The 112,327-nt window shown below is 64.1% G+C and carries 106 protein-coding genes, 2 tRNA genes and 1 pseudogene (1 of these 109 cut by a window edge); 49 read left to right on the forward strand and 60 right to left on the reverse strand.

Annotation, left to right across the window (positions count from 1 at the left end):
- Positions 1-214 precede the first annotated feature (214 nt).
- Positions 215-1,012 carry a purine nucleoside phosphorylase YfiH/LACC1 family protein gene (locus EB812_RS02510; protein WP_165450875.1) on the reverse strand — a complete coding sequence of 266 codons (798 nt, stop codon included), beginning with the start codon at positions 1,010-1,012 and terminating at the stop codon, positions 215-217.
- Positions 1,000-1,620 carry a 5-formyltetrahydrofolate cyclo-ligase gene (locus tag EB812_RS02515; protein WP_118230713.1) on the reverse strand — a complete coding sequence of 207 codons (621 nt, stop codon included), beginning with the start codon at positions 1,618-1,620 and terminating at the stop codon, positions 1,000-1,002. The genes EB812_RS02510 and EB812_RS02515 overlap by 13 nt, the downstream gene beginning before the upstream one ends.
- A 90-nt stretch (positions 1,621-1,710) precedes the next feature.
- Between EB812_RS02515 and EB812_RS02520 the strand changes: the two genes are divergently transcribed.
- The 4 genes from EB812_RS02520 (at position 1,711) to EB812_RS02535 (ending at position 6,297) form a co-directional block, all read left to right on the forward strand.
- Positions 1,711-2,397, forward strand: a complete 687-nt coding sequence (locus EB812_RS02520; protein ID WP_118230714.1) for a metallophosphoesterase family protein — start codon at positions 1,711-1,713, stop codon at positions 2,395-2,397.
- A gap of 1,627 nt (positions 2,398-4,024) precedes the next feature.
- The gene (locus EB812_RS11800; RefSeq protein WP_242621163.1) at positions 4,025-5,455 is read left to right on the forward strand and encodes an Rne/Rng family ribonuclease; all 1,431 of its coding nucleotides are present in this window, start codon (positions 4,025-4,027) and stop codon (positions 5,453-5,455) included.
- Positions 5,428-6,156, forward strand: coding sequence for an epoxyqueuosine reductase QueH (locus EB812_RS02530; protein WP_118230715.1), 729 nt, complete (start codon positions 5,428-5,430; stop codon positions 6,154-6,156). Before EB812_RS11800 ends, EB812_RS02530 begins: the two co-directional genes overlap by 28 nt.
- 65 nt (positions 6,157-6,221) lie before the next feature.
- A tRNA-Asn gene (locus EB812_RS02535) sits at positions 6,222-6,297 on the forward strand.
- Positions 6,298-6,485: 188 nt separating this feature from the next.
- Here EB812_RS02535 and EB812_RS11635 read toward each other — a convergent pair.
- The 14 genes and pseudogenes from EB812_RS11635 to dnaE all read right to left on the reverse strand — a co-directional run bounded on the left by EB812_RS11635 (position 6,486) and on the right by dnaE (position 18,251).
- Positions 6,486-6,647 carry a hypothetical protein gene (locus tag EB812_RS11635; RefSeq protein WP_165450876.1) on the reverse strand — a complete coding sequence of 54 codons (162 nt, stop codon included), beginning with the start codon at positions 6,645-6,647 and terminating at the stop codon, positions 6,486-6,488.
- A gap of 65 nt (positions 6,648-6,712) precedes the next feature.
- Complete coding sequence (locus EB812_RS02540; protein WP_130957780.1) at positions 6,713-7,183, reverse strand: DUF5681 domain-containing protein; 471 nt, start codon at positions 7,181-7,183, stop codon at positions 6,713-6,715.
- A complete protein-coding gene (locus tag EB812_RS02545; RefSeq protein ID WP_130957781.1) occupies positions 7,180-7,668 on the reverse strand; it encodes an ERCC4 domain-containing protein in 489 nt (162 codons plus the stop codon). Before EB812_RS02545 ends, EB812_RS02540 begins: the two co-directional genes overlap by 4 nt.
- Before the next feature lie 284 nt (positions 7,669-7,952).
- A complete protein-coding gene (locus EB812_RS02550; protein ID WP_130957782.1) occupies positions 7,953-8,390 on the reverse strand; it encodes a hypothetical protein in 438 nt (145 codons plus the stop codon).
- A gap of 9 nt (positions 8,391-8,399) precedes the next feature.
- A complete protein-coding gene (locus EB812_RS11805; protein ID WP_242621164.1) occupies positions 8,400-8,804 on the reverse strand; it encodes a toprim domain-containing protein in 405 nt (134 codons plus the stop codon).
- A gap of 477 nt (positions 8,805-9,281) precedes the next feature.
- Positions 9,282-9,470, reverse strand: a pseudogene (locus EB812_RS11960) (primase-helicase zinc-binding domain-containing protein); the annotation flags it as partial.
- 130 nt (positions 9,471-9,600) lie between these two features.
- Positions 9,601-10,689, reverse strand: a complete 1,089-nt coding sequence (locus EB812_RS02560; protein WP_130957784.1) for an AAA family ATPase — start codon at positions 10,687-10,689, stop codon at positions 9,601-9,603.
- Between the two features lie 185 nt (positions 10,690-10,874).
- Positions 10,875-11,078: a helix-turn-helix domain-containing protein gene (locus tag EB812_RS02565; RefSeq protein ID WP_130957785.1), complete on the reverse strand. Its 204-nt coding sequence runs from the start codon at positions 11,076-11,078 to the stop codon at positions 10,875-10,877.
- Positions 11,079-11,291: 213 nt separating this feature from the next.
- Positions 11,292-11,837 carry a hypothetical protein gene (locus EB812_RS02570; protein WP_130957786.1) on the reverse strand — a complete coding sequence of 182 codons (546 nt, stop codon included), beginning with the start codon at positions 11,835-11,837 and terminating at the stop codon, positions 11,292-11,294.
- Between the two features lie 22 nt (positions 11,838-11,859).
- The gene (locus EB812_RS02575) at positions 11,860-12,150 is read right to left on the reverse strand and encodes a BrnA antitoxin family protein (RefSeq protein WP_130957787.1); all 291 of its coding nucleotides are present in this window, start codon (positions 12,148-12,150) and stop codon (positions 11,860-11,862) included.
- Positions 12,137-12,433 (reverse strand): BrnT family toxin, encoded by a 297-nt coding sequence (locus EB812_RS02580; protein WP_130957788.1) that lies wholly within the window; start codon positions 12,431-12,433, stop codon positions 12,137-12,139. Before EB812_RS02580 ends, EB812_RS02575 begins: the two co-directional genes overlap by 14 nt.
- Positions 12,434-12,479: 46 nt before the next feature.
- On the reverse strand, positions 12,480-13,697 hold the full coding sequence (locus tag EB812_RS02585) for a tyrosine-type recombinase/integrase (RefSeq protein ID WP_130957789.1): 1,218 nt from the start codon (positions 13,695-13,697) through the stop codon (positions 12,480-12,482).
- A gap of 542 nt (positions 13,698-14,239) precedes the next feature.
- Complete coding sequence (locus tag EB812_RS02590; RefSeq protein ID WP_130957790.1) at positions 14,240-14,434, reverse strand: hypothetical protein; 195 nt, start codon at positions 14,432-14,434, stop codon at positions 14,240-14,242.
- A gap of 325 nt (positions 14,435-14,759) precedes the next feature.
- Positions 14,760-18,251 carry a DNA polymerase III subunit alpha gene (dnaE, locus tag EB812_RS02595; protein WP_118230733.1) on the reverse strand — a complete coding sequence of 1,164 codons (3,492 nt, stop codon included), beginning with the start codon at positions 18,249-18,251 and terminating at the stop codon, positions 14,760-14,762.
- 150 nt (positions 18,252-18,401) lie between these two features.
- Between dnaE and EB812_RS02600 the strand changes: the two genes are divergently transcribed.
- Both EB812_RS02600 and EB812_RS02605 read left to right on the forward strand, forming a co-directional pair.
- A complete protein-coding gene (locus EB812_RS02600) occupies positions 18,402-19,190 on the forward strand; it encodes an HD domain-containing protein (RefSeq protein ID WP_118230716.1) in 789 nt (262 codons plus the stop codon).
- Between the two features lie 230 nt (positions 19,191-19,420).
- Positions 19,421-19,741: a hypothetical protein gene (locus EB812_RS02605; protein WP_130957791.1), complete on the forward strand. Its 321-nt coding sequence runs from the start codon at positions 19,421-19,423 to the stop codon at positions 19,739-19,741.
- 128 nt (positions 19,742-19,869) lie between these two features.
- On the opposite strand, the gene EB812_RS02610 is transcribed toward EB812_RS02605, so the two are convergent.
- From EB812_RS02610 to trmD, 11 genes are all read right to left on the reverse strand, one after another.
- Positions 19,870-20,136, reverse strand: a complete 267-nt coding sequence (locus EB812_RS02610; protein ID WP_118230718.1) for an RNA recognition motif domain-containing protein — start codon at positions 20,134-20,136, stop codon at positions 19,870-19,872.
- A gap of 342 nt (positions 20,137-20,478) precedes the next feature.
- Entirely contained in the window at positions 20,479-20,961 is a 483-nt protein-coding gene (locus EB812_RS02615) for a GlcG/HbpS family heme-binding protein (RefSeq protein ID WP_118230719.1), read from the reverse strand.
- A 140-nt stretch (positions 20,962-21,101) separates the two neighbouring features.
- Positions 21,102-21,551 (reverse strand): SsrA-binding protein SmpB, encoded by a 450-nt coding sequence (gene smpB, locus EB812_RS02620; protein ID WP_118230720.1) that lies wholly within the window; start codon positions 21,549-21,551, stop codon positions 21,102-21,104.
- The gene (gene ptsP / locus EB812_RS02625; RefSeq protein ID WP_130957792.1) at positions 21,548-23,317 is read right to left on the reverse strand and encodes a phosphoenolpyruvate--protein phosphotransferase; all 1,770 of its coding nucleotides are present in this window, start codon (positions 23,315-23,317) and stop codon (positions 21,548-21,550) included. Before ptsP ends, smpB begins: the two co-directional genes overlap by 4 nt.
- A 4-nt stretch (positions 23,318-23,321) precedes the next feature.
- Complete coding sequence (locus tag EB812_RS02630) at positions 23,322-23,612, reverse strand: HPr family phosphocarrier protein (protein WP_118230722.1); 291 nt, start codon at positions 23,610-23,612, stop codon at positions 23,322-23,324.
- A gap of 55 nt (positions 23,613-23,667) precedes the next feature.
- Entirely contained in the window at positions 23,668-24,417 is a 750-nt protein-coding gene (locus EB812_RS02635) for a PTS system mannose/fructose/sorbose family transporter subunit IID (protein WP_118230723.1), read from the reverse strand.
- Positions 24,418-24,585: 168 nt separating this feature from the next.
- Positions 24,586-25,431, reverse strand: a complete 846-nt coding sequence (gene rsmI, locus EB812_RS02640; protein WP_118230724.1) for a 16S rRNA (cytidine(1402)-2'-O)-methyltransferase — start codon at positions 25,429-25,431, stop codon at positions 24,586-24,588.
- Positions 25,373-25,837 carry a YraN family protein gene (locus EB812_RS02645; protein ID WP_118230725.1) on the reverse strand — a complete coding sequence of 155 codons (465 nt, stop codon included), beginning with the start codon at positions 25,835-25,837 and terminating at the stop codon, positions 25,373-25,375. Before EB812_RS02645 ends, rsmI begins: the two co-directional genes overlap by 59 nt.
- A complete protein-coding gene (locus tag EB812_RS02650; protein ID WP_118230734.1) occupies positions 25,837-26,463 on the reverse strand; it encodes a ribonuclease HII in 627 nt (208 codons plus the stop codon). Before EB812_RS02650 ends, EB812_RS02645 begins: the two co-directional genes overlap by 1 nt.
- Positions 26,464-26,746: 283 nt before the next feature.
- Entirely contained in the window at positions 26,747-27,094 is a 348-nt protein-coding gene (gene rplS, locus EB812_RS02655; RefSeq protein WP_118230726.1) for a 50S ribosomal protein L19, read from the reverse strand.
- Positions 27,095-27,154: 60 nt separating this feature from the next.
- The gene (trmD, locus tag EB812_RS02660) at positions 27,155-28,459 is read right to left on the reverse strand and encodes a tRNA (guanosine(37)-N1)-methyltransferase TrmD (protein WP_118230727.1); all 1,305 of its coding nucleotides are present in this window, start codon (positions 28,457-28,459) and stop codon (positions 27,155-27,157) included.
- A gap of 229 nt (positions 28,460-28,688) precedes the next feature.
- Here trmD and EB812_RS02665 point away from each other — a divergent pair, with 229 nt between their 5' ends.
- Both EB812_RS02665 and EB812_RS02670 read left to right on the forward strand, forming a co-directional pair.
- Positions 28,689-29,450, forward strand: coding sequence for a helix-turn-helix domain-containing protein (locus EB812_RS02665; protein WP_118230728.1), 762 nt, complete (start codon positions 28,689-28,691; stop codon positions 29,448-29,450).
- 141 nt (positions 29,451-29,591) lie between these two features.
- On the forward strand, positions 29,592-30,011 hold the full coding sequence (locus tag EB812_RS02670; RefSeq protein ID WP_118230729.1) for a hypothetical protein: 420 nt from the start codon (positions 29,592-29,594) through the stop codon (positions 30,009-30,011).
- Between the two features lie 119 nt (positions 30,012-30,130).
- Here EB812_RS02670 and truA read toward each other — a convergent pair whose 3' ends face one another.
- The 4 genes from truA to thiD form a co-directional block, all read right to left on the reverse strand.
- Positions 30,131-30,937: a tRNA pseudouridine(38-40) synthase TruA gene (truA, locus tag EB812_RS02675; RefSeq protein WP_207287302.1), complete on the reverse strand. Its 807-nt coding sequence runs from the start codon at positions 30,935-30,937 to the stop codon at positions 30,131-30,133.
- A complete protein-coding gene (locus EB812_RS02680) occupies positions 30,937-32,241 on the reverse strand; it encodes a MotE family protein (RefSeq protein WP_130957793.1) in 1,305 nt (434 codons plus the stop codon). Before EB812_RS02680 ends, truA begins: the two co-directional genes overlap by 1 nt.
- Entirely contained in the window at positions 32,198-32,635 is a 438-nt protein-coding gene (locus EB812_RS02685; protein WP_118230440.1) for a flagellar export protein FliJ, read from the reverse strand. Before EB812_RS02685 ends, EB812_RS02680 begins: the two co-directional genes overlap by 44 nt.
- A gap of 100 nt (positions 32,636-32,735) precedes the next feature.
- Positions 32,736-33,539: a bifunctional hydroxymethylpyrimidine kinase/phosphomethylpyrimidine kinase gene (thiD, locus tag EB812_RS02690; RefSeq protein WP_118230439.1), complete on the reverse strand. Its 804-nt coding sequence runs from the start codon at positions 33,537-33,539 to the stop codon at positions 32,736-32,738.
- 240 nt (positions 33,540-33,779) lie between these two features.
- On the opposite strand from thiD, the gene EB812_RS02695 reads away from it, so the two are divergent.
- From EB812_RS02695 to EB812_RS02705, 3 genes are all read left to right on the forward strand, one after another.
- A complete protein-coding gene (locus tag EB812_RS02695; protein ID WP_118230438.1) occupies positions 33,780-35,024 on the forward strand; it encodes a hypothetical protein in 1,245 nt (414 codons plus the stop codon).
- Positions 35,021-35,593, forward strand: a complete 573-nt coding sequence (locus EB812_RS02700; protein ID WP_118230437.1) for a bifunctional adenosylcobinamide kinase/adenosylcobinamide-phosphate guanylyltransferase — start codon at positions 35,021-35,023, stop codon at positions 35,591-35,593. Before EB812_RS02695 ends, EB812_RS02700 begins: the two co-directional genes overlap by 4 nt.
- 131 nt (positions 35,594-35,724) lie before the next feature.
- Positions 35,725-36,351 carry a hypothetical protein gene (locus tag EB812_RS02705; protein ID WP_118230436.1) on the forward strand — a complete coding sequence of 209 codons (627 nt, stop codon included), beginning with the start codon at positions 35,725-35,727 and terminating at the stop codon, positions 36,349-36,351.
- A gap of 89 nt (positions 36,352-36,440) precedes the next feature.
- Here EB812_RS02705 and fabZ read toward each other — a convergent pair whose 3' ends face one another.
- The 5 genes from fabZ to EB812_RS02730 form a co-directional block, all read right to left on the reverse strand.
- On the reverse strand, positions 36,441-36,896 hold the full coding sequence (fabZ, locus tag EB812_RS02710; protein WP_130957794.1) for a 3-hydroxyacyl-ACP dehydratase FabZ: 456 nt from the start codon (positions 36,894-36,896) through the stop codon (positions 36,441-36,443).
- Positions 36,897-37,145: 249 nt separating this feature from the next.
- A complete protein-coding gene (locus EB812_RS02715) occupies positions 37,146-37,691 on the reverse strand; it encodes an OmpH/Skp family outer membrane protein (protein ID WP_118230434.1) in 546 nt (181 codons plus the stop codon).
- A 123-nt stretch (positions 37,692-37,814) separates the two neighbouring features.
- Positions 37,815-39,902, reverse strand: coding sequence for an N-acetylmuramoyl-L-alanine amidase (locus EB812_RS02720; protein ID WP_118230433.1), 2,088 nt, complete (start codon positions 39,900-39,902; stop codon positions 37,815-37,817).
- A gap of 187 nt (positions 39,903-40,089) precedes the next feature.
- Positions 40,090-40,704 carry an NAD(P)-dependent oxidoreductase gene (locus EB812_RS02725; RefSeq protein ID WP_118230432.1) on the reverse strand — a complete coding sequence of 205 codons (615 nt, stop codon included), beginning with the start codon at positions 40,702-40,704 and terminating at the stop codon, positions 40,090-40,092.
- A gap of 119 nt (positions 40,705-40,823) precedes the next feature.
- On the reverse strand, positions 40,824-41,837 hold the full coding sequence (locus EB812_RS02730; RefSeq protein ID WP_118230431.1) for a DUF1848 domain-containing protein: 1,014 nt from the start codon (positions 41,835-41,837) through the stop codon (positions 40,824-40,826).
- A 155-nt stretch (positions 41,838-41,992) separates the two neighbouring features.
- Here EB812_RS02730 and EB812_RS11640 point away from each other — a divergent pair, with 155 nt between their 5' ends.
- The 7 genes from EB812_RS11640 to EB812_RS02760 all read left to right on the forward strand — a co-directional run bounded on the left by EB812_RS11640 (position 41,993) and on the right by EB812_RS02760 (position 46,534).
- The gene (locus EB812_RS11640) at positions 41,993-42,160 is read left to right on the forward strand and encodes a hypothetical protein (RefSeq protein ID WP_165450878.1); all 168 of its coding nucleotides are present in this window, start codon (positions 41,993-41,995) and stop codon (positions 42,158-42,160) included.
- Positions 42,157-42,588, forward strand: coding sequence for a 6-carboxytetrahydropterin synthase QueD (gene queD / locus EB812_RS02735; RefSeq protein WP_118230430.1), 432 nt, complete (start codon positions 42,157-42,159; stop codon positions 42,586-42,588). Before EB812_RS11640 ends, queD begins: the two co-directional genes overlap by 4 nt.
- A gap of 32 nt (positions 42,589-42,620) precedes the next feature.
- Positions 42,621-43,490 carry a WcbI family polysaccharide biosynthesis putative acetyltransferase gene (locus EB812_RS02740; protein WP_118230429.1) on the forward strand — a complete coding sequence of 290 codons (870 nt, stop codon included), beginning with the start codon at positions 42,621-42,623 and terminating at the stop codon, positions 43,488-43,490.
- 94 nt (positions 43,491-43,584) lie between these two features.
- Positions 43,585-44,208: a flavodoxin family protein gene (locus EB812_RS02745; protein WP_118230428.1), complete on the forward strand. Its 624-nt coding sequence runs from the start codon at positions 43,585-43,587 to the stop codon at positions 44,206-44,208.
- Positions 44,209-44,879: 671 nt separating this feature from the next.
- Positions 44,880-45,311: a DMT family transporter gene (locus tag EB812_RS02750; RefSeq protein ID WP_118230427.1), complete on the forward strand. Its 432-nt coding sequence runs from the start codon at positions 44,880-44,882 to the stop codon at positions 45,309-45,311.
- On the forward strand, positions 45,311-45,646 hold the full coding sequence (locus EB812_RS02755; RefSeq protein ID WP_118230426.1) for an SMR family transporter: 336 nt from the start codon (positions 45,311-45,313) through the stop codon (positions 45,644-45,646). Before EB812_RS02750 ends, EB812_RS02755 begins: the two co-directional genes overlap by 1 nt.
- A gap of 261 nt (positions 45,647-45,907) precedes the next feature.
- Positions 45,908-46,534: a hypothetical protein gene (locus tag EB812_RS02760; RefSeq protein WP_242621167.1), complete on the forward strand. Its 627-nt coding sequence runs from the start codon at positions 45,908-45,910 to the stop codon at positions 46,532-46,534.
- Positions 46,535-46,592: 58 nt separating this feature from the next.
- On the opposite strand, the gene EB812_RS02765 is transcribed toward EB812_RS02760, so the two are convergent.
- Positions 46,593-46,763, reverse strand: coding sequence for a chaperone protein (locus EB812_RS02765; RefSeq protein ID WP_118230425.1), 171 nt, complete (start codon positions 46,761-46,763; stop codon positions 46,593-46,595).
- A 99-nt stretch (positions 46,764-46,862) separates the two neighbouring features.
- On the opposite strand from EB812_RS02765, the gene mutM reads away from it, so the two are divergent.
- Complete coding sequence (gene mutM / locus EB812_RS02770; protein ID WP_118230424.1) at positions 46,863-47,723, forward strand: bifunctional DNA-formamidopyrimidine glycosylase/DNA-(apurinic or apyrimidinic site) lyase; 861 nt, start codon at positions 46,863-46,865, stop codon at positions 47,721-47,723.
- 68 nt (positions 47,724-47,791) lie between these two features.
- On the opposite strand, the gene EB812_RS02775 is transcribed toward mutM, so the two are convergent.
- On the reverse strand, positions 47,792-49,468 hold the full coding sequence (locus tag EB812_RS02775) for an acetolactate synthase large subunit (protein WP_118230423.1): 1,677 nt from the start codon (positions 49,466-49,468) through the stop codon (positions 47,792-47,794).
- Between the two features lie 123 nt (positions 49,469-49,591).
- Here EB812_RS02775 and EB812_RS02780 point away from each other — a divergent pair, with 123 nt between their 5' ends.
- A complete protein-coding gene (locus tag EB812_RS02780) occupies positions 49,592-50,935 on the forward strand; it encodes a deoxyguanosinetriphosphate triphosphohydrolase (protein WP_118230422.1) in 1,344 nt (447 codons plus the stop codon).
- Between the two features lie 27 nt (positions 50,936-50,962).
- Here the strand turns inward: EB812_RS02780 and EB812_RS02785 are convergent, their stop codons facing one another.
- Positions 50,963-51,541 carry an adenylyl-sulfate kinase gene (locus EB812_RS02785; RefSeq protein ID WP_118230421.1) on the reverse strand — a complete coding sequence of 193 codons (579 nt, stop codon included), beginning with the start codon at positions 51,539-51,541 and terminating at the stop codon, positions 50,963-50,965.
- Positions 51,542-51,700: 159 nt separating this feature from the next.
- A complete protein-coding gene (locus EB812_RS02790; protein ID WP_242621168.1) occupies positions 51,701-53,278 on the reverse strand; it encodes a lytic transglycosylase domain-containing protein in 1,578 nt (525 codons plus the stop codon).
- Positions 53,279-53,463: 185 nt separating this feature from the next.
- Here EB812_RS02790 and EB812_RS02795 point away from each other — a divergent pair, with 185 nt between their 5' ends.
- Positions 53,464-54,285, forward strand: coding sequence for a TrmH family RNA methyltransferase (locus EB812_RS02795; RefSeq protein WP_130957796.1), 822 nt, complete (start codon positions 53,464-53,466; stop codon positions 54,283-54,285).
- A gap of 380 nt (positions 54,286-54,665) precedes the next feature.
- Here EB812_RS02795 and EB812_RS02800 read toward each other — a convergent pair whose 3' ends face one another.
- Entirely contained in the window at positions 54,666-56,759 is a 2,094-nt protein-coding gene (locus EB812_RS02800; protein WP_118230418.1) for a methyl-accepting chemotaxis protein, read from the reverse strand.
- Between the two features lie 398 nt (positions 56,760-57,157).
- Between EB812_RS02800 and EB812_RS02805 the strand changes: the two genes are divergently transcribed.
- The 7 genes from EB812_RS02805 to trpA all read left to right on the forward strand — a co-directional run bounded on the left by EB812_RS02805 (position 57,158) and on the right by trpA (position 67,835).
- Positions 57,158-61,099, forward strand: coding sequence for a response regulator (locus EB812_RS02805; protein WP_165450879.1), 3,942 nt, complete (start codon positions 57,158-57,160; stop codon positions 61,097-61,099).
- Between the two features lie 266 nt (positions 61,100-61,365).
- Positions 61,366-62,817 carry an anthranilate synthase component I family protein gene (locus EB812_RS02810; protein ID WP_118230416.1) on the forward strand — a complete coding sequence of 484 codons (1,452 nt, stop codon included), beginning with the start codon at positions 61,366-61,368 and terminating at the stop codon, positions 62,815-62,817.
- Positions 62,798-64,396, forward strand: a complete 1,599-nt coding sequence (gene trpD, locus EB812_RS02815) for an anthranilate phosphoribosyltransferase (protein ID WP_118230415.1) — start codon at positions 62,798-62,800, stop codon at positions 64,394-64,396. Before EB812_RS02810 ends, trpD begins: the two co-directional genes overlap by 20 nt.
- Positions 64,386-65,237 (forward strand): indole-3-glycerol phosphate synthase TrpC, encoded by an 852-nt coding sequence (locus tag EB812_RS02820; RefSeq protein ID WP_130957798.1) that lies wholly within the window; start codon positions 64,386-64,388, stop codon positions 65,235-65,237. Before trpD ends, EB812_RS02820 begins: the two co-directional genes overlap by 11 nt.
- Entirely contained in the window at positions 65,228-65,860 is a 633-nt protein-coding gene (locus EB812_RS02825; RefSeq protein WP_118230413.1) for a phosphoribosylanthranilate isomerase, read from the forward strand. Before EB812_RS02820 ends, EB812_RS02825 begins: the two co-directional genes overlap by 10 nt.
- Complete coding sequence (gene trpB / locus EB812_RS02830; RefSeq protein ID WP_118230412.1) at positions 65,857-67,047, forward strand: tryptophan synthase subunit beta; 1,191 nt, start codon at positions 65,857-65,859, stop codon at positions 67,045-67,047. The genes EB812_RS02825 and trpB overlap by 4 nt, the downstream gene beginning before the upstream one ends.
- Positions 67,044-67,835, forward strand: a complete 792-nt coding sequence (trpA, locus tag EB812_RS02835; protein ID WP_207287307.1) for a tryptophan synthase subunit alpha — start codon at positions 67,044-67,046, stop codon at positions 67,833-67,835. The genes trpB and trpA overlap by 4 nt, the downstream gene beginning before the upstream one ends.
- 488 nt (positions 67,836-68,323) lie before the next feature.
- Here the strand turns inward: trpA and EB812_RS02840 are convergent, their stop codons facing one another.
- The 3 genes from EB812_RS02840 to greA form a co-directional block, all read right to left on the reverse strand.
- Entirely contained in the window at positions 68,324-69,235 is a 912-nt protein-coding gene (locus EB812_RS02840) for a D-alanyl-D-alanine carboxypeptidase family protein (protein WP_118230410.1), read from the reverse strand.
- Complete coding sequence (locus EB812_RS02845; protein ID WP_118230409.1) at positions 69,228-70,331, reverse strand: AI-2E family transporter; 1,104 nt, start codon at positions 70,329-70,331, stop codon at positions 69,228-69,230. Before EB812_RS02845 ends, EB812_RS02840 begins: the two co-directional genes overlap by 8 nt.
- Before the next feature lie 292 nt (positions 70,332-70,623).
- On the reverse strand, positions 70,624-71,112 hold the full coding sequence (gene greA, locus EB812_RS02850) for a transcription elongation factor GreA (protein WP_118230408.1): 489 nt from the start codon (positions 71,110-71,112) through the stop codon (positions 70,624-70,626).
- A gap of 295 nt (positions 71,113-71,407) precedes the next feature.
- Between greA and EB812_RS02855 the strand changes: the two genes are divergently transcribed.
- Complete coding sequence (locus EB812_RS02855) at positions 71,408-72,964, forward strand: putative bifunctional lysylphosphatidylglycerol flippase/synthetase (RefSeq protein WP_118230407.1); 1,557 nt, start codon at positions 71,408-71,410, stop codon at positions 72,962-72,964.
- 146 nt (positions 72,965-73,110) lie between these two features.
- On the opposite strand, the gene EB812_RS02860 is transcribed toward EB812_RS02855, so the two are convergent.
- The 5 genes from EB812_RS02860 to pyrR all read right to left on the reverse strand — a co-directional run bounded on the left by EB812_RS02860 (position 73,111) and on the right by pyrR (position 76,935).
- Positions 73,111-74,004: a carbohydrate kinase family protein gene (locus EB812_RS02860; RefSeq protein ID WP_130957799.1), complete on the reverse strand. Its 894-nt coding sequence runs from the start codon at positions 74,002-74,004 to the stop codon at positions 73,111-73,113.
- A 15-nt stretch (positions 74,005-74,019) separates the two neighbouring features.
- Entirely contained in the window at positions 74,020-74,712 is a 693-nt protein-coding gene (locus tag EB812_RS02865; RefSeq protein ID WP_130957800.1) for a putative Se/S carrier protein, read from the reverse strand.
- Between the two features lie 96 nt (positions 74,713-74,808).
- Entirely contained in the window at positions 74,809-75,036 is a 228-nt protein-coding gene (locus EB812_RS02870) for a sulfurtransferase TusA family protein (protein WP_130957801.1), read from the reverse strand.
- Complete coding sequence (gene yedE, locus EB812_RS02875; protein WP_130957802.1) at positions 75,036-76,130, reverse strand: YedE family putative selenium transporter; 1,095 nt, start codon at positions 76,128-76,130, stop codon at positions 75,036-75,038. The genes EB812_RS02870 and yedE overlap by 1 nt, the downstream gene beginning before the upstream one ends.
- A gap of 265 nt (positions 76,131-76,395) precedes the next feature.
- Positions 76,396-76,935: a bifunctional pyr operon transcriptional regulator/uracil phosphoribosyltransferase PyrR gene (pyrR, locus tag EB812_RS02880; protein WP_118230405.1), complete on the reverse strand. Its 540-nt coding sequence runs from the start codon at positions 76,933-76,935 to the stop codon at positions 76,396-76,398.
- Positions 76,936-77,109: 174 nt separating this feature from the next.
- Here pyrR and EB812_RS02885 point away from each other — a divergent pair, with 174 nt between their 5' ends.
- The 11 genes from EB812_RS02885 (at position 77,110) to EB812_RS02935 (ending at position 89,550) form a co-directional block, all read left to right on the forward strand.
- Complete coding sequence (locus EB812_RS02885; RefSeq protein ID WP_207287303.1) at positions 77,110-77,427, forward strand: IscA/HesB family protein; 318 nt, start codon at positions 77,110-77,112, stop codon at positions 77,425-77,427.
- 111 nt (positions 77,428-77,538) lie between these two features.
- A complete protein-coding gene (locus tag EB812_RS02890; RefSeq protein WP_118230403.1) occupies positions 77,539-77,856 on the forward strand; it encodes an IscA/HesB family protein in 318 nt (105 codons plus the stop codon).
- 87 nt (positions 77,857-77,943) lie between these two features.
- Positions 77,944-81,387 carry a transcription-repair coupling factor gene (gene mfd / locus EB812_RS02895; protein ID WP_118230402.1) on the forward strand — a complete coding sequence of 1,148 codons (3,444 nt, stop codon included), beginning with the start codon at positions 77,944-77,946 and terminating at the stop codon, positions 81,385-81,387.
- Positions 81,388-81,412: 25 nt separating this feature from the next.
- A complete protein-coding gene (locus EB812_RS02900; RefSeq protein WP_130957803.1) occupies positions 81,413-82,414 on the forward strand; it encodes a peptidylprolyl isomerase in 1,002 nt (333 codons plus the stop codon).
- 245 nt (positions 82,415-82,659) lie between these two features.
- Positions 82,660-83,595 carry a peptidylprolyl isomerase gene (locus tag EB812_RS02905; RefSeq protein ID WP_242621169.1) on the forward strand — a complete coding sequence of 312 codons (936 nt, stop codon included), beginning with the start codon at positions 82,660-82,662 and terminating at the stop codon, positions 83,593-83,595.
- 84 nt (positions 83,596-83,679) lie between these two features.
- Entirely contained in the window at positions 83,680-84,735 is a 1,056-nt protein-coding gene (locus tag EB812_RS02910; RefSeq protein ID WP_130957804.1) for a helix-turn-helix domain-containing protein, read from the forward strand.
- A complete protein-coding gene (gene recO, locus EB812_RS02915) occupies positions 84,732-85,484 on the forward strand; it encodes a DNA repair protein RecO (protein ID WP_118230398.1) in 753 nt (250 codons plus the stop codon). Before EB812_RS02910 ends, recO begins: the two co-directional genes overlap by 4 nt.
- Before the next feature lie 63 nt (positions 85,485-85,547).
- Positions 85,548-86,426, forward strand: a complete 879-nt coding sequence (gene glyQ, locus EB812_RS02920; RefSeq protein WP_118230397.1) for a glycine--tRNA ligase subunit alpha — start codon at positions 85,548-85,550, stop codon at positions 86,424-86,426.
- Between the two features lie 3 nt (positions 86,427-86,429).
- Positions 86,430-88,523, forward strand: coding sequence for a glycine--tRNA ligase subunit beta (gene glyS, locus EB812_RS02925; RefSeq protein ID WP_130957805.1), 2,094 nt, complete (start codon positions 86,430-86,432; stop codon positions 88,521-88,523).
- A gap of 296 nt (positions 88,524-88,819) precedes the next feature.
- Positions 88,820-89,092 carry a 30S ribosomal protein S20 gene (rpsT, locus tag EB812_RS02930; protein ID WP_118230395.1) on the forward strand — a complete coding sequence of 91 codons (273 nt, stop codon included), beginning with the start codon at positions 88,820-88,822 and terminating at the stop codon, positions 89,090-89,092.
- A 381-nt stretch (positions 89,093-89,473) separates the two neighbouring features.
- Positions 89,474-89,550, forward strand: a tRNA-Arg gene (locus tag EB812_RS02935).
- A gap of 290 nt (positions 89,551-89,840) precedes the next feature.
- Here the strand turns inward: EB812_RS02935 and gatA are convergent.
- The 5 genes from gatA to dnaK form a co-directional block, all read right to left on the reverse strand.
- Positions 89,841-91,301, reverse strand: a complete 1,461-nt coding sequence (gatA, locus tag EB812_RS02940) for an Asp-tRNA(Asn)/Glu-tRNA(Gln) amidotransferase subunit GatA (RefSeq protein ID WP_130957806.1) — start codon at positions 91,299-91,301, stop codon at positions 89,841-89,843.
- A 38-nt stretch (positions 91,302-91,339) separates the two neighbouring features.
- Positions 91,340-91,633: an Asp-tRNA(Asn)/Glu-tRNA(Gln) amidotransferase subunit GatC gene (gene gatC, locus EB812_RS02945; RefSeq protein WP_118229865.1), complete on the reverse strand. Its 294-nt coding sequence runs from the start codon at positions 91,631-91,633 to the stop codon at positions 91,340-91,342.
- A 53-nt stretch (positions 91,634-91,686) separates the two neighbouring features.
- A complete protein-coding gene (locus EB812_RS02950) occupies positions 91,687-93,093 on the reverse strand; it encodes a type 1 periplasmic-binding domain-containing protein (protein WP_118229864.1) in 1,407 nt (468 codons plus the stop codon).
- A 12-nt stretch (positions 93,094-93,105) separates the two neighbouring features.
- The gene (locus EB812_RS02955) at positions 93,106-93,507 is read right to left on the reverse strand and encodes a hypothetical protein (RefSeq protein WP_130957807.1); all 402 of its coding nucleotides are present in this window, start codon (positions 93,505-93,507) and stop codon (positions 93,106-93,108) included.
- A 92-nt stretch (positions 93,508-93,599) separates the two neighbouring features.
- Entirely contained in the window at positions 93,600-95,525 is a 1,926-nt protein-coding gene (gene dnaK / locus EB812_RS02960) for a molecular chaperone DnaK (RefSeq protein ID WP_130957808.1), read from the reverse strand.
- Positions 95,526-95,849: 324 nt separating this feature from the next.
- Between dnaK and EB812_RS02965 the strand changes: the two genes are divergently transcribed.
- The gene (locus tag EB812_RS02965; RefSeq protein WP_118229861.1) at positions 95,850-96,689 is read left to right on the forward strand and encodes a split-Soret cytochrome c; all 840 of its coding nucleotides are present in this window, start codon (positions 95,850-95,852) and stop codon (positions 96,687-96,689) included.
- A gap of 324 nt (positions 96,690-97,013) precedes the next feature.
- Here the strand turns inward: EB812_RS02965 and EB812_RS02970 are convergent, their stop codons facing one another.
- The 6 genes from EB812_RS02970 to EB812_RS02995 form a co-directional block, all read right to left on the reverse strand.
- On the reverse strand, positions 97,014-98,603 hold the full coding sequence (locus EB812_RS02970; protein ID WP_242621170.1) for a methyl-accepting chemotaxis protein: 1,590 nt from the start codon (positions 98,601-98,603) through the stop codon (positions 97,014-97,016).
- 626 nt (positions 98,604-99,229) lie between these two features.
- On the reverse strand, positions 99,230-100,063 hold the full coding sequence (locus EB812_RS02975; RefSeq protein WP_242621171.1) for a ZIP family metal transporter: 834 nt from the start codon (positions 100,061-100,063) through the stop codon (positions 99,230-99,232).
- A gap of 15 nt (positions 100,064-100,078) precedes the next feature.
- The gene (gene recR, locus EB812_RS02980; RefSeq protein ID WP_130957809.1) at positions 100,079-100,690 is read right to left on the reverse strand and encodes a recombination mediator RecR; all 612 of its coding nucleotides are present in this window, start codon (positions 100,688-100,690) and stop codon (positions 100,079-100,081) included.
- A 6-nt stretch (positions 100,691-100,696) separates the two neighbouring features.
- A complete protein-coding gene (locus tag EB812_RS02985; protein ID WP_118229858.1) occupies positions 100,697-101,008 on the reverse strand; it encodes a YbaB/EbfC family nucleoid-associated protein in 312 nt (103 codons plus the stop codon).
- Positions 101,009-101,046: 38 nt separating this feature from the next.
- Complete coding sequence (dnaX, locus tag EB812_RS02990; RefSeq protein ID WP_130957810.1) at positions 101,047-103,065, reverse strand: DNA polymerase III subunit gamma/tau; 2,019 nt, start codon at positions 103,063-103,065, stop codon at positions 101,047-101,049.
- Between the two features lie 75 nt (positions 103,066-103,140).
- Complete coding sequence (locus EB812_RS02995; protein ID WP_118229856.1) at positions 103,141-104,061, reverse strand: branched-chain amino acid transaminase; 921 nt, start codon at positions 104,059-104,061, stop codon at positions 103,141-103,143.
- Between the two features lie 224 nt (positions 104,062-104,285).
- On the opposite strand from EB812_RS02995, the gene EB812_RS03000 reads away from it, so the two are divergent.
- From EB812_RS03000 to EB812_RS03035, 8 genes are all read left to right on the forward strand, one after another.
- The gene (locus EB812_RS03000) at positions 104,286-106,013 is read left to right on the forward strand and encodes a hydantoinase/oxoprolinase family protein (protein ID WP_130957811.1); all 1,728 of its coding nucleotides are present in this window, start codon (positions 104,286-104,288) and stop codon (positions 106,011-106,013) included.
- A 27-nt stretch (positions 106,014-106,040) separates the two neighbouring features.
- Positions 106,041-106,514, forward strand: a complete 474-nt coding sequence (locus EB812_RS03005) for a tRNA (cytidine(34)-2'-O)-methyltransferase (protein WP_118229854.1) — start codon at positions 106,041-106,043, stop codon at positions 106,512-106,514.
- Entirely contained in the window at positions 106,511-107,563 is a 1,053-nt protein-coding gene (locus EB812_RS03010) for a CobD/CbiB family cobalamin biosynthesis protein (protein ID WP_242621172.1), read from the forward strand. The genes EB812_RS03005 and EB812_RS03010 overlap by 4 nt, the downstream gene beginning before the upstream one ends.
- A 6-nt stretch (positions 107,564-107,569) precedes the next feature.
- Positions 107,570-108,307: a sulfite exporter TauE/SafE family protein gene (locus EB812_RS03015; RefSeq protein ID WP_118229852.1), complete on the forward strand. Its 738-nt coding sequence runs from the start codon at positions 107,570-107,572 to the stop codon at positions 108,305-108,307.
- Positions 108,308-108,398: 91 nt separating this feature from the next.
- Positions 108,399-109,175: a YkgJ family cysteine cluster protein gene (locus EB812_RS03020; RefSeq protein ID WP_130957813.1), complete on the forward strand. Its 777-nt coding sequence runs from the start codon at positions 108,399-108,401 to the stop codon at positions 109,173-109,175.
- Between the two features lie 128 nt (positions 109,176-109,303).
- Complete coding sequence (locus EB812_RS03025) at positions 109,304-110,518, forward strand: bifunctional 3,4-dihydroxy-2-butanone-4-phosphate synthase/GTP cyclohydrolase II (protein ID WP_118229850.1); 1,215 nt, start codon at positions 109,304-109,306, stop codon at positions 110,516-110,518.
- 101 nt (positions 110,519-110,619) lie between these two features.
- Positions 110,620-111,168: a cytochrome b/b6 domain-containing protein gene (locus EB812_RS03030; protein WP_118229849.1), complete on the forward strand. Its 549-nt coding sequence runs from the start codon at positions 110,620-110,622 to the stop codon at positions 111,166-111,168.
- A gap of 578 nt (positions 111,169-111,746) precedes the next feature.
- Positions 111,747-112,327 carry the beginning of an FAD-binding oxidoreductase gene (locus EB812_RS03035; protein ID WP_130957814.1) on the forward strand. Its footprint extends 805 nt past the window's final position, so only the first 581 of its 1,386 coding nucleotides appear in the window; it begins with the start codon at positions 111,747-111,749; its stop codon lies beyond the right edge, outside the window.

A 112,327-nucleotide genomic window follows, 5' to 3' on the forward strand; every position in this document is an offset into this window, starting at 1 on the left:
TGAGGATGAGGACGTGAACCGCATTTCTGCCGAGACCTCCGCCGCCATGCGCCACGCCTCTGCCGCCGTGACCGAACTGGCCCAGCAGGCGCAGGTGCTGCGCGGCCTTATCGATCAGATGAAGCAGGGCTAAGAGCCTGAAAGACTGTGGGGGAGGGAACTTTTGTCCACAAAGGTTTTCTCCCCCACCACACAAGTTTTCCCCCGCAAAAAACTATATTTTTATCCAGATCAGACTGGCCTGGCGGCCGCAACCGCGCTGGCGGCGGTAGGAGAAGAACTGCGGGTTGGACATGGTGCAGAGGTCCAGGCCGAAGATATGGCGGGGCAGGAGCCCGGCGTCTTCCAGCTGGCGGCGGGTGAGGCTCCAGAGGTCCAGGGTGCGGCCGGGCGCGTCAAACCAGGGGGCGTAGTTTGGGCCCCATTCCTGAGAGAAGTTGGTAAACTGAGCTTTGTCCGGTCCCAGGCTGGGGCCGCGTACGGCCAGCACCTCACGGGGGTCAAGGCCATACTGTTGGCAGAAGCGGCGCGCGCCGCTGGTGGGGAAGGCGCAGCGGTTGCCGCGCCAACCGGCGTGCAGGGCGGCCACGTAGCGTCCACTTGTGTGGGCCAGGAGGATGGGCTGGCAGTCGGCGGTCTTGATGCACAGAGCCAGACCGGGGCGGTCGGTAGCCAGGCCGTCGCCTTGGGGCAGGGCGGCGTCCGTAAGGTCCGGGGCCAGGGACAAGGCCGTGGCGGGCGGGTCAACGTGTAAAGCGTCGCCGTGCACCTGGTGCAGTTCGGCCCAGTCTGTGGCTCCTCCGGCGCGCAGCAGGCCAGCCAGGGCGCGGCGGCTGCGCGCCGTGCGCGCGGGCTCGTCCCCCACGCTGTAGGATATGTTGCCGCCGGAAAGGGGGTCGACGTCGGCATTGCGGAGGTCGGCAAAATCCGGGGCCGGGCCACGGCACTGGAAGGCGCAGCCCACGTTCTCCAGACCTGGAAACTGGAAGGAAATACAGCTTATTTCAGACACTGCAGGCCTCGTTCGGTACAAAGGTGGTCCACCCTTTGGTCCCAGGGGTCCAGGGGCAGGGTGGGCACCACCTGGCAGGAAAAGCACAGGCCCAGGAGCGGGCAGGCCGGGCGTCGGCGCAGAAAACGGTCGTAATAGCCGCCGCCGTAGCCCAGGCGGCCGCCCCGGAGGTCAAAAAGCAGACCCGGCAGAATGAACAGGTCCGGGGAGAAGGCCGCGCCCAGGGCTTCGGGCCCCAGGCCGGGCAGGGCGGGGGTGGGTTCGCGCAGGCCGAAAGGGCCGGGGCGCAGATCCTGCGGGCCGGAACAGAGGGCAAAGTCCATGCATCCGGGTTGGCCGTGGCGCACGCGTGGCAGCCAGACCACGCGGCCCGCAGTCCAGGCCGCGTCCAGCAGGAGATCTGTGGGCGTTTCTTGTTTCACCCCCACATAGAGGGCCACGGAGCGGGCCTCGCGCCAGAGGGCGGAACTCAGGATATGCCCTTGTGCGGCTTGGCCGTTATTTTGGAATGCCTGCGGTGAAAGGCCGCGGCGCAGACCGGCGGCCTGTTCCCGCAGGCGGGCCTTGGTGGCGGCTTCGGGCGCGGCGGGCGGCGGGGAAGGGAACATGACGGGTCTTTCCTTGGCTGGCGGAATATGCTAATCTGTACATACTGCGGCCGAATACGGCCGCAAGACTGTAACAAAGGAAACACCGCCATGCCAAGCGCCGACTTTCAGGACTATCTCTGGGTCGCCGTGGGCGACATCCACGACGAGCCTGCCCGCATTGCCGAAATTCCGGAGCTTTCTCAGGCCGACGGCATTATTGTGACCGGTGATCTGACCATCACCGGCGGCGTGAAGCAGGCCGAGCAGGTCATGAATGTGCTGCGCGCCCACAATACCACGGTTTGGGCGCAGATCGGCAATATGGACCGGCCCGAAGTGGACCAGTGGCTGAGCGAAATGGGCTGGAACCTCCATGGCATGACCCGCGCGCTCACGCCGGATACGGCCATATTCGGCGTGGGGGCTTCCACCTTCACGCCCTTTGGCACGCCCAGCGAATTTCCGGAATCGGCCTTCGCCGCCTGGTTGGACGCCTGCTGGCAAAAAGCCCGGACCTACGCCCATACGGTGCTGGTGTCGCACAATCCGCCCAAGGATACGGCCTGCGACGTCATCCCCGGCGGCGTGCACGTGGGTTCTTCGGCTGTGCGCGAATTTCTGGAGGAAGCCCAGCCGGAGATCTGCCTGTGCGGGCATATCCACGAGGCCCGGGCTATGGACCGCGTGGGCCGCACCCTGGTGGTTAATCCGGGGCCGCTTTCTCTGGGAGGGTACGTCCTGCTGCGCTCTAACGCCGGGCAGCTTTCGGCAGAGCTTAAGATGCTGGAAAGCTGATTTTTTTTGACAGAAATCGGTTTTGCAGGCCCGTCACGGCATAGCGTCCGGACGGGCCGCTTGCATAATTTTCAAAAAAACGTACTCTGCAAGGAGTACGGGCATGCCAGCCGCACCTGCGCGCCATCCGGCGCTGCACCGGCCTCGTCAGAGCATGCCGCCCAAATTTCTGACGGCGGTTCCCGCCGCCGTACATAAAAGGATATTCATGACCGCAGATCAGGACACTCCCGTGGCCGCTTCCGCAGCCCCGGACACAATGGAAAAGGAAACCCCCAAGCCCCGGCGGCGCGCCGCCCCCCGCAGCAAAACAGCCAAAACCGCGTCACCCGCCGCAACAACCACTGATACGTCGCCGGACACTCCCCCCCCCGTGGAAGCCGCGGACGCCGCAACTTCCAGACCCGCTCCACGCAAGCGCGCCGTCGGCAAACGCGCAGCCGCCGCCACGGCGGCCCCCACTGATACGCCGGACACGCCCCCCGCAACAGAAGAATCTCCCCAAAAACGCCGCACGACCCGTACCACCAGCCGTAAAAAAACGTCGGCCGCAGAAATGGCGACAGGGCAGAGCGCTGCAACCGCGCCGAAACCCGCGTCCAAGGACACAGCTTCGTCAGCGGCGCCGGAAGGCGCACCCGCAGCAGCGGCTGCCGCAGAGAACGCCGCACCCCGCGCCGCAACACCCGGCGCGACAACCAAAGCCTCCGGCCGCAGCCGCAGCGCCGCAGGGCGCGCCGCGTCCAGGTCCGCCAGATCTGCCGTTGCGACGGCTGATCCCGCCGCGCAAAAGGCCGCGGCAGCGACGGCAGCTGCCGCCTCCCCCGCGCCGGAAACCTCGGCCGCAGAGGCGGAGACTGCAGAGAGCGCCGCAACACCCCACACGACGACTAAAACCGCCGGCCACGAGCGTAGTGCCATTGGGCGCACCGCCACAACGAAAACTTCCGGCCGCAGCGCAGGGGGCCGTAAATCCCGCGCCGCAGCAAAGGACGCTGCCCCGGCCGCGCCTGCCGCGCTGGCTGTAGATGGCGACGTGCGGGCGCCACAGCCTGCCGGTATGGCGGTCGCGGGCCAACAGCCTGGTGGCGCAGCGGCTCTTGTCGCCCCTGAACGCAAGGAACTTGCTGCGCGTCCGGCCCAGGGTGCGCTTGCGTCTTCCGCGTCCGTCCCGGCCTTGTCTGAAGCCGCGTCGCCCCCCGTACCGGCCTTGCGGCCCGTGGCGGACGTGCCGGCGGTGGAAGGCCCCGCCATTGTACCGGTCGCCTCCGGCGAAGGGGGTTCTGCATTGTCGGCAGCCGGCTCTGAAGCGGATGCGGAAAATGCCGCTGAGGCTCCCCGCCGCAAAAATCGGCGAGGAAGGCGCGGCGGCCGCGGCCGCAGTCGTAAAAAAGATCAGAATGGGCAGGAAAATGGCGCAACAGCTACGCCGGGCGAGGACGATCGGGATGCGCCAGCCGGCCCGGAGGGCGGCGTGTCTGCGGGCGAAGCTCAGAGCAGGAGCCCGATCCCGGTGGACCCCCAGACGTCCGGCAAAGCGTTCGATAAGACGTCTGGTCAGGTCTCTGCGCAGGCTTCCGGCGGCAAGTCCTCCTCTGCGCGCGGTGGGGCTCAGAACAAACGGCGCATGTATATCAGCGTGCTGCCTGGCGAACAGGTGGAAGTGGCTCTGGCCGAAAACGGACAGGTGCTGGAATATTACCTGGACATGCTGCACCAGCGCAAAATCAAGGGCAATATCTACAAGGGCGTTATCCACAATATCGATACTAATCTGCAAGCCGCCTTTGTGAGCTACGGCGCGGGCAAGAACGGCTTTTTGCAGATTGATGAAGTGCACCCAGAATACTGGCTGAGCCACCACGAGCCCGCCAAGGGCAAGAAATTTCCGCCTATCCAGAAGGTGCTTAAGGCCGGACAGGAAGTGCTGGTGCAGGTTGTTAAAGAACCCACGGGCAGCAAGGGCGCGTTTCTGACCACCTGGATTTCGCTGGCCGGACGTTTTTTGGTGCTTACGCCGGGGCAGGAGCAGATCGGGGTTTCGCGCAAGGTGGAGGACGACGAAGAGCGCTCCCGCCTGCGCGAACTCATGAATGGCATTGATCCCGGCCAGAATCTGGGCGTCATCGTGCGCACGGTGAGCGCCGGAACTACCAAGACTACTTTGCGCAATGATCTGCAATACCTGAAGCGCGTCTGGCGCGACATCCGCAAAAAAGGCACCGAGGTCACGGGTCCGGCCCTGGTCTATCAGGAACCCGGTCTTTCCGAGCGCGCCGTGCGCGACTATCTTACCGACGACGTGGGCGAAATTTGGGTGGATAACGAAGAAGTGGCCCAGAGCATTCGGGAAACCGTAAGCCTGCTCTTCCCCCGCAAGAAAGACCTGGTGCACCTCTATACGGACGTGCGCACGCCCATGTGGGACCGCTTTAACCTGCGGCGTCAGCTCGACCAGATCTATACCCGTGAAGTGCAGCTGCCTTCGGGCGGGCGGCTGGTGTTTGACCAGACCGAAGCCCTCATGGCCATTGACATCAACTCCGGAAAAATTTCCGGCAAGGGCAATTTTGAGGCCATGGCCCACAAGACCAACATGGAGGCGGCCGAGGCCATTGCCCGTCACCTCAAGCTGCGTGACATCGGCGGCCAGGTGGTTATCGACTTCATTGAAATGCGTGATAAAAAGCATGTGCTGGAAGTGGAAAAGACCCTGCGCACGGCTATGAAGGGCGACCGCGCCCGGCACGATGTGGGCCGTATGAGCTCCTTTGGCCTGCTGGAGCTGGTGCGCCAGCGTACGGGGTCGTCGGCCCTTTCCATCACCATGGAGCCCTGCCCGGCCTGCGGCGGCACAGGCCAGCGCCGCAACCTGGAATGGCAGGCCCTGCAGGCGCTGGGCGAACTGCGACGGCTGCTGCGCGCGGAAAATAAAGATAAGTGCGTGTATCCGGCCCCGCCGGAACTGGCCTTATATCTGCTGAACCATAAGCGCGACACCTTGCGCGAACTGGAGCAGGATTTCGGCAAATGTCTGGAAATATTGGTGCGTCCTTAGGTGCGCCCATCGCTGCGGCAGCGGGCGGCGGCGTCAGGACCGACAGAGGGGCCTGCGCTGCGTCCGACCTCAGGGGATGTCTTTCGTCCCCTTCGGTGGAGGGAGGGGCAGCGGCGACCGACGCGTTGCGCAAGAACCGCCGACTGCTCCTGCACGTCTGTTGCGGACCGTGCGCCGTCATGCCCCTGCGGCGGCTGCTGGATGAAGGGTACGCCGTCACGGCCTGGTTCATGAATCCCAACATCCACCCGCTGACGGAGTACCTGCGCCGCCGCGAAGCCGCCGGAGAGTGCGCCGCGCAGCTGGGGGTGCCCATTGTTTACGCGGACGCCACTTGGGATGTGACCGCCTGGCTGCGGGCCGTGGCCGGGCGGGACGCCCCGCCGGAGCGCTGCGCCTGGTGCTGCGCCAGCCGTCTGGAAGCGGCTTTTGCCGCCGCCGCGGCCCTGGGCTGTGCCTGGGTGAGTAGCAGCCTGCTCTATTCGCGCTACCAGCCGCACGCGGCCATTAAGACCGCCGGCGAACGGCTGGGGGCCGCAGGCGGGCCTGGATTTGTCTATCGGGATTTTCGTGAGGACTGGCAAGAGGGCATTGACCGCTCCAAGGAAATGGGCCTCTACCGCCAGCCCTACTGCGGCTGTATCTACAGCGAAGCCGAACGCTACGGCAAGCGTCTGGCGCGCCTCTGCCAGGAAAAATAAAATTTCCGGCAGTTTTTCCTTGACGTTGCCCGGTTTTTTCCGTACACATTTCTTCGCTGCAATGATCCCCGATAGCTCAATTGGCAGAGCGGGTGACTGTTAATCACTAGGTTGGCGGTTCAAGTCCGTCTCGGGGAGCCAAAGAAATCAAGCCCTTACGGTTAATAGCCGTAGGGGCTTTTTCTGTCGGGGTAACACCGGGGTAACACCGGGAAGGGAATGGAATGGTGCGGCTCTACACCAAAGACGGGGGCAAGCCCCTTTCCCTGCCACGTAAAAAGCCGGAGCCCTTTCGGAACCCCGGCTCTGCAGGTGGGATGAAGGCGTCTCTAGGCCTGGTCTAGCCACAGGATTTCGCCGGGGCACGGTGTGAGGGACTCCTCCACGCGCAGCACCAGGTTAGGGACGGTCTCGCCCTCCTGCCGTGGAAAGGTTCTGCCCTTGCAGGAAAGAGCCGTGGCGTCCTCGGGGAGTTCCCAGTGGACAATCATGCCCGAGTCGGTGGCCCTTGTCGTCTCCAGGCGGGCGACGCGCCGTTCAAGTGTGCTGCTCATGTTCATGGCCTCCCTTTGCCCTGGGTGCGCTCCAGAGCGGCAATGCGTTGTTCCAGTTCCGCCAGTTCAAGGTTCTTGGCGTGAGTACTAGCCAATGCCGCCAAGGCCTGCCCCTCGCCGGGGGTAATACAGCCATCGGCCACGGCCCCAAGAATGGCGGCGGTCAGTTTGGGCAGTGATTGGGCATCGGGAACAGGGGGGAGGCTGATTGGCGGAAGCGCCTTCTCCTTGCAGGGAGGGACAAGCCTTTCCAGAATCAGCCGAATTGCCGTCAAATCTCCGCCCAATGCTGCGTCAACGAGAGTTTGGGTAATCTGCTCCAGCTGTCCTTCCATGAGTGCTAGAGCGGCCTGCGTGGCCTTGTTTCGGCTGCCTGGCGCGCGCCCTTTCGGGTTCCCTGTGTGTCCAGGGGCGAAACGCCCGTCTGGGGTGCGGCCCTCCTTCTGCAGGTTCTCTGTAGGTTGGGTTTTCATGCCGCTTCACCTCCTGAACCGTCTCCATGCGCTTTCACAATGGTTGCCCACCGCTTGCGGGCGCCTTCAAGATACTGGCGCAAAAAATAGGCTGTTATGTATTCCGCAGCGCTCCGGTTCCCGGCAAAAATAAAAGATATCCCCAACCGCGCCATAAAAGACAAAACGCTTTGACACGCAGCCCTAGGGGACAACTGGCTCCGGTACTGTCCAGAGGCCAAATCTTGCCAAGAGGCCTCAACGACCACGCAGAATGCGTCCAAGGCGACAGCACGCTGCAGTTCACGCGCAAACCTCTCACGTTCCCGGCCAAGGCACTGCACCAGGTCCGGCAGTGACTTGCGTTCCACGGCAACCTTGTCTCCCAGCCCTGCAAGAGAGTAGTCGCCAACGTTCAGCGTGCCGTCTTCAACGGTCACATCGGCGTATGCCGGTCCTTCAAAGCGGTATCCCCGCTGTTCCCGTGTATCGCGCACAATCCGCATACAAGCTCCTTAAAAGTTTTCTACGGCACATTGTCCGTATTTTGTAGTTTCAACGCTCTGGAGGTCAGCCAGGGCCATTTTGAGCCATTCGCCTACAGTCGGCATATCGTAGCGCAGCGGCCAGGTCAGCGCAGCGGCCTGCTGTTCTCCACGGTAACGCCCGCATACCTGGGGGCATTGAAGGCATAGGGGGTCTGCTCCCGGCTGTCCTGAACTATGCGCATGCTGTCACCCCCAAGAAAATACGATTTTTGACGAAATGAACGTTCATTTTTAGCCATACCTTAACCAACATCGGGCCGGGGGCTTTTCGACGATTCTGCGGGCTGAAAGGGCCCATTAGCACGGGACAAGACAGATGCCAGTCCCATGCTGCCATCCTCCATGCGGCGGAAAGCTGCTGTGCGCAGTTTTTCCCTATGCTCTTTTGTAATGTTTGGATTCCGTCCCATGCGAAAAAGGAAGACTGGGCAAGAGCCAGCGGCGGCGGTGTCGCCTTGGCAGTCGTCAACCTGCCCTTGGTTACCGGCTTGGCATTCTTCAACGCAGTATGTGCGGATGGTTTTCAAGGGGCGGTGCTTCCCTGCGGGCAAGGCCACTCCCATGCGGTAGGCGTAAAAGGGGCAGGCGGTATATTGGCATTCGGTCACGTTTGCGGAAACGCCGCCCTGACATTGCAGGCAGAACTTGCGGATAGCTTCGAGCGCGGAAAGTTTTTTCATAGCTGTTCCTTACGCGGTAAGCGTGTAGGTGGTTGAGTTATGGGGAGCAGAGGACAGAACTGCCGTAAGCCATTCGCCCGTGGTGGGTATGCTGTAATTGAGGGGCCACGCATGGGCAGCGGCGTGCTGTTCGCCAATATCCTTGCCGTGCAGAACAGGGGCAAAATGGGCATGGGGATAGGTGGCAGACCACCGCGCCCACGCCTTTTCACCCGCATCATCGTTGTCCGGTGCGGCCAGCAGCTGCGGGGCAGACCGGATAAAGGCGTCGGTGGCGGTGTCGGCAGGCTTGGTACTGCCCATGAAGCCCACGCCAGCCACCTGGCCTTCCGTCTCCTGCCAAAGCAAACAGGCGTCCAGGGCTGATTCCACCAACACCACAGGGTGCCCAGCGCACCCGGCAATAAACGGCACGCTGGCACCTCCAGCGACCTGCCAGTATTTCGGGCGGGGCTCTGGGCGGTCGTTGGGACGGCGCACGGTTAAGGCGACAACTCCGGCCTCCCGCCGGCACGCGACGACCAAACCTCTGGGAATCAGCAACTTTGTGCGGGGCTCTCCGTCAGGCCCGGCCAAATCCGGCAGGCCCCAGGCAGAGCGCGGCACATACCTGTCGCGGTCGTTCCAGCCCAGTCCGCAGGCACGGGCCGTGTCCGGCGTCAGGTAGCGCCCGGCCAGGGCCGTCACGGCGCCAGGGCTCTCCTCTAGGCCCCGCTGGCAGTCGGCCAAAAGTGCCTCGGCGCTGCTCATCCATTCCCTGCAGGGGAGAACGGCGGGCTCTGGTGTGGGCCTCGGCGCTGGCTGGACATGCGAGACCCGGGCAGGACATTCGCGCCGTGTCCTGCTTCGCCCGGCAAAGGAAGAGCTCCTCGGCTCAAGCGACAAGGCTTCACATGCCTCGAGGTAAGACATACCGTCACGCTGCATCAGGAAGGCAATGCCGTCACCGCTGGCCCCACACTTGCGGCACATGAAGGCTCCACCATGTGGACGGTCAGGCCAGACAATGAAACCGTCCTTCGTAGCACCGCCGCACAGGGGACAGGGGCCGGCCCACTCGTTCGGGCCCTTGGGCTTCATGGCAGGAAAGAAATCTAAGATGCTTCGGTTCACTTTGGCCTCCCATCCTTGGGCGACACACTACACACCTTATAGGTGTGTGTAGTGTAGTGTCGCCTAAAACCAGGGCTTGGGCGCTAGGCTACATGGGCTACATGTAGTCTAAATGTCGCCTGTCGCCTTCCTTGTTTATACTGTAAATATAGCCTGTTACTAGAATTACCCCAAGATTTACAAGTTCATTCCTGCCGCGTCGAAAAGCCTGGGCCTTGGTTTTGTCGTTGTCGCCCGTGTGTCGCCCATAAAAATACGGTCGCCAGGCGTCGACGTGAATGCTGTCGCAGCCCTCCTTTCCAAGCGCCTCCCGTAGCGATTCAAGGGCGTACTTTTGGTTGGGTGTCAGGGTTTTCCCCTCCTGCCCGGCCAAATCCTCTGCGTCCGGCAGGGCCACGCAAGACGTGATGCGGTCGCCGTCCTCATCTGCCCCAAGGTCTACAATGCCCAACTGGAAGGGATGTTTTTCGCCCTCGCCGTCGCCGTCCTTGACCTTAACGGCCCGCCAAAAACGGCGCTGCCCCTCGCGTACCACCTCCGCCGCGAAGTCCCAAGACGGAAGTTGGACAGAACTACCACGGGCGCCACGGCCGCTATCTTTGCCGGAATGATGTAGGCAGAGGACGAAACACCGCCTGGTTGTTGCCAGACGTTTTGCACTTTCAATGAAAAGACCCATTTCTGTGGAGTCATTTTCTGAAAGGCCGACAGTCGCGCAGGCCTGCGTATCAATGACGACCAGCGACCCTTCCGGGATTGCAGCAGCCAGAGCGTCCACGTCTTCACCTTTATAAAGAGTCGTGGGAGCGACACCTACCAGAATATTGTTTGGAAGCGGCTCGCCGTGGAAGGACTGGTAGGCTGCAAGTCGCTGCTTGGCTCCGCCCTGACCTTCAAGGAACAGCAGGACCACCGGGCTCTGCTTCGTCTTGTGCCCGAACCAGGGTCGGCCCCTTGCAACGTGTGCAGCCAAGTCGATGGAAGGAAACTCTTCCCGCTGGTCGACGCGCCCCAAATCTGGCCGATGCCCACACTTGGTATTAAGCCCTTGATTTTCCACTCTAAAGCTGGAAAGTTCATAACGTCGGCAACGTCCAGCAGAGGGTAAAGCTCCATGCTCTGTTCCTCGGCGGGCGCAGGACCCTGCTCCTCGGTGGCAGGTGCGACATTTTTCTCTGCCATGCACCTCTCAAGGAAGGCAGTACGCGCCGCCGCCAGGGCTGGACCATAGTCCGGGGCAGAGGGGTCGAAACCGAAACCTACCGCCCCTTGACTTGCGTGGGCGTTTTGGGGCATGATTTGGCCACACAGTTCTTTTTCAGGCCCTGGGTGTTGCATCACCTGGGGCCCTCGCGGTTCAGAGGCCGCCATCTAGGCCCCCTCCTCCCAGACTTGCTTGTGAACTTCTAGATAGGTGTCGAGGTCGTGCAGGTCGTAAACAATTCGTCGCCCGATTCTGGAGAAAGGAATCTTGTGGAGCCCAAAAACGCGGTCCTTCTCAAGCAAAGACGCCGATACGCCAAGGTACTCCGCGGCCTGTTGCGTGTYTGCCCAACGTTGCAAAGTTTTCTGCATGTGCCTTCTCCTTTTGTTTTTGGCGGGCTGCCCCGTCCAAGCTAGGAAAGCACAGTGCAAAGCACGTTAAAATAGAAAGTCGCCCATAGACGAATTGTTGTTGGACGACTTTTCTCGTGGTGGGTATATTTTAAGTTATTTCAGGCTGTTGTCAGACAAAAATAAAAAAGTCGTCTGACAAGCAAAATGCAGTCAAACGACTTTCCTCTCCGGCTATAGCTCGGGTTTGCGCCCTCGCCCCACCTTTTTGCTGCCCAGTTCGGCAGCGAAGTCCTTCCACAATTGTTTTGCTTCGGTTTGGTGGAACTCCTCCAGCGCCAGCCCGCGCAATGCGTTCATGAAATCTTCCCGATACATGCGGCCGTTGCTGTGCCAGGGCCAGACCTTCGGGCCGGCGGCCTTGAAGCGGTCGAATGCCTCTTGTGTCAGCCTCCGGCGGCGGACGTCCTTTGTGCTTCCAGTGCCAGTAGCGGGACTTACATCGGAATTGGCCTGCTCCAGCGCCAGATTGAGGCGCTCCTGCGTGGTGAGCTCTCTGTCGAAAAAGAACAGGCCATCTGCCCCTCTGTACGGGAGGCCATCCATCTTCTGGTACAGCAGAAAAGCAAGGGAATCCGGCAGTTTGAGCTCGTCATACGGGACCAGTACCCCAGAGGAGATGTAATAGGCGAACAGAGCCCCAGTCTTTAGCGCCGTCTCCACATAATGGATTGCCTCGGTGTCTCCGCCCATTTTCTTGGCAAGGTCCTGAAATGTCATACGTCCTCTCCGCCAAATGCGTTTATGGGCGCAGTGTGCCTTTTTCCGCCTCCATGCACACGCGTAGGGCATCGTTCATGGCCTTCTGGTAGCCTTTGCCTTTGCTTCTGTAATATTCAACAATGTCCGCGTCATAGCGTACCGTCAAAGACTGCTTGGCGGCGCGCTTCTTGAGAGTACGCAACCGTTCAATCAGGGTTTCTCCTGGCACGTCGGCCAGACGCACAAAACCCGCGAGCTCTGTATCAGTCAAAGGCCGACTGTCTGCGCCAACTATTGTGTGAGGAGTGAGCCGGTCGTCAGAGTTGTTCATAACATTCTACCTCCTGCCCGGTCGCCTTTCGGGCGGATATGATGCGAATAGCATCGTGCTCGGTGAATACCACCAGCAGCACCAGCGTAGCTCCCACCATGCCCAGCAAGTGAAAGCGGTCCTCTTCCTGGCTGTGAGCTTCGTCATAGCGCACCAAGGCGCAGGGGTCGGCAAAGGCAGCCGCGGCCTGCTCAAAGTCGATGCCGTGCTTGCTCCGGTTGCTCTCCGCCTTGGCTTCATCCCACTCGAAAAGTGCTTGGGCTGTTCGGTGCTGCCTGGTCATAGTGTAACTACACTTTGTTGTATGTCAATGAGGGTGTGCTCTGCGCCTACTTTGCGGCTTTGAATGGCAAGACCTTGCCCCCGCTGAAATCCTTCTGTATCTGCGCTGCGGTTTCCGCTGCTGCAAGGGCGACAGGATTGTCAGCAAGGTGGGCATAGCGTGCTGTCGTGGCCGCCTGGGTATGTCCCAGAATAGCTCCGATAACGGGCAGGCTTTTGCCTGAACAGGCGGCATAGCTAGCGTAGGCGTGGCGTAAATCGTGGATGCGCCAGCCCGATAGCTGGGCGACAGAGAGAAGTCGTCGCCATGTGTCCTTGACGTTCACGACATGCCCCGTTCCTCCCCTGCCGGGGAAGCAGTACTCATTGACGCGCGGAAGGGCCGCCAGCACGGCTAGGGCAGGCGGGGGCAGATGAAGGGTCTTCGCTCCCGTCTTTGAATCGGGCAGGCTGGCAATCCCCCGGTCGGTATCGATGTACTCCCATTTGAGCGTAAGGACTTCCATGCAGCGCGCGCCAGTGAGAAGCAGTATCTTGAGGGCTGCGGCAATTGTGGGGTCAAAGGCTGTTACCTTGCCCGTTTCTGGGTCTGTATAGCCATGGGCTTCCATGACGCGGAAGGCATTGCCCAAGGCTTCAAGTTCCTCTCGCCCCATGAAGGCTTGACGCTTCTGCTCCTCATATCTCTCAAGGCCGACAACGGGATTGCTGCCGCGCTCCCGATACCCGTTTTTCTCGCACCAGCCAAAGAACTTGGATAGTAGCGCCGCCGTCCTGTTCGCCTGATACGGGGTATCCTGCATTGCGTAGTGGAGGGCCGCAACGTGGCGATATTGAACCGCCGCGACCTTGAGGCTCCCCATTGCGGGGAAGATATGTTGCTCTGCTATCCGGTGGTAGGCCTCGGATGTGCTGGGTTTAATTTTCGTGTCGTGCTGCTCGAAGAATGCAGCGAAAGCAGCCTTGACGGTTGGCGCGGTCTTCCGTTCCCTTTCCTGCTCGGCGGGGTCTTCCCCCAGCGCAACCTGTGCCGCCTTTTGTTTGGCAAGGGCGCGAGCCTGCTCAACGGTCATGGTGGGGAATGTTCCCAGGCGTAGCCGCTTGAGCGGAGCCGCACGCCCTTTTCCGGCACGATAGACAAAGTAAAAAGACCTTTCGCCAGAAACGCCCACGCGCACCACAAAGCCCTTTAAGTCATCGTCTCGGACTTCATAGCGCGTCCCGTTGCCTTGCAGTCCTTCTATGGCTCTTTTCGTCAATTTCATGGGCGTGGCTCCTAATGGCTTTGGGGTAACACCGGGGTAACACGCTACAGGTAAAAGCTGGACACCAAAAGCAACCTGATGCAACTATAAGTGCCTGTATTTCCAACGTCAAGAAATTTTATGAAAGGCGGTGAAAACAAAACCGCACGACTGTTAATCACTAGGTTGGCGGTTCAAGTCCGTCTCGGGGAGCCAAAGAAATCAAGCCCTTACGGTTAATAGCCGTAGGGGCTTTTTCTGTCGGGCTACCACCGGGAAGGGAATGGGTGCAGACCATCGCACCACCGGAAGTGCGGCAAGTCCTTCCTCCTGCCAGGCATCTCTGGCGCACCAGTGTGCGAACTTCCGCAGGCTGTCGCCCGCCTGAAGGTGGGGAAACTTGCACCACCTGTGGTTTCCGGCACGAAAAAAGCCCCGGCGGGAACTCCAACCGGGGCTTGCTGTCAATGTCTGGGGCGATTATCTGGACTTATGATGGCGGGTCAAATAGACGCCATAGGCGAACACGCCCGCGCAAACGATGGTTGCCAGAATCCACGTTGTCATTGTCCGCCTCCTTTCTTGGTAAGGTATAGGCTGGCTGCAAAACAGGCAAGGCCCAAAAACACGCCGTAGCCAACGCCTTGAAACAGGCCCACGGCCATAGCGGCAACGCTCATTTTCTCCAGCCAGTCAGCAAGGCGCTTAACCATGTTTACCTCACCCTCACTATAACCATCGCCGTCTGTCGTGTCCACAGGAAAAGGCCCCTACCAACTGCCCCGCGCTAGAATCGATTTTAAGGGCTCTACACCAAAGACGGGGGCAAGCCCCTTCAACGGGCAGTTTTTTCGACAGGTTTCTGAACAATTCCCCATCCATTTCAGCAGCACAATACGCGCACCCGCAAGCGGTAATTTTCGAAGTTGCGGAAGCCATACGCGGGCCTACACCAAAGGCAAGCGCTTTCTGCAAACCACTCCCCCCGTTTTTGAGGTAGAGCCGGCCGTGTTGACCTTGCGAAGGGACTTTTTCAACAACGGGCCGCTCCGGCGCGCCTTTCTCCCCGTAATCCCCGTTTTTCTACGACGCCCAGGCGGAAAGCGCCTTATCCAGTTCCGGGCCGGGCCGCACCTTGAGGGCGCTGTCCAGCAGCAGCAGGCAGACGTGCCCGTCCAGGCAGATCTGGGCCTGGGCCTCCACGGGGCCGGGGTGGCTTTCCAGAATGGAGCGCAGGGTCAGCATATCTTCCCGACCCAGGCGGTGCGGCGGTATCTGCACGCACACGGGCGTATCGCTGTCGCCGCAGGCCTCGGCCAGGGGGCGGACGCTCTGCCCCAGCAATTTCAGTTCGCGGGGGGCATCCTCTTCCTCATCCCCCATGTCGCGGTTGTCGGCCGCGTCGTTCTGGCTGTCCAGCCGGGCCGTGAGGCAGAGGGGTTGCTCGGACTGCAGCAAACTGCGGCATTCGGCGTAGGAACGGGGAAAGAAGGTCACCTCCGCGTGGCCTGTAAGGTCTTCAATGCCCACAAAGGCCATGCGTTCGCCGCGGGATTTGGTGATGACCTCCTTGAGGCTGACCACCAGGGCGGCGCAGCGCAGTTCCGCACCGGGGAAGAGTTCACGCGCGTCTTCCAGTGTGGTGAGGTTCAGTCGGCGCATTTCGCGGATAAAGGGCAGCAGGGGGTGGCTGGTCAGGAAGAAGCCCAGAGCCTCTTTTTCGCCTTTGAGCTTGTCGTCGTCGCTCATTTCCGGCGCCTGGGCTTCGGGGCAGTCCAGGCCGATGCCGGGCAGAGGTTTGGCCTCCAGGGCCGGGGCCATGGCCAGCAGGGAAACCTGGTTGGAGCTTTTTTCCTTGGCCTTTTTCTGGGCGCGGCTCACTACCAGGTCCAGGGCCGCCAGCATGGCCGCGCGGGGCACGTTGAAGCAATCGCAGGCCCCGCCTTTGACCAACGATTCCAGCACTCTTTTGGTGACCTTGCGCAGGTTGACCCGGCAGCAGAGGTCCAGCAGGGAGGTGTAGCCGCCTTCGGTTTTGCGGGCTTCCACCAGTTCGCGGATGGCTTCGTCGCCCACGTTTTTGATGCCGCCCAGGCCGAAGACCACTTGGCCGTTGTGGGCCGTGAATTCGCGTTGGCTCTGGTTTACTGAGGGCTGCACCACGTCTATGCCCATATCTTTGCAGCAGGAAACGTATTTGAGCAGCTTGTCCTGGTTACCCATTTCAGAGGTGAGCAGGGCGGCCATGAACTCCACCTTGTAGTGCACCTTGAGGTAGGCCGTGTAGTAGGAAATAAGGGCATAGGCGGCGGAGTGGGACTTGTTGAAGCCGTATTCCGCAAATTTTTCCATCAAGTCAAAAATTTCATTGGCCTTGTCTTTACCGATGCCGTTTTTTTCCGCCCCGGCCACAAAGGTCACGCGTTCCTTGGCCATGGCTTCGGCTTTTTTCTTGCCCATGGCCCGGCGCAGCAGGTCGGCCCCGCCCAACGTGTAGCTGGCGATGATCTGGGCGATCTGCATGACTTGTTCCTGATAAACGATGACGCCGTAGGTGTCGCGCAGGCATTCCTGCAGGGAGTCGTGCGGATAGACCACGGGCACCTGGCCGTGTTTGCGCTTGATGAACTCGTCCACCATGCCCGAACCCAGGGGGCCGGGCCGGTACAAGGCCAGCATGGCGATGACGTCTTCAAAGCAGGTGGGTTTGAGCATGCGCAGGTACTGGCGCATGCCGGAGCTTTCCACCTGAAACACGCCGTCCGTGTCGCCGCGGGCGTAGAGGTCGTAGGTAGCGGCGTCGGTGAGGGGCAGGTTGTCCAGATCTGGCGGGGTTTGCCCCTGCAGGCTGATGTTGTCCAGGGTATCCTGGATAAGGGTCATGGTCTTAAGGCCCAGAAAGTCGAATTTGACCAGGCCGACTTTTTCGGTCATGGGGCCGTCGAACTGGGTCACCAGTTCGCCGCGTTTGCCCTGGTAGAGGGGCAGGTACTCCACCATGGGCTTGTCCGAAACCACCAGCCCGGCGGCGTGGGTGGAGGCGTGGCGGGCCAGGCCCTCCAGGCGGCGGGCCGTATCCAGCAGGTGGGTGACCTTGGGGTCTTCCCTATAGATTTTTTCCAGGTCCGGCTCCATTTCCAGGGCCTTCTGGATAGTCATTTTGAGATCGGCGGGCACCAGCTTGGCGATGCGGTCCGTTTCCGCAAAACTCATGCCCAGGGCGCGGCCCACGTCGCGCACCACGCCCTTGGCCTTCATGGTGCCAAAGGTGGTGATCTGCGCCACCGAGCCTTCGCCGTAGGTGTCCACCATATGGCGGATGACGTCGCCCCGGCGGCGCTCGCAGAAGTCCACGTCGATATCGGGCAGGGAGACACGTTCGTTGTTCAGAAAGCGTTCAAACAGCAGATTGTAGGGCAGGGGGTCCAGGTTGGTGATGCGCAAGGCCCAGGCCACCAGAGAGCCAGCGGCGGAACCGCGTCCCGGCCCCACCGGGACATGGTGGTTCTTGGCCCAGTTGATGAACTCCTGCACAATAAGAAAATAGCCGGGAAAGCCCATTTCTATGATGACCTTAAGTTCGTACTGCAGACGGTCGCGGTAGGCCTGCGGGTCGATGTGCTCGCGGTCGGGGTGCTTTTCCAGGCGGCGTTCCAGGCCTTCTTCGGCCAGGCGGCGGAATTCGGATTCCAGGCTGGCCCCCTGGGGCAGAGCGTAGACGGGAAAGTAGTGGTGGCCGAAGTCCATTTCCACCTGGCACTGTTCCGCTATGCGCAGGGTGTTGGCCAGGGCTTCGGGCACATGGGCAAAGGGTTTTTCCATCTCCTCCACGGACTTGTAGTACAGCTCGTGGGTGCCGAAGCGCATGCGGTTGGGGTCGTCCATAGTGGTCTGCGTCTGGATGCAGAGCAGCACCTCGTGGGCTTCGGCGTCGTCGGCATTGAGGTAGTGGCAGTCGTTGGTGGCGACCAGGGGCAGGCCCGTGGTTTCGGCCAGTTCCATCAGGGCCGTGTTGGCTACTTCCTGTTCCTTGAGGCCGTTGGACTGCAGCTCAAGATAGAACCGGCCGGGATAGATGTCGGCGTATTCACGGGTCAGGCGCAGGGCCTTGTCCATGTCGTTGTCTTTGATCACGGCGCGTGGGATTTCACCGGCAATGCAGGCCGAAAGGCAGATCAGCCCTTCGGAATACTTGCGCAGCTGGGCCTTGTCCACGCGCGGTTTGTAGTAGAAACCTTCCAGGTAGCCCTGGCTGACCAGCTTGACCAGATTGTGGTAGCCAACGGTGTTCTGGGCCAGCAGGATGAGGTGGTGGCGGGTGCGGGCCAGGGGCGAATCCGGGCTTTTGTCCTTGTGGTCGTGGCAAACGTAGACCTCGCAGCCCACAATGGGCTTGATGCCGAAGTCTTTGCAGGTGCGATAGAAGTAGGCTGCGGCAAAAAGATTGCCGTGGTCGGTAACAGCGCAGGCGGGCATGCCGTAATCCTTGGCGCGGGCGCAAAGATCCTTGATGCGGATGGCGCCGTCCAGCAGGCTGTATTCCGTATGGCAGTGCAGGTGGACAAAATCGGCCATGAAAAAGCTCCGGAAAAGGCGGGAATAAAAAGAGCGCGGGGCGACCCGCAAAAGACCCTCAAAGGCAAAGAACAGCATAGCAGAAGGCGGCACGGCCCTCAAGGCGCTGCTCCCATTGCCTTGCGGCGCAACCCGGCGTACAGAACGGGCATGAACGCTTTGCAAGACATCAGCGGGCACGAGGCCTGGTTTGCCGCCTATGCGGCGCGGGAACGGGCCAAGGAGGCGGCGCGTGCCGACGGGGATCCGGCTCCCCTGGATCTGAAGCTGACCCACACCAAGGCCGTGCTGGCCGACGCCCGGCGCATTGTGGCGGCCGAGGCGCTCACGCCGCCTCTGGCCCGCGCCTGCTTGCTGGCCGCCCTGTACCACGATGTAGGCCGGTTTGAGCAGTATCTGCGCTACCATACGTTTCGCGACAGGGATTCCTGCAACCACGGGCAGCTGGGCGTGCGCATCCTCAAGCGTGAAGGCCGTCTGGCAGACGAACCCTTGCGCAAAATTATTCTGGCCGCCGTGGCCTTGCACAACCGCTTTGCCCTGCCTGCCCGCGTGCCGGAGGGGGTGGCGCTGGCCGCCAATGTGGTGCGCGACGCGGACAAGCTGGACATCCTGCGCGTCATGGACGAGCATTTGAGCGGCCCCGGCCCCTACAACCCCACGGTGGTGCTGCAGCTGCCCAACGACCCGCACCTCTGCAGCCCCGCGGTCTGCCGGGCTGCTCTGGAAGGCCGCACTGCCGCTTATGCGGATTTGCGCAGCGTCAATGATTTTCGTTTGCTGCTGGGCACTTGGTTTTTTGACCTGCACTTTGCCGCCAGCCGTCGCCAGTTTGTGACGGACGGCCACGCCCAGCACCTGCTGCAGGGTCTGCCCGCCGACAGCCCCCAGGCTTCGGCCAGAGATTTTCTGCTGCGGCGGCTGCAGGCCGTGCAATGATGCGGCATTCCGGCCCGGAGCAGCCTGCTGGCCCGGAGCCGCCCGCCTGCGCCGTGCCGCCGGTATCCGGCCCCTGTGGGCGCGGGCCGCTCCCCGATGTTTTATCCGCGCCGCCATTGGGTTTTCCACAGCGGTTGCTGGCCGCTGTGGCGCCTTGGCCGTCCGGGGCGCGGCAGACGCCCTGCAACCTGAATCCGCGTGACCTGCGCGCCCTGTGCCTGCAGGCTCCCGTGCCACTGCTGCGTCTGGCCTATGCTTTGTGCTTTTTACCGCCGGATACGGGCGCGGCTCTGCTGCAGCTGACGTTGCAAGCGGCCCGAACGGTTCTTGTGGCGGACCTGCGCCCACCCGAACGCAATCTGGAATGGCCCGCAGCCTTGGCGCTACGCTGCCTGCCCGGCCTCTGGCCCGGCGGACCGGCCGCCGCCTATCTGCGGCAAGGCGGCCTGGAGGGCCTGTCGGCCCGCGTGCAGGCACGGGTGGTGGCCCGTCGCGCTCTGCTGGGCGGGGCAGCCGTGCTGTTGCGCCTGGAGATCGGGCCGGGCTTTTAGAGCAGAGTAACGTTGAGAATAAACATCCTCAACGATTTTGTATGGAGCCCCACGCCTAGCGGGCTCCATACAAAAAGAAGGCCGTGCGCATGCGCACGGCCTTCTGGAATTATTGCGGGACGCCGGACTTACCAGCGGCGGGCGGCGGGCTTTTTGGGCTCGGCCTTGTTGATGCGCAGGGCGCGGCCGTCAAATTCCTTGCCGTCCAGGGCGGTAATGGCCTCGGCGGCATCGGCGTCGCCCATTTCCACAAAGCCGAAGCCACGGGCGCGGCCGGTGTCGCGGTCCGTAACGAGCTTCACGGAAAGAACTTCGCCAAAGGGCTGGAAGAGGGCTTCAACGCCTTCTTGCGTCGCGGACCAGGGCAGGTTGCCGACATAAATGGAAGTAGCCATAAGAGACTCCAAGAGGTTTCGGGAGGTAGACTTTCCGCTTGAAGCCTTACCCATGTAAAGTCTCTGGCAAAAAAAGTACTATACCCAATTCAGTGATGGAGGCACCATATGGTTTGCCTTGATCAAAGTCAACAACTATCCACGGCCTTTGGCACTAAAATCCAAAATATTTTGTTTGTAAATAATTTATTTAATAATTTTAGTATGATATCTATTGCAATAGGGTGTTGTGGGCTGCCTTGGGCACGGCGTCTGTGGGGTGCGCGGGCTTTGTATGCATGCCTCCGCCGGGGCAGACGCCGTCCGGGGTGGATGGCCACTCCGGACGGGCAGTGCAGGTGGTTATTTCAGGGCCGCCGCGCCGGCTTTGGCCACGGCCGTGTCCTCGGCCACGCTGCCGCCGCTGACGCCCACAGCGCCCACAATGACGCCTTTGCGCAGCAAGAGTTCGCCGCCGCCGAAAATGGCCAGGCCGTTGTTGGTGGCTTCAATGCCGAAAAGCTCCTGGCCAGGCTGGGCCGCTGCGCCCAACTGGGCGGTGGACATGTTGAAATACCGGGCGGTCAGCGCCTTTTTTTGGGCAATGTCAATGCTGCCCAAAAAGGCCCCGTCTTCCCGCGCAAAGGCCTTGAGGTTGCCTCCGGCGTCGACCACGGCGATATTCATGGGAATGCCCTGGGCTGCAGATTTGACCAGGGCGGCGTTGACGACAATCTGGGCTTCGGCCAGGGTCAGGTCGTCGGGCAGTTGCTTGGTTGGCGCAGCCGCGTAGGCGGCGCTGCCCAACAGAAGGATGACGGCGGCAAGTGCAAGTATGCGACGCATCTTGGTGCTCCTTGTGTTGCAGGGTGAGGAAAGGGGCACGGTGCGGCAGGGCCGGCCATGCCACGCTGTGTACCTTACGCGCACATAGCGTGACCATAGCCGGTCGGGCGAGAAAATCCAAGCGGTGCGGCCTCTGCCGCTCAGGCCAGGTCGCGGGCCAGGTCGCGTTCCGCCGCGCGGCGTTTGAGGGTTTCGCGGTGGTCGTGGAGCTTTTTGCCTCGGCCCAGGGCGATTTCCACCTTGACCTTGCCGCGGCTCAGATAGAGGCGCACGGGCACCACGGTCAGGCCCTTTTGCGCCACCAGCCCGGCGAATTTGGCGATCTCTCGCTGGTGGAGCAGCAGTTTGCGGTCGCGATCCGGCTCCTGGGGCACATAGCCCGCGTTGCTGTAGGGGGCTATGTGCAGCGAAACCAGCCAGGCCTCGCCCCGGCGAAACTCCACATAACTGTCCACAAAGTTGACTTTGCCGGCGCGGATGCTTTTTACTTCCGGGCCGGTAAGCACCAGGCCCGCCTCGGCGAACTCTGAAAGTTCATAGAGGTGGCGGGCTTTTTTGTTCAGGGCGAGGGCGCTGTTTTTCTGGTTCATGGCTGACTGTGGGTGAACAGGCTGGTGGTGTGAAAGGCCAGCTCGTGCCCCAGGGATTGTTGCAGGGTTTCGCGCACCATGCGTTTGGAGGCGGGGACATCTGTGCTTAACAGCACGCTGTGGGCCAGGTTCATGCAGCCGGCGGCGTTAAAATGGCGGATAAGGTGCTTCATGCCCGGTACAAAGCGGGGCGCAGCCGAAACCGTGTCCACGCCCATACCCAGCAACAGGGCCAGGCCGAAGGGATCTGAAGCCAGCTCGCCGCAGACGGAAACGCCGATGCCCTCGCGGTGGGCCGCATCGATAATGCGCTTGAGCGAACGCACCACGGCCGGGTGCAGGGGTTCGTTCAGATAGGCCACATGACGGTTGTTGCGGTCTATACCCATGATATAGTGGATAAGATCATTGGTGCCGATGCTGAAAAAGTCGCATTCGCGCGCCAGGGCGTCGCAGATTATGGCTGCGGCCGGGGTTTCGATCATAATGCCCAGGGGCAGGGACGGCGCGTGGGAAAGATTTTGGGCGCTCAGATCCTGGTGCAGCTCCTGGATGATGCGGCGTACCTGTTGCACTTCGTCCATGGTGGAGACCATGGGCAGCATGATGGCCACATTGCCGTTGGCCCCGGCGCGCATGAGCGCCCGCAGCTGGGTACGGAAGATGCCCTGATGGCGCAGGCAAAAACGGATGCCGCGCAGGCCCAGAGCCGGGTTGGGTTCCTTGAGCACGGCCTGGGCGTGGAGCATTTTATCCGCGCCTACGTCCAGCGTACGGAAAACCACCTTTTGCGGGGCCATTTTGCGAGCTACAGCGGCGTATTCCCGCACCAGATCTTCTTCTGTGGGCAGGCGGTCGGTAAAATAGGCAAATTCCGTGCGATAAAGGCCTACGCCGTCGGCGCCGCATTCCAGGGCGGCCGCCAGTTCTGTGGGGTTTTCCAGGTTGGCCTGCACGCCCACACGCACGCCGTCGCACATTTCGGCGGGCCAGTGGGCGGTTTTGAGGGTGCGGGCCTCCCAGGCGGTGTACTCGTCGCGGCGTCGGGCGTAGCGGCTGAGGTCGGCCTCGTCGGGGCTCAGCAGCACGCAGCCGCCCAGGCCGTCCACAATGATGGCCTCCCGCTCGCGGGCAATATCCACCAGACCCGTGACTCCCGCCAGCCCAGGAATGTGCAGCCCGCGCGAGAGGATGGCCGTGTGTGAGGTGGGGCCGCCCTCGGTGGTGACGATGCCCAGCACTTTGTCCAGGTCCAGCTCCATGACGTCCGCCGGGGAGAGATCTTCGGCGGCCAGCACGCCAGGGGTGGGGTCCGCATCCTGGTCCGGGCCCGTGGTCAGCCGGTCGCGCAGGCGCAGCCCCACAGCGCGGATGTCCTGGGCGCGGTCGCGCAGGTAGGGGTCGTCCATGCCGCGAAACAGGGCGCAGAGCTCGTCCACCGTGAGCTTGAGGGCCCAGGCGGCGCAGATTTGCTTGCGCTCAATGCGAGCCAGGGCCGCATTGAGCAGCTTGGGGTCGCGCACGATTTCCATCTGGGCGGCAATGACGTCGCGGTAGTCCGAAAGATCTTCGGGCACGTTTTCCATGGTGCCCTGCAGGGCGGTGCGCACATCGTCGGCGGCGGCGCGCAGAACGTTCTGCTCGGCGGCGACCTGGTCCGGGCCGATGCGGCGCTCCTCATCCTGGCGCATGCGGTGCATAAAGCGCACCGTGCCGATGGCGATGCCGGGAGAAACGGGCGTGCCGAAAAGTAGAGCGCGTGCCATGGGTTCAGTCCTGCAGGGTGCTCATAAACCGGGCCAGCCCGCAGAGGGCTTCGCGGGCGTCCCTCCCGTCGGCCAGGAGAGTGAGTTCCGCATTGGGGGGCGGCGCCAGAGAAAGGATGTCCAGCATGCTTTTGGCGTCCACCTCGCCCGTATCGCTGATGAGCTGGATGGAGGCGGCGTAGCGCTGGGCCTCTTGGGCCAGGCGGGCCGCCGGGCGGGCGTGCAGACCATTGCGCAGATTCAGGCACACCCGCAGGGCCAGCCCGCGCGGGGTTTGTTCGATGGCGTCTTCCATGATTTTCCTTTTCATTGCCGGGCCCGCAGCCTCGAAAACCGACAACGGGCATATACTACATGCCAATCAGACCCACGTCCATGAGAATCAGCACGCCCAGGGTCAACGCCCAAAGCAGCAGGCGCGGCAGCCTGAGCCGCGCCACCAGCCAGGCCGCCGTAAGCACGGCCAGGGTGCCCAGCACGTAGCCTGCCCAGGGAAAGTCCCTGTCTTCGCCCGGCAGCAAATGCCAGATGACCAAGGCCACCAGCACGGCGTTGACCAGTTTGAGGCGGTCTACCCAGTTGATCAGGTTGAGCCGCCGCAGTCCGGCCAGGACGGCCATGCCGTAGCGCAGCCCGGCCATAAAGCTGGCCGCGCGAAAGCCCAGCAAGGCCAGAAACAGAACCAGGGTGAGCCCGGCCATGAGCCCCGTATGCCCTGAAAGCAGCAGGGCCACGCTCAACAGCGCCCAGAGGGGCAGCAGCGTGCCGCTGAAGAAGGCGTCGCCCAGGGCGGAAAGGGAGGTGGCCAGGGTTTCTCGCACCGGGCCCAGGTTGGCTGGGGGCAGTGCGCCCCGGGCCGCGCTCTCTTCCAGGGAAAGCAGAATGCCCACAAAGAGCGGCGCCATAAAGGGATGGGTATTGCTGTGCCCGGTGTAGCGGGCCAGGGAGCGCCGCAGATCGGCGGGCGCAGGGTAGAGCCAGCGCAAGGCCGGTTCCAGCGCAAAAGCAAGACCCACCTGCTGCATGCTGCGGGCTGTATTGGCCGCGCTGATGCAGGCGGTGCGCGCAAGGCAGTTGAGGACAATGCGTGTGGGGTACACTGGCGCTCCCTGTTGGTGGGCGGAACAGCCGGAACATTGTCTGCGGACCTGTTCCGGGCGGAGGCCCGTGCCGTGCGTACAAGACGCGGCCTCGCGCGGGCAGTCCGCATTGTCGGGCCGCGCTTATGGGGCTGCGGCTGCCGGGCTGTGGCGGGAAGACCGCGAAAGTCAGTCCGAGGCGGCCGGACCATGGGGCAACAGGGAGTAGAGCTCCTTGCCGGTCCAGCCCGTGGTGGCCGCCTGCACAGTGCGGCAGGCCTCGCGGGGTTTTTCGCCCTGGGCCAACGCCGCAGCCAGACGGCGGCGCACTTCGGCTTCCGGGGTGCGGGCCGTACTTTCCGGCGGCCCTACCACCACGGTGATTTCTCCCAGCAGATCATCGGGCAGGGCGGCGGCGTCTTCCAGCCGCAAGAGTATAAATTCCTCGTGTTCTTTGGTCAATTCCCGGCAAACGGCGGCCTCGCGCGGGCCAAGAATGGGCGCGGCCAAAAGTAGGCTTTCCTTGAGCCGGTCTTTTCGTTCAAAAAAAACCAGGGAACCGGGCACGTGGGCGAATGCGTCGAACAGCGCCCTGCGCCCGGCCACATCGCGGGGCAGAAAACCAAGAAAACTGTAGGGCAAAGGCGGCAGACCGGCGGCGGATAGGGCCGCCGTGGGGGCCGAAGGGCCAGGCAAGGGCGACACGGCGAGGCCTTCATGCCGACAGGCGCGTACCAATCGGTAGCCGGGGTCGGCCAGCAGGGGCGTGCCCGCATCCGAAATAAGGGCCACACTTTTGCCCTCGCGCAGCAGGCGCAGCACCGCATCCTTGCGTTGCTCTTCATTGTGGTCAAAAAAACTCAGCATCCGGCGCGCGGGAAGGCCGCACTGGCGAAACAGGGCGGCGGCGCGGCGGGTGTCTTCGGCCAGTACCAGGTCGGCCTCGGCCAGCACGGCCCGCGCCCTGGGCGAAAGGTCACCAGGGTTGCCAAGGGGCGTGGCCACGATCCAGAGACGGGGGGCAGACAAAGGCATGGGGGCAGTGCTCCAGGTAGAGGTCCGCGCCCTGGCGCAGGGCGCAGACCAAGTCAAAACGGCAGGGCTGGTCCCAGGCCTCGTGGGCCGTGAGCCAGGCCGCGGCGGCGCGGTAAAGATGGCGCTGCTTGGCCGGTGTGAGGGCTGCGGCCGGGCCGCCGTGCGCCGCATTGGCGCGGGTTTTCACTTCTACAAAAACCAGGGTGTCGCCGTCGCGGCAGACCAGGTCCAGCTCCAGCCTGCCCAGTCGCCAGTTACGGTCCAGCAGGGCAAAACCCTTGCGCGTGAGCAGTTCTGCCGCCGCGTCTTCGCCTTCCTGCCCCAGGCGCAGGTGCGCGGCCTGTGGGGCGGCCTTGGTGGTCCGCTTCCAAAGGCGCGACAGGGAGAAAAACCGGCTGCCGGGCATCAGAGCAGGCTCCCCTGGGCAGGGCCTGGGGCTGCGGGCAGCACTCCGGCAAAGGTCAGCCGGTGCTGGGGGCAGGGGCCCAGGCGGCGCAAGGCCGCCAGATGCTCCTTGGTGCCGTAGCCTTTGTGCGCGGCAAAACCGTAGCCCGGCCAGCGGCGGTCCAGGTGCGCCATGAGGGCGTCCCTGTAGGTTTTGGCCAGAATGGATGCGGCGGAAATGGCCGGCACGCGGGCATCGCCGCGCACAAGGGCCTGCTGGCGCGGCAGGGGCGCGTGCGCGCCGTGGCCCCTGACCCAATGGGCAGCCAGCAGGGCCGACGGCAGCGTGTGGTTGCCGTCGATGCAAAGCAGAGCCGGAGGGTGGCGCAGGCAGCGCACAGCCCGGCACATGGCTTCAAAAGTGGCCTGCAGGATGTTGATGCGGTCGATGCGCGCGGGCCAGACCACGCCCAGACCCCAGGCCGTGGCACACTGTCGGATGCGCGGGGCCAGCCGCTCCCGCGTGCGGGCCGTGCAGGCCTTGGAGTCGGTCAGGCCCGGCAAATCGAAAAGCGGAGGCAGGATGACGGCCGCCGCCACCACCGGCCCGGCCAGGCAGCCGCGTCCGGCTTCGTCCAGTCCGGCCATGAGCCCGTCGTCCGGCGGAAGTTTTTTTTCGTCTTCTGCGGCCAGTAAGGAAAGGAGGTCGGGCGCAGCCGTTGCCGGGGCCTGCGCCGCGTCATGGGCCCTTGCGCGACAGGAACGGGGCATTATCTATCCCTCCCTGGGGAGCGGCACGGGGCCCGAGCGGGCGATGGCGCGCCGCCGCCCGCCGACAGGCACAACAAAGCCCCCGGCATACGGAAGACCGCAGCCGGGGCGCCTTGCAAAAGAATCCGGACACCGCTCCCGCAAAGGGGGCGGCGCGGCATCAGAAACGGCCGCGGGGCTTGATGCGGGCGGCTTTGCCCTTGAGGTCGCGCAGGTAGTAGAGGCGGCTGCGGCGCACCCGGCCCTGGGTGATCAGCTCCACATGGTCGATAAAGGGCGAATTCATGGGGAAAATGCGCTCCACGCCCACGCCGTCGGAAACTTTGCGTACCGTAAAGGTGGCGTTGGTGGTGCCGCGCTTGATGCGGATGACGTTGCCCTGGAAGATCTGGATGCGTTCTTTTTCGCCTTCCACAATGCGCAAATGCACCTTTACCGTATCGCCGGAGCGAAAGGCGGGCATGTCCATGCGCATGTTTTCACGTTCGATCTGTTTCAAGATGTCCATGCTGATAACTCCTTGCGAATCCGGCGGGCGTCCGTGAAAAAGGGCCTGCGCCGTGTTGCGTCAATAATAGTCGCCTAAAATCCTGTCGGTCAAAATGGCGGCCGCGCTGCGTACCGAAAGGTGGTTGTAGCCCAGGTAACGCAAGGGGCGCAATACGCCGTCGCACTGGGCAAGCGCTTCCGGCGCGAGCCCTCTGGCCGTGCCCAGGCAAAGCATGACCGGGCCTGCCGCGCACCACTGCCGCACAGTTGGCGGCGTCAGGGGCGGTTCCTCCGGCACGCCTTTTTGGGGAGCGGGCCACAGCGCGGAACTGCCCACCACCCTGGGGCGCTGCCCGTACCGGGCCGTCTGCAGGGCCACGGCTTCTTGCAGTGAAGCGGCAGAACGTACCAGCCCAAGGGCCTCCGCCCGGTCCGCGTGCCCAGGGCTTGTGGCCTCCCGCGTCCAGTGGCGCACAACCGTTTCCAGCATCTGCAGCTGGTCGCGCAGAGGGGTGACCACATAGAGCGCGTCCAGAGCATAGCTGCGGGAAAGACGGGCTATATCGTGAATGTCCAGATTTGTCAAAGAGGAAACGCCGGTTTTTTTCTCATCCAGCCAGACCGGGGCGTGCAGCAGGCAAAGGGAAAGATTGCGCCCGGGGCGGAGGCGGGGGGTATCGGCCAGGGTCAGGGCGTCTTCACGGGTCAGGGGTGCCGTTTGGAGCAGGTCTGGCCGAACGGCCAGGGTAGCGCGCACAGCCTGTTGCCGTCGCCAGCGGGCAATCTGTTTGTGGTCGCCGCTGAGCAGTACAGGGGGCACGGCAAGCCCTTCCAGATTCTCTGGCCGGGTGTAGTGGGGATATTCCAGCAGGCCGTGGGCAAAACTTTCTTCCTCGCCTGAGGCTTCCTTGCCCATAAAACCCGGCACCAGCCGGGCCACGGCCTCCACCACGGCCAGGGCCGCGGTTTCGCCGCCGTTGAGCACGGCTTCGCCCACACTGACCGGCTCCAGGGGAAAGAGATCCGCCAGGCGGGCGTCAATGCCCTCATAGCGGCCGCAGATCAGGGTCAGGTTTTCTTCCGTAGCCAGGGAGCGGGCCTTTGCCTGGGTGAAGGGGCGTCCGCCGGGGGTCAGGAGCAGCATCCGGCCCGGCCGGGGAATGGCGCGCAGGGTGCTGGCCAGGGGGTCGGCCTGCATGACCATGCCGGGGCCGCCGCCGTAGGGGCGGTCGTCCACATGGCGGTGTTTGTCCATACTGTGCTGGCGCGGGTCGTGAAAGGCAAAACTCACCACGCCCGCTGCACGCGCCCGGCCCAGCAGCCCGGCGGACAGGGGGGAAGTAAAAAATTCCGGAAAAAGCGAAACCAGGTGGAAGCACGGCATGGGCGGAGAGTGCCGCAAAAGGGCTCTGCATGCAAGCCCATGCGCAATCAGAGCAATAGATACTATTTACAGAAATGTATTATTATATTTAGTAAAAAATTACTATAACTCGTCAATCTTGTTATCTATACTTGTTTGACAAATTCAAATTTTAGTGTATATTTAAAAATTGAAGTTATATACAACATTAGCAATAAAGTTATTAAGCAATTTTTGGAGATTGTGTTACATGAAAGACACTGCAGCGTCTTGGATAAATGACATTATTTATATTTCATTTAAGAGACTTTCATTATTTGACTTTTGTAATAATCTTTATTCATTCTTGCGTATGTATATGGATATATCTTGTGTTGGGGTATACAGCTTTTTTGACAGCACTATAACACAGCTTTTCAAGTATGAACCGTTTGCCGATAGTGAACAGACACAAAAAATTATTCCTGTCACCACAGCACTTCTGCGTGAGATATATGTAAAACTCTCTGAATCTGGGCAATTGCACAAGGTATTGTTTTGTGAAAGTGATAAACCAGGGCCGGAAGCCGCCATACTGGCCCTGTTGCGCGAGCGTTCTGGCTGTTGCCTGCATTTGCCGCTGGATTATGGAGATCTGCTTGGCGGCTTTCGTTTTATTAATCTCTATGCGGACCAAGCCGGCGTTTATACTGCAGAGCAGCGTCGCCTGTGCGAGACCCTGCGCCTTCCTCTGCGCAATGCGCTCACAGATGCGTTGCAGCGCAGGGAGTGCGCCCAGGCGGGACTGGAGATGCGGCAGCCCGTGTGCCCGGTGCTGCAGGAAAGCGCCGCCCCTTATGGCTCTTCATTTAAGACGCTGAACGAGTGGACGGCGGAGTATATCCGCGCGGTCATCCGCCACACCAACGGGCGGATCAGCGGCAAGAACGGCGCGGCCGCGCTGCTGGGGTTGCCGCCCACCACCCTCTGGTCCAAGATGCGCAAGCTCAAAATTCACCCCAGGCAACAGTAAGGGGCGGCGCTTTGGCAGGACTGTCAGGTTCTTGACTTATCTATTTTTATCTCTTGATATTGTTGAATAATATTATTTTGGCAGACCTCTTGCTAGAGCAATGCGGGCGACCTGCGCCCGTGCAGCATCTGGAGGTATACCATGTTTTTTTTGCTGGGAGGCCAGGATAAAAAGGCCCGCAAGACCGAGAAAAAGGGCCGTCTGTCTGGTGCGGCCGGCCATGTGCGTGAGGTTTTTCTGGCCGGGCGTTTTCCGGTGGTGACCACGCATCAGGTGGAGGGCCGTTGCATTGCCAAGGTTCTGGGGCTGGTCTGCTGCCGGGGTTTCGATTCTGAGGAGGCCTTTTTCGGCATGGCCGCCAGGGCCATGAACAAAGGCGCGCAAGCCATTGTGGGCTATAATGAGAACGTGGCTTTTCACCCGGACGGCAGCAAATATTTTTCCTGCTTCGGCACGGCTGTTATGTTTGCGTACGATCCGGAAGATCCGGACGCCTTGCCCTTGCTGCTGCAGCAGAAGTTTCGGGCGCAGGAACAGACCGGGGTCAATGAAGTGATCTGAGCGGGCGGCCGCATACGGTGAAAGCGGACGGGGAGTTCTGGCGGTCATGTCGCCGGGCTCTCCGTTTCTTATATCCGTGCGCATAGGTATGGCGCGGAACATTTGAGAGGCGGCGGCGCTCAGGCCTGGGGCTGGCCTTCCGCAAGCGTCCCTGTTTCATAGCTCACCTGCGCCAGGGCCAGACCGGCGGCCGGGGCCGTGACCGAGGGCACGGCCCTGCGGTCGCGGGCGGCCAGGAGCTCTGGGATGCGCGTCGGGTCCACTTTTCCCTGGCCGCAAGCGGCCAGCAGGCCTGCCATATTGCGCACCATCTGCTTCAAAAAACCGTCGGCGGTGACGCGGAAAAGCAACATGGGGCTGTGCGGCGGGTACCAGGGGCAGGGCGGGGCAGGCTCCAGGCGGGCGTCCAGCACCGTGCGCACTGTGCCTTCCACATCCGTGCCCGCATTGCGCAGACCGGCGAAGTCGCGGCGGCCCAGCAGGTGGGGCAAGGCCGCGTGCAGGGCCGCAAGGTCCAGCGGGCCGCAGTTCCAGACAAAGGGCGTCAGGGCCGGGGGCACAAAGGCGCGCTCCTGCCAGAATTGGTAGACGTAGGTCTTGTGCAGGGCGTCTTTGCGGGCGTGAAAATCCGGCCTCGCGGGCGCGGCGGCCAGTACGCGGATATCTTTGGGCAGCACAGCGTTGCAGCTGTGCCGCCAGTCGCGGGGGGCGCGGTTTTCGGGCACGTCGCAGTGGGCCACCTGAGCGTGGGCGTGTACGCCCGCATCAGTGCGGCCCGCCCCGTGCACGCGCACGGCCACGCCCGTGATTTGGCGCAAGGCGGCCTCAAGCGCGCCCTGGATAGTGGGCGGCGGGTCGACTTTTTCCTGAATCTGCCAGCCGCTGTAGCGTGTGCCCACATAGGCCAGAAGCAGTCTGAGGCGCATTATTCGGGCAGCCTCATGCGGGTGATGAGCTCCGTGAGCTTGGCCGTCTGTTTGGGATTCATATAGGTCATGATTTCGCCGGACTGTTTGGGCGTCATGCCCGTAAGGATGCGTACTGCCACACGTTCATCCATATTTTCCAAAGCCTTGGCGGCGGCCTTGGGCTTCATCTGCCCGTAGGTGAGCACCAACTTGCGGATTTTTTCGTCTTCCAGCCCACGAGCCTCGCGGATCATGTCCTGCACTTTTTTTTCGGCGTCCTGCAGGTCTTTAAGGCGTTGGTCCATCTGTCGCCGCAGGGTAATAATATCTTGCTGCTGCCGGGCCAGCTCCTGGGCTTTGAGGTTGGGGTCCACGGGCGCAGGCGCGGGGCGCACTGCCGGCGCCGGGGCAGGGGCGAGCCCTGTGGACGAAGAGCTTTGCGGCAGGGACGGCACGTCCGCGCTTCCACGCGGCGGCAGGGGGCTGCCGTCAGCGCTCTGACCACGAGGAATGTTGTCCGGAATGGCCGGCGCGCCGGGCAGGCTCAGGGGCGCGGTCTGCGCCGCAGGAGTAAAGGGCGAGGACGCGGCGGCGTTGGGCGTTTGCGGCACGGGCATGTCCAGAGAAGCGGCCTGGGCGGCCCGTACGCTGCCAAGACCGGGGATGGGCAGGTTGCGCAGGCCCAGGGAGTCCAGCCAGCCGCCGGATTCCTGCGCGGGCGCGGGCGCGGCGGTCAGCAGGGGCGCGGGCGGGGGCAGGGCCGTACCCGGGGCCACGCGCGGCGCGGGCAGCGGTGCGGGCAGGGCGGGCTGTGCGGCGGCAATGGCCTGGCCCGTTTCCGGCTGGGCCGCCGCCGTGGGCGCGGGCCTGACCTGGGGCGCTGGCATATCCGCTTCAGACAGCGTTGCCGGTCGGGGCGCGCGGGCTTGCACTGTGGCCGCCAGACGCGCGGCGGCCGCGCCCTGAGGTAAATGCGTTTCCGTTATGACGGCGGCGGCCGTGGCCGGGGGCAGAGGCTTGCGGTCAGCCTGGCGCGGCGGCAGAGTGGAGGACAGCGTCCGGTTTTGCTCCGGGCCGGGGGCGTGCGCGGCAAGGGGGGGCTGCGCCGCCAGGGGGGCGGTTTTTTCCGAAGAAGCGGGCGGGAGAGCGCTGGCCACAGGCGTGGCGTTGCGGGGCGGCGCGTCCGCGGGGAAGAGGTCCGGCAGGGGAATATCCAGCAGGAACACGCCCAGCAGGGCGAGCTTGAAGCAACAGAGCGCCGCCAGCCAGCGGAACAGTCTAGAGAGAGGGCGCTTTGTAGCGCAGTGTGGCTGTTTCGTCATTGACGCGCTGCTCCTTCAGATATTCCTCGCGGGCGTATTGCTGCTGACGGCGTTGGCGGAGTTTTTCCAGCAGTTTTTTGTCTACGGCGCGGGCGGCCAGAACCTGCCGCGCCTCTTCCACCAGGCTCTCCTGCAGACGCGCCTGGCGGGCCAGGTCGGCCGCGTCGCGTCGCAGGCCTTTGGCGTACTGTTCCTGCAGCCAGCGCTCTGCCGTATCCATGCAGGCCGGGTCACAGAGGCGGGCTTCGGCGGTCCGCAGAGCGGCTTCGCAGCGCGCCTGCGCCTCACGGGTCCGGCGCAGGCTTTGTTCGTGCCGGGCCAGCTGCACGCGGGCTTCTTCTTCCAGTTGCTCACGGTATTCGAGCACTTTTTGCATGCTGAAACGAAAGGGCACGCGTACACCGCCTTGATTTTGACGCCCGGCATTGACCGTTTTCAACATTGCAAACAGCGGGCCAAACTATCAATATATCCCTGCGATGTGCTCAGGGCTGTCAGGGCGTGCAGAGCCTGGCCGCGTGATTGACCGGCCCGCAGCCCTTGCCCGGAGCGTAGCTTTTGCGCAAAGCCAGATTGAGAAAGTCCTGCGCGCGGGCCACGGCCGCCTGCAGGGGCAGCCCCTTGCCCAGACCTGTGGCGATGGCCGCCGAAAGGGTGCAGCCCGTGCCGTGGTTATTGCTGGTTTCCACCTTGGCCTGAGGCAGGTGTTTGGGGGGCTCACCGGGCAGGCAGAGGCAGTCCGTGACCAGTACGCTGCTGTCCATGTGTCCGCCTTTGATGAGGACGGCCCTGGGGCCCATGTTCAGCAGTTTTTCTCCGGCTCTGGCCGCGTCATCCAGATTTCTGATCTGCAGGCCCGTGAGCATTTCGGCTTCGGGTCGGTTGGGCGTGAGCAGGTCGCAGCCGGGGAGCATCTCCTCCACCAGGGCGGCAACGGCGTCCTCCTGCAGCAACGGGCTGCCGCTCTGGCTCACGCTCACCGGGTCCACCACCAGTGGAAAACTGCGCTTGCGCAACGCCGTCCCCAGGGCACGGATGATGGGCGCGGAAAAAAGCATGCCCGTCTTGGCCGCCGCCACGGGAAAGCCCTCCAGCACGGTCTGGAGCTGCAGCAGTACAAAGTCCGGATCCGGCGCGTGGATGCCCGTGACCCCGCAGCCGTTCTGGGCTGTGAGTGCGGTGATCACGCTCATGCCGTAGCCGCCGAGAGCCATGATGGTTTTCAGGTCCGCCTGGATGCCGGCGCCGCCGCCGGAGTCGGAACCCGCAATGGTCAAAATGTTGGGCGGGGTGAGCACGGGATATACCCCCTGAGGATAAAAGTCTGAGGATAAAAGGACTGCCGTTTTTTTCAGGGAATACTATACGCCCTCCGCTCTTGCGGCGCAACGCGCGGCCGTGCGGCCGCGGCTTTCCGGAAAGTGTCGGGAAAATGTCTTCACAATGGGCCTGTCGCAATGTTAACGTGCGCACAGTCCGGGGCCGGAACGTCCCGGCCCGCCCGCCCGTGCGGCGCGGAGAGATTTAGGAGGCACCGCATGAAGTTGGAAAAAAAGGCGCCCGCGGCGGACATCACCAACCTGCCCAAGCCCAAGCCCGCCGGGGCCGGTGCGCGCAAGGCCGTGACCCTGGCCGTGCTGGCCGCTGTGGCCGTGGGCGGCGCGGCCTTTTGGCTCACGCGCGACAAAACTACCCGCGACCATTGGCGGGATGAGGCCGCGGCCGTCATTGACAACGCCACCAGCGGCACCCCCCTGGCCGGGATGGGCAATGTGCTGCGCGACGCGCCGCCGCCACCGCCCCCTTCAGTCCTGAGCCCGGTAACGGCCCCCGGCACCTTGGCCGGACAGACCGTGCAGGGCGCTGTGGAGGGGGATCCCGGCGCGCAGACCGCTGCAACAGAACCAGGGCCACAGGCCCCGGAGGCTGTTTCTCCCAAAGTAACTGAAGACAGCCGGGTGCGCCCCGAATTTGTGCAGGATCTGGCCGCCTATCTGGCCGGGCACTTCAAGCCTGGTCCGCGCGGCGGCACGCTGCAGGTGAGCGTGCAGGGCTTGAACCAGCGCTACGGCACGCGGCTGCCCGGCATTGCCGTCAGCGCCGGCGGCGGGCGCGCGGCCTTGCTGCGCTACGCCTTCCACCCCACCATGCTGCAGGGCCTTTACGCCCTCTATGTGGACCGCTTTCTGGAAAGTCTGGACCGCGAATCCCTGGCCAGGAACTTTACGCCTGAGCAGACGCGTCAGCTGCACATGGCCGTGGCCGGCCGCGCCGTGATTCTGGCCGGCGCTCTGGAGGCTGCGGCCGCCCAGCCTGATCTGGACAAACGCCTGCGTCAGTTGGATCAGGCCTCTCAGGCCGTGGTGGACGTCAACAGCCAGATGGCCGAAGCCGTCTTTACCCTGGACGAGCTGCGCGAAAATAAGGCCGGTGAAACGGAAATAGCCACAGCTCAGTTGCGGGTGGACGGTCTGAGCGCCCGTTATCGTCGTGCCCTGGAAGAGCGGGCAGCCGTGCAGCGCTCCTTGGTGGGCGCAATGCGCCAGGCGGGCGCCCAGGCCCTGGATGACGATACGCTGCTTTTTGTAGCCCAGTGGGTGAACCGCCGCCTGCGTCAGGATGCCCAGGCCCGGGCCGCGGTGCAGAGCTCCGCCGGCATTTTGCGGGATCTGGCTCGCCGCTGCGCCCAGGTGGGCACGGCCGCGTCCCGGCCCGCCGCGCCTGCGGCGTCGGCCGTCGGCCAGCAACCCCTTGCCGCGCCTCTGGGGGGGCAGGCCCGTTGACGGCCCCAAGCCTGCTTCTGGTGGGCGGCGTGCGCAGCGGCAAAAGTGCTTTGGCCCAGCGCTGGGCCGAGGCCCGCGCGCGCCGTCGGCTGTACGTGGCCACCTGCAGGGCCGAGGATGCGGAAATGACCGCGCGGGTGGCGCGCCATCAGGCCGCCCGCGGCCCCGGCTGGCAGTGCCTGGAGGCGAGCCTGGACCCCGTGGGCGCGCTGACCGCCCACCTGGCGGGCGCCGGTGCGCATGCGCAGCCCCAGGTGCTGCTGCTGGACTGCGTAAGCCTTTGGATCTCCAACCTTATGGCTCTACATCTGGACGCCGCCGCCATCCTGCAGCGGGTGGACGCCCTGGCGGCCCTGGCGGCCGCGCCCCCTTGCCCCTTGGCCGTGGTCAGCGCAGAAACAGGCCAGGGCCTTACCCCGCTTTCGCCCCTTGCCCGGACCTTCTGCGATCTGCTGGGCCTGGCCAATCAGCGCCTGGCGGCCGTCTGCGGCACTGTGCTGCTGGTGCACTGCGGCCTGCCCCTGGCCCTTAAGGGCCGCGTGCCGGAGGAATTATGCGCCAATCTCTGAGGCCCGTCCCAGCTACGTTCCGTCCCGTCCATAGCCTTGCCCATCCCGCCCACGGCAACGTTGGTTGCGCCTGTGGCGCGGCCCGTCGCAGCCCGTCCAGGCTGGCGGGCCTGTGCCGCACCGCAGTTTGTTTGACCGCAGTTTGCCTGGCCGTCTGGGGCCTGTTCGCCTGCCCGGCCGCACAAGCTGCCGTTACTGACCCGCGCCAGTGCGTGCTGGAAGCGGGCAGGGCCGTGGATGCGGCGGATACGGCCGCCTTTGAGCGACTTGTGGACGTGGACAGCATTCTGGAACAGGCCCTGGATATCTTTGTGCGCCAGGCCCGCGCCCCCCAAGGGGCCAAGGATCTTCCCCCCATGCTGGCCCTGCTTTTTTCTCAGGCGGCTTCCAAAGACGGCGCGAGCGGCAATGTGCGCAACCTGCTGCTCAGTGAGTCGCGCGCCTTTGTGCTCAATGGCGTAGCTTCCGGCGCGTTTGCCGGGCGCAAAGTTACGGGCGCGGAAGCCCAGGGCCTGCTGGCTCCGCTTTTTGCCGATGCTTCCACCGGACGCAAGGAAGTGCGCCAGGTGGGCCAGGCCCGTCGCGACGGCCAGGGCTGGCTTGTGCCCTTTACGGTGTACGACCACGGCAACGGCCTGTCCTATGACGTGCTGGGGCGGGTTACCCAAAGTTCTGCAGGCCCACGCCTGACCGGCGTGGCTAATATGGAAGCCCTGATCCGCCGCCTGAACGCCGAAAGTAGTGCTGTGCAGGAATAAAAGGTGTAAATTTTCTCGCCCAGGCGGCGCGGCGGGCGTACCCCGGCCGGAAAAGATGGCAGGCGGGAGCGGCGTGCCTGCCGCGGCCGCTACGGCCTGTCGCCCAGCGCGGCCGTAATCCTGGCTTCGGCGGCCAGCTTGCCGTCCACCAGGGCGCGGGCGTCCATCTTGCAAAGGTTGAGCTTCATGCGCAGGTTGGCGCATTCCAGATCCAGACGGTCGCCGGGCAGCACCTGGCGGCGAAACTTGACGCCGTCCAGCCCGGTGAACAGAAAGAGTTTGTTTTCCAGCCCCTCCAGGCCGGCGGCTGCCAGCAGCCCGCCGGTCTGCGCCAGCGCCTCCAGAATGAGTACGCCGGGCATGATGGGCKCGCCGGGAAAATGCCCCTGAAAGAACGGCTCGTTGATGCTTACGTTTTTGTAGGCGCGGATATGTGAGCCGGGCACGCATTCCACCACCCTGTCCACCAGCAGGAAGGGGTAGCGGTGGGGCAGCAATTGCAGAATGCGCTGAATGTCCATCTGCTGGGGCGTCTGGTCTGGCATATGGGGCTCCTTGTGAAGGTGTTGCGGGGGGGCCGGAGCGATTTCACTTTGCGCGTGCTCCGGCAACGGCATAAGCGTTGCGCAGTTGCGCCGGCGAGCGTTGCCGCGAACGGGGCCGCAAACGTCGCGGAAGGCACCTGCGCGACGGGGGCTTGCCCGTGCCGGAACGGCTGCAGCCTGGGCGCGGGCACAAAAAAGCCTCCCGGCCCGTCAGGGTCGAGAGGCCGAAAAAATCCAGATAGGCGGGGGCTACTTTTTGGCGTCCTTGCCGTCGCTTTTTTCTTTGTACAGCTTGTTTACTTCCGTCAGCACGTCCTTGGTCAGATCCATGGACTGGTCGGCATAGAGCACGCCGCCGGCGGTCACGTCCACCACAAAGTTAAAGCCCTTGGCGCGGGCCACTTCATAGGTGGCGCTGAAGACCAGGGTGACCATGTCCTGACGCAGCTTGACTTCTTCCTGCTCCACTTTGCGCAGAAAGTTGCGGGTCTTCTGGTCCAGATCCTGCTTTGCGCGAATAAAGTCCAGCTTTTTTTCTTCACTGGCTTTAGGATTTTTGAGGGCTTCGGCCTTTTTCTTGAGGGCTTCGCCCTGCTTTTCCAGGGCGGCACGCTCTTTGCCGAATTTGCTTTCCATTTGTTTTTTGGCCGCCTGGGCGGGTTCGCTCTGGGTGGCCACGGTCTGCATGTCGACGACGCCGATCTTCACCGCGGGCACGGCTGAGCTGTCAGCCGCATGGGCCGTTCCCATCAGGAACAGGCAGGCCATAACAGCCAGTGAGAACACCTTGCGCATGAATTTCTCCTTCCCCCGAAACTGATTTTATTGTGAAGCCCGGTATGGTTGCACGTGAGCCTTGGCGGCAAAGAAAAATCGGACTGTTTTCCCGCGCGAGGGCGCACGATGGAAAGACCTGCCTCACATAGCACTGGCCCCTTGCGGCGTCAAGAAATTCTCTGCCGTACGTCGCCGCAGCAGTTGGTCGCGATAGGCCAGCACGCCTTCGGCCAGGCCTTCGGCCAGGGCCAGACGGTATTTGGGGTTTTTGAGGTTGCGCGCCTCGTCCGCGTGGGTGCAGTAGCCAAGCTCCACCAGCACGGCGGGCATCTGCGCGCCCAGCAGCACATGGAACGGAGCGGATTTGACGCCGTTGTCCCGTACGCGGAACGTCCGTTTCTGCAGGCGAAAAAGCGCCATCTGCTGCACCTGCCGGGCCAGCTTGCGCGATTCCTGCACCCTGGCGTTGAGCATAACATCGGCCAGCACCTTTTGCATATCGCCCAGGCTGTGATCGCTCTGGGCATTTTCCAGCGCGGCCACACGCGCCGCTTCGGGGTCGGCGGCCAAGTCCAGATAATAGGTTTCAAAGCCGCAGACCCGGGCGTCCGTATTGGCGTTGACGTGGATGGAAATAAACAGATCCGCCCGCGCGGCATTGGCCATGTCTGTGCGCTGCCGCAGGCTGAGGCCCTTATCCTCCGTGCGGCTGTAGACCACCTCAAGGCCATTGGCTTCCAGCAATCGGCCCAGAGTCTTGGCCACGTCCAGCGTAATGACGCGCTCCAGCACGCCGTTGTGGCTGGTGCCGGGGTCGCGGCCCCCGTGTCCGGCGTCGATGAATACCCGGCGCACGGTCAGCCCCAGCTGTCGGGCCATGTCGTTGACGTGCCGGGGCCGGGAAGCGGAAGCCACGGCGGTGGCGGCGGGGGTCGGGCCATTGTTTTGCGGGGTCTGGGCCACGTCTGCGGCCGGTGTGGTAAGTCTGGCGCGCAGGCTGGCGGCAGCAGGGCGCATATCGCCCCGGGCGTAGGACGTGTCCAGCCGGTCCAGCAGAGCCAGGGCCGCGGCGGTGTCGTCCAGGGGACCGGCCGCCAGGGCAGCCGCGCTCAGCAGAGCGTCGTCGGCCAGGGCGCTGCGCGGAAATTCTTTGGCCAGGGCCAGATACAGATCGCGGGCCAGACGGTATTCGGCGCTCAAATGGGAGCAGCCGGCCAGGGCCTCCTGGCTCTGCGCCGCGCGGAACAGCGCGCCGGGAGCCACGGCCCAGGTTTTGCGGCTGAGGTAAACGCGCAGAAAGTCGTCGCGCAGGTCCTCCCACGGCTGCCGCCAGCAGGAGCGCGTTTTGTCGGCCTTGAGTCGGGTCATGGCCGCCTTGGCGGCGGCATAGCGCCCCTGCAGGCCTTTCTGCGGCCAGGGCTTGAGTTTGGCCGTAGTCTGCGCCAATGCGGCCGTGGCCGCCTGTTCGGAATCCTGTTGGGCAAACGCCTGCGGGGCGGGATCTGGCGGTGTGGCCGGGGCCGACGGCGTAGCGGATTGCGCCGCGGGGGGCGTGCTCCGGGACTCGGCCGGAGCGGCTGCGGCGTCCACGTCCGGTGCGGCGTTCGCGGCGGCCGCCTGCCGGGCCTCAGGCGCGGTACGTCCCTCGGCCGAGGCCCGCAGGGCTTTTTCCAGCGCCAGGGCCTGCGGCAGCATGTCCCCGCGCGGGTACTGACTTTTGAGTCGGGCCAGAAGGGTCAGTGCGCCCGCGTCGTCCTTGAGCCAGGCCGCGCTGAGTCTGGCCGCGCGGAACAGGGCGTCGTCGGCCAGGCGGCTGGCCGCATGGCGGTCAGCCACAGCGGTGTAGACCGTTACGGCCTTTTGGGCATCGCTGCGGGCAAAGGAGCGGCGGGCCAGATCCTCCAGGCACTCCGCCGCGCGGAACAGGGCGGCGGGCCGGTTGGGCCAGGCCGGGTCGGCCTTGTAGATATCCTGAAATTCCGCCGCCAGTTTTTCCCACGGTTCACGCTGGTTGACCCGGCGGCTGTCCTGCAGCAGGGCCTGTATGTCGGCCTTGGCCGTATCGTAGCGCTGGGCCGTGGGCGGCAGGGAGGTGTAGCCCGAATCGTAGAAGCAGACCACCAGCAGGCAGAGGGCCAGCAAAAAGACCAGAGGCGGCAGCAGCCGGGTGAGAACGGCCTTGCGGGACGTCTTCTCAGTGCGCCGGAGGTTCTTGTTTTTGCGGGCCACGATGCTTCCTTTGCCCCTTGGGGTACGTCAATAGAGTGACAACGGCAATCTGCGTCACAAACTATGCACAAGGTATGCCACAAACCGCAGCATTTGCAAAGGCCCTGTCCCCGCCCCGTCGGAATTGCAAGCCGGACGGGGCGGGAGGGGATGGAGGGGCGTGGCAGCGGCCGTGCCGCTGACAGCGCTAATAGCCTACGGTGAAGCGTTGCCGCACATGCCGGGGGTTTTCCAGCTCATCCACAAAGGCGATGGCGTAGTCCTCAAAGGAGATGCTGGAGCCCTGGGGGGTAGTCAGCAGCTGGTCCGTGCCCAAGCGGAATTTTCCCGTGCGTTCGCCCGGTTCAAACAGGGCCGAGGGTGAAAGGAAGGTCCAGTCCAGGTCGTCCGTGCGGCGCAGCAGGTTCAGAAAGGCCGCGCCTGCGGCGGCTTCCGGTTTGTAGGCAGCGGGAAAGTCCGGCTGGTCCAGCAGAATCTGGCCCGGAGCCACCTCCAGGCTGCCCGCGCCGCCTACCACTAAGTACCGTTTGACGCCCGCCGTGCGCACGGCGTCAATAAGGATATGGGGGTCGCTGACGGCAAAGGGCACGGCGCTGGCCGCCACATCGTGCCCGCGCAGCAGGCCTGCCAGAGCGGTTTTGTCGTTGGCGTCGCCCGCCACGGCCCGCACGCCGGGCAGGGTGGGAATGTTTTCCGGGTGCCGGGCAATGGCCGTCACGTTGTGCCCGCGGCGGGAAAGCTCCGCCAGAATGCGCGAACCCACACGGCCCGAAGCGCCCATAAGCGCCACTGTTTCATTCATGTTCCGTCTCCTTGTGCGGTTAGAAATTACGGAGGAGAGCTTTTTTGACAAAAGCTCATTTTCTTAGTTCTACGGTATGGAGAAGGCGGACGCAAGCCCGCCCGGAGGGCGGGGCCCCTTCAGAGCGCAATGGCCTCCCCCTGCGGGTCGTGGGCCGCGCGTCCGCGCCGTGCGGCGGCGGGCGAGGTGTTGGCGTAGCAGTAAACGCAGCCGTGGGGGCAGGTATTGTACTGGCCGATGTCCTTGCAGGGCACGCAGGCGCAGGCCGGGCGCTGGCCTGGATCGCGGGGCCAGCGGGGCGGCGGCGCGCCGGGCAGAAGCGTTTGCTGCCCTTCCCGGCCCAGCAGGCGCAGCACGTCCGGGTGATTGCGGGTGAGCCTGAGGACAAGCTCCGGGTCAATGCAGCGGTTGTGGGCCACACCCCAGGCGCGCAGGTCCGCCGTTTCGCCGCAGGTGGCCGGTGTAAGGCCGTAGGCCGTGCAGATCTGCGCTATCCCCAGGGCCAGAGTCTGCATTTCCTGTCTTGTGCAGTCCCGCCAGGGCAGGCCCGCGCGGCGCAGGCTGGTCCACACCTTGCGGTAGGGCGCAATGTCCGCAAAGCTGAACACCAGCTTGCGGGTATAGCCGGCCAGCTGGCGGGCCAGGCCTTCCACCTTGCCCAGCAGGCGGGCGCAGCCTTCGCCACCGGGGGCCGCCAGGGGCCCGGCCAGCAGCAGGGGATCAAAGCGCCAGACAACCCGTTCCGGACCCAGGGCGTCGGCCCAGCGGCAAAAGGTTTCCACCCTGCGGGCCAAGGGCGGCAGACCCGGTTCAAAGCCTTCGGCTTCATAATCGTTAAGGGTGTAGTGCAGGTAGTAGGCCAGGCCGCGCGCGTCCAGTTCCGGCAAAAAGGGCAGCAGGGGCGCGGGATTTTTGCTCCAGAACACCACGCAGCGCATTCGCGTCAGAGAAACGTACTGGCCGTGACCATTGAAGGGGTTGCGCCAGAGCACGTGTCCCGCCCGCAGCCGATTGACAAACCACGGGGCGTAAAAGGCGGGAATGTCCGTGGCGCGGCTGGCGGCCACAAGCACGGGTGCGACGCCCCTTTCCGGCCCGTGGGCCGTGGCGATGGTGGTGGTGCTCCAGGCCATGCCCCAGTGTCTCCGCCTGTGGGGTAAAGGTCAACCAGGGAGCGCGCTTTTGACAAGAGGGCCGGCGCGGGCTAGATTAATGCCTTCCACAGTTCGTCGGCGCGGACGCACGGCTTGGCAAGGCGCCGCGGCAAACCGCAACCCCACAGTACCGCATGTCCTTTCTTTCCTGGCTGCAGCGGCTGTTTACGCCGCCCTCCACGGGCGATCCGGAACTGGACGCCGAAGCGCCCACGTTTCAGTGGAATCAGAACGCCCGCATTGTGCTGGCCGTTGTGGTGGTCATTCTTTCGGCCCTTGTGGTCTCCTGGATACTCTCATGAATACTCATCTCTGGCGTTTGACCGTGCGGGACGATTTTGCTGCGGCCCACGCCCTGCGGCACTACGAAGGCAAATGCGAACGCCTGCACGGCCACAATTTTGCCGTAGAGCTCACCGTGGAAGGGCAGAACCTGACCCCGGACACAGAAATGCTGCTGGACTTCAAGGTGCTCAAAACCGGGCTCAAACGCGTGCTGGAAACTCTGGACCACCGCCTGCTCAACGAAACCCCCCCCTTTGACCGTCTGAATCCCTCTTCAGAAAATTTGTCCCGCCACATCTGGCGGAGCATGGCCGCCTGGCTGGAGGCGCACCCCGACCCGCAGGCGCGGGCCGTGCGGCTCCACAGCGTGACCGTGGCGGAAAAGGGCGCGCAGAGCGCCACCTATATGGAGCTGCCCTCCGAAGTGGGCGGGCGGGCCGGGTAGGTCGCCGTCAAGCCTTTTGCCGCGGAGTCCCCATGCCCCAGGCCCTGTGTCTGCTCCATACCAACTGTCAGGGCGACGCCTTGCGCCCGCTGCTGGAAAACACTCCGGCCTTTGCCCGTCTGTTCCGCATCCGCCAGTACGTCAATTACACGCGGGAAGATATTGGGGTTGTGGATCTGCGCCAGTGCGCGCTTTTTCTGTACCAGTGGCTGGCCCCCAAGTGGGGCGCGCTTTCTACGGAGCAGCTGCTGCCGCGCCTGCCCGCGGTCTGCCGCACGCTGGCCATCCCCAACCTGTTTTTTAAGGGCTACTGGCCCTGCTGGACGCGGGAAGCCCCCATCGACTTCGGCGACAGCCTGCTGGAGCGTCTGCTGGCGCAGGGCCTGGCCCCAGCCGAGGCCCTGGCCCTTTACCTGCGGGGCGCGCCGGAACTGCTGGGCGACAGCGCGGCCCTGGAGGCTGTGGCCGCAGCCAGTCTGGCCCGCGAGGAAGCCAAAGAGGCCGAAGCGCCCATCCGTTGCGTGCCGCTTGTGCGGGAGCGTTGGCGCGACGAGCAGCTTTTTGTAACCATTAATCATCCGGGCCGCACGCTCATGTGCCATGTGGCGGATAGCCTGCTGCGCCTGCTGGGCCTGGGCGGTCTGCCGCCTTCCGTGCGTCGCGCTTATGTCCACCCCCTGGAGGACTTTTGGCTGCCCATCCACCCGGTGGTGGGAGAACGCCTGCGCCTGCCCTTTGCCCACGGCGCGCGGCGGTACCCCATCTATGGAAAAGAGCTGACGCACAGGGAGTACACGGCCTGCTACCTGGCCTGCCGCACCGGCGGCGGGGCAGACTTGCTCGTTTTTTTGCGGGATTTGTCGCCCAGCGGGCTGGCTGCCCTGCGCGCTGGCCGCTTCTGAAGAGGACTTGCCAGGGGCGCACCCGTGCTTATGTCCCACGTGCCCCCAACACGCGTTTCATGGTGAAAATGCAGGTAAAACAAAGGAGAATAGCATGTCCGTACTTTTGCTCAACGGCAGCCCGCACCCTAAGGGCTGTACCTACACGGCCCTGTCCGTCGTGGCCGCACAACTGGAAAAAAACGGCATTGAAACCCAAATGTTGCAGTTGGGCGTGAAGCCCATTCAGTGCTGTATTGCCTGCGGCAAGTGCAAGGACACGGGCCACTGCGTGTTCAACGCCGACCACGTCAATGAGGCCATCGACCTGCTGCGCGCCGCCGACGGCTTTGTGGTGGGCTCGCCCGTGTACTACGCCGGACCCAACGGCGGCGTCTGTTCCTTCCTGGACCGTATGTTTTTCTGCAAATCCCAGCCTTATGCCTTCAAGCCCGCCGCCGCCGTGGTGAGCTGTCGGCGCGGCGGGGCCAGCGCTTCTTTTGACCGCCTGAACAAATACTTCACCATCGCGCGCATGCCCGTGGTTTCTTCCCAGTACTGGAATTCCGTGCACGGCAATACACCGGAAGAAGTGCTGCAGGACAAGGAAGGCCTGCAGATCATGCGCACCCTGGGCGACAACATGGCCTGGCTCATCAAGTGCATCGCCGCCGGCAAGGCCGCAGGCGTGGCCACGCCTGCGCCGGAAGCATGGGAGCCCACCAACTTCATCCGCTAGCGCGGGCGTCTTTTGCTCCCTGCCTGCGTCAAAAGGCCGGGGCGGACCGGGCCTGTACCAAGGCGTACTATCCCCGTCCCGCCCCGTTTTTTTYCTTGGCAGGGAGTAAAATCCGTCCCGCGCATTTTTGCAGGAAGCGTCTTTTGCTCCCTGCTTGGGTTAAAAGGCCGGGGCGGACCGGGCCTGTACCAAGGCGTACTATCCCCGTCCCGCCCCGTTTTTTTTCTTGGCAGGGAGCAAAATCCGTCCCGCGCATTTTGCAGGAAGCGTCTTTTGCCCCCTGCCTGGGTTAAAAGGCCGGGGCGGACCGGGTCTGTACCAAGGCGTACTATTCCCGTCCAGGCATAGAGGCGGGGCATTTCAGAGCAGATTCCCTGCTTGAGAATATGTATTCTCAAAATTTACAGCACGCCCGTTCCAGCTTTTCCCCTGCACGTTATCTTTTTCGTGCCTTCCCTTGCCAGACCTCGTTGCAGCGGGTATAGTTTCTCTATGTTGTTCTTCAGTCCCTCCAGATCCTCTCTGCGGAGCCGCATCCCCTGCGGCTTTCCCGAAGAACGCTACTGGCGTTCTCTCTTGTAGCCTCGCGCGCATGTTTCGGTTTCGGCCCTGGTGCGGACCCCGTCCTTGACGGGGCTCTTTCTGTTTTCTTTCTCTGTGAGTTATATATCATGTGCGCGACAAAACCTTATCATTGGCTGTGCCTTGCGGGCGCAATTTTACTGGAGGTGGCGGGAACCACCGTTATGAAACTTTCCCAGGGCTGGCAGTTCGTCCACGCTGCAGCGCTGGGCCTGGGTTGCATGTGGGGGGCCGTGGCCCTATCCTATTATTTGTTGGCCAAGGCCGTCACTGGCCTGCCTGTGGGGGTGAGTTTTGCTTTCTGGGAAGGGCTGGGTCTTACCTGCATCACCCTTTGCGGCGTGCTGTTGCTGGATGAAGCCTTCACCCTGCGGCGGGCTTTGGGCTTGCTCTGCGTACTGGCGGGCGCTTTGCTGGTGCACCACGGCACAGGAAACGGCGAACCTGGCGTTGCCCGTGAGCGCTTGAACGGCGCGGCTCTTGCGGATGATCTGGCGGAACCGGATGTGGGGAGTCTGTGATGCCGGACGCGACTTTTTTTAATTTTTCTCTGGTGCTGGTAGTGTTGGCGGCGGCGCTGGACGTGCTGGCCAACATGCTGCTGGCCCGCTCAGACGGTTTCCGCCGCCGGGGGCCGGGGCTGCTGGCCCTGATGCTGGTAGGACTGGCTTTTTATTGTCTTTCGCTGGCCGTGCGGCAGCTGGATCTTTCCGTAGCCTATGCCTTGTGGGGGGCGCTGGGCTTGCTGGGCACCTCCCTCGGCGGCTGGCTGCTGCTGCGGCAGCGGCTTGCGCCCAGCGCTTTTGCGGGTATGGGGCTCCTGGTTTGCGGCATGGTTCTACTGCGGTTGAGTTAGGGGCGCATGTTGTTGCGCCCCGGCCGTGCGGAAGCAGGACGCTTTTCGTCATCGCCGGGAGTATACACTTTTCAAAGCGGCCTTATCTTTGTTGCCAGCGCACAGCTTTTTGCCTGTGGCGCTGCCTGCCACAGGGGCGCGGATGCCGCCTGGCGGGTAAGCGCAGGGGCACGTCCCGGCACTCGTTGGGCATATGCCTTCAAAGGCGATCTATTTTGAGAAACCGCCGGCAAACGGCGGTGCAAGATTCAGGAATGCAGGATGGAAACGCGGTTTTGGGACTATCTGGAACAATGGCGGCAGCGCTTTCCCCGGCGCAGAGAACTGAGCTGGCACGACGGCTGGCTGCAGAACGGCTACTGTGAGGACTGCTGCTACTGCTGCGGTCCGCAGGATTCTGACGAGCCCTTTCCCATGGCCCTTTTGCCGGGGCAGTTGCGGCCCGGTATGGCCGAGGATTTTTATCTGCTCAACGCGGACACGGCCTATATGGACGCCAGGGGCTGCCGGGCCTGCACGGCCCACGGCTGTCGCCTGCCCCGGCCGCAACGGCCTGTGGCCTGCGGGCTCTTCCCCCTAGTGCTCAATGCGGGCGGCATGTATGTGTACAAGACCTGCCCGGCCGCCCTGTTTACGCCGCTCAGCGAGCTGGCGGACCTGGGACGGCAGGCGGCCCGCTGGCTGCAGGGCTTTCCGCTTAAGGATCTGGAGCATATTGCCCTGCACCTGCCAGCAACGGCGCTGGCCGAGCGTTATATTTCCCTGAGCCTGCCGGTGTACGCTCCGGAAGCGCCGCAAAGGGCGGACGCAGAGGCCACGGCGGGTGCGGCGGACCGGGCGCGCAAAGCCGCGTCCGAGCCGGCAAAGACGGCGCCGTGCCGCCGCTGAACAGGCATATGTCCAGCGACGGCAGCGGGCAGCCGCAAACAGGGCAGCTGCAGAGGGGTCAGTCGCAGACGCCTTCGTGTTCCGGGCCTTCTGGAACTTCACAGGCCTGCTGACGTTTGCCCGTGCCGTGGCATTCGTAGCAGGCCGTGCCGTCGCTGTTCTTGCCTGTGCCCCGGCAAGCGGGGCAGGTAGTGTAGTCGTCATTTTTTTGCGTTTTTGGGGTGCTCATAGTCGGCCTCCTTGGTTGGATGGAGCATGAATATATGGTACGCAACCGGGAGCCGGGGCGCAACTGTGCGCTTGTGCGCCCCGGCAAAAGGAAGCGGTCATGCCGGAATTGCCGGAAGTGGAAACCGTGGCCCGCACCCTGCGTCCGCAGGTGCAGGACTGCCGCCTGGGCGCGGCGCAGGTGCTGCGGTCCAGCAGCCTGCATCCTCTGAGTTTGCCCCTGGAACGGCTGGCGGGCGCGCGGGTGGCGGCGGTGGGACGTCGCGGCAAGCTGCTTTTGCTGGACCTGGACCCTTCGGCTGCTGTGGATACAGCCCTGCGCGCGGCCACAGGCCTGCGCCTGGCTATCCATTTGCGCATGACGGGCCGCGTGCGCACGGTGGAAGCCGCCTGCCCGCCAGGGCCCTACACCCGTTGTGTTTTCGCCCTGCGCACGCCGGTGGGCGAGGCGCGGCAGCTCTTTTTTGACGACGTGCGGGCCTTTGGCCTGGTGCTGGCCGCCACGCCGGATATTCTGGCCCGCTGGTCATTCTGGCGAGATCTGGGGCCAGAGCCGCTGGACCTGAAGGCTGCGGATTTTGCGGCCCTGCTGCGGGGGCGCGGGTCTGCCCTCAAGGCTGTGCTGCTGGACCAGAAAGTCCTTGCGGGCGTGGGCAACATCTATGCGGATGAGAGCCTTTTTGCCGCCGGGCTGGACCCCCGCCGCAAGGCGGACACGTTGCGCCCGGCCCAGAGCGCCCGCCTGCTGCACTGCCTTCAAGACGTGCTGCTGCGCTCCATTGCCCAGTGCGGCAGCTCCATCCGCGATTACCGCGACGCCAACGGCGACGTGGGCGCGTTTCAGAATAGCTTTGCCGTTTATGGTCGGGGCGGGGAGGCCTGCGTGCGCTGTGGTCGCCCCCTGCAAAAGCTGCGCGTGGCCGGTCGCTCCACGGTCTGTTGCCCGCACTGCCAGCGTTGAATAGCAGACCCTGAAGCCGGGGTATGCTGAGCGTCAACAGGGGGCGTCGCCGCAGGGCGTCGTCCTGTCTACAGCGAATCCATAAGGCAGAGGGCCGGGGTCAGTTCGCCCAACGTGTCGATAAGGGCCATGTTCTCGCTGTAGTCCACGGGGCAGGCCACCAGAGAAACGCCCGGTTCGTCCAGAGCCCGGTGCAGGGTGGGGCGCAGCTCCGCCGCGCTGGCCACCTGGTAGCCTTTGGCGCCAAAGCTGGCCGCATAGGTCACGAAATCCGGGTTGGCAAAGTCCACGCAGGCGTGTGAGCCTGAGGCCATGTCCATTTTCCACTTGATGAGGCCGTAGCTGTCGTCCACCCAGACCAGGATTTTGAGGGGAATATTCTCCCGCACGGCTGTTTCCATTTCCTGCGAATTCATGAGAAAGCTGCCGTCGCCCATGACGGCCAGAACCTTGCGGTCCGGGTGGGCCAGGTGCGCGCCTATGGCTCCGGGCAGAGAAAAGCCCATGGTGGAAAGTCCGTTGGAGATCAGGCAGGTCAGCGGGGCGTAGGTGGGGTAGAGGCGAGCCATCCACATTTTGATGGCCCCGGTGTCGGCCAGGACGATATCCTCGTCGCCCATGACGGCGCGGATATCGGCCACCAGGCGCTGGGGCTTGAGCGGGAAGGCGTCGCTTGTGCGGCCTTTGTCCAGCTCCGCCTCCACCAGCTGGCGGATGGTAGCCCCGCGCCCGGCCGAAAGCAGGGGCCCTTCACCCAGAGCCTTGGAAAGCGCCGCCAGGGCCAGGCCCACATCCGCCGTGATGTTGACCGTGGTGGCGTAGTGGGCGTCCGTGTCCGGCAAAAACGTGTTGATGTGGATGATGGTTTTGTCGCCCCCCGGATTGATGCGTTCCGGGGTGAACTCCTGCAGCTCGTAGCCCACGGAAAGGATCACGTCCGCCTGGTCAAAAGCGCAGTTTTCATAATCGTGGCGCATGAAGCCGATGACGCCCAGGGACTGCGGGCTGCGGTCGCTGATGACGCCCTTGCCCATGAAGGTGGTGGCCACGGGCGTCTGGTAGCGTTCGGCAAAGGCCGCCAGCACCGGGGCATTGCCCGTGCGGGCCACGCCGTGCCCGGCCAGGATTACGGGCTTGCGCGCAGCGCGCAACAGACGCGCGGCTTCGGCCACCGCCGACGGCGAAGGGATGGCTTTGGCGTTTTCCGCCGTGCGCAGGGGGCGGGCCCCTTCCGGGGCCGGGGCGGCCTCCACGTCTTCGGGCAGGGCCAGGTAGGCCGCGCCGGGGCGCTCCTCCTGCGCGGTCTGAAAGGCCTTGCGCGCCATTTCCGGCAGGGATTGCGGGGTCAGCACCGTGTCCGCCCACTTGGTCACGGGGCGGAACATGCCCACCAGGTCAACAATTTGGTGGGACTCTTTGTAAATGCGTTTGAGGCCCACTTGGGCGGAAAGGGCCAGCAGCGGGCTGGAATTGGTCTGGGCGTCGGCCACGCCCTGCAAAAGATTAATGGCCCCAGGCCCCAGCGTGGCGGCGCAGACGCCCGCCTTGCCCGTGAGCCGGCCATAGATGTCGGCCATAAAGGCCGCACCCTGCTCGTGCCGGGCCAGGATGAAGCGGATGTCGCCGGAATCGGCCACGGCGCGCACAAAATGGATGTTTTCTTCGCCGGGAATGCCGAAAACGTAGCGGACGCCCTCTGCCCGCAGGCATTCCACCAGCAGTTGAGCGACGTTCTGTGCAGCCATGCGCGCCTCCGAAGTGATGGGATGTTTTCCTGATAAGCTAACAGGTCCGGAAAGGAAAGAAAAGCCCGCGCCACGCTTGCGGCCCGGCGGGCTTGCCCCTATTCTGTGCGTTACGGAGGGACTATGGCCGCGTATGCCCAACAATGGAAGAAACTTCTGGCTCCATGGCGCAAAACCAGCGACGCGCGGCGTGAGGATACGCTGAACGCGGTGCGCAATCCTTTTTTGGTGGATTACGACAGGCTGATCTTTGCCAGTTCGTTCCGGCGGCTGGCCCGCAAAACCCAGGTCCACCCCCTGGTGCGCAACGACCACATCCACAACCGTCTGACCCATTCGTTGGAAGTGGGCTGCGTGGGCCGCTCCCTGGTCATGACGGTCGGGGCCGCCCTGCAGGAGCGCGGCGACCTGCCCGCACCCTACGGGCCGGAGCACCTGGGGCAGATTGTCCAGGCCGCCTGCCTGGCCCACGACATCGGCAATCCGCCCTTTGGTCACGCCGGGGAGGAGGCCATCCGTGACTGGTTTTGTGATCAGGCGGGGAAAAACGGCTGTTTTGGCCCGTTGCGTGAAGAGGAGCGGGCCGATTTTATGGCCTTTGACGGCAACGCGCAGGGCTTTCGCGTCGTCAACGCGCTGGAGAACAACAAGGACCGCGGCGGTCTGCGTCTGACCTTTCCGGTCGTCGCCAGTCTGGTTAAATATCCGCGGTCCGCCCGTGAGGCCCTGGACCGCCACAGTCGCAAATTCAATTTTTACACGGCGGAGAGGGAGCTTTTCGCCGAGATTTTTCAGACCCTGGGGCTGGGGGACGGCCCCTGGCAACGGCATCCGCTCTCTTACCTGCTGGAGGCGGCGGACGACATCTGCTACCGCATTATCGACATGGAGGACGCGCGAGAACTGCGCATCATCGGTTACGCTGACCTCTTCGCGGTCATGAAGCCGCTGCTGGTGCCGGGCGGGGCGGACCGTCTGGAGCGTATGGATTCAGACCGGCGGCGCTCCGGCATGCTGCGCACCCTGGCTATGGGAACCATTATTCCTTCCGTGGCCCGGACTTTTATGGAGCGCTATGAAGACATTATGCACGGCGCGCTGGAAGGCGATCTGCTGCGCCACGCGCAGCCCCAGGTGCGCGACTTTATGGACGCCGCCAAAGAGATATTTAACGGCAAGATCATGAACGACCCCCAGAAAACCGCACTGGAAATAGGCACCTATACCCTGTACCGACGGCTGCTGGACGTATTTATTCCGGCCTGCTGCAATTCGTGCGGCAACGTGCCCATGAGCTATCGCGAAACCCGCGCCCTGACCCTTATGGGGGCCAACGCGCCGGGCGTGGACGACAACCTGTATACCGCCTGCCTGCGGGTGGTGGATTTTGTTTCAGGCATGACCGACGACTACGCCACCTTTGTTTCCCGTCAGTTTTCCGGCACTGCCGGCGGCAGGGACCACTGACGGGCCAACGGGGGACAGACCTTTGCCCTACAGGGCAATGCAGGGCCGCAGCGCCTGGGCTGCGGGCGGCAGGGCCCGCAGGGCGTCGTTCTGCCAGTCAAGGGCGTTCAGAGTCAGGTCGCGCAGGATCTCGTAACTTTCCGCCAGGGTGCGCCGGTCCGTGTCAATGACGGCATGGGCCTCACGCGGGGTATCAAACGCGTCCGAAACGCCGGAAAGCCGGGTGACCAGCCCCTTGGCGGCGGCACTGTAGAGCCCCTTGGTGTCGCGCTGCAGCAGGGTGGTGAGGCCGCAGCGCACCCAGACTTCACGGTAGCGGGGCAGCAGCTCGCGGTTTTTGCGCCGCATGTCCGCATAGGGCGTGATGGCAGCCACAATGCAGACCCGGCCCAGGGCCTGTTCCTGCAGGGCCGCGTCGCGCAGGGCGTCGATATGACGGCGGCGATCCTCGGGAGTGAAGCCGCAAAAGCCGTGGGCGCGGCGGAATCGATCGCCGTCCAGCAGGGTCACGGTCTGCCCCTGGCCTTCCAGATAGAGCCGCAGCAGGGAGCCGAGGGTGGTTTTGCCGCTGCCGGAAAGGCCCAGCAGCCAGATGACGGGCGTCATAGCAACCTCTTTATGGTAAAAAAACGGGAGCGGAATATCCGCTCCCGTTTTTTTGCAAAAAAGTTGCCAAACATATAATTATAATGATTTATTAAATAAAATTTTCAACAAGCTCCGTCGCCGGTAGTTTGACCAGGCTGTTGCTGCCGCAACGCCGGTTTATTGGCGCACCACCAGGGTCGCGCCCGCGCGCAGGGATTTGGGGTCCACCTTGTTCCAACGCTGCAGGTCTTCCACGCTCACGTTATGGGCGCGGGCGATTTTCCAGAGGTTGTCGTTGCTCTGCACGGTGTAGGTCTGGCGGCGGCCGCCGGTTTTGGCCGCGGCGGCACGGGGTGCGGGCGCTGGCGCGTCGCGACCCGGAATGCGCAGCTCCGCCCCGGCGTGGATGACATTGGGGTTGGCTATGCCATTGTATTCCTGCAGGTCTTTGACGCTCACGCCATAGCGGCGGGCCACGGCGTAGAGAGTTTCGTCCGCCCGCAGGGTGTGACGGGCGTCGTTGCCGCGGCTCTGTACGGTCCTTTCGTTCCGGGCTACGGCGCGGGGGGCTTTTTCTCTTTGCCTTGGGGCGGAGCGGGCGTCCAGCGCGGCCACGGCTCTGGGGGACATATCCACCGAGCGGGGCACCAGTACGGTTTCTCCGGTGCGCAGGCTGGCGTTGCCGGGGTTCAGGGCCCGCAGGCGGGCCTCAGGCACGCCGCAGCGGCGGCTGATCTTGGACCAGGAATCGGCATTGCTGCCCACGCGCACTACGGTCCAGCCCGCGTAGGGCGCGCCCTGGGGGGAGTGCAAAAAGGCCAGGGCCTCACGCTCGCGCTGGGCGGGCAGGTAGACAAAGGTGTTGCGCCCTGTATCGGAAATGGGCTGTTTGTGGTGAGGGTTGTAGGCGCGGAAGTCTTCCCAGTCCAGACGGCAGGCCGCGGCTAGGGCCATGAGGTCCGTGCCCGGACGGGCTGTGAGGCGTCGCACCTCCGGCGCGTTTTCCGGAGTCACCGGGGCAAAGCCCAGCTGGGGCAGGTTGCGCATGATCTTGGTGACGGCCAGAAAGCGCGGCACGTATTGCTTGGTTTCTTCCCGCAGACGGGCTTTGTCGTCCAGCAGGTGGTTGCGGGCCTTGACCTCAAAAAAGTCCTTGCCGCCTGTGCCCTGTTTGGCGCGGCCCATCTTGCCCTCGCCCGCGTTGTAGGCGGCGATGGCCGTGGGCCAGTCGCCGAAGTCGCCATAGAGCTTCTGCAGGTAGTCCGCCGCCGCTTCAGTCGCCTGGTAGGGGTCCAGGCGCTCGTCCGTCCACCAGTCCTGGTTCAGGCCGTAGTTACGTCCGGTGGAGGGCATGAACTGCCAGGCCCCGGCAGCGCCGGCGGGCGATTTGGCGTCAGGGCGGTAGCCGCTTTCCACAATGGCCAGGTAGGCCAGTTCCTCCGGCATGCCGCGTGAACGAAAAACCTTGCGGGCATAGGCCAAGTAGCGCTCCGCCCTTTTGGAAAAGACGTTCATGGTGGGGCGGCCCTGGCGCAAAAAGTATTTGTACTGGCGGGCCACATCGGGCATGGCCGCTTCGGGAACGTTTTTGTCGATCTGGCCGGTGGATTTGAGGGCGGCCAGCTCTGCAGTGGAAAGGGGCGGGGAATTGTCTTCGGGCACCAGCAGCGAAGGCATGTCGCCCTTGTTGCCCGAGCTCTGCCGCGAGGCGCAGCCCCCGGCCAGCATGAGGCAGCAGCAGACAAAAAGGAACAATCCTCGAACCGTTGCCGGCCGCCGCCGGCTTCCAAGGCAGTGCATGACGTTCTCCGTGGGCATCGTCGGCTTGCCAGGAGCCGGGGGGATGCCGTAGACCTTCTTCTGTATGTTACGCGGCCGTAAGGCCGCCTTTCACCTTTTTTCGGCCGCCCCCGGCGGCCTGTGCCCGCGCGGAGACGTCCATGTCCCATTCTGACGAAGCAGCCCCGCTGCTGCCCGGCCTCAAACCCGTGCTGGAGCTTTTGTCCAGCGATCCGCAGCGTATTGACTGCATATTCTGCAAAAAAGGCCTGCGCGGCCCCGAAGCCCAGGCAATACAGGCCCTTTGCCGGGAGCGTGGCGTGCGTTTTACCCTGGTGGAGCAGGCCGCCCTGGACCGGCTTTGCCGTCCTGGCCAGGCCGGAGCCCGCAGCGGGGGCGGGCGGCCGCCCGTGGCCCATCAGGGGGTGGTGGCCCGGCTGGCCGCCGCCGGCTTCTGTGAGCTGACTGACCTGCTGGCCGCCGTGAACAACGCTCCCTTGCCGCTCATTGTGGCCCTGGACCAGGTGCAGGACCCCGGCAATGTGGGCACCTTGTGCCGCACGCTCTATGCCCTGGGCGGGGCGGGGCTGTTGCTGCCGCGCCATAATAGCGCGTATCTGGGCCCGGCCGCCCAGCGGGCCGCCGCAGGCGCTCTGGAGCGCCTGCCCGTGGCCAAAGTGACCAACCTGGGCCACGCCCTGGACAGCGCCGAAGAAGCGGGCCTGAACATTTACGGCGCGGGCGGCGGGCCCGGAACAATGGACGCTTTTGCCGTGCCCTTGCGCCTGCCCGCCGTGCTGGTGCTGGGCAATGAGGACAAAGGCCTGCGGCCCGGCGTGCTCAAGCGCTGTGGGGCTGTGCTGCGCATTCCGCAGGCCCGGCCCTTTGATTCGCTCAATGTGGCGCAGGCCGGGGCCATCCTGCTGGGGCTTACTGCCGCGCGGCACAGTGGCTGCGACACTTTTTTGCCTGCGCAAAACTGATATAGCAAAAAGCGCGCCAATGTGCTGTCGCTGACAGTACACAAAAAAATTGTCAACAACAATAGCTAAAATGGGGAACATGCGTCATGTTCCCCATTTTTTGTTGGCCTTTATATTTTAAAAAAAGTCTAGAATTATTTTATGCAATTACTATAACAGTTGTATATTCTTTGCGGACGCAATGTTGGAATGTATGACCGCTGCATTGCACGGCAATAGCACGGTATGCGCCGCTTGGGCGTATGCCGGTACATGCCTGCGGCGTGTGCGCCTTTGTACGGGGCAGTGTTTGCGGGCTGTCCGGCGCAAAAACGGCCTGGGAATACGTAAACCCAGGCCGTTTGGGGTACGGCAAGCACGCTGCCCCGGCAGCCGAGGCGTTAGCTGTGCTGCAGTTCGGCAATAAGGCCGCTCAGACGCTGGGACTGCGCGGTCAGATCCCCCACAGCCGCAGTGGCGGCGCGCATGGCCTGAGCCGTCTGGGCCGAGAGTTCGTTGACGTGCACAATGGACTGGTTGATTTCTTCACTGGCGGCGGACTGCTCTTCGCTGGCCGTGGCAATGGCGCCCACCTGGTCTGCTGTTGCTTCCACATTGCCCACTATTTCTTCCAGGGCCTTGCCGGATTGCCCGGCGAAGTCCGCAGCGGTTTCCACTTCGCGCAGGGCCTTGTCCATGGCTTCCACGCTCTGGGAGGTGCTGGTCTGGATGGCGCTGATGGCGTTGCCCACATCGTTGGTGGAGGCCATGGTCTTTTCGGCCAGCTTGCGCACCTCGTCCGCCACCACGGCAAAGCCGCGCCCGGCCTCGCCGGCGCGGGCGGCCTCAATGGCGGCGTTGAGGGCCAGCAGGTTGGTCTGGTCGGCAATGTCCGAAATGACGTTCATGATTCTGGTGATGGCCTGGGCGTGCTCGTTGAGCTGGTTCATATCCTCCTTGAGGGCCTGTGAAACGCGCTGCACCTGGTCAATGCTCTGCAGGGCCTGCTGTACGATGCGCGCGCCGCCTTCGGCATTGGAGCGCGTTTCGGAGGAAACGGACGAAGCTGCGGAGGCGTTGCGGGCTACCTCCTGCACTGTGGCGTTCATTTCGTTCATGGCAGTGGCGGCTTCGTCCAGGCGGCGGGCGGATTCGTCGGCACTGTGGTTGGATTGTTCTATCTGGGCGGCAAGCTGGTCTGAAGCCGCGCCAATGGCCCGGACCACGTTTTCCAATTGGGCGGCGGCGGCAAGCATGCCGTCCCGTTTGGCGGTTTCGGCCTGGCGGGCCGCGCCTTCAGCCCTGGTTTTGGCCTCCTGGGCTTCTGTGGCGGCCTGCTGGGCGGCGCGGTTTTTCTCCTCGCCTTCCTCCAGCAGCTTTTTGATGTTGTCCACCATATGCTCCACACCCTGGCCCAGCACGGTAAATTCGTCCCGCCGCTTGGCGGCGTCGGTCAGCAAGGCGCGTTCCTGTGCATTAAGCTCCAAACGGCCGCCGGCCACGGCTTCGGTCATGCCCGAAATGCCGCCCAGCAGGCGCGCAATGGCGCGCGAGGCCAGGATGATGATGGCCCCCACCACCAGGGCGCAGGCCAGGGCCAGGAAGATGTTGTTGCGCAGCATGGTCATGATGGGGGCGTACAGTTCCTCCCTGTCAAATTCCAGGCAGAGCACCCAGCCTTCTTCGGGCATGCGCGTGTAGTAGACGATTTTTTCTTTGCCCTGCGCATCGGTATAGCTTGCCCGGCCGTCATCTGCAGCCAGCATCTGCCGCACTACAGGATTTTTACTTTCATCGTTGCCCATGCGGCTGGCGTCGCGGTGCAGGGTGACCCGTCCTTTGAGGTCGTAGGCGTACATGCTGCCGTGTTCGCCAAAGCGCACCTTGTTGGTGGTGACCTTGGCCAGATTGAAGTTGTCCACCCCGGTCCAGATCACGCCTTTGACCTTGCCGTTGTCCGTCAGGGGCATGGCTATGACTGTGGTCACCTTGCCGGTGGTGGCGCTGACCAGACTCATGACTGTGGTTTTACCCGCGATGCCGCGCTTATAATATTCCCGACTGGAAAAGTCCTTGCCCACGGATGCGCTGGGATTTTTTTCGCCCGTCACATGATGGGCGATGGTCAGACCGGCGGCGTCCATCACCCCGCAGAAGGCCACCTTGGAATTGCGCTCGGTAAAGGCTTTGAGAGCCGTATCCGTCCGCTGGAAGAGGGGCTGCAGCTCCTCCTGGGGCAGGCCCGTGTTGTGGGCGTCCAGAAAGGCGTTGATGCGGTTGTTTTCCGCCAGCAGGCTCAGGGTTTCCTGCAGGCCTTCAAACACGGCGTGCAGGCTGATTTCCTGGTTGTCCAGCAGGGTAAGGACGTCCTGCCTGATCTGTTGGCGCAGAGTGTTTTCAGACATGCGGTAGCTCAGGCCGGCCACAAGCAACAGGCCGATAATGGCTGGCAGCAGGACAACAATCAGCATCTTTTGCATCAATCCCATCTTCATGCGGCCTCCTTGCGGCTGAACCTTCAAAAAATTCTCGAAGCGCAATCGCCGTCGCTCCTGCCCGGGACAAGCGCGGCAGCCGGTATGATTGCGGGGTCATGGAGACTCCGCAGCCCGTTTGCATGCGTGTCATGAATAGTATCGTCTATCCGGATGAAGCGATTAGGGATGCTTTGCAATCTGTCTGAATAACAAAAAATTTTAATTTTAAAAAAATATGAAAAATTTGTTGTTGCATTGGCGCATGCGCTTTGTTACTAAAATATAGTATGGAATTTATATAATATTTTTTAAAAAGCCGTGCGGCAAGGGACGTCATGGCCAGGACAACAGTATATATATTGGTTGGTTGCATCCTGCTGTTGTCGGTCATAAGGGCGCAGACGGCGTCCGCAGCCGTGGATTCTGCCCCTCCCCTGGTCATAGCCTGCATGACGGGCAACGAACCGCTTTCTTTTGTTGCCAAAACCGGCGAGCCGGCTGGGCTGCTGGTGGATTTCTGGCGTTTGTGGGGCCGCAAGGTGGGGCGTGCGGTCACCTTCCGCATGGCGTCGTGGGACGCTACTGTGGCAGACCTCAGGGCGGGCCGCGCCCAGATCCATTTTGGCATGTATATCACGGGAGACCGGGCCGTCTGGGCGCACTTCGGTCCGCCCCTGTACCCCGCCCGCACGGGAATTTTGTCCGCCGCCGGCGGCCGGGAAGCCGTCGACCCCGCTCAGCTGGGCGAGGGCGGCATTGCCGTGCTCAATGGCTCGGTGCAGGAATCCTTTTTGCGCGAGCGCTATCCGGATCTGCGCCTGTTGCCGGCCAACAACATCACGGCAATGCTTATGGCCGTGGTGCGCGGGCAGGCGCAGGGTGTGGCCGGCATGCTCCCCACGCTCTACAGCGCCATCGACGCCCTGGGCCTTACCCCACACTTTGCGCAGCGGCCCATCATTCTTTTTACCCGCAGCCTGCACCCCGCCGTGCGCAAAGAGGATGCGGCCCTGCTGCCCTTGCTGGAGGAGGGTTTTGCCCGCATCAGCCGTGACGAACTGGTGGGGCTGGAAAACCGCTGGATACGCAACCGCGACCTGCGCGTCTGGGGCAAGATGCGGCGGGAGCTGCGCCTCAATGATGTGGAGCGGGCTTGGCTCGCCGCGCACCCTCTCTGGCGTGTGGCGCTGCACGGGCAATGGCCGCCGCTGGAATTTGCCAGTGGGGAGCAGATGCGCGGATTGAGCCTGGACGTGGTCCGCCTGCTGACCGTCGGTCTGGGGGTGGAGGCCGTGCCCGTGCCCTTGGGGCGCGGCGTCGTCGCCGCCCCCGTGGATGCCGATGTAGTCCCGTTTATGGACGACGTGCCGGCCGGGACGCGGCCCTGGCTGTTCACCCGGTCGGTTTTGTCTTTGCCGGTGGCCGCGATCATGCGCGACAGCGACCGTCTGGTTACAGGTTTTGACGATCTGGCGGGCAAGACCCTGGCTGTCCACAACCATCTGGGGCTGGAGGCCAGGCTGCGCGAGCTCGTCCCTGATGTAAAGACGGTCCCGCTGGCGGGGGTGAACGCCGGGCTCGACGGGCTGCGGCGGGGCGATTACGATGCCGTGGTGGACCTGGCCCTGGCGGCGGATTACACCCTGCGCAACGGCGACATCAAAGGCCTGCGCCCTGTGCCCTTGCCCGGCTTGCAATATGCGGTGCGGCTGGCCGTGCGGGGCGATTGGCCGCAGCTGGTCGGCATCCTTGATAAGGCGCTGGACAGCGTGCCCCACGACGACCTGGTGGATCTGGTGGAGCATTGGGCCAACCTGCAGGTGGAGCGGACCACAGACTGGACTTTTGTCTGGCGTCTGACGGCGCTGGGGCTGCTTTGCGGCGGCAGTCTGCTGGGCGTCACTCTGCTCTGGAACCGTCGTCTGGCGCGGGAATCGCGGGCGCGACGGCAGGCCCTGGACGCGGCCGAAGCCAATGCCGAGGCTCTGGAGCAGCGCGAGCAGCAGTTGCGGGCCATCGTGGACCATTTGCCCAGCATGGTGATTTTGAAGGACGAAGCCGGGCGGTATCTGTTAATAAACAAAAGGGTTGAGGAATTTTTCGGTCGGTCCGCCGCTGAACTGGAGGGCAAGACCAACAGCGCTTTGCTGTCGGCGGCGAAAGCCGCTGAGGCTGCCCGGGTGGACCGGGAGGTGCTGGCCTCCGGCGGGATACGCCGGTATCAGGAGGTCATGCACAATAAGGACGGCGAAGCGCGCGATGTAGAGGTGGTCAAGGTGCCCCTGCGCGATGAAAAAGGGCGTTTGTTCGGCCTCATTTTTACCGGCACGGACGTGACCGAGCGTCGGCGGGCCGAGCGGGAAATGCGTCGGGCCGAGGCGGAAATGGCCCAGATTTTCAACGCCTCCGGCGGCGGCATGCGCGTTATTGACCGTGATCTGCGGGTGCAGGAGGTAAACGCGGCCTACCTGCGGCTTTTTGATCATAGCCGGGACGCGGTGCCCGGCGCTCCGGGCGGCGGCCCTCTGGACGAAGACGGCGGCGTGACCGTGGCGCTTGTGCGGCGCGTGCTGCAGGGGGAAGCCCGCTCCACGGGCACGGCCTTGCGGCATGCCCGCACCGGGCGGGCCGTCTACTGCGACCTGGTGATGACGCCCCTGATTGCGCCCGACGGCGTGCTGCGGGGCGTTATTGAAGACTGCCGCGACGTGACTGACCTGGTGCAGAGCCGCCAAGCCATGGAGCAGGCCAAGCAGGCTGCGGAGCAGGCCAACCGGGCCAAGAGCGAATTTCTCGCCAACATGAGCCACGAAATCCGTACGCCCATGAACGCCATCATGGGCCTGACCCATCTGCTGCAGCAGACCGATGTCACGCCCCGGCAGCACGAATACCTGCGGCACATTGCCGCCTCCGCCCGCGCCCTGTTGCGGATTATCAACGATATTCTGGACTTTTCCAAAATTGAAGCCGGGCGTATGGAAATGGAGCAGACGGAATTTGCGCTGGAGGAAGTGCTCGATCAGCTCATGGGGCTGGAATCGGCCAAGAGCGCGGACAAGGGTCTGGAGCTGCTGCTGCACCTGAGCCCGGACGTGCCCCGCCGGCTGGTGGGGGATCCTCTGCGTCTGGGGCAGGTGCTTATTAATCTGGTGGACAATGCCGTCAAATTTACGGAAAAGGGCGAGGTGGCGGTGGCCGTGCAGCGCGAAAGTCAGGGGGACGGCCATGCGGTTTTGCGTTTTTCCGTGCGCGATACGGGCATGGGCATGACCGAGGACCAGGCGGCCATGCTGTTTCAGCCCTTTGCCCAGGCGGATACCTCCACCACCCGCCGGTTCGGGGGCACGGGGCTGGGGCTTTCCATCTGCCGGCGGATTGTGAGCCTCATGGGTGGGGAGCTTCGGGTGGAGAGCGAAGTGGGGGAGGGCAGCACGTTTTGGTTCACGGCCCACTTTGGTCTGGCGGCTGATCAGGCGCGGCCTGCCACCGTGGCCTGCCGCGACCAGGCTGGCCTGCAGGGGCTGCGGGTGCTGGTGGTGGACGATGCCGCCACCGGGCGGGAAATCCTCTGCCAGGCTCTGGAAACTGTAGGCTTCTGTTCCGGGCAGGCCGCCAGCGGCGGCGAGGCCTTGGACGAACTGGTGCGGGCCGCGCGCGCAGGCGAACCCTACCAGCTGGTGCTTATGGACTGGAAAATGCCCAGCCCGGACGGCATAGAAACGGCAGAGCTGATCCGCGCCTGCCCGGATTTGCCCCACACGCCCACGGTGTTCATGGTTTCCGCCTATGGGCGGGAAGAAATCATGCGTCGGGCTCAGGCTGCGGGCATACGTCACTTTTTAATCAAACCCGTAAGCCCCATGCTGCTGCTGCAGACCATCGGGGAGGTGTTTGGCTCGTCGGTCGCCGCCTCGGCCCGGCCCCTTGCCGCTGCCCCGCCCCGGGCCATGGCAGAAGGCGACAGCCTGCGGGTTTTGTTGGCCGAAGACAATGAAATCAACCAGCTGGTGGCCAAGGAACTGCTGGAGGCCGCCGGCCTGACGGTAGATATTGCCAACAATGGCCGTGAAGCCGTGGACATGGCCCTGGAGGGCGACTACGCCGCCGTGTTCATGGATATTCATATGCCGGAGATGGACGGCATCACCGCCACCCAGTTGCTGCGGGGCACGGAGCGCTGCCGCAGCCTGCCCATCATTGCCCTGACGGCTGACGGCATGCTGGGCGACCATGAAAAAAGCCTGGCCGCCGGTATGGACGACCACCTGCCCAAACCCATTGACCCTGAAAGTCTGATGGCGGCCGTGCGCCGCTGGGTGCGGCCCGCGGCGAGCTCCATGAGCGACACGGCCTGAAATGTTTTCAGCGGATTTTTGTTGACAGAAACGCAGCCTGTCGGTAATCTGCCAAAAAATACGGAATAAGGGGTTTGCATGTCCGGTCTTTCCCACACCATTCTTTTCAGCCTGCAGGGCTGGTGGTGGCGCAAGCAACTGCGTGGGGGAGACGTGCGGGCCTAGGTTCCGGTACGTTGGTTTGGTCGTCTATGAGCGCCGTCTCCCCGTGGAGACGGCGCTTTTTGTTTTTAACCCTTTTTGCAACAACCTGAAGGAAGCCGCAAATGCACAACAAGGGGAACGCGCAGCCGGAAATCACGCTGCAACAGTCCGCCCGCTGGCTGCCGGCGGACATGGATACGCCCATCAGTCTGTTTATGGGCATGGTGGGGCAGGACAACGGCATTCTGCTGGAAAGCGCCGAGGTGGACGGCCGTTGGGGCCGCTACAGCATTTTGGCCTGCGACGCCGCACTGTTCATTGCCTGCCGTGACGGCAACCTGGAACTCACCGTGCTGGACGAGCGCCTCACAGGGCTGCAGAAGTTTGCAGGCCGCCCCTTTGTGCAGGGCCTGCGCGCGCTCATGCGGACCGTGGACATCACGCCGCCGTCCAATGTGCCCGACCTGCCGCCCATTACCCGTGCCCTTTACGGCTATCTGGGCTTCGGCATGGCCGGACTGTTCAACCCCAAGCTGGCCCGGCTTATGCCGCCGGAAGAGGCGGACTGCCAGCTTATGCTGCCCTCCACGGTCTTGGTTTTTGACCATCTCTACAACCGCCTTTGCCAGGTAAGCCTGGGCGATCACCGTGCCCTGCAGGGGGCACGGCAGCCCTTGGAGCCCGGCGAAGCGGGGCAGGGCGCCCTGTTGGACCCGCAGACCATCAGCGCCGAACCCGGCGAACAGGGCTACAAGGACTTTGTGCGCCGCATCAAGGAGATGCTCCGCCAGGGCGAGGCCATCCAGGTGGTGCCGTCGGTGCGTTTTTCCGCCCCCTTCGCGGGCGATCCCTTTGAGCTCTACCGGCGCATGCGGCGTTTTAACGCTTCGCCCTACATGTTTTATATGCGCTTTCCGGAAATCACCCTGCTGGGATCCTCGCCGGAGGTCATGGTGCGTTGCACGGCGGGGCAGCTGCAGCTTTCGCCCATTGCGGGCACGCGCAGGCGCGGGGCCGACGATCTGGAAGACGCCCGCCTGGCCGCCGAACTGCACGACGACCCCAAGGAGCGCGCCGAGCACGTCATGCTGGTGGACCTGGGCCGCAACGACCTGGGCCGGGTGGCCCGCCCCGGCTCCGTGAACCTGGAACGCTATATGGAAGTGGAGCGCTATTCCCACGTTATGCACCTTACCAGCCGGGTTACGGCCCGCCTGGATGAAGGGCTGGACGCCCTGGACGTACTGGCGGCCACCTTCCCCGCAGGCACGGTTTCCGGCGCGCCCAAGGTGCGGGCCATGGAAATCATCCGTCAGCTGGAAGGCCGCGCCCGCGGCCCTTACGCGGGCTGCATAGGCTGGCTGGGGCTGGATAAGGACAGCGTTAATCTGGATACGGGCATCACCATTCGCAGCATGTGGCTGCACGAGGGCAGGCTGTTCTGGCAGGCGGGCGGCGGCATCGTCCACGACTCCGACCCGGAACTGGAATGGAAGGAAGTGTGCAACAAGTCGGCTATCATGCGCCTGGCCCTGCGTGCGGAGGATGCGAATCATGTTTCTGCTCATCGATAATTACGATTCTTTTACCTACAATCTGGTGCAGGCCTTTTATGCCCTGGGCCACAAGCCCGAAGTGCGCCGCAACGATGACCCGGCCCTGCTGGACCTGGCCACAAGCCCAGACCTCACCATGGTCTGCATCTCTCCCGGCCCCGGCCGCCCCGAAGATACGGGACTCTGCCCGGAATTTCTCAACCGCCTCAGTCCCCGCATCCCCGTGCTGGGCGTCTGCCTGGGCCACCAGCTGCTGGGCCTGCACGCCGGCGCGCGGGTAGAAGTGGGCCCCTGCATTATGCATGGCAAACAGTCTGAAATCGTGCACGACGGCACGGGGCTGTTTACTGGGCTGCCCAATCCCATGCGCGTGGGGCGTTACCATTCCCTGGTGGTGCGCGCCGATGAAGATGCCGCCAACCCCCGCTTTACGGTCACGGCCCGCGCTCCCGAAGGCGAAGTCATGGCCCTGCGCTACAACGACCGTCCCTGGGTAGGCGTGCAGTTTCATCCCGAATCCGTGCTGACTCCCGAAGGCCTGCGCCTGCTGGGCAACTTTCCCCAAGCCGTTATGGGCGAGGACAAGGACGCGGGCGTGGCCGACATGGCGGGCATTCTGGAGCGTCTGGCCCGTCGGGAAGATCTCACGGCCGAAATGGCCGCCGCCGGTTTTGCCGCCCTTATGGACGGCAAAATGAGCCCGGCCCAAGCTGGAGCCTTTCTTATGGGCCTGCGCATGAAGGGCGAAAGCCCCCTGGAACTGGCCCACGCCACCCGCGCCGCTTTGTCCCGCGCCGTAAGGGTGGACGGCATCTCCGGCACCACCATCGACGTGGTGGGTACGGGCGGGGACGGCCGCAATTCCTTCAACTGCTCCACGGCCACTTCCCTGACCCTGGCGGGCATGGGCTACAAGGTGGTCAAGCACGGCAACCGGGCCGTGTCCTCCAAGTGCGGCAGCGCCGACGCCCTGGAAGGCGTGGGCATAGCCCTGGACAAGGAGCCCGCTTCGGTGGCCGCCATGCTGCGCAAACGCAACTTCGCCTTCCTCTTTGCGCCGTTTTTTCATCCCTCCTTTGCCAATATCGGCCCGGTGCGCAAAGAAATGGGCGTGCGCACCCTGTTCAACATCCTGGGCCCCATGATCAACCCGGCCCGACCCAGTCACTTGCTCATGGGCGTGGCCCGGCCGGAGCTGGTGGATCTGGTGGCCGAAACCCTGCTCCAGTCGCCCCTCTATCGCGCGGCTGTGGTCTGCGGTTCGGGCAATTACGACGAGGTGACGCCCATCGGCCCCGCGCAGATGGCCCTGCTGCACGAGGGCACGGTGAACTCCATGACGCTGGACCCGCGCGAGTTTGGCATCGGCCCCTGCACGGTGGAAGACCTGGCCGTACACAGCAAGGACGAAGCCGTGGCCGTGCTCAAGGACATTCTGGCCGGTCAGGGGCCGCGTCCCATGATGGACATGGTGGTGCTCAACGTGGGTCTTGCCCTCTACCTGCTGGACGAAAAGGCGGACATGGCCCTGTGCATGGCCCGCGCCCGGGAGGCCGTGAGCAGCGGCGCGGGCAGGAAGGTGCTGGATGTTGCTTGAACGCTTCCGCGCAGCCAAGCGTGACGAGCTGGCCGCTCTACGGGCCCTGGAGGCACGGGGCGCCCTGCCCGCGCCCCTGGCGGGATCGCGTCCTTCCTTCACGGCGGCGCTGACTGCTCCAGGGCGGGAGCCGCTGGCCGTCATTGCCGAGTACAAGCGGGCCTCACCCTCGCGCGGGGTCATCTGCGAAGATCTGGAGGTGGAAGATGTGGCCGCCGCCTACCACGCGGCCGGGGCCGCCGCCCTCTCCATCCTTACCGAGCAGGCCCACTTTCACGGCAGTCTGGACTATCTGGCGCGCGCGGCCGCTCCGGCTCTGTACACGGGGCCGCGTCCGCCCCTGCTGCGCAAGGATTTTCTTTGCGATCCCCTGCAGGTGCGGGCCACGGCGGCTACTCCGGCCGCGGCCCTTTTGCTCATTGTGCGGCTCACCCCGGACGTGGCCTTGCTGCGCGGCCTGCGGGAGCTGGCCGAAAGCTGCGGCCTGGAAGCCGTGGTGGAGGTTTTTGACGCAACGGACCTGCGCCTGGCGCGGGAGAGCGGAGCGCGGCTCATCCAGGTTAATGCCCGTGACCTGGAAACGCTCTGCGTAAATCGGCAGGTCTGTCTGGAGCTTATCCACGCCTTTCCCCCCCAGGCCGGGGAAGTCTGGATTGCCGCCAGCGGCCTGAGCCGGCCGGAGCATCTGCGCGCCGCGGCAGATGCGGGCTACACGGCGGCTTTGGTCGGTGGGGCGTTGATGGAGGGCGGTAAGCCCGGCGCGGCCCTGCGCGCCCTGCTTGCGCCCCATGTGCTCCCTGCGCCCGGCGCGTCCGGGCAGGGGGGTGAAGCATGTTTGTAAAATTTTGCGGGCTTACCCGACAGGAGGACGCGGATCAGGCCGTGCGCCTGGGTGCGCGCATGGGCGGCTTCATTTTCCATCCGCGCAGTCCCAGAGGCGTGCTCCCCGCCGCAGCGGCCGCACTGGACACAGGCCCCCTCTTGCGGGTAGGCGTCTTTGTGCAGCAGGGCGCGGAAGAAATCAAAGCCGTCATGGCCGAAGCCCGGCTGGATCTGGCCCAGCTCCACGGTTGTCAGAGCGTGGAGTGCGCGCTGGCCGTGGGGCCGGAGCGGGTCATCAGGGTGCTCTGGCCGGAGCGTTACAGTCATCGAGCTTTATTGTACAATGATCTGCGTCGGCACGCAGAGGCCTGCGCCTACTATTTGCTGGACGCGGGGCTCAAGGGCGGCGGCAGCGGCCGTCGCCTGGAATGGCTGGATTTGTGTCGGCTGCGCGCGCCGCATCCCTGGCTGCTGGCCGGCGGGCTCGGTCCGGACAACGTGCGCGCGGCGCTCAACCTGTGCACGCCCGGCGGCGTGGACTTCAACTCCGGCGTGGAAGACGCGCCGGGGCGCAAGAATGCGGACAAAATGGCGGCCGCCGTCGCTGCCGCAAACCCGAAAGGCAATGGGAACATGTCATGAAAAACAGTTACTTCGGAGAGTTCGGCGGCTGCTTTGTACCCGAACTGCTCATGCCGCCGCTCATGGAAGTGGAAGCGGCCATGCGCGACATCTATCCCACAGGGGCGTTTCAGGAAGAACTGAACGACCTGCTGCACAACTACGCCGGGCGGGCCACCCCCCTGACCCACTGCCCCACGCTCTCCGGCGAACTGGGCTTTGATCTCTGGCTCAAGCGCGAAGACCTGCTCCACACCGGCGCGCACAAGGTCAACAACACCCTGGGCCAGGCCCTGCTGGCCAAACACATGGGCAAGACCGCCCTGGTGGCCGAAACGGGCGCGGGTCAGCACGGCGTGGCCACGGCCGCCGCTGCCGCGCGCCTGGGCATGCGCTGCACCGTCTACATGGGCGCGGAAGACGTGGAACGCCAGGCCCCCAACGTCACCCGCATGAAACTCCTGGGCGCGGAAGTCCACCCTGTGGAAAGCGGCACCCGTACCCTCAAGGATGCCATCAACGAGGCCCTGCGCGCCTGGATCACCTGCCAGAAAACCACCCACTACTGCTTCGGCACGGCCGCCGGACCGCACCCCTTCCCCACCCTGGTGCGCATGCTGCAAAGCGTCATCGGCAAGGAAACCCGCGCGCAGATGCTGGAAAAGACCGGCCGCCTGCCCGACGCCGTGGTGGCCTGCGTGGGCGGCGGCTCCAACGCCATCGGCATGTTCCACCCTTTTCTGGAGGACCACAGCGTGCGCCTCATCGGCGTGGAAGCCGCCGGCGAAGGCGTGCCCGGCTGCTTCAACTCCGCGCCGCTCAATCTGGGGTCGCCCGGCGTGCTGCACGGGGCCTACAGCATGCTCCTGCAGAACAGCGACGGCCAGGTGGAGCCCTCCCACTCCGTTTCCGCCGGTCTGGACTATCCCGGCGTGGGGCCGGAACACTCCTGGTTGCAAAAGACCGGCCGCGCCCACTATGCTATGGTCAAGGACGACAACGCCCTGGCCGCCTTCCAGCGCCTGTGCCGCGCCGAAGGCATTCTGCCCGCGTTGGAGTCCTCCCACGCGCTGGCCTGGGTGCTGCAGCATCCCCATGCCTTTAAGGCCGGGGATCAGGTGGTGGTCAATCTTTCCGGCCGGGGCGACAAGGACCTCGGCATCGTCACCAAGGCTCTGGGGCGGGGTACTGCCGCCAGCGAGGTATAGCCATGCATCTGCTTGAACAAAAAATCCGCGCCGCCAACGCCGAAGGTCGTCCGGCCCTGGTCCCCTTTCTCACCGCCGGTTTCCCCGACCGCAGCGCCTTTTGGCCCGCCCTTATGGAACTGGACGAAAACGGCGCGGACATCATTGAAATAGGCGTGCCCTTTTCCGACCCCGTGGCCGACGGCCCGGTGGTGGAGGAGGCCTCGCGGCGCGCCCTCAGCGACGGCGTGAGCCTGCGCGGCGTCCTTACTTCCCTGCGCGAACGCAAGGGCCTGATCAAGGCCGGGGTGGTGCTTATGGGCTATGTCAACCCCTTTCTGCAGTACGGCTACGAAAACCTGGCTCGTGATGCGGCCCGCGGCGGCGTGCACGGTTTTATCGTGCCCGACCTGCCGCATGAGGAATCCGGTCCTCTGCGTGCGGCGCTGAAAAAGGAAAATATCGCCCTCATTCCTCTGGTAGGCCCCAATACCAGTGAAGAACGCATGGCCCTCTATGCCGCCGATGGGGAAGGCTATACCTATGTCGTCTCGGTCATGGGCATTACCGGCGAACGCAATGGCCTGGCCCCTCAGGTGGCGGAAACCCTGCGTCGTGCCCGCACGGCCTTCAATCTGCCCCTGGCCCTCGGCTTCGGCTTGCGCGAACCCGCCCAACTCAAAGATCTGCCCGCCGATGCCCAGCCCGACGCCGTGGTTTTTGGCAGCGCCCTGCTCAAACACCTGGACGCCGGTCACAGTGCCGCCTCCTTCCTGGCGCAGTGGACAGGCCGCAAAGTTGAAGAGTAGCAGAGCGTAAAGATAGTGGCTTTGTGTGGGGGGAAGGGAACTTTTGTGAACAAAGGTTCCCTTCCCCCTACGCCTTCCATCCTTCAAAAAACTTTTCTCTTCTTTTTTCTTCGGGAATTTTTTCTTTTTAGAGCAGTTTACGAATGAAATGAGTTAATTGCTCTGCAAGGATTTTCTTGAAAATCCTTGCCACGAAATGCGAGAAGGCAGGCTTTTGCCTGCCGTAAGTGAGCATTTCAAGTGTTAAATACTCTAGAATACGCGCGGAATGGGCCCGGCTGGAGGAATGCCGTCGGCGAGAAGACGGCTTGCGCCAGCCGGTTACGGGTGGTGAAAGCGGGCTTTTGGCTATGGAGATTGCCGCGAAACAAGCGTGAGCTTCTGCGGCCTGCCGTGGGGGGAGGAAGCTGCGCCGGGTGGGCAGGGCAGCGCGCCCCGCGCATACGGCTGCTGGGGCGGGGTGCGCAGGGGCCAGGCCCCTGGCGGGGTTACCGCCTGCCCAGGGCTTTTTTTACGGCCTTGGGCGAGCCGGGCGCACGAAAGCCGGCCTCCACCAGGCGGCGGGCCGCGCCGTCGCGGGCGTTGCGGCTGCTGCCGCCCAGCACCACGGCCAACAGGCGGGTTTTGCCTCGCTGGGCAGTGACAATAAGGTTGTAGCCCGAGGCCACGGTCCAGCCGGTCTTGAGGCCGTTGACGCCCGCCACCGTGCCCAGCAGGGCGTTGGTGTTGCGCATGGTGCGGCCCCGGTGAGTGAAAAAGCGCGTACGGTGAAAGACCTGGGCCGAAGGGTGGCTGCGCAAGTAGGCGCGGGTCAGGGCTGCCATGTCGCGGGCCGTGGTTTTTTGCCCGGCTGCCGGCAGACCCGTGGGGTTTTTGAAGACCGTGCGGCGCATGCCCAGGGCGCGGGTCTTGGCATTCATGGCCCGGACAAACTGGCGTTGATTGCCCCCCACGCGCAGGGCCAGGGCCGTGGCGGCGTCGTTGCCTGACGCAACGGCCGCGCCGGTCAGCAACTGGCTGACGCTCACCCGTTCGCCCGTGCGCAGATGCATGGAGGAACCGCCTACCTTGGCTACGCCGGGACGGATGCGGATTATTTCCTGCAGGCGGAGTTTTTTGGCCTGCACGGCGTCCAGGGTCAGATACATGGTCATGACCTTGGTGAGAGAAGCCGGGGGGATGGCCGCGTCCGCATTTTTGGCAAAGAGCACCTTGCCCGTGTTCATATTGATGAGTATGGCCGAGCGCACGCCGCCCAGGGCGGCCAGCGCCGCCGGGGCCAGGACCAGTTGCAGCGCCAGCAGCAGAAGGAGCAGCGCCGGCAGACGCGGGGCCAGTTTTGTCGGGCGTTGGCGCGCGCCCGCGCCGTTATTGTGAAGAGGGCGGTGCGTATTAGCCATGCTGGTAGATGCGGTTGCCTTCTTCTACCGCCTGCATGGCAAAGGCCAGCAGCACGGGGCCGGCGATGAGCCCCACGGGGCCAAAACTGGCCAGGCCGCAGAGAATGGCAATGATCAACACAAAAAACGGCGCGTTGATGCCCTGCCGCAAAAACAGGGGCCGCAGCACATTGTCCACGCCGGCCACAGCCAACATGCCCCAAAGGGCCAGGCCCACGGCGGCCATGGTTTTGCCCGTAAACCAGAGCGAAAGGCAGAGCGGCAGCCAGACCAGGGCCGTGCCCACCATGGGGATGGGGGCCACCAGAGTGGCCAGCATGCCCCAGAAGGCGGGCTGCTTGACCCCGGCCACGCTGAAGCCGATGCCGCAAAGCACTCCCTGGGCCAGAGCCACCAGGACAATGCCCAGCATGATGGCGCGCAAAGCCTTGTGGATGGTGAGGGTAAAGCGCCGCAGCATGGCCTGGGGGATGCGAAAGATGCGCGCGCTGATTTTGCGGAGATGCCCGGCGTAGACCGTGAACAGAATGGTGAGGGTGACAAAAAGAAAGCTGGTCCACAGCACGCTCATGGTGCCGCCCAGCACGTCCACCCCCCTGGTCAGCAGGGTGCTGATGGCGTCGCCCAGAAAGGCGTCCACCTTCTGCAGAAATTCGTTGATGAGGCGCTCCACCCGCGGATACTCCGAAAGGCTCATGCGCCAGTCCTGCAGGGTGGCCACCCATTCCGGCGGGAGCTGAAAGTTGTTGGCCTGCAATTCTTTCAGACGGCTGAAGCCCGCGGCGGCCTGGGGCGTGACCAGCAGGGCCAGGGTGGCGATGGGGGTGATAAGAGCGGCCAGAATCATGGCAATATAGCCGCCCAGGGGGGCTTGGCGCGTCAGGCCGCGCAGCAGCCGTTGCCGCCGGGTAAGGGGGCGGCTGCGTTCCAGGCGCTGCCGCCAGATGCGGCCTTTGCGGCACAGGTGGCGGTATTGGGGCAAGGTGAGGCAGGAAAGACAAGCCGCCATAAAAATGGTGACGGGCGTATGCCAGAGCAGCAAATACCAGGCCAGGGCGGCCAGAATATAGAGCAGACGCGGCAGCGTCGGGTTCATAAATGCGCCTTGGGTTGCAGGGGCAAGGGTTGGCATGGCGACGGATGGCGTGGCCGTGGGGCGGGCGACACGGCCGCCGGCTGCCCCTTGAGGGAGCAGCCTAGCAAACCGGGGCGGGTTCTGCCAAGCCCTATGCTTCTTCCCGGCGCGTTTTGGAGCGCGTAAAAAACCCGTCCGCCTCCGGCAAAGCGGGAAAGCGGACGGGAAAGAAGCGGCGGAACCCCGTTGCGTGTTGCGGGGACGGGGACGGCTGCGGCAACTGCGGCATGGGGGCCGAGGTGTGCGCGGGGTTTTACTTGAGTACCGCGCTGCCCTGAAAGCGGACGCCGGTTACCTCATAGGTGACGCGGCCACGCGGGATATCCACGGTAACTTCGTCACCCTCCTCGCGGCCCAGCAGGGCCTGGCCTACGGGAGAGAGGAAGGAGATGGAGCCCTTGGCGGGATCCGCTTCGTCGGGGCCGAGAATGGTGAAGGTGCGCGCCTCGCCGCTGTCCACATCCTCCACGTCCACGGTGGCGCCAAAGACCACCCGGTCACCGGTGAGCTTGTCCAGGTCAATGACATGGTACAGAGCCAGGCGGGATTCGATATATTTGATGCGCGCTTCGGCCATGCCCTGGCGTTCGCGCGCGGCGTCGTACCCCGCGTTTTCGCGCAGGTCGCCCTCCTCGCGGGCTTCCTTGATGGCCTGAATGATGGCCGGACGTTCGCTTTTGAGGCGGGCCAGCTCTTCTTCCAGCCTTTTGTAGCCTTGCACGGAAATAGGGATACTCGTCATTGTCATGTCAAACCTCGCAAGCGCAAAAAAAGCGCCGCTGCCCAAGCAGCGGAGCGAGCGCTAAAAAAATTTTGGTCTTTTGGGGGAAAATCGGGACGGTCGGCAACGACCGCAGCCGCGCTCACCGGCCCGCAAACCGGGAGCGGCACCGTAACCGTTTTTTTACCCTACGCTTCAGAGGCAAAAGGGTCAAGCCCTGAGTCCGGCTTGCACTCTTGCGCGGCAACGGCACTGCGTATATGCTGAACAAACAGCCTTTCTTCGCCCCGGTGCGCATAACCCAAACTCGGCAGCCATGAAAAAATACCTGCGCTATCTCGGACCCGTGCTGGTGACCGCCATTTTTCTGCTGGCCGTCTATCTGCTTTACCACAAACTTAAAAGTTACAGCATGGCCGAAATCCGCGCCAGCATCGACCAGATCTCCGCGGCGCGCATGGGGGCTTCGTTGCTGCTCATGGCGGTCAACTACATGATTCTGGTGGGCTATGACTGGCTGGCCCTCAAGGCCATCCATAAAACCCTTCCCTTGCCGCGGGTGGCCCTGGTTTCTTTTGTGGGCCAGGCCGTGAGCTACAATTTCGGCGCGCTGCTGGGCGGCACCAGCGTGCGTTTCCGGTTTTATTCGGCCTGGGGGTTTTCGCTGGCGGAGATCGTGCGCCTGGTGCTCATGCTGGCCGTCACTTTCTGGGTGGGCGTACTGGGGCTGTGCGGCGTCATCTTTATGGTGGCCCCGCCGGTTATTCCCGGCGAGCTGCTGGCCAAAATGCCCCTGCAGGACATCCGTATTCTGGGTGTGGGGCTTACGCTCATAGCCTGTTCTTATCTGGCGCTCTGCTGCGTGGTGCGTAAACCAGTGCACATCTTCGGCAAGGAATTTGTCTTCCCCGCGCCGCGCATCGCCTTTGCTCAGGCCCTGGTGGCCTGGGTGGACATCATTGCTGCAGCCGGCTGCATGTATGTGCTGCTGCCCGGTCACATGAACATCAGTTTCCTGGATTTTCTGCCCAGTTATCTGCTGGCCCAGGTGGCTGTGGTGCTCACGCACATTCCCGGCGGCGTGGGGGTGTTTGAGCTGGTTATCCTGCATCTGACCCACACCGCGCACGAGCAGACGGTTTTTGCGGCGGTGCTGCTGTTCCGCCTGATCTACTTCATTCTGCCTCTGCTGGCCGCCGCCTTGCTGCTGGCCGTGTACGAGGTGCGCCAGCGGCGCAACATGCTGCGCGAGGCCGGGCGCTGGCTTTCAGTGCTTTCGCACTCCATTTCGGCCTATATGGTCTTTACGGCCGGGGCCATTTTGCTGGCCTCGGCCCTGCTGCCGCCGGGGCGGCACATCCTGCATATGGTGCGGGAGCTCATCCCCTACCAGGTGGTGGCTGTGGGGCATTTTGTCACCGCTGTGAGCGGCGGGGCGCTGCTGTTCATTTCTTACGGGCTGGAACGGCGGCAGGCCAGGGCTTTTCAACTGGCGGCGCTCTTTCTGGGGTTGGGGCTTGTGGGGTCGCTGCTCAACGGTTTTTCCTGGATCACGGCGCTGATGGTGTCCCTGGTGTTCTGCACGGTCTGCCTGGCGCGGCGGCGGTTTTACCGGTCGTCGTTTTTTTGGGAGGAGCCCATCCCCGCCTTCTGGCTGGCCGGAGCTCTGGGGGTGCTGGGATTGGCTGCGGCCGTGGCCTGGGCGCTCTACCACCCCTCGTTGAACAAGGCCGCACAGTGGGGTTTTGACCGGCCCCACATGGCTGCCCAGACGCTTTATGCCTTTGGCGGCGTGGCTGTCGGGTTGGTGGCTTCCTGGCTGTGGCGGGCGGCTCTGCGCCAGCGCAAGCGGCGGCGAGAGCGCAGGCGCTGAAAGCACGGCGGCAGGCGTTCCCCTGCGCCTGGCAACGCTACCCCATCAGCCGCATACCCCAGAGGCACAGCACAACCTGCTCCTCATCTCTTCTGCATCCCGGCCGGGGTACGCCTTCTGCGTCCCCTGGCGGAGAAAAAAGTTTTTTAAAGTTTTCCTTCCTCCACAAGCAAATCTTTCTCCCTTACCAGCATCTCCGGCAGCCGCGCCAGCAGCTGGCCGATCTGGAAGCCAGGGTCCGGGGCGCAGTCCTGGGCCAGCAGCCGCGCTGCGCGTGCGGCGGCCAGGCTGGCCCGGCAGATGGGCAGCCCGCCGCAGAGAAAGGCCGTAACCAGGCCTGTGACCAGGTCGCCCGTGCCGCCGATGCATTCCATGGCCTCCACCGAGGGCGTATCCACCGTGGCCGCCAGCATGCCGTTGCAGACGATGTGGTCCGTGCGGCCCTTGACGATGAGGTTGGGCGGGCAGTTGCCGTGGGCCTGGGCGCGGCGCATCAGTGCGGGCAGGTCTTTTTCTTCCGCCAGCAGAAAACCACGCGTGTAGAAGGGGTGGGGCGCGGTTTCGTCGGCCAGAAAGGCCAGTTCGCCCAGGTCCGGGGTGAACAGGTCGTAGGCGTCGGCGTAGCCGCTCATCTTGGCCACATACATATAGCCCGCGTCGGCCGCCAGCAGGGGGCGGACGGGCAGGGCGCTGATGGCCAGCAGCAGCCGGTTGTGCCAGTCCACGTCGGGGAAGAGGTAGTGAAAGGTGAGCCCACGTGGGGCCAGGGCGGGCAAACAATCTTCAAGATGGGCATAGACGGCGCGGCTGCCCGCGCCCGATCCCGTGTCTCCGGCCAGGAGCAGGCGCGGCGGGGGAAAGTTCAGGGCGGCGCAGGCCAGCAGGGCCGTGGCCGCCAGGGCGGGGGTGCCGCGCTGCACCGGTGTGCGGAAGCCGTCGGGAAGGATCAGGAAGCCGTCCCGCACCGCCGAGGGCGCGTCCAGGCCCGCCGTGAGCAGCGGGGCCGCGGCGTCCGGCAGGGTTCCCACAATACACCACATGGTTTCCTCCGTTTTTCAGGCGACAGGGCGGCTGGCAGGCTGGTCCGCAGTCTGCTGGGGCGTGCCGTCCGGTTGCCGCGTCCCCGTGTGGGGCGCGGCCATGACGGTCCTGAGTTCGTCAAAGGCCTTTTGCAGGCTGTAGCAGCACAGGGTCTGCCCCAGGCTCAGGGGGGCCGGGGCAGTCTGCAGGTCGCGGCCACAGAGCTGACTGGCCAGCCAGGGCACGTCCGGGCAGCCGCCGCCTGAGATATTGACAATACGGCCCGTGGCGCTGTCCAGAGTGATTTTCATGTTGGCCGCACGCACCATAATCCAGCGGCCATTGATGCGGCGGGTCTGAAACAGGGACACGGGTTCCAGAAGCACATCGTGGGCGCTGACCGCGCGCAGGGGCGTGAGCCCCGCTTCGTGCAGTACGGTCAGGGCGCGGGCCTGAAGCAGCAGGGGAAAGACCACCACCATGTCGCAGCCCGTACGCAGTTCCGGGGGCGGGCCCTTGACCTCCACCTTCAGCCCGGCGGCCCGCAGAAGGCGTTCGGCCCGGATGACCTCTCCGGTATGCTCAAAAACCAGCAGACCACGGTCGTCGCAGCCCTGGCGGCCGTTTCCGGCGGGAGCGGTCGCCGGCGAACGCGCGCCCAAGGACGCGCTGGGCAGGCGACCGCGCAGAAGGGAAAGCGCCTTGCGCACGGGAGAAAAAACAGACATGTCGGCCTCCGTGGCAATCCCTCCGGCGGGCCATGACGCCGATTCCGGCGGCAAAAGGCCCGCGCGGAGGGATTGCCGGGGATAGGGGAAAGCAGATCAGGCCTTATGGATTTCCAGCAAGGTCACGCCTGCCCCCTTGTCCGCGGCGTCTGCGGCGTCCACCACAAAGCCGCGGTTGCGCGCGGCGCGGCTGACGTTTTCGCGGCTGGCGTCGTTATCCACCAGCACGCTGAAGGGGCCGTCGCCGTTCCGCTTGGCGGCGGTGAGAAACAGAAGCACGGGTTGGGGGCAGGAAAGCCCGCGGGTGTCGATGACTTGCGACATTACGCACCTCGCTTGCAGTTGGCGAATCCGATGCAGAGACAGATGCCCAGGCCTGCCAGGGTGGCGGCCATGCCGTGGGGGCCTATGCCGGCAGGGCTGGAGGCCAGACCGAAGTTGTGGGCCACGGCCGTGCCCACCAGCAGGCCCAGGGCAAAGACGGCGGCGTCGTTGTCGCCTTCGCCGGCCATGAAGAGCTGTCGTCCGGGGCAGCCGCCGGCCAGGGCAAAGGCCAGCCCGGCGGTGGCCATGCCGAGGAAGTTCCAGAGATCGTTGGGCTGGGCCACGGGTTGATTCTCAAAACCCCAGTGGAAGGATCCGAAGCCCAGGTTGAGGACCAGGGCGGCGGCCAGCATGGCCAGAAAGCCCAGGGCCAGGTGCCATTGGTTGAAGAGCAGCACGTCGCGCAAAGCGCCCATGGTGCAGAAGCGGCTGCGCTGGGCCGCAAAGCCCACGGCCAGGCCGGCGCAGAGCGAGAGGATGAAGGGCGCGTGCTGTGCGCCGGGGCCTTTGAGAGAGTAGAACAGAACGCCGCTCTGGCCCTGGCCGCTTACTTGCGGGTCGGCCAGGGCCAGGGCCGTGAGCCCCAGCATGATGGCGGGCAGAACCAGGCCGGAGATGGCGTTCTGGCTTTGGCTGCGGCCCAGGGAAAAGCCCTTGCGGAAGAAGAGCGTGCCCACGCCCACACCGACGATGAGCCCGGCCAGGCCGAACAGGGCGTGCGCGTCGCCGCCGGCCAGGCGCAGGATGACGCGCCAGGGGCAGCCCAGAAAGACCAGCGCGCCTATGCCTGCCACAGCGCCCAGCAAAAAGCGGGTGATGGGGGCGGAACCGCCGCGCGGCTTGTATTCGCCGAAAAGCAGGGCCGCACCAAAGGCCCCCAGAACCATGCCCATGATTTCGGGCCGCAGGTACTGCACCACGGCCGCCCGGTGCAGGCCTATGGCGCCGGCGATATCGCGGTTGAAGCAGACCACGCAGATGCCCATGTTGCCAGGGTTGCCGGCCTGCTGCAGCAGCACAGCCAGCACGCCGAACAGCAGCCCTGTAACCACAATGCCTGTGGTGGTGGCAAAAATGTTGGAGCCCGTTCTCATTGCTTTCTCCTTGGTAAGGGTTAGGCCAAGGCTGTCCGGCGGGCGGTTGCGTCCGGCGGACAAAAGGCGTTGCCGGCCCTTGCGGGCCGCGAACGCGGACGGAGAAAACGGGTCGGGAAGGAGGCTAGGACAAAAAGACGGGCCCGAAACCGCATGGCCGTCCGCATACGCTCCACGACGTGAAGCCTAGGTTGCTGCGTCAGGTTTTGCGTTTGGGCATGTGAGGTTCCTTGCGTTGTCGAAAAGTGGCGACGAAATGTAAAAATCAGTCGCCGGGGGCGATCAGGCTTACGGCGTCCTGGCCGTCACGTTCGGTCAGCAGCACGTCCACGTGTTCCTGACGGCTGGTGTTGACCGTGCGGCCTACATAGTCCGCCTGGATGGGTAGCTCACGGTGGCCGCGGTCCACCAGCACCAGCAGTTCCACGGCGCTGGGGCGGCCGTAGTCCAGGAGGGCCTCCAGGGCGGCCCGGATAGTGCGTCCGGTAAAAAGTACGTCGTCCACCAGGATGACCACGCGGCCGTCCACATCTTCGGGGATGCAGGACCGGCCGATGTGGGGCTTGCCTTCAAGGCTTGTCCAGTCGTCGCGGTAGAGATTGATGTCCAGAGTGCCCAGGGGCACGGGGCGGCCCAGGCCGTGCCCCAGAAGGGCGGCCAGGCGGCGGGCCAGGTCTGCGCCCCGGCGTTCAATGCCCACCAGCATGACCTGGTCGCAGTGGGCGTGGCGTTCCCGCACCTGCGAAGCCAGGCGGTCCAGAATGCGGGCGATTTCCTGTTGGTCCAGCAAGGGGATGGTGGGCATGGTTCCTCCGGATATGCCCCCGCAGGCTACGTCATTTTCAGCCCGAAGGAAAGCCCCTGCCGGGCAAAAGGCCGCCGGGCGGCGGCAGGCGGGGGGCGGTGGCGGGCTTTTCACAGATTGACAAGCCCTGCCCTTGAACTTAGTTACAAAGACACCAGAAACATGGAGGACGTAATGATCGAACTGAGTGAAAGCGCCCGCAAGGAGCTCGACGCCTTCTTCGCGGACAAAAAAAAGGATCCCATTCGGGTCTATATGACCGCCGGCTGAGGCGGGCCGCGCTTGGCACTGGCTCTGGACGAGCCTAATGATCAGGATCAAACCGAAGAACAGGCCGGCTACACTTTTTGTGTCAATAAAACCTTGTTGGACCAGATTCAGGGCGTGAAAATCGACCTGACCTACATGGGCTTTGCTGTGGACCCCGCAGTTCCCTTCGCCTCTGACGGCGCAAGCAGCTGCGGCAGCTGCGGCGGCGGTTGCGGCAGTTAGGACAAAAGGCAACCGACGCCTTGCGCGGCGCGGAAGGGTTCCACTGGCAGAGCATCGCCGGAAAAGTTTTTCGGTGGCGTATGCCTCCATTATACCCACATGGGAGGAACCATGCTTGACTTGAGTGAAAGCGCCCGCAAGGAACTGGAAGCCTTTTTTGCGGACAAGGAAAAAAGCCCCATTCGCGTTTATCTCGCCCCTGGCGGCTGCGGTGGGCCGCATCTGGCTCTGGCCCTGGACGCCGCGGGCGACGAGGATCAAAGCGAAGAGCAGGGCGGCTTTACCTTCTGCATCAACAAAGACCTTCTGGCTCAGGTGGAGGGCGTCAGCATTGATCTGACCTACGCGGGCTTCACGGTGGAGCCCAAAAATCCCCTGCCCAACACGGGCGGCGGATGCAGCGGCTGCTCCGGCGGCTGCGGCGCGTAGTCGGCCCTCGATTCGGAACACCCATATACTCACGGGGGCGGCCTCAGGGCCGCCTTTGTGTGTCCTTCCTCCAGCAAACAGGCAGCGATGGAGAATCTCAGCGCACTGCTTTCGTCCGGCAACCGGCAGATATATCTGGAGCGCAGCGGTCTGGCTACCCGCTGCCGTCTGGCCTGCGCCGCTGTGGCTGCGGGCCGCAGCGCCGTGCTGGTGGCCCGCGACAGGGAAGAATACGCCGCCGCGCGCGGCCTGCTGACCCTGTTCAGTCCAGAACTTTCGCTGGCCGACCCCCCGCCGGAACGCCCGGTGTGGGAAAGCCCCTGCCTGGGGCTGCCTACGCCGCATCAGTGGCAGGACGCCGCCGCCTGGACCGCGCGCCTGCCCGTGTTCTACGCCCTGACCCAACAGCGCCCCCGCTGTCTGGTCTGCGGGGTGGAAAGCCTGCTGCTGCGCTATATGAGCGTGGGCTTTTTTGCCGCACGCAGTCTGGATCTGCAGCGGGGCGGCGAGCTCGCGCCCGAAATGGTGCTGGACCAGGCCGCCGATTGGGGCTACGGGCGCGTGTCCATGGTCACCCGGCCCGGCGATATGGCCCGGCGCGGCGATATTCTGGATATTTTTCCCGTGGGCTACGCCCGGCCCGTGCGTCTGGAGTTTTTTGGCGACACGCTGGAGGACATGCGCCTGTTTGACGCTGAAAGCCAGCGCTCTCTGCGCGATCTGGAGTGCCTGACTCTGCTGCCCGCCAGCCCCCTGGCCCTGGACGCGGCAGGCTTGGCCGCCGCACGGGAGCGCTGCGACCGTCTGTTTGCCGAAGGCCGCATCGGCGAAAACGAATGTTATTCCTTCAAGAAGGCCCTGGATGCGGGCGGGGCCGGGCTGCTGCCCGGTTGTCTGGACCCATCCCCCAGCCTGCTGGAGGACTGGCTGCCCGACGACTGCCTCTGGCTTTTGCCCGGCGAGGCCGACAGCGCGGATCTTGTGCGCGACGGCCGCGCCACCCTCAAAGAAAAACTGGAGGCGGAAAGCGCCCCCCTGCCGCAGCCCGCGAGCCTGGCCCTGCGCAAGGCCGCGCTGCCCGCACCGTGGAACGCCCGGCAGCGTGTCTATGCCGAGCCCCTGGTCATGGGCGTGGAGGGGCGTGGGCTGGATTTTGCCGAGCGCGCGCTGCACGGCTTTACCGATCTTTTCCCTCTGCCCGGCGCGCAGGACCGCCCATGGCAGCACTTGGCCGCTGGTCTCAAGGAATGGAGCGGGCAGCGGCGCCAGGTGGTGCTGAGCTTTGCCAGTGAACGGGGCCGGAATAAATTTCTCAAGCTGGCGGCGCAGGAGGGCATTGTCCCGGCCCTGCGCTACGCGCCGGAACAGCACGGCCTGTTCGCCTTGGTGTCCCCTTTCCGCGGCGGGGCGGAACTGGGCTGGGACAACAGCCTGGTGCTGGGCGAAAACATCCTCTACCCCAAGGCCGAAAAGACCCCCCGCGTGGCCTCCCGCGCCTTTAAGGGGCTGGACAGCTTTGACGACCTGCGCCCCGGAGATTTGCTGGTGCACAAGGAATACGGCATCGGCCGTTTTGCCGGGCTGCACCACCTGGATCTCAACGCGGCGGCCAATGACTTCATCCTGGTGGAGTATTCCGGGCGGGACAAGCTCTATGTGCCCGTAGACCGTCTTGGCCTGCTGCAGCGCTTCAAGGGGACCGAGGGCGCGGAGCCGCCCCTGGACCGCCTGGGCGGTGCGGGCTGGACGGCCGGACGTGAAAAGGCCCGCAAGGCCATTGAAAAAATTGCCGCCGACCTGGTGGAAATGTACGCCTACCGCAAGGTGACCAAGGGCTTTCGTTATGATCCCCCCGGCGACCTCTACCATGAGTTTGAAGCCACCTTTGGCTTTGAGGAAACGCCGGATCAGGCCCGTGCCATTCAGGAAGTGCTGGAGGATATGGACCGGCCCCGGCCCATGGACCGGCTGGTCTGCGGCGACGTGGGCTTCGGCAAAACCGAAGTGGCCTTGCGCGCCGCCTTCCGCGCCGCCTCCGAGGGACGGCAGGTGGCCCTGCTCTGTCCCACCACGGTACTGGCCGAGCAGCACTACCAGACCTTCCGGGCGCGTCTGGCGGGCTTTCCCGTCAATGTGGGCCTGCTCAGCCGTTTTGTGCCGCGTCCCCGGCAGAAGGAGGTGCTGCGCGCCGCCGCCGCCGGACAGGTCGACATCCTCATCGGCACCCACCGCATCCTTTCCAGCGACGTGCGGCTGCCCAACCTGACCCTGCTCATCCTGGACGAGGAGCAGCGTTTCGGCGTGCGTCACAAAGAAAAACTCAAGGCCCTCAAAAAAAACGTGGATGTGCTCACCCTTACGGCTACGCCCATCCCACGCACCCTGCAGCTCTCCATGTCCGGCATTCGGGAGCTTTCCATCATTGAAACGGCACCTCAGGACCGCAAGCCCGTGGCTTCGGCCGTGCTGCGGCGCGACGAGGCCACCCTGCGCCAGGTGCTGGAGCGCGAAATAGCGCGCGAGGGGCAGGTCTTTTGGGTTTACAACCGGGTGCAGGGGCTGGAGCGTGTGGCCCAGTACGTGCGCGGGCTGGTCCCCGCAGCCCGCGTGGGCATGGCCCACGGCCAGATGTCCGAAACCGAACTGGAAAACACCATGCACCAGTTCTGGCACGGCGAGCTGGACGTGCTGGTCTGCACCTCCATTGTGGAATCCGGGCTGGATTTCCCTCGCGCCAATACCTTGGTGGTGGATCAGGCCCAGATGTTCGGCCTGGGGCAGCTTTACCAGTTGCGCGGCCGCGTGGGGCGCAGCGACCGGCAGGCTTACGCCTACTTTGTGGTGCCCGACGCCGAGCGCCTTACCGCCGTGGCTGAGGAGCGCTTGCGCATTATTCTGGATATGGACTACCTGGGCGCGGGCTTTCAGGTGGCCATGGAGGACTTGCGTCTGCGCGGGGCGGGCAATATTCTGGGCGAGGTGCAGTCCGGGCACATGTGCCGGGTGGGGCTGGACCTGTATCTGGAAATGCTGGAGGAGGCCGTGGCGCGCCTCAAGGGCACGCCCGAAGCCCTGGTGGGCGAAACCGAGCTGACCTTGGGCCTGCCTGCGCACATCCCCGCCACATATATTGAAGACGGGCGCGAGCGTCTGCGCTGCTACAAAACCCTGACTGCAGCCGTGGGCGGCGCGGCCCGGGAAGAGGCGGCCCTGGCCATCCGCGACCGTTTCGGCCCCTTCCCCCCTGAATTGCGAAATTTCCTGGCCGTGCTGGATTTCAAACAGTTTCTGACGGAACTGCAGGTGCAGAAGGCTGATGTCTACAGCGACCATGTGCGGCTGATCTGGCCTGAAGGACAGACCGCCGCCCGGCCGGAAGGTCTGGTAGCCTTGGCCGCCCGCACACCGGGGGCGCGCCTGCTGCCCCCGGCGGGCCTGCATCTGCCGCTGCCCCCGGATGTGGACGTGCCCCGGGGGCTGGACAGCCTGCGCGCGGCTTTGACCGGCGTGCGCGCCGCCCCGGCGGCCTGACTGCCGCCAGTCTGTGGGAGGAACCATGATTGCCGACCCCGCTGTGGCGCGCCGTACACGCCGTGCAGGATTCCTGCTGGCGGCGTTCTGCCTGTGTCTGGCTCTGGCCGGCTGCCTGGAGGCGCGGCTGCCCGAGGGCGTGGTGGCCACCGTCAACGGTGAGCCCATTTTTTTGCGCGGCCTGCAGGCCTTGCTGGACAGCCGTTCCGCGACCCTGGGGGTTCTGCGGCGCCCCTCGCTGGAAGACATGCGCCGCCGCTATGGCGAAGGTCTGGGCTCGCTTATCGTCTGCGCCCTGGTGCGGCAGGATCTGCAGCGTCGCCAGCTGGCTGTGAGTCCTGAAGCTCTGGAGGCGGCCATTGACGCCGTACGACGGGACTACGGCGGCAAAGAGGCCCTGGACCGTTATCTGGCCGACGAGGCTCTGGATGCGGAGCAGTGGCGGGCCCTCATGCGCGACCACCTTTCGCTGGTGCAGTTTGAAAAACTGGTGCTGGAGCCGGATATCCGGGTGGGGTTGGAAGAAATTCGGGCCTATTATCAAGCGCATGGGGCGGATTTTCAGCTGCCCTCGCTGCTGGCGGTCTGCCTGGTCAGCGCCGATGAGCGGGCGGCAGTGGAAGGCTTTTGCCGGGCCTTGCCCCGGCTGCCCGGCAGGGAAGAGGAAGGCGCGCCTTATCAGTGCCTGGAGGTCCGTTCTGAGGACCTGCCCGCGGTCTGGCGCAAGGCCGTGGCCGATCTGGCCCCGGGCCAGTGCGCTCCGCCCCGGAAGGAGGAAGGCGCCTGGCGCTCTGTGGCGCTTATGGCGCGCAAGCCTGCCGCGCGTATGGATCTGGCCGAAGCCTATCCGCTGGTTGAGCGGGAACTGCGCGAAGAAAAGCTGGACGCCGCCTTTCTCCGTTGGCTCGAAGCCGCCTTGGCCACGGCCCGCATTCGGGTAGCCCCGGATCTCAAAACGGACCTTGTGACGCCGCCTTCGGCCCGGAAAAACGGGGAAGAAGAAAGCGGCGCGGAGCAGGTGCCGTAGGGCCGCCCGTTGCATCCGGCGGCGATTTGGGCTAAAAACGGCTAGATTTGGCTGCCCCGGAAAGTTGCCGGGTGTTGCCGCCAGGGGCGCTCTTATCCTGAACGCGCTGGCAGCGGCATGAGCAGGCGCCCGCCGCAAAGGCGCAGGCGCAATTTATTTGCGTCGGCAGGCCGCCGAAGCGGGCGTGCTGTAAACTTTGAGAAGATATGTCCTCAAAGGTAATCTGCTCCAAGGGAGAATACATCGTGAAAAAAACACTTGTTCTGCTGCTGGTTGCCTGGCTTGCGGTTGCGGGCGTGGCCCGGGCCGCCCAGCTCAACAAGGTGGCGGCCGTGGTCAACGGGCAGGTCATCACCATGTTTGACCTGCAGAAGAACGCACTGCCGGACCTGGCCCGCGCCAGACTCAATCCCAATGATCCCAAACAAGCCAAGGCCGTGGATGCTGTGCTGCATAAGGTGCTGGATCTGATGATCATGGACATCCTTATCGCGCAGGAGGCCAAGCGCCTTAAGGTCAGTGTTTCGCCGGCCGAAGTGGACAAAGAAATTGCCAAAATAATGCAGGCCAACCATCTGACAAAAGAGCAGTTCGAGCAGCAGTTGGCCCGGCAGAAAGGCAGTGTGGCCGACCTGCGCGCCAATATTGAAAAAGGTCTGCTGCGTCAGAAAATCATGGGTATGGAGGTGGGCCGCAAGGTAGTGGTCACCCCGGATGAGATTCAGGCCTATTATGAAGCCCATAAGGACACCATGTACGACCGTTCTGGTCTGCACATGGGCGTTCTGGTCTATCCGCCCAACGTCAATGCTGCATCCATAGCCACCCAGATCAAATCCGGCGCGCTTTCATTTGAAGAGGCCGCCCGCAAATATTCCATCGCGCCCAACAAAGACAAGGGCGGCGATATGGGCCTTGTGGAATGGGAACGGCTTAATCCCGAATGGGAAGCCCGCCTGACCAAGATGAAGCCCGGCGACGTAACAGATGTTTTCGATCTGCAGGGCCGCAAGGCCCAGGTGCATTTGTTCCGTCCCGGCGGCGGCGGGGCGCAGCTGCTTACTTTTGAACAGGCCAAACCCCAGATTGACGCTATTTTGCGCCAGCCCAAGGCTATGGAACGGTTTGAGGACTATTCCGCCCAGCTGCGCAACCGGGCCGTCATCGACATCCGGCTGTAACGGGCCGGGGCCCGGCGCGGGCGGACGCGCCGGGGCCTTTTAGCCGCGCCGGGGGCGGCGCGCATCCGCATACCGAGGCATGGCATGACCTTAGAGGAACTGGGCGCGGCCCTGCGCGCCGAACGCGAAAAGCGCGGCCTGAGCGTGGATGATGTGGCCGCGCATCTCAAAATCGGGGCGCGTCAGCTGCGCGCCCTGGAAGAAGGCGACACTGCGGGCCTGCCCCATCCGGCCTACGCCAAGGGCTTTATCCGTTCCTATGCCGCCTATGTCGGGCTGGCGGCCGAAGAAGTAGCCACAGCCCTCGTCGCCCTGAACAGCGATGCGGAAGCCGCACCGCCCCAGAGCGTTTACGAGCCGGAGCGCCTGCTTGCGCCTTCGCGTAACCTCAGGCCTTTTCTGGCCCTGGCGGCGGCGTTGGTGCTGCTGGCTGGTCTGGGCTGGCTGGCCTGGCGGCAGGGAGCGCTGGATTTTGTGACGTCCCAGACCCGCCGTCTGGCGCAGCCGGCTACAGAGGCCGAAGTGGTCCCCAGCCGGGAACGCGCCGTGCCCCTGTCCTCGGCCCAGTCTCCGCAGATGGTCGTAGAGCCTTCCGTGGCGGCGCCGGGCGCTTCTTCGTCCGCAGCGCCGTCCACTTCTGTGAGTCCGTCCGGAGCCCCCCGGCCTGGCGCAACAGACGTCGCTCCCGGCGGGCTTGCCGCCGGCGTTGCAGACAGCCAGTCCGTCGCTGTGCCCGGCGGGGCTTCCGGCAACGTCGGGGCCGGGGCCACTGTCCCCACGCCCGTGGGCACGCCCGGCTGGGGCGGGCAGCCCGCTGCAGCTGCAGTCCAGCCCGGCACAGCTCAGCCCGGCGCAGCGCAGCCTGGCGCAGCGCAGCCTGGCGAAGAGCAGAGCGGTCCGCATAAGGTCATCCTTACCGCGCTGGAAGAATGCTGGGTGCACTCCAATGCCGATAATACCGATACCCGCCAGTTTTCTTTACGCAAGGGTGATACCTTTGCCCTGACCTTCAGCAAGAGTCTGGAGCTCAAGCTGGGCAACGCCGGCGGCGTGCGCCTGCGCTACGATGGTCAGGATCAGCCCCCGGCCGGGCAGAGCGGCCAGGTGCGCACCCTCAAGTTTCCCCCGGCCCAGCCATGACCGAATGGGCCGACAGCGCGCTGGTGCTGCGTATGGGGCACTTTCGCGAGGCCGACCTCTGGCTGAAGATGCTCTGCCGCGGGCACGGGCTGCTGACCCTCTTTGCCTTCGGCGGCAGCCGCAGCCGACGACGCTTCTGCGGTTGTCTGGATGTGCTCAACAGCCTGCACTGCCGGGTCAGCGCCTCGCGGCGCGGCGATTTTCTCAATCTGGAAGAGGCCGTGCTTCTGGACGGACCGCAGACCCTGCGGCAGGACTGGCGGCGCATGGGCCTTGCGGCCAACTGTCTGCGCTTTGTGGAAGCGCTGGGCGTTACGGCCGAAGGCGCGGCCGGGGCCTATGCCCTGGTGGAGGATCTGCGCCGCACGCTGGAAAGCGCGCCGGCCTTGCCCGGTCTGTTCCCGCTGTTTTTCCGGCTGCGCCTGGCCGGAGTCATGGGCTTTGCGCCTAATCTGGAGAGCTGCGGTCAGTGTGGCGCGCCTCTGGAGGGGGGCGGACAGTTTGTGGTGGACGAAGGGCAGATGCGCTGCCCTGTCTGCCGCGCGGCGTCCGGACCGGCGCGTTACGGCGTGGAGCTGCGCCCAGCCGGGCTTGACCTTTTGCGGCATGTGCAGCAAGAATTGCCCTCCGGTTGGCGCGTGGACGCGCTGCCCGCCGAGGACCGGCGGGCCTGCGCCAGGGCCATCGACGGTTTTGTGCAGTACCACCTGGGGCTGGCCTGGGAAGAGGGCTTTTTTCGGCGCGTCTGAGGGCGCGATTCCCGTTCCCCCTGTTGCAGCGGGATCGGACCACGGCAGAACAAAGGACACGGCATGTACTTTCAGGACGTCATTCTGACCCTGCAATCTTACTGGGCCCGGCAGGGCTGCGTAGTGGAACAGCCTTCGGGCGTGGAGTGCGGCGCTGGCACCTTTAATCCCAACACTTTTTTGCGGGTTATCGGTCCGGAACCCTGGAGCGTGGCCTATGTGGAGCCTTCCCGTCGGCCCACGGACGGCCGCTACGGCGAAAATCCCAATCGTCTGCAGCGCTACTTCCAGTTTCAGGTGGTGCTCAAACCCTCGCCGGACAATGTGCAGGATCTTTACCTGGAAAGCCTCCACGCCCTGGGCATCAAGCCCGCGCAGCACGACATCCGCTTTGTGGAAGACGACTGGGAATCCCCCACCTTGGGGGCTTGGGGCCTGGGTTGGGAAGTCTGGCTCAACGGCATGGAGGTAAGCCAGTTCACCTACTTCCAGCAAGTGGGCGGCATCGACCTCAGCCCCGTGAGCGTGGAGCTGACCTACGGCCTGGAGCGTCTTGCCATGTATCTGCAGGGCGTGGAATCGGTTTACGATCTGGCCTGGAACAAGAATGTGACCTACGGCCATATCTACCACCAGAATGAAGTGGAGCAGTCCCGCCACAATTTCGAGGCCAGCGACGCCGCCATGCTGCTGCGGCATTTCAGCGATTTTGAAGGCCAGTGCAAAGCCATGCTGGAGCTGGGCTTGCCCCTGCCCGCCTATGACTACTGCCTGAAGTGCTCGCACACCTTCAACCTGCTGGACGCGCGCGGAGCCATTTCCATCACTGAACGCACGGGCTACATCGGCCGGGTGCGCGCCCTGGCGGCGGGCGTGGCCCGCGCCTATGCAGCGCAGCGCGAGGAACTGGGCTATCCCATGCTCAACAAGGATGCGAGGTAAGCCGTGGCCACTTTTGTGCTTGAAATCGGCAGTGAAGAGCTGCCTTCCCGTTTTTTGGCTCCGGAAGAGGCGGAGCTTGCCGCCCGTTTTACCGCCGCCATGGATGAAGCCGGTCTGGAATACGGCGCGCTTACGGTCATGAGCACTCCGCGCCGGGCCGTGGTGCTGGTGCAGGATCTTGCCCCGGTGCAGGCGCAGCGTGAGGAGGTTGTCACCGGCCCGCCCGCGCGCGCGGCCAGGGACAAGGACGGCAAGCCCACCAAGGCTCTGGAAGGCTTTGCCCGCAGCAACAACTGCGCCGTGGAGGACGTCTTTACCCTGCAGACCGAAAAGGGCGAATATGTGGCCGTGCGCAGGCAAAGCGGCGGGGCGCCCGCCGGAGAACTGCTGGCTGCCCTCTGCCCGGCCATTATCACGGCTTTGCCCTTTGGCAAGCGCATGCGCTGGGGGACATACAGCATGGCCTACGCCCGGCCTCTGCGTTGGGTTCTGGCCTTGCTGGACGACCAGGTGGTGCCCTTTGCCTTGGGGCCGCTGACCTCCGGGCGGGAAACCCACGGCCACCGCATCCACGGGCCCGGTCCCTTTGCCGTGGCCCACGCCAGGGATTTTTTGTCCGTGCTTGCCGGTCCCTGCGGCATCACGCTGGACCCGGCGGAGCGCCGCCGCGTCATTGTGGCGGGCGGCGAAGCCCAGGCTGCAGCAGTTCAGGGCAAGATTCTCTGGAAGGACAGCCTGCTGGACGAAGTGCAAGGCCTGACCGAGCATCCTGTGCCCCTGCTGGCGGATTTTGACCCCGCCTATCTGGAAGTGCCGCGCGAGGTGCTGCTCACCAGTATGGAGAGTCACCAGAAGAGCTTCGGCATTGAAGGCCCGGACGGAAAACTTTTGCCGTACTTTCTGACAGTGCTTAACCTCACGCCCGAAGACATGGGCTTGGTCAAGCGCGGCTGGGAACGCGTGCTGCGCGCCAGACTGGAAGACGCCCGCTTTTTCTGGCGCGCCGACCTGCGCGAGAGCTTTGAACACTGGCTGCAAAAACTGGACGCGGTCATCTTTATCGGCGGTCTGGGGAGCATGGGCGACAAGACCAGACGGCTGGAAGAGCTGTGCCGCTGGCTGGCCGGGGCCTGCGCGCCGCAGCTGGACGCAGCGGACGCGGCCAGGGCCGGGCGGCTTTCCAAGGCTGATCTGGTCAGCGCCATGGTGGGCGAGTTCGACACCCTGCAGGGCGTCATGGGCGGCATCTACGCCGCGCGCAAGGGCGAGAGCGCCACGGTGGCCGCCGCTCTGGGCGAGCAGTACCTGCCCGCCGGGCCAGATTCGCCCTTGCCGACCAGTCTGGCGGGGGCGCTGCTCTCGGTGGCGGACAAGGCGGATACCCTGGCTGGTTGCTTCGGTCTGGGCATGATTCCCACCGGCGCGGCAGACCCCAACGGTCTGCGGCGCTGCGCCTTGGGCATCATCCGCATTATGCTGGAATTCGGCCTCAGGCTGGACGCGCGTGAACTGTTTGCCAAGGCCCAGCAGCTGTACGGGGATCGGCAGTGGAAATTCCCGCCCCACGAGGTGCTGGACAAGCTCATGGACTTTTTCACCGCGCGGCTGCGCAACCATTTTATGAGCCAGGGGGTGGACACGCCCCTGGTGGACGCGGCCTTGGGCGCGGGCGCAACGGACGTGCGCGACTGTGGCGCGCGACTGGCGGCGCTGACGGCCTTCAGCCGGGAAGAGGGCTATGCGGCGGCAGTGCAGACCTTCAAGCGGGTAGCCAATATCCTGCGCAAGCAGGCCGCTGCCCAGGGAGAAGGCGTGCCGGACCACTGGGACCCATCCTTGTTGCGGGAAGCTCCGGAACAGGCCCTGGCCGCCACCCTGGAGACGCTGCTGCCGCGCCTGGATGCGCTGTGGGCTGCCGGTGACCACAAGGCCCTGCTGGACTGCTTGGGCGAAGTGCGCCCAGCGGTGGACGCCTTTTTTGACGGCGTCATGGTCATGGCTGAAGACGCAGATCTGCGCCGCAACCGTCTGGCCATGCTGCGGGCCTTGGGTTCCCGCTTTGCCCGGCTGGCGGATTTTGCCGCCCTGCAGCAGTAGGCACTTGATGCGGCGTCCTTCTGACGGCTGCGCAGGCAAGCGTCTCCCAAGGGGGCTGGCCTTGCTTCTCTGCCCAGGCGGCGGCCGTCGTCCTGTTTCTCTGGAGGACGCGAGTCTTTCAGGGAGGCCGCTTCCGGGCAGTGGCAGGGCGTTGGCCGCAAGCGGCTGTGGGCGGGAGCTCTTGACAGGTCCTTTTTACTGTGCTAACAGCACCAATTCGCCATCGGGCGACAATAACACGCCATCATGGCTTGCCCGGCAAGCCTGAAGCATTTTAAACTGAGCGGAGGAACACCGTGGCTAACCATAAGTCTGCCCTTAAACGTCACAAGCAGAGCCTGCAACGCGCCAGCCGCAACCGCGCCGCCCGTACCAGGGTGAAGAACGCCGTCAAGCAGGTGCGCGTCGCCCTGCAGGGCAACGACAAGGCCCAGGCCGGCGAGGCCCTGGTGGCCGCTACTTCTGTGCTGTCCAAGGCCGCCGGCAAGGGCGCTCTGCACTGGAAAAAGGCCGCGCGCAAGATTTCGCGTCTGGCCCGCGCCGTTAACGGCCTGGAAGCCGCCGAGTAGCACGCTGTAAGCGCACTGCGAGGTCATCCCTGCGGGGGTGGTGTGCCGCGTGATGTGTGCTTATGCCTCCAGAGCGGCCGTCTGCGTGTGCAGCACCGGGGCAATGGAATCTGCATTGCTCTGGCGGAAGCGGCAGGACCGGGGTCGGTGGGGTGCTGCCGCAGGACCGCTGCGGCAGTGGCCGTGCGCCAATGGGCCTGACAGGGCTAATGCACCTCGCTTGACTGGTGTTCTGGCTTCCCTTTTGCGAACAGGGCAGGCGGGCTCCATTTGTAGCGGTTCGTTTTGATAGTTCCGGATAACAGTGCAAGATTTTAGAAAAATTTTTGGGGAAAAAACTTGACGCCGCCTGCGGCTTGGGATACTTTCCCCTTCGTTGACGCGCTCGTAGCTCAGCTGGATAGAGCAACAGGCTACGAACCTGTAGGTCGGGAGTTCGAATCTCTCCGGGCGCACCACAAAACAAGCAAGCCCTTATGGTTATCGCCATAAGGGCTTTTTGTCTGGGCCCCCGTCTTTGAGGTAGAGCCCACAAAAGCCCCTGTGCTCTGAGAGCGCAGGGGCTTGTTGGCTGTCAACGGGTCTACTCTGGAAAGCTGTGCGGGTTACTTCCACAGCCGCCAGCATATTTTTTTATGGTCCACCCTGTTGCCCGCGGTGTGCCTGCTTTTTTACAGCACAGCAGGAGTGGGCAGTCCTTTTTGCGCCTGCCTGATCATCCTCGCGCACCAGAGCTGCAATATCCAGCTCACAGCGCGGGCGTTCCCAAGGGGGGCAGGGCTTGGGTTAGGCTGTGGCCCAGAGCCAGAAGTTCGGATTCGGCAAAGGCCTTGCCGATAAGCTGTACGCCGACGGGCATGCGGCTGGCCGCGCCCAGGCCCACGGGCAGGGAAAGGCCGGGCAGGCCCGCCAGATTAAGGGAGAGGGTGTAGGCGTCCATAAGGTACATCTGCAGCGGGTCGCCGCTGTGGCTGCCCAGATTCCAGGCCGTTACCGGGGAGACCGGGGCCAGCAGCACGTCGCACTGCTCCAGGGCGGCCAGGTAGTCGTCGCGGATGCAGCGGCGCACCTGCGCGGCCTTGCGGTAGTAGGCGTCGTAGTAGCCGGAGGAAAGCACATAGGCCCCCAGCATAATGCGGCGTTTGACTTCCTGCCCGAAACCCTGGCTGCGCGAACGCACGTAGAGTTCTTCCAGATTGTTGATCGGGGCGGCGCGGCGGCCGTAGCGCACGCCGTCAAAGCGGGCCAGGTTGGAGCTGGCCTCGGCCATGGCAATGATGTAGTAGGTGGCGATGGCCGCATCCGTATGGGGCAGGCTCACGTCTACCAGGGTCGCGCCCTGGGCTTCGGCCGTGCGCAGGGCTGTTTCACAGGCGTCGCGCACTTCCGGGTCCAGGCCTTGGCCGTAGAATTCTTTGGGCAGGCCCAGGCGCGCGCCTTTGAGAGGGCGGCTTTGCAGCGCGGCGGCATAGTCCTCGGCGGGCCGGGGGGCGCTGGTGGCGTCGCGTTGGTCGTGTCCGGCAATGACGTCCAGCACGCGGGCGCAGTCTTCCACTGTGCGGGCCAGGGGGCCGATCTGATCCAGAGAGGAACCGTAGGCGATGAGCCCGTAACGCGAAACCCGGCCGTAGGTGGGCTTGAGGCCCACGCAGCCGCAAAGGGCGGCTGGCTGACGGATGGAGCCGCCCGTGTCTGTGCCCAGAGAAGCAAAGCACTGCCCGGCACTGACCGAGGCTGCGGAACCGCCGCTGGAGCCGCCGGGCACCTTGTCCGTATTCCAGGGGTTGCGGGTGGTCTGATAGGCGGAATTTTCCGTGGAGGAGCCCATGGCAAATTCGTCCAGATTGGCCTTGCCCAGAATAACGGCCCCGGCGGCGCGCAGGCGCTCTACGGCCGCGGCGTCGTAAAAGGGGACGTAGTTTTCAAGGATGCGGGAGCCCGCCGTGGTGCGCAGACCTTTGGTGGACAGGGCGTCCTTGATGGTCATGGGCACGCCCCAGAGGGGACGCGAGGGGTCAGGCCCTTCCTTGTCCAAGGCGGTGGCCGTGGCCAGCGCGCCTTCCCGGTCCACGGTGAGCAACGCGGCCAGGCGGGGTTCGGTGGCGGCAATGCGCTCCAGGCAGGCGGTGGCCGCCTCCACGGCGCTCAGTTCTTTGTTCTGCAGGGCCCCGGTCAGGGCGGTCAGCGTGAGAGAGCAGATGTCGGTCATGGTGTTCTCGGCGTGGTGCAATGTGGGGTGCGGCGCGACTAAACTATGCGCGGCACGATAAAATACTCCCCGTCCGCTTCGGGGGCGTTGGCCAACACTTCTTCGCGCCGGCGGCGGCGTTCGGCCATGTCTTCCCGCAGGGGGCCCTGATGCAGGGCCGGGCTGTAGAGGGGTTCCACCGCGTTGGTGTCCACGCGGGCAAGCACGTCCATATAACCCAGAATGTCGCCCAACTGTCGGGCAAACAGCTCCTGTTCCTCTTCGCTGATCTGGAGGCGGGAAAGGGCAGCCATGTGGCGCACGTCTTCTTTGCCGATGGTCTTGTTGCTCATGCGATTTTTTCCTTGCTCCGGAAGTGTTCCACCCGTTGGGGCAGGCCCGGTGGTCAATGGTTGCCGGGCAGACTGAGTTTGTAGGAGGGCCGGGGCGTGGTGCTCACGGGCGCGGCCGCAGGCTGCGCCGGAGCCGCCGGATCGCCCGTCGGTCTGGCCACAGGTTCTGCCGCCGCCCCTTCGGCTGGGGCCGCCAGGGGGTTGCCCGCGGCGTCCATAGGGGGCAGCCCCTGCATGCGCAGGGCGGCTTGCTGCAGCACCTGGGCGCGGGTCTGCTGGAAGGTGTCCAGAGTTACGGGGGCCATGCCTGAACCGGTGACGCCGAAGATAAAGAGCTTCTGGTGGGCCACGCCTTTGCTGTCCCAGCTTACGGGGGCCATGCCCCAGATCATCTGGGAGGCGCGGCGCGCCCGCGCCGTGACCTGAGCGGCTTCAGGTCGGGATTCCAGGCCCAGAGCGGCGGCAAAGCGGGCGTAGTCGTAGCCCAAGGCTGTCCAGAAATCCGTGCCTGGCGTCTGCAGGGCGCGCGGGGCCTGCAGGGCGTTCCACGCGCCGGGAAACACGGCCAGGGCGTAGCTTTCGGCATGGGGCACGGTTTTGCCCGTCAGGCTTTGCTCCCAAAGGGTCGTGCCCAGCAGCACCAGACGATCTTCGCCGTTGTACAGCAGGCTGGTGGTGAGCATTTCCATATTTTTCCACGAATCGGGCAGGAACAGGGCCTCAAAGGCGGTCTGGGGGATGGGCGTGGTGCTGCCTTCCGGCGTTTTCGCGTTGATCAACGGAGCCACGGCCGTGCTCCAGGAGGCGGCGTCCGCGGGGTTGTAAACCGCCTTCTGCAGCAGCATGTTGCGGCTGGCCAGACTTTGCTCCAGCAGCCCGGTCATGCGCATGCCGTAGGCGTCATTGGGGTAGAAGGCCCCGTAGGTGCGGATGTTCAGACCCTCGGAGGCAAAATGGATGAGGGCGTCAACCTGGTCCTGTGGGCTGGGGAACATGCGCCAAGCCCGCGCGCCTTCATCGCCCGGCTCCAGCGTGGGCAAAAAGGTGAAGAAGGTCCGCTTTTCCAGCGCGCCGGCCTGACGGGCCTTGGCGTAGACGCCGGTCTGCAAGGGACCGCCCACTACGGCGCAGGCCGGGGGCAGGGCGGCCAGCTTCTGCAGCCAGCCGCTGTCGGCGGTATTCAGCGTTTCCAGGCGGATGGCCACACCATTGGCCGCCATTTCGTCCTTGGCCAGCTGGGCTCCGCGCGTGATTTTTCCGGCAATGGGGGCGTAGGGGCCGGATTGCGGCAGCGCCAGGACCACGCAGGGGCCGGCGGCAGGGACAGGCTTGGCCGGTTTGGCGGGCTGCGACGCGCGCTGGCCCAGGCCGAAGGGCATCTGACAGGCCGTCAGGCAGCCCAGAACCGCCAGAAGCGTCAGAAGACGGAGAATAGGGGCTGTGGCGCGGCAAAGGGACATGGGCGTATCCTGCTATGGGTTTGAGCGTTCCGGCTTTTGGTCTGAAACGTGTTGGTCCGGCGTCCGACGCTGTTGGTCGGGGCGGCGTGTGCTGTCCCGCCTGGTGTTTTCCTGGCGCTGCGGCCTTTCCGCCTGGTGGGGGCGCGCGTTGTGCTGTGGTTGCATGGCCGGCCGACGGTCACGGTCGCCCTTGTCCGGCGCGGGGTGCCGGCCCTGGGCCGGACGCGGGGCAGGTTGGGCTTCGGGTTTGACTTCGGGGCGCGGCGCCGGTTGCGGCCTGGCCGGAGTCGGCCTGGGGGGCGGCGTGCGCTCGTAAGTGTTGTCAGGCGGCGGGGCCGTGTGGCAGGCCCCTGTCAGAAGCAACAGGGGCAGGAGCAAGGCGGGCACGGCCATGCTGCAGCGTTTGCCGGGCATATGCAGTTCCTTTTGCGTCAGAGTGAAAAAAAGGTCCGGTTCCGCAGAACCAGACCTTTATTTAGTACAGCGCAAGCGCGCTGGCAAGTTTGCTATTTTTTCACTTCGGTGTAGTCGGCGTCCACCACGTCGTCGCCGCCGTTGCCGCCGTTGTTGCCGTCTTGATGCGCGCCGGCTTCCTGCTGGGCTCCGCCCGGCTGTCCCCCGGTCTGCTGAGCCTGCTGCTGGTAGAGCTGTTCCGCCAGCTTGTGCGAAGCCTTGGCCAGGGCGTCGGTAGCGGCCTTGATGGCCTCCGCGTCCTCACCTTCCATGATTTTGCGCAGCTCGGCGATCTTGGCTTCGATATCGCTTTTCACTGCGGCATCGGCCTTGTCGCCCAGGTCCGCAAGGGATTTCTCCGTGCCGTAGATGAGGCTGTCCGCGTGGTTACGGGCCTCGATCACTTCCTGTTTTTTCTTGTCTTCGCCGGCATGGGCTTCGGCCTCACGCACCAGGCGCTGGATGTCGTCCTCGGAAAGGCCGGAAGAAGCTGTGATCTTGATGGACTGTTCCTTGCCGGTGCCCATATCCTTGGCCGACACGTTGACGATGCCGTTGGCGTCGATATCGAAGGACACCTCAATCTGCGGCACGCCGCGCGGGGCCGGAGGAATGCCCGTAAGGTCAAAGCGGGCCAGGGTCATGTTGTCTGCGGCCATGGGGCGTTCGCCCTGCAGCACATGGATGGACACCGAGGGCTGGTTGTCCGAGGCTGTGGTGAAGACCTGGCTTTTGCGCGTGGGGATGGTGGTGTTGCGGTCGATAAGCCTGGTGAACACGCCGCCCATGGTTTCAATGCCCAGGGAAAGCGGGGTCACGTCCAGCAACAGCACGTCCTTCACGTCGCCGGTGAGGATGCCGCCCTGAATAGCCGCACCCATGGCCACCACTTCGTCGGGGTTCACGGAGCGGTTGGGCTCCTTGCCGAAAAACTTGCCCACCACCTGCTGCACCAGAGGCATACGGGTCATGCCGCCCACCAGGATGACTTCGTCGATCTGCGCGGCAGTCATGCCCGCATCGGCCAGAGCCTTTTTGCAGGGCTCAGTGGTGCGGTCCACCAGATCGCTGACCAAGGATTCGAGCTTGGCCCGGCCAATCTTCATGAGCAGGTGCTTGGGGCCATTCTGGTCTGCGGTGATGAAGGGCAGGTTGACTTCGGCCTCCATAGAGGTGGACAGGTCTTTTTTGGCTTTTTCCGCCGCTTCTTTCAAGCGCTGCAGGGCCATGCTGTCCTTGGTGAGGTCAATGCCGTTTTCCTTTTTGAATTCTTCCACCAGGTAATTGATGACGCGCTGGTCGAAGTCTTCGCCGCCGAGGAAGGTGTCGCCGTTGGTAGCGCGCACTTCCACAACGTTGTCGCCCACTTCCAGGATGGAAATATCAAAGGTGCCGCCGCCCAGGTCGAAGACGGCGATCTTTTCATTGGCCTTTTTGTCCGCGCCGTAGGCCAGAGAGGCCGCGGTGGGCTCGTTGATGATGCGTTTGACCTCAAGACCGGCGATGCGGCCCGCGTCCTTGGTGGCCTGACGCTGGGCGTCGTTGAAATAGGCGGGCACGGTGATGACGGCTTCGCTTACGGTTTCGCCCAGGTAGGCTTCGGCGTCGGCCTTGAGTTTGGCCAGGATCATGGCCGAGATTTCCGGGGCGCTGTAAGTGCGGGCGTCCACCTCCACGCCGGCGTCGCCGTTAGCGGCCTTGACGATGGCGTAGGGGGAGTGTTCCTTCCAGCGGTCTACCTCTGGGGTGTCGTACTTGCGTCCCATAAGCCGCTTGATAGCGAAAATAGTGCGCTTGGGGTTGGTGACGGCCTGCCGTTTGGCAATGTCGCCCACCAGGCGCTCTTTATCGGTAAAGGCAACCACGGAGGGAGTAGTGCGGCCCCCTTCGGGATTGGTGATGCATTTTGGGTCCTTCCCCTCCATGACGTACACGCAGGAGTTGGTGGTGCCCAGGTCAATGCCGATAATTTTGGACATATCCGGATCCTCCTCAGGAAAAATCTTCGTTATCCGAACCACAAGCCCGAAAGCGGCGGTCCGGCGCTGTCCGCGCACAGGCCCGGCGCGCACCGGGGCGCGCCAAAGAGCCAAATTTGCAGGGCGCGCGGACATGGCGGCTGGCTGCCCAGGCGCGTTCTTTAAGTAAGTCCTTCTCCGGGCGCGTCCAGAGGGCACTAAAAATTTTTTTTGCAAAAATTTTGTCAATCCCCGGTCCGGAGCCTTGACCGGCCTTGCTGAAACCAGCTAGTGCTTTTTTTAACACAATACCATGTGCAACTGCGCACAAAACAGGAGGAGATTATGGGTATTGGCAGACGTGATTTGATTTTCGGTCTGGGCGGCCTTGCCGTGGGCGGGGCTGTGCTTGGCCTTTCCGGCGGCGCGAGCTTTGCTGCGGGGCAGACGCAGCAGGGCGGAGGCCGCTTTGCCCAGGCGGGCGGAGACCACGGGTGGAAAGCCCATAAGCTGGACCCCAAACTGTGTGCCGAGGTAGCTTATGAAGGCTACTGGCACAAGGGCTACGGCTGCGGCTACGGCACATTTTACAGCATTGTGGGCCTGCTTGGTGAAAAATATGGCGCGCCCTACAATCAGTTTCCCTTTACCATGCTTGAGGCCAACAAAGGCGGCATTTCCGACTGGGGCACCATTTGCGGCGCCTTGTATGGCGCGGCGGCCACTTTTTCCCTGTTCTGGGGCCGCAAGGAAGTGCGCCCCATGGTCAACGAGCTGTTCCGCTGGTATGAGAAGGCCAGCCTGCCCGCCTACAATCCCGGCGACAAGGCCCTGGGCTTCAAGGGCGACCTGCCCCAAAACGTGTCCGGTTCTGTGCTCTGCCACATCTCTGTTTCCAAGTGGTGTGCGCACAACAAAATTGAGGCCACCAGCAAGCAGCGCAGTGAGCGCTGCGGCCGCCTGACTGCGGACGTGGCCGCCAAGGCCGTGGAAATCTTTAATGCCAAAATAGAGATGGGTAAGGACTACAAGGGCGCCTTCCCCGTGCAGGAATCCGTGACCTATTGCGGCGAATGCCATCAGACCAAGGGCAATGAGGCCAACTGGGCCAAGGGCGTCATGGACTGCACCCCCTGCCACAGCGGCACCAAGTCCACAGCGGACAAGTTCAACAACCATCCATAGGGCATTGCAACTTTGCAATGCCCTGGCGGTTGCATAAGCGATGCCCGTCGTAGAGGCGCAAGCGGAGCTTGGCCCGTTCCGACGAAGGAAGTTACGGGCAAAGACAGCAGCGCTAGTTACGGATGAAAACCGTGCCATAACTCTTGAGCATGCATATTCTCAAGAGTACGGTGTCCTATAGGTCGAACACGGGCCGCAAAGACGCAGGCGCCGCGTCCCATGCGGTTATGCGCCTTTGCGGTCATGGTGATTGCTAAACCAGAAAGACCGCCGTCGGAGTTCTTCCGGCGGCGGTCTTTCTTTGTATAGTTGTGAGGGGGGGGATTACTCCATAGTGGCGGTGGTGGTGGCGTCTTCTTTGCGGATGTCGTCCAGAATGGTGGTGACCACGCTCACCTGTTCCGCCATGTGGGTGACCTGGCCGGCGGCCTGGTCCATGGCCTCGGCGATGTGGGCACTCAGGGCGTTGACCTCAGAGATATGGCGGTTAATCTCGTCTGAAGCGGCGGACTGCTCCGTAGCGGCGGCGGCAATGGCCGACACCCGACTGCTGGAATCACCAGCCAGGCTGGCGATGCGCTCCAGAGCGTGGCCCGATTCTTCAGCCATATGACTCACTTCTTCAATGGAAGTCACGGTGCCGTCCACGGTGGTTGCACTGTTGCCGGTGCCTTCCTGAATGGCGGCAATGGCCGTTTCCACATCTCTGGTGGCGCTCATGGTTTTTTCGGCCAGTTTGCGCACTTCATCGGCCACCACGGCAAAGCCGCGGCCCGCCTCGCCGGCGCGGGCGGCTTCAATGGCGGCGTTCAGGGCCAGCAGGTTGGTCTGGTCTGCGATGTCGCGGATAAGGGTAAGCACGGCGCCGATGTCCTTGGCCTGCTGGTCCAGGCTGGACATTTCGTCCTTGAGGCCGGAGGACTGCCGCTGCACATCCTGCATGCTGCGGATGGTGCGGGTTACCAGGTCCGCGCCGTCGTGGGCGTGCCCCTGCACCGAGGTGGCGGCTTCGGCCGCACCCTCGGCGTTGTGGGCCACTTCCAGCACGGTGGAGTTCATTTCGTTCATGGCTGTGGCGGTTTCGGACATGCGTCCTGCGGCCACATCGGCTTTCTGGCGCACGTCGGTCAGGGCGGTATTAAGGCTGCCGGCAGCCTCCTGCAGAGTAGCGATGACGCCTTCCAGCCGGGTGACGGTGGACATGCGGCCCTGGTGCGCTGCTTCCAGAGCGCGTTTTTCCAGGGCGATGCGTTCGGTAATGTCTTCGCCTATTTCCACATGCCCCACCTGGTTGCCGTGGGCGTCGTGCAGGTAGTCCAGCATAATCTGCATGGACTTGCCGTTGGGCATATGGTTGACAACCTTCTTGACGCCGCGACGCAGCTGTTCAATGCCGCACTGGGGCGTGTTGCAGAGGTTGCCGCCCTTTTCGGAACAGTGCCGTCCCACCACGTCGTCCTGGCGGGTCTTGTCCATGCTCTTGAGGGCATAGGTGTTGCAGAAGGTCCAGGCCATGTCGTTGTCCGTCACCGAAATAGAAAGGGGCAGGGTGTTGAGGATGCTCTCGTACCAGTGGGCCTGGCCTTCCAATTTGGCCACCATGACGCGCAGGGATTCAGCCAGATGCCCCAGACAGTCCGAGCGGTAAACCTCCAGCGTGACGTCTTCCTGCCCTTCACTGACGGCCTTGGCAAAAAGCACGCACTGGCGGATGGGCGCGATGCGGTTGTGGATGATCAGCGCGCCCACAAAGCCCAGCACGGCCACCATGGCAAAACCCGTACCCAGGGCCTGCCAGAAAACCTCGTCGTTGAGGGCCGTTCCCAGCGCCCACTGGACGCCGGCAAAAGTCCCCAGGCAGACGAGCAGCAGCCCGACAAGATAAACAGCGATAATTTTTGCGCAGAGGGTCATAAGCATGATCCTTTAGATAAGGGGCCGCAGCAGGGTCTGCGGAAAATGGCCTTGCGCCCGCGAGGCCGGATGCGGACAAAGCGTCCCCCAAGGGAAGCGTCGTCCTGACGTCATAATTTACCAGAAAACAGTACATTCCGCCGTGACGCCGGAGCAGCACCGCCTAGTTCAGCGTCACGGCGGCTTTTGGGAAGCTATAGCTCCCTGCAGCGTTGCCGCCGCGCCATGACCGGGTGGCGTTGACGGTACTGCGGTCCGCGTTTTTGCCGCAGGTTATGGCTTTTTGCAAGTGGGGCTGCCGCACCGCTCCGCAAAAGGGTCAGAAATACCGTAACCGCATATGCTGATTATACGGCATGTGATAAATAAACTTTAGAGCAGTTAGCGAATGAAATGAGCTAACTGCTCTGCAAGGATTTTCTTGAAATCCTTGCCACGAAATGCGAGAAGGCAGGCTTTTGCCTGCCGTAAGCGAGCATTTCAAGTGTTAAATGCTCTAGGGCGCTTCATCCTTGAAAAGCGCTGTCAACAGTGCGTGCAGACGCCCGCCGCACGCGCAAACGCAGCCGCGGATGGGGGCATTGGCAAAATAATCGGTTCTGGATTGCGCATAAGAAAACGAAATGTCAGCCCACCAGGGAGGAGAGTGTCAGGACCAGCCCCAGCCCGGCAATGCAGGATACCGTGGCCGCATTGCCGTTGCCCGATGCGCTGGCTTCGGGGATGACTTCTTCAGCCACCACATAGACCATGGCTCCGGCGGCGAAGCTCAGGGCCACGGGCAGCAGACCGGCCGTAAAACCGGCGGCCAGAGCTCCGGGCACTGCACCCAGTGGGGCGGTAACGCCCGAAAGCACCCCGTACAGACAGGACTTGCGCGCGCTGTAACCTTCGGCCCGCAGGGCCGTGGCCACCACCATGCCCTCGGGCACGTTCTGGAGCATAATGGACAGGGTCAGAACCAGAGCCGTGCTCAGCCCCAGGCTTTCCGCGCCGGTCTGCAGCACCGATTCGGCGGCCGCGGCCCCGTAGCCCACGCCGATGGCCAGACCTTCGGGAATGTGGTGCAAGGCCATGGCCGCCACCAGCAGCACGCTGCGCCGCCAGCTGGTGGAAATGCCCTCAGGCGTGTCCTGCAGAATGTGGATGTGCGGCAGGACGCGGTCCAGCAGCCAGAGAAAGAACGCGCCCAGGGTGAGCCCCGCCACCACAGGGGCGAAGGCCAGTCGTCCCAGATGGGCCGTGAGTTCCAGGGCCGGAGTGAGCAGGCCGAAAAAGGCCGCTCCCAGCATCATGCCGCCTGCCGCCCCCAGCAGACAGTCCATGGCCCGACGGGAAAATTCCCGGCGGGTAAAAATGAGCGCGGCCCCCAGACTGACGGAAAGCCAGGAAAGCAGCCCGGCCAGCAGCGCCTGGACCACAGGATGCTGCAGCAAGGCAGGGGAAAGGAACGCTTCCACAACAGGCCTCGCCGCTCAGGGCAGGTTTTGGCGGTATTGCAGCGACTGGCGTAGAGTCTCTCTGTCCATGTACTTCACTTCCGCACCCAGGGGAATGCCCTGGGCCAGCCGGGAAACCGCCACGCGGGGAAAGCGCTCCCGCACCATGCGGCCAATGAAGGTGGCCGTGTTCTCCGCCTCCAGGGTGGCCCCCAGCGCCAGAATAAGCTCGTGCACCTCGCCTTCGGCCAGGCGGCGCGTCAGGCGGTCCAGGTCCAGACTTTCAGCGCCCATGTGCTCCAGAGGGGCCAGCAGCCCTCCCAGAATCAGATATTGGCCGTGGTAAAAGCCGCCTTCGTCCAAGGTGAGCATGCTGTCCCACTCGGCCACCAGGCAGAGGGTGTCGCGGGCGCGCTCCGTGTCGGCGCAGACCGGGCAGGGGTCTGTGGCGGCCAGACCCCCGCAGCGAGAACAGAGGTGCAGGTTGTCGCGCAGGTCGTGGATGCTCCGGCCCAGGCGGCGCGTTTCCGCTTCCGGCCATTTGAGCAGGGTCATGGCCACGCGCATGGCGGACTTGGGCCCCAGCCCCGGCAGACGCGCCAGTTGGTCCACCAGGGCCTTGAGCGGCTCGGGAATACGGGTGTGCATGGCTGCCTAGAACATGCCGGGCAGCTTAATGCCGCCGGAAATGGAGCTCATTTCGCGCTCCATGCTCTCGCGGGCAATGCGTCCGGCCTCGTTGACCGCAGCCACGATAAGATCCTGCAGCATTTCCACGTCGCCGCCTTCCAGGGCCTTGGGGTCGATGGTCAGCCGACGCAGCTCCTGCTTGCCGGAAACCACGGCCTTGACCATGCCGCCGCCGCTGGCGGCCTCAAAATCGTGGTCGCCCATCTCCTGCTGCAGTTTGGCAATTTTTTGCTGCATGACCTGCGCCTGGCGCAGAATGTCGTTCATGTTGCGCATGGGGTTCTCCTTTTTCGCGCATGGGGCCATTGCCGGGTTCAGCGCCCGTTGGTGTCCAGGGGTTTGCAGGCCCCCACCCGGGCGTTGAGCACTTCCAGGCAATGGCGCAGTTCCGGTTTGGCACTGAATGCCGCAATAAGTTCCGCTTCGGGCCGGCGGGGCGCGGGGGCTACCACGCGGGCCTCATCGTGGGGCAGGCCGTAGGCGGCCAGGGCTTCTTCAAGACCCCGGCGGCGGCGCTCCAGCTGCTCCGCCTGACTGGCCGTGCGCGGGCGCAGTTCCAGCAGGCCTTCCCGCCAGTGCACGTCCAGCCCGCGCAGCAGGTGCAGGGGCGGCGCGCCCTCCGCATCCGTCCGGCTCTCGGCGCAGAAATCACAAAAAGCTGTCCAGTCCCGCGGGGTTACGGCGCTGTCGGCCGCGGGCGTTGCCCCTGCCTGTTGCGCCGCGTCCGGCGGCGTCGGAAGGGCAGGGCGTTCCGGTGCGGCCTGGGGGCCGTCAGCGACCGCGTCCGTCGACCTGTGGGCCGCGCCTGCGTCCGGGTCAGCGCCGTCGGCGGCCTCGCCATCCTCGGCAGGGCCGGCCGGGCTTTGCCGGGAGCGGGGGCGGGGGTTTTCTTCTCCCGCCGGGCCGGGCACAAAGCCGGGCGTGGCCTCCACGGAGGGCGTCGGCCGCAGGCCGTTGCGGTCTGTACTGCCGTACGGGCCTGCCGCGTGTCCGCCGGTCTGGGGTATGCCGCGGGGCGTATTGCCGCGTGTCGGAGCAATGGCCTCCGCTGCAGGGGGGGCCGTACCGTCCTGGTCCCCCGCCTGGCTGGCCATGGCATGGTCCCCCGCCTGGCTGGCCATGGCCTGGTCCGGAGCCTGGGGGCCCGCAGTATTTCGGTCCGCGCCGGGCTTGCCGCTGTTCTGGCCCGCCCCACCCGCGCCGGCAGGGCCGCAGGGCATGGCCCGCTCCAGGGGCAGCAGCTGCGGCAGCAAGGTCAGGTTGAGCAGCAGCAGTTCCAGGGCTGCCGCCGGTTCCGGGCTTTGCACGATGCCGCGCTGGGCGTCAAGGGTCATTTGCCATGCGGCGTGCAGGTGCGCGGGCGCAAACTTTGGGGCCAGTTCCTGCCACAGGGCGGCCTCGTCCGGCGGCAGGCGCAGGCTGGGCGCAATGGCGGCGCCGCCCTGACGCAGTAAAAACAGGTTGCGCAGATGCCCGGCCAGCTCGCGCACAAAAAAGCCGATGTCAGCCCCTTGCTGCAGCAGGCGGGCGCAGAGCTCCGCCACGGCGGCGCAGTCCTGCCCGCGCAGGGCCGCAAAAAGTTCGGCAAAAAATTCCTGTCCGGCCAGGCCCAGCACCCGCCGGGCCGTATCCACGGTGAGGCTCTCCTCGCCCAGGGCCAGGGTCTGGTCCAGCAGCGACATGCCGTCGCGCACGCTGCCCGCCGCCCGGCGGGCAATGCAACGCACCGCGCCTTCCTCGAAAGGCACATTCTCTTTGTGCAGCACGGCCGAAAGGTGAGCGGCCAGGGCGTCTTCGCTGAGATGGCGGAAGACGAAGTGCTGGCAGCGGCTCACAATGGTGATGGGAAATTTGTGGGCCTCGGTGGTGGCAAAGATGAAGACCACGTTTTCCGGCGGCTCTTCCAGAGTTTTGAGCAGAGCGTTGAAGGCGTTGCGCGAGAGCATGTGGGCTTCGTCCACAATAAAGATCTTGTAGCGGCCTTCCATGGGGGCGTAGCCGATGTTCTCGCGCAGGGCGCGTACATCTTCCACGCTGTTGTTGGACGCGCCGTCGATTTCGGCCACATCCACATGCGCGCCCTGGGTGATTTTGCGGCACTGCTCGCACTGGTTGCAAGGCTCCGGAGCGGGGCCGTGCTCGCAGTTGAGCGCCTTGGCGAAGATGCGGGCAATGGTGGTTTTGCCTACGCCGCGTGTGCCGCTCAAAAGGTAGGCGGGCGCGGGGCGGCCCTCGGCGGCGGCGCGGGAAAGCACGGCCTTGACCGTGTCCTGTCCCGCCACCTGGGCAAAGGTCTGGGGACGGTAGCGTGCGGCGAGGGAAAGGTGCTTCATGGCGCTCGTGGGGGTTGGCGGCCGTGCCCGGCATGGAAACCGGGCACGGCTTGCGGGGCCGGGCCCCGGGCTGCGTTAGACGGTGAAGCGGTGCAGCCAGCTCGCGTATTTGGGGTTCTGCCCTTTGACAATCTTGAAAAATTCCTGCTGCAGATGTTTGGTCACGGGGCCGGCATGGCCTACGCCGATCTGCCGGTGGTCCAGCTCGCGGATGGGGGTTATTTCCGCCGCGGTGCCGGAGAAGAAGGCCTCGTCCGCAATGTAGAATTCGTCGCGGGTGAACTGCTGTTCTTCCACCGTATAGCCCAGATCACGAGCCAAAGCCATAATGGAATCGCGCGTGATGCCGCCCAGGATGGAGGTCCAGGGCGTGGTTTTGATGATGCCGTCGCGCACGATAAAGACGTTCTCGCCCGTGGCTTCGGAAACAAAACCGTTGGTGTCCAGCATGATGGCTTCGTCGTAGCCGTCTTCCTTGGCTTCAACCTTGGCCAGGATGGAATTGATGTAGTTGCCTGAGGCCTTGGCCTTGGACATGGAGGTGTTCACATGGCTGCGGGCGAAGCTGCTGGTTTTGATGCGGATGCCTTTTTCCAGCGCTTCCGGCCCCAGATACGCGCCCCAGGGCCACGCGGCCACGATGGTCTGCACGGGGTTGTTGCCGGGGTAGACGCCCATTTCGCCGTAGCCCACAAAGGAGAGCGGCCGGATATAGCCTTCCTTCAGTTTGTTGGCCTGGAGGGTTTCCACACAGGCTTTGGCCAGCTGTTCCGCGTTGTAGGGCACTTCCATGCGGAGAATCTTGGCGGAATTGAGCAGACGCTTGCAGTGGTCCTCAAGGCGGAATACGGCAGAGCTGCCGTCGGCGCACGCATAGGCGCGAATGCCCTCAAAAATGGCGCTGCCATAGTGCAGGGCGTGGGTGAGCACGTGCACCCGGGCCTGATCCGACGGAACCATTTTACCATCAAACCAAATGTACTCTGTTGTCTGCATGGCTGTCCTCCGCATAGCCTCTGTGGTAGGGATGCGGTCACGGCGGGTTCCGATCGCCCGTCTGACGACGCAAGAGCAAGAATCTACTGAAAAGCGCCCGGTATGGCAAGAGCCGGGGACGAGCGCGGCCTCGCGCGGCGGCCCCCATGGCACAAAAGCTCTGGCCCTGCGTGGCCCGATGGCGTATGCTCAACGCCGAACTTTTGCGAAAATGGGATAGTATTATGAACACATCCTGCATATTGGGCATTGACGCCGGCGGCACTCACACGGACGCGGCCCTGCTGGCTGTGGGGGGCGAAAACGCGCCCCGGCTGTTGGCCGTGGCCAAAACGCGCACGCGGCACGACGATTTGCCCGCCTCGGTGCGCGCCGTGCTGGCGGAACTGGCCCGCGTCTGCGGCCCGGACGCGGCCGCCCTGTTTGCCGGAGTGCAGCGCGTCACCCTGGGGGCCACGCTGGCCGTCAACGCACTAGTACAGGACCGGGCGGACAGCGTGGGCTTGGCCCTGGCCGCCGGTCCGGGGCTCAACCCCCGGCGGTTCGCCCTGGGGAAGCACGTCTGTGTTGTGCCCGGCGGCCTGGACCACCGGGGGGTGGAAGTCAGCCCGCTTTTGACTGAAGATCTGGCCCGTGTGGCTGCCCGCTGGCGGGAGCAGGGCGTGCCTGCGGCGGCCTGCGTGGGCAAGTTTTCGCCGCGCAACCCAGCTCACGAGCTGGCTATGGCCGCAACCGTGGCCCGTACGGGCGGCATGCCCGTGACTTTGGGGCACCGGCTTTCCGGGCGGCTCAATTTTCCTCGGCGACTGGCCACGGCCTATTACAACGCCGCGGTGCAGCGCCTGCACACGGATTTTCTGGACGCCGTGGAAGGCGCCCTGGCCGAGGCCGGCATCACGGCCGCCGTGCGCCTGCTCAAGGCCGACGGCGGCGCGGTGCCTGTCGCCCTTTCGCGGCGGGAGCCCGTGCAGTCCATCCTTTCCGGCCCGGCGGCCAGCGTTATGGGCGTGCTGGCCCTTTGTCCCGGCGTGGACGCGGGCTGCTCCCTTTTGCTGGACATGGGCGGCACCACCACGGACCTGGCCCTGTTCGTGGATGGCTCTCCCGTGGTGGACCGGGACGGCATGCTCCTGCAGGGGCGGCGCACCCTGGTGCGCGCTTTGGCCACCGTTTCCATCGGCGTGGGGGGCGATTCGCGCCTCAATGTGGACGGGGGGGGCCGCACCGTGCGCGTGGGCCCGCAACGGGAGGGGCCGGCGGCGGCCTTTGGCGGCGACCGGGCCACCCTGCTGGATGCCCTCAATATCTGCAATACGGCTGCGGACGGCCCCGCTGCCGGGGCAGCGGCGGCCTCGGCAGCGGCGCTGGCCGCCCTGGCCGGGGAGAGTGGGGGCAATCCGTCGGATCTGGCCCGCCTGGCCGTGGAAAACGCGCTGGACCAGGTGGCTGCGGCCGCGCGGGAGCTGACGGAGCAGGTCAACGCCCGTCCCATCTATACCCTGGCGGCCTTGAAGCGCGTGCGCGAGGCCCGGCCCGGCGCCGTGCTGCTGGTGGGCGGCCCGGCGGCCTGCATGGGCGCACGGCTGCAGTCCCGGCTGGACCTGCCCGTGACCATTCCGCCCCATGCGGATGTAGCCAACGCTATTGGCGCGGCCCTGACCCTGCCCACGGACAGCCTGGAGCTCTATGCCGACACGGGGCGGGGCTTTTTGCGCGCGCCCGCTTTGGACCACAGTGAGCGCATCGGCAAGGGGTTCAGCCTGGAGGCAGCGCGGGAGCGGGCCTGCCGCTTGCTGCAGGAGCGCCTTGCAGATGCGGGCGTGCCCGACGCCAATGTGGAAGTGACGGAAGCGGAGCTGTTCGCCACCCTGGACGACGGCGGTTTTGGCAGCAAGGACATGCGCGTGACCTGCCAGGTGACGCCGGGCATTGCCGGCCGCCTGGCGTCGTAGCGCCCGAATTTTATCTACGCCACGCCTATGCAGATCGTTCTCTACGAGCCGGAAATTCCGCCCAATACGGGCAACGTGGCCCGCCTCTGCGCCGCCACGGGCACGCCCCTGCATCTTATCGAGCCCCTGGGCTTCAAGCTGGAGGACCGCTACCTCAAGCGCGCCGGTCTGGACTACTGGCCGCACGTGCGCCTGCGGGTCTGGCCCTCCTGGCAGGCTTTTGCGGCGGAAGGCCGCCAGGGCGGCCGTCTGGTCTTTACGTCGGCCAGGGACGCGGCCACCTGTACGCCTTTGCAGCATTTTGCCTTTGCGCCGGACGACTGCCTGGTCTTTGGGCCGGAAACGCGCGGCCTGCCCCCGGAGGTGCTGGTCCTCTCCGCGCACCGGGTGCGCATTCCCATGCGCGAAGGCGGAGTGCGCAGCCTCAACCTTGCCACCTCGGCGGGCATCGTGCTCTACGCGGCCCTGGCCCGCACGGGCCTGCTGGAGGGCTGGGGGTGATTCCGTCCTTTCCCGTGCCGCCTTTTTCTGTATGGGATTGCTGGTGGCTGGCTCCTTTGGCCCTGCTGCTGGACCTCTGGCTGGGGGATCCGGACCTGCCCTGGCGGCACCCCGTGTGCCTGCAGGGCAGCCTGCTGCACGCGCTGGAAGGTCCGGCCCGGCGTTTTATGGATACCGGGGGAATGGCGGCCGCGCCCTGGCGGGGGAGGCTGGCCGGCGGGCTGGCCCTGACCGTGCTGACGGGGCTCACGGGCCTGGCGGTATGGGGCTTGACCTCGCTGCCGCTGCTGGGCAATCTGCTGGCCCTGTATCTGGCCTGGTCGGGGCTGGCTCTTGGCAGCCTTCTGCGCACGGGGCGGGAGGTGCTGCAGCGGGTGGAAACGGCCCCGGAGCCGGAAGCCCGCGCGGCCCTCTCCCGGCTGGTAAGCCGGGAAACGGCGCGCATGGACCGGCCCCTCATGCGCAAGACCCTGGCCGACACCCTTGCGGAAAACCTTACCGACGCTTTTACTGCGCCCTTTTTCTGGCTGCTGGTGGGGGGGCCTGTGGGGCTGTGGTGCTACAAGGCCGTGAGCACCACGGATTCCATGTGGGGGTATCTGACTGAAAAGTGGCGCTGGCTGGGCTTTGCCGGTGCGCGCGGGGACGACATGCTGGCCTTTGCGCCCGCGCGGCTGTCGGCCCTGATCGTGCTGCTTACGGATACGCTGGCACGGGCCGGGGCGCGTTGCGGTCTGCGGCAACGGCCCTGGGACGGGCGCTGGCCGGGATGGCGACTGACGGCGCGGCAGGCGGCGGGCATGCCCAGCCCCAATTCGGGCTGGTCCATGACGGCCTGCGCCTGGCTTTGCTGGGGGCGCATGGCCGGACCTTCGGTCTATTTCGGGGCTCTGGTGGACAAGCCCTGGCTGGGGCCGCCCCTTGACGAGGCGGTTCCTTGGGATAAGGCGCGGCTGAGCGCGTTGCTGGCCTTGTTGCGGGCCTGCGCCCTGTGCGGCGGGCCGGCGCTTTGGTCGTTTTTCTGGGTATGTCGGCTGATCATAGAGTGAGGGAGTATGCTGCTGGCGGCTTTGTATGCCACCTGTCTGATTGTGGGGGTGTTGGTGGGCCTGGCTGGGGTTGGGGGCATTTTGGTGCCGCCGGCTCTGATTCTTTTGAGCGGTCTGGAACCGCACGAGGCAATGGGCACGGCTCTGGCCTCCTTTTTTCCCGTGGCCCTGGCGGGTACCTGGCTGTACGGCCGTTTGGGGCAGGTTCCCCGGCGTACGGCCCTGCCCTATATGCTGGGTGGTCTGGCTGCTTTGCCAGGGGCCCTGCTGGGCTCTTTTGTGCCGGCCGGGCCGCTGGTGGCGCTGCTGGCCTGCACTATTTTGTTTGCCGGGCTGTGCGCCCTGCGCCCGCCCCGTCCCGGCGGCGGCAGCGTCTTTTGGCAAAGCGGACGCGGCTTGTGCGCCATTGGCGCGGTCACCGGGCTTCTGGCGGGCATGACCGGGGCCGGCGGCCCTGTGCTTTCCATCCCCTGGATGATTGTGGTGGGGGTTTCGCCCATGACGGCCGTGGGCATTTCCATGCCTTATCAGGTTGTTACGGCCCTGTTCGGCACCTTGGGGAACATGCGTGCCGGACATGTGGATTTTTCTTTGCTGCCGTTGCTTTGTAGTCTGGAATTGCTGGGTTTTGTCGGCGGTCTGGCCTTGGCCCGGCGTACGCCCACCGGCATGCTGCGGCAGATTATCGGCGTGCTCTGCTGTGGCCTGGGGCTTTTTTTGCTGCTGCGCCAGGTTGCGGCCTGAAGCAACGTGCTGGTATGCTCCACGAGCAGGCGCGGTCCGGTGCAGACCGCCGCGGCGCAATGTCCCTTCAACACCGTGTGCAGGAGAGCCTATGACCCTACTGGAACCCAAGGCCCCGCAAGGGGGGCCGGTGTGCCGCCGTTGCGGCACCTGTTGCCTGCAGGGCGGGCCTACCCTTATGGAAAGGGACGTTGCCCTGCTGACGGGCGGCGTGTTGGCTCTGGAGGCCATGGTCAGCCTGCGGGCCGGCGAATGGGCGCGGGACGACGTTCGGCAGCTGCTGGCCCCCCTGGAAAACGAACGCATCAAGGTGGCTGGTCTGGGGGGCAGCGCGCATCCCTGGCGCTGTCGCTACTATGCGGACGGCGCCGGCTGTACCGTCTACGGTCAGCGTCCGGCCCAGTGCGCGGCCCTCTATTGTACGGACACGGGGCCGCTGGAACGTCTGCTGGCCGCCGAAGCTCCGCTCAGCCGGGCCGTGGCCCTGCAAGCGCTGGCTGCGGTGCCGGTTCTGCCGGGCTTTCCCGATTTGCGTGCGTCCACGCGGGCCATACTGGCCGACATGGCGGCGGTGCATGAAGAGCAGAGCCCCGTGCGCCCCGTGTTGGAACTGGCCGCGCGGCTGGGCTATCTGCCCAGGGGCGGGCGAGGGGTGCGCGTGGCGGCAACGCCGCCGCCTTTGCGGCACGCAGACGAACAGCGCGATGCCCTGGCGCAGATTAGCGAAGCCGCGCGCATTGACGCGGCCTTCCGCGAACTGTGCCAGGAGCGCGCCGACCTGCCCGGAGCCTTGCTGCCCTTTCTGCTGGGACGGCCCCTGACGGACTTGCTGGCCGAGGTAGGCCTGCGGCCCGCGGAAGAGGCGTAGACTGCGGCTTTTCGCGAGCCTCCCGGTTGACACAAAACCTTTGCGACCCTACTTGTGAAGGAAATGTTTTTTTGCGATTTCGCTGTAACCTCTACCCAGCCCGTGGACGGGCAGCTGAAGGAAACGTCATGCCCTTGTGCAGCATTGAAGAGGCCGTTGCCGACATCCGGCAGGGGAAAATGGTCATTCTTGTGGACGATGAAGGTCGGGAAAACGAAGGCGACCTGACTATGGCCGCCCAGTTCGCCACGCCTGAAGCCATCAATTTTATGGCCAGATACGGACGCGGACTCATCTGCCTGCCTATGGCGCCAGAATGCATCGACCGGCTGGATCTGCCGCTTATGACCCAGCGCAACGGCTCGCGGTTCGGCACTAATTTTACCGTTTCCATTGAGGCGCGTGCGGGGGTGACCACGGGCATTTCCGCTGCGGACAGGGCCACCACCATCCTGGCCGCCGTGGCCGACAACGTGCGCCCCGACGACCTGGTGACGCCGGGCCATGTCTTCCCCCTGCGGGCCAAGGCCGGGGGCGTGCTTTCCCGCGCCGGGCAGACCGAGGGCGGTGTGGATCTCTGCAAGCTGGCCGGGCTCAAGCCTGCGGCCGTCATCTGCGAAATCATGAAGGACGACGGCACCATGGCGCGCATGCCCGACCTGGAAGGCTTTGCCCAGGAGCACGGGCTCAAAATAGCTGCGGTCAAGGATCTGATTCGCTACCGGCTGGACCGCGGTCAGGTTTCGGTGCGGCGGGTGGCCGAAGCCCATTTGCCCACGCGCTTTGGAGATTTTACGGTCATTGCCTACGAGAGCGAAAACGAAGCCGGCACCCATTTGGCCCTGGTCAAGGGCGAGCTGGGCGGTGCAGAACCGGTGCTGGCCCGCGTGCACAGCGAGTGCCTTACCGGTGACGCCCTGGGCTCGCTGCGTTGCGACTGCGGCGGCCAGCTGGGCGCGGCCATGCGTCAGATCGAGCGCGAGGGCAGGGGGGCCTTGCTCTATATGCGCCAGGAAGGGCGCGGCATTGGCCTGGCCAACAAAATTAAGGCTTATGCTTTGCAGGACCAGGGTTATGACACCGTGGAGGCCAACCGTAAGCTGGGCTTTCCCCCGGATTTGCGGGACTACGGCACCGGCGCGCAAATGCTGGTGGATCTGGGCATCCACAAAATCCGCCTGCTTACCAACAACCCCAAAAAAATCGTGGGCCTTTCCGGCTACGGCATCGAAATTGTGGAGCGGGTGCCCATAGAGATGGAAGCCTGCCCCGAAAATGAAGCCTATCTGCGCACCAAAAAAGAAAAAATGGCTCATATGCTTTCTTGTTCGTGCTTGCGTTGACACGCCACGCCATTGCAGCGCCGCCCTCTGGGCGGCGCTTTTGGTCCGCGGCCCAGACCGAAGCCCTGCGACGGACACACTATAAAATCAAGGAGAGGACTATGCCCCTGCGACAAAAACTGACGGCCCAGGCGCTTTTGCTCTGGCGTTTCCTTGGATTTTTTCAGCCCCCGACGCTGCGTCTGCTGCATGCCGTGGCCGCCGTACTCGTCATTCTGCAGTTCTGTACCAAACTTTTTGGCTTCGGATACGGCCATGTGGTCCTGGGCCTGATTCTTTGCTGGGTCGGCTTTGCCCTGGTGGTCTGGAGCCTGAAAACCCGCGGCCTGCGCCACTATTTCCCCTACCTGTGGGGGGATATGGATCAGCTCAAAAAAGATCTGGCCCAACTGCGCGGGGGCAAGCGCATCATCGCCCCCAGGGCCAAGGGCTTGGCTACCGTGGTGCAGGGCCTGGGCCTGGGCGCGCTGAGCATGAGCCTGCTCTCCGGCCTCTGGATGTATGTGGCCTGGACCAACGGCAACCCCGCCCCTGGGGCCGCCGCCGTGCACGGCATCTTTGTCTGGCTGCTGCTGGGCTATGTGCTGGGCCACGGCGGCATGGCTTTGGCCCACTTCTTTTTCTGGAAAAAAAGTACGGTCCGGAAGTGACGGACCGCAGGCTGAAAATTTTTTTCTCGCAGAGCTCAGGGGCGTACCCTGGGTGTGAAGCGATCTGACCGCGCTCTGCCGTTTGGGACGGCACTGCTGCGCAGTCAGAAAAACACTTGTTTTCTGCTTTGTTGCAGCAGCGACACCGGAACATTGCGTCCGGCATGAAGGACGCGGCTGCGGCAGCCGTCCGAAACTTCCCACTGCCACAGCTGCAGAGCAACAGACGCCTGCGCTGCTTGCGCTTGACGCGGTCTTGCCGCATTCCTATCTATAGAACAAAGCCCTTTTTTCAGACAGGGTTGTGCCTAAAAGCGCAATCTCGCAGTCAAGGCAAGATTTTTACAGATTCTTCTTGCTGCGATTCCGGCCTGAAAGAGGCTGAAATTATATTGTGATACCAAAGTTTTTGGGGGCATCCCCTTTGCAAAGATGACAAACAACGCTATAGAACGTCATTCTCGTAAAGAAGCTGACCGCCCGTTCAAACAGGCGAGTGGCGTCCGGGACAGAAGACAGGGCCTGCGCAAGGGGCGCGTGGCCTGCTAAGACCATACAGACGTGCACAAGGAGGCCCTATGGCAAGCCAGGCGTTGATCAAGGATTTTGAGGATCTGCTGGGCAAGGAAAATGTGTTCAGCTCTGAAGCCGACCGCGCGAGCTATTCGTATGATTCCGCGGTGCTGCCCGCAGTGATGCCCGCGCTGGTGGTGCGGCCCACCACGGCAGAGCAGCTGGGCCAGTGCGTGAAAAAGCTCTATGACAACGGCATCCCCATGACCGTGCGGGGTTCCGGCACCAACCTTTCCGGCGGCACCATTCCGGACAAGTCCGACACGGTGGTGATCCTGACCACGGGCCTCAACCGCATTCTTGAAATCAATTCCGACGACCTCTACGCCGTGGTGGAGCCGGGCGTCATTACCGCCCAGTTCGCCGCTGCGGTGGCCAAAAAAAATCTGTTTTATCCTCCGGACCCCGGCTCTCAGGCGGTGTCCACCATCGGCGGCAATATTGCGGAAAACGCCGGCGGCCTGCGCGGGCTCAAATATGGCGTGACCAAAGACTATTTTATGGGCGTGGAATTTTTTGATTCCACGGGGGCGCTGGTCAAGTCCGGTTCGCGTACGGTCAAGTGCGTCACGGGCTACAATCTGAC

The sequence above is a fragment of the Desulfovibrio legallii genome, from assembly GCF_004309735.1.
GTDB classification, from domain to species: Bacteria; Desulfobacterota; Desulfovibrionia; order Desulfovibrionales; family Desulfovibrionaceae; genus Desulfovibrio; species Desulfovibrio legallii.

Excerpts from the sequence above, each read along its gene's own strand:
- EB812_RS02550 (WP_130957782.1), bottom strand. The coding sequence starts at position 8,390 with ATGAAAAAACTTTCCGCGCTCGAAGCTATCCGCAAGTTCTGCCTGCAA.
- glyQ (WP_118230397.1), top strand. The coding sequence starts at position 85,548 with ATGTACTTTCAGGACGTCATTCTGACCCTGCAATCTTACTGGGCCCGG.
- EB812_RS11800 (WP_242621163.1), top strand. The coding sequence starts at position 4,025 with ATGTATATCAGCGTGCTGCCTGGCGAACAGGTGGAAGTGGCTCTGGCC.
- smpB (WP_118230720.1), bottom strand. The coding sequence starts at position 21,551 with ATGAACCAGAAAAACAGCGCCCTCGCCCTGAACAAAAAAGCCCGCCAC.
- recR (WP_130957809.1), bottom strand. The coding sequence starts at position 100,690 with ATGCACACCCGTATTCCCGAGCCGCTCAAGGCCCTGGTGGACCAACTG.
- EB812_RS02765 (WP_118230425.1), bottom strand. The coding sequence starts at position 46,763 with ATGAGCACCCCAAAAACGCAAAAAAATGACGACTACACTACCTGCCCC.
- EB812_RS03025 (WP_118229850.1), top strand. The coding sequence starts at position 109,304 with ATGCCCTTGTGCAGCATTGAAGAGGCCGTTGCCGACATCCGGCAGGGG.
- EB812_RS02995 (WP_118229856.1), bottom strand. The coding sequence starts at position 104,061 with ATGCAGACAACAGAGTACATTTGGTTTGATGGTAAAATGGTTCCGTCG.
- rplS (WP_118230726.1), bottom strand. The coding sequence starts at position 27,094 with ATGGACATCTTGAAACAGATCGAACGTGAAAACATGCGCATGGACATG.
- EB812_RS02745 (WP_118230428.1), top strand. The coding sequence starts at position 43,585 with ATGTCCGTACTTTTGCTCAACGGCAGCCCGCACCCTAAGGGCTGTACC.
- EB812_RS02665 (WP_118230728.1), top strand. The coding sequence starts at position 28,689 with ATGAAAGACACTGCAGCGTCTTGGATAAATGACATTATTTATATTTCA.
- EB812_RS02800 (WP_118230418.1), bottom strand. The coding sequence starts at position 56,759 with ATGAAGATGGGATTGATGCAAAAGATGCTGATTGTTGTCCTGCTGCCA.
- dnaX (WP_130957810.1), bottom strand. The coding sequence starts at position 103,065 with ATGAAGCACCTTTCCCTCGCCGCACGCTACCGTCCCCAGACCTTTGCC.
- recO (WP_118230398.1), top strand. The coding sequence starts at position 84,732 with ATGACCGAATGGGCCGACAGCGCGCTGGTGCTGCGTATGGGGCACTTT.
- EB812_RS02615 (WP_118230719.1), bottom strand. The coding sequence starts at position 20,961 with ATGCGTCGCATACTTGCACTTGCCGCCGTCATCCTTCTGTTGGGCAGC.
- EB812_RS02600 (WP_118230716.1), top strand. The coding sequence starts at position 18,402 with ATGAACGCTTTGCAAGACATCAGCGGGCACGAGGCCTGGTTTGCCGCC.
- EB812_RS02755 (WP_118230426.1), top strand. The coding sequence starts at position 45,311 with ATGCCGGACGCGACTTTTTTTAATTTTTCTCTGGTGCTGGTAGTGTTG.
- EB812_RS02860 (WP_130957799.1), bottom strand. The coding sequence starts at position 74,004 with ATGTGGTGTATTGTGGGAACCCTGCCGGACGCCGCGGCCCCGCTGCTC.
- EB812_RS02695 (WP_118230438.1), top strand. The coding sequence starts at position 33,780 with ATGAAGTTGGAAAAAAAGGCGCCCGCGGCGGACATCACCAACCTGCCC.
- rsmI (WP_118230724.1), bottom strand. The coding sequence starts at position 25,431 with ATGCCTTTGTCTGCCCCCCGTCTCTGGATCGTGGCCACGCCCCTTGGC.
- EB812_RS02820 (WP_130957798.1), top strand. The coding sequence starts at position 64,386 with ATGTTGCTTGAACGCTTCCGCGCAGCCAAGCGTGACGAGCTGGCCGCT.
- gatC (WP_118229865.1), bottom strand. The coding sequence starts at position 91,633 with ATGAGCAACAAGACCATCGGCAAAGAAGACGTGCGCCACATGGCTGCC.
- EB812_RS02585 (WP_130957789.1), bottom strand. The coding sequence starts at position 13,697 with ATGAAATTGACGAAAAGAGCCATAGAAGGACTGCAAGGCAACGGGACG.
- EB812_RS02870 (WP_130957801.1), bottom strand. The coding sequence starts at position 75,036 with ATGTCGCAAGTCATCGACACCCGCGGGCTTTCCTGCCCCCAACCCGTG.
- EB812_RS03015 (WP_118229852.1), top strand. The coding sequence starts at position 107,570 with ATGCTGCTGGCGGCTTTGTATGCCACCTGTCTGATTGTGGGGGTGTTG.
- ptsP (WP_130957792.1), bottom strand. The coding sequence starts at position 23,317 with ATGGCACGCGCTCTACTTTTCGGCACGCCCGTTTCTCCCGGCATCGCC.
- EB812_RS02890 (WP_118230403.1), top strand. The coding sequence starts at position 77,539 with ATGCTTGACTTGAGTGAAAGCGCCCGCAAGGAACTGGAAGCCTTTTTT.
- EB812_RS02540 (WP_130957780.1), bottom strand. The coding sequence starts at position 7,183 with ATGAAAACCCAACCTACAGAGAACCTGCAGAAGGAGGGCCGCACCCCA.
- EB812_RS02760 (WP_242621167.1), top strand. The coding sequence starts at position 45,908 with ATGGAAACGCGGTTTTGGGACTATCTGGAACAATGGCGGCAGCGCTTT.
- EB812_RS02855 (WP_118230407.1), top strand. The coding sequence starts at position 71,408 with ATGAAAAAATACCTGCGCTATCTCGGACCCGTGCTGGTGACCGCCATT.
- EB812_RS02780 (WP_118230422.1), top strand. The coding sequence starts at position 49,592 with ATGGCCGCGTATGCCCAACAATGGAAGAAACTTCTGGCTCCATGGCGC.
- EB812_RS02580 (WP_130957788.1), bottom strand. The coding sequence starts at position 12,433 with ATGACCAGGCAGCACCGAACAGCCCAAGCACTTTTCGAGTGGGATGAA.
- trmD (WP_118230727.1), bottom strand. The coding sequence starts at position 28,459 with ATGCCGTGCTTCCACCTGGTTTCGCTTTTTCCGGAATTTTTTACTTCC.
- EB812_RS02730 (WP_118230431.1), bottom strand. The coding sequence starts at position 41,837 with ATGGCCTGGAGCACCACCACCATCGCCACGGCCCACGGGCCGGAAAGG.
- truA (WP_207287302.1), bottom strand. The coding sequence starts at position 30,937 with ATGCGCCTCAGACTGCTTCTGGCCTATGTGGGCACACGCTACAGCGGC.
- EB812_RS02965 (WP_118229861.1), top strand. The coding sequence starts at position 95,850 with ATGGGTATTGGCAGACGTGATTTGATTTTCGGTCTGGGCGGCCTTGCC.
- EB812_RS02545 (WP_130957781.1), bottom strand. The coding sequence starts at position 7,668 with ATGCGGATTGTGCGCGATACACGGGAACAGCGGGGATACCGCTTTGAA.
- EB812_RS03030 (WP_118229849.1), top strand. The coding sequence starts at position 110,620 with ATGCCCCTGCGACAAAAACTGACGGCCCAGGCGCTTTTGCTCTGGCGT.
- EB812_RS02845 (WP_118230409.1), bottom strand. The coding sequence starts at position 70,331 with ATGAACCCGACGCTGCCGCGTCTGCTCTATATTCTGGCCGCCCTGGCC.
- dnaK (WP_130957808.1), bottom strand. The coding sequence starts at position 95,525 with ATGTCCAAAATTATCGGCATTGACCTGGGCACCACCAACTCCTGCGTG.
- EB812_RS02680 (WP_130957793.1), bottom strand. The coding sequence starts at position 32,241 with ATGACGAAACAGCCACACTGCGCTACAAAGCGCCCTCTCTCTAGACTG.
- EB812_RS02610 (WP_118230718.1), bottom strand. The coding sequence starts at position 20,136 with ATGGCTACTTCCATTTATGTCGGCAACCTGCCCTGGTCCGCGACGCAA.
- EB812_RS02530 (WP_118230715.1), top strand. The coding sequence starts at position 5,428 with ATGTCTGGAAATATTGGTGCGTCCTTAGGTGCGCCCATCGCTGCGGCA.
- queD (WP_118230430.1), top strand. The coding sequence starts at position 42,157 with ATGAATACTCATCTCTGGCGTTTGACCGTGCGGGACGATTTTGCTGCG.
- EB812_RS02570 (WP_130957786.1), bottom strand. The coding sequence starts at position 11,837 with ATGACATTTCAGGACCTTGCCAAGAAAATGGGCGGAGACACCGAGGCA.
- EB812_RS02630 (WP_118230722.1), bottom strand. The coding sequence starts at position 23,612 with ATGGAAGACGCCATCGAACAAACCCCGCGCGGGCTGGCCCTGCGGGTG.
- trpB (WP_118230412.1), top strand. The coding sequence starts at position 65,857 with ATGAAAAACAGTTACTTCGGAGAGTTCGGCGGCTGCTTTGTACCCGAA.
- EB812_RS02810 (WP_118230416.1), top strand. The coding sequence starts at position 61,366 with ATGCACAACAAGGGGAACGCGCAGCCGGAAATCACGCTGCAACAGTCC.
- EB812_RS02970 (WP_242621170.1), bottom strand. The coding sequence starts at position 98,603 with ATGACCCTCTGCGCAAAAATTATCGCTGTTTATCTTGTCGGGCTGCTG.
- gatA (WP_130957806.1), bottom strand. The coding sequence starts at position 91,301 with ATGACCGACATCTGCTCTCTCACGCTGACCGCCCTGACCGGGGCCCTG.
- EB812_RS02725 (WP_118230432.1), bottom strand. The coding sequence starts at position 40,704 with ATGAATGAAACAGTGGCGCTTATGGGCGCTTCGGGCCGTGTGGGTTCG.
- EB812_RS02650 (WP_118230734.1), bottom strand. The coding sequence starts at position 26,463 with ATGGCCGGACTGGACGAAGCCGGACGCGGCTGCCTGGCCGGGCCGGTG.
- EB812_RS02825 (WP_118230413.1), top strand. The coding sequence starts at position 65,228 with ATGTTTGTAAAATTTTGCGGGCTTACCCGACAGGAGGACGCGGATCAG.
- mfd (WP_118230402.1), top strand. The coding sequence starts at position 77,944 with ATGGAGAATCTCAGCGCACTGCTTTCGTCCGGCAACCGGCAGATATAT.
- EB812_RS02670 (WP_118230729.1), top strand. The coding sequence starts at position 29,592 with ATGTTTTTTTTGCTGGGAGGCCAGGATAAAAAGGCCCGCAAGACCGAG.
- EB812_RS02910 (WP_130957804.1), top strand. The coding sequence starts at position 83,680 with ATGACCTTAGAGGAACTGGGCGCGGCCCTGCGCGCCGAACGCGAAAAG.
- EB812_RS03005 (WP_118229854.1), top strand. The coding sequence starts at position 106,041 with ATGCAGATCGTTCTCTACGAGCCGGAAATTCCGCCCAATACGGGCAAC.
- EB812_RS02645 (WP_118230725.1), bottom strand. The coding sequence starts at position 25,837 with ATGCCCGGCAGCCGGTTTTTCTCCCTGTCGCGCCTTTGGAAGCGGACC.
- pyrR (WP_118230405.1), bottom strand. The coding sequence starts at position 76,935 with ATGCCCACCATCCCCTTGCTGGACCAACAGGAAATCGCCCGCATTCTG.
- EB812_RS02865 (WP_130957800.1), bottom strand. The coding sequence starts at position 74,712 with ATGTCTGTTTTTTCTCCCGTGCGCAAGGCGCTTTCCCTTCTGCGCGGT.
- EB812_RS02775 (WP_118230423.1), bottom strand. The coding sequence starts at position 49,468 with ATGGCTGCACAGAACGTCGCTCAACTGCTGGTGGAATGCCTGCGGGCA.
- EB812_RS02750 (WP_118230427.1), top strand. The coding sequence starts at position 44,880 with ATGTGCGCGACAAAACCTTATCATTGGCTGTGCCTTGCGGGCGCAATT.
- EB812_RS03000 (WP_130957811.1), top strand. The coding sequence starts at position 104,286 with ATGAACACATCCTGCATATTGGGCATTGACGCCGGCGGCACTCACACG.
- EB812_RS02785 (WP_118230421.1), bottom strand. The coding sequence starts at position 51,541 with ATGACGCCCGTCATCTGGCTGCTGGGCCTTTCCGGCAGCGGCAAAACC.
- EB812_RS02520 (WP_118230714.1), top strand. The coding sequence starts at position 1,711 with ATGCCAAGCGCCGACTTTCAGGACTATCTCTGGGTCGCCGTGGGCGAC.
- EB812_RS02950 (WP_118229864.1), bottom strand. The coding sequence starts at position 93,093 with ATGTCCCTTTGCCGCGCCACAGCCCCTATTCTCCGTCTTCTGACGCTT.
- EB812_RS02985 (WP_118229858.1), bottom strand. The coding sequence starts at position 101,008 with ATGCGCAACATGAACGACATTCTGCGCCAGGCGCAGGTCATGCAGCAA.
- EB812_RS02955 (WP_130957807.1), bottom strand. The coding sequence starts at position 93,507 with ATGCCCGGCAAACGCTGCAGCATGGCCGTGCCCGCCTTGCTCCTGCCC.
- EB812_RS11635 (WP_165450876.1), bottom strand. The coding sequence starts at position 6,647 with ATGATTGTCCACTGGGAACTCCCCGAGGACGCCACGGCTCTTTCCTGC.
- EB812_RS02900 (WP_130957803.1), top strand. The coding sequence starts at position 81,413 with ATGATTGCCGACCCCGCTGTGGCGCGCCGTACACGCCGTGCAGGATTC.
- greA (WP_118230408.1), bottom strand. The coding sequence starts at position 71,112 with ATGACGAGTATCCCTATTTCCGTGCAAGGCTACAAAAGGCTGGAAGAA.
- EB812_RS02840 (WP_118230410.1), bottom strand. The coding sequence starts at position 69,235 with ATGGCTAATACGCACCGCCCTCTTCACAATAACGGCGCGGGCGCGCGC.
- EB812_RS02715 (WP_118230434.1), bottom strand. The coding sequence starts at position 37,691 with ATGCGCAAGGTGTTCTCACTGGCTGTTATGGCCTGCCTGTTCCTGATG.
- EB812_RS02740 (WP_118230429.1), top strand. The coding sequence starts at position 42,621 with ATGCCCCAGGCCCTGTGTCTGCTCCATACCAACTGTCAGGGCGACGCC.
- EB812_RS11640 (WP_165450878.1), top strand. The coding sequence starts at position 41,993 with ATGTCCTTTCTTTCCTGGCTGCAGCGGCTGTTTACGCCGCCCTCCACG.
- EB812_RS03020 (WP_130957813.1), top strand. The coding sequence starts at position 108,399 with ATGACCCTACTGGAACCCAAGGCCCCGCAAGGGGGGCCGGTGTGCCGC.
- dnaE (WP_118230733.1), bottom strand. The coding sequence starts at position 18,251 with ATGGCCGATTTTGTCCACCTGCACTGCCATACGGAATACAGCCTGCTG.
- EB812_RS02795 (WP_130957796.1), top strand. The coding sequence starts at position 53,464 with ATGTCCCATTCTGACGAAGCAGCCCCGCTGCTGCCCGGCCTCAAACCC.
- yedE (WP_130957802.1), bottom strand. The coding sequence starts at position 76,130 with ATGAGAACGGGCTCCAACATTTTTGCCACCACCACAGGCATTGTGGTT.
- EB812_RS02515 (WP_118230713.1), bottom strand. The coding sequence starts at position 1,620 with ATGTTCCCTTCCCCGCCGCCCGCCGCGCCCGAAGCCGCCACCAAGGCC.
- mutM (WP_118230424.1), top strand. The coding sequence starts at position 46,863 with ATGCCGGAATTGCCGGAAGTGGAAACCGTGGCCCGCACCCTGCGTCCG.
- EB812_RS02575 (WP_130957787.1), bottom strand. The coding sequence starts at position 12,150 with ATGAACAACTCTGACGACCGGCTCACTCCTCACACAATAGTTGGCGCA.
- trpD (WP_118230415.1), top strand. The coding sequence starts at position 62,798 with ATGTTTCTGCTCATCGATAATTACGATTCTTTTACCTACAATCTGGTG.